This is a genomic window from Streptomyces sp. NPDC026500 (assembly GCF_055567635.1).
The window spans coordinates 170,086-285,428 of sequence record NZ_JBVHQB010000001.1; the positions used below are offsets into that span (position 1 = coordinate 170,086).

Sequence of the window (115,343 nt, forward strand, 5' to 3'; positions counted from 1 at the left end):
CGACTCCCCGAAGGGGGTCATGTCGCGGCGCCGACTGCTCGGCACCGCCGGCGCCACCGGGCTCGCCCTCGGAGCGGCGGGGGCGGCCGTGGGGTACGCGGCGGCACCCTCCCCGGGGAAAACCATCCCGTTGACCTCGGTCGGCGCGGACATGGCAATGTTTCACGGGAAACATCAGCCCGGCATCACCACCGCGCTCCAGGCGCGCGGCCACCTCGTCGCCTTCGACCTGACGGCGGGCGCGGGCCGCAGGGAAGCCGCCGCGCTGCTGCGCCGCTGGTCGGTGACGGCCCAGCGGCTGATGGCCGGCGAGGCCGCGGCCCACGAGGACACGGACGTCGCACGTGACGCCGGCCCGTCGTCCCTCACCGTCACCTTCGGCTTCGGACACAGCTTCTTCGCTCGTACGGGCCTGGAGAAGCAGCGCCCGGTAGCCCTGGACCCGCTGCCCGACTTCTCCTCCGACCACCTCGACAAGGCGCGCAGCGACGGCGACCTGTGGGTGCAGATCGGCGCGAACGACGCCCTCGTCGCCTTCCACGCCCTGCGCGCGATCCAGAAGGACGCGGGCAGCGCGGCGCGTGTGCGCTGGCAGATGAACGGTTTCAACCGCTCGCCGGGCGCCACCGCCGAGCCGATGACCGCGCGCAACCTGATGGGCCAGATCGACGGCACCCGCAATCCGAAGCCGTCCGAGCCCGACTTCGACGGGCGTATCTTCGTTCCCGCCTCCGGCGACCCGGAATGGATGGCGAACGGCTCGTACGCCGTCGTGCGCCGCATCCGCATGCTTCTCGACGACTGGGAGAAGCTCTCGGGCAAGGCCCAGGAGGACGTCATCGGGCGGAAGAAGTCCACTGGAGCGCCGTTGAGTGGCGGCACCGAGACCACCGCGATGGACCTGGACAAGATCGACGCCGACGGCAACCCGGTCGTGCCCGTCAACGCGCACGCCCGCATCACCCGGCCCGACCAGAACGGCGGCGCCGCGATGCTGCGCCGACCGTTCTCCTTCCACGACGGCATCGGCACCGACGGGGCGCCCGACGCCGGACTGCTCTTCGTGTGCTGGCAGGCCGATCCGGTGCGCGGCTTCGTCCCCGTCCAGCGCAAACTCGACCGCGGCGACGCCCTCTCGACGTTCATCCGCCATGAGTCGAGCGGGCTCTTCGCGGTGCCTGGCGGCGCGGCGGAGGGGGAGTACGTGGGGCAGCGGCTGCTGGAGGGGTGACGGGGACCTTCCGTACCGGGCTCTGTACCAGGCTCGGTACCGGGCTCCGCGGCGGGCCGGCGGCCGGGGTTCCACAGGCGTGAGCCGCGTCGGGCGAGGCCCATTAGGGTGACGGTATGTCGGCGACGCGCTACACCTATCTCGGCCCCGAGGGTACGTTCACCGAGGCCGCCCTCCGCACGCTTCCCGAGGCCGCGACGCGGGAACTGGTGCCCATGGTGTCCGTCCCGGCCGCGCTCGACGCGGTGCGCGGCGGCCAGGCCGCGGGCGCACTCGTCCCGATCGAGAACTCCGTCGAGGGCGGTGTCACCGCCACCCTCGACGAGCTCGCCAAGGGCGACCAGCTGATGATCTACCGCGAGGTCGTGCTGCCGATCGCCTTCGCCCTGCTGGTCAGGCCCGGCACCGCGTTGAAGGACGTCAAAACGGTGACCGGACACCCGGTCGCCCAGCCCCAGGTACGCAACTGGCTGGCCGCTCACCTGCCCGACGCCCTGTGGGAGTCGGCGGCGTCGAACGCGGACGGCGCCCGGCTGGTCCAGGAGGGCCGTTTCGACGCGGCCTTCGCGGGCGAGTTCGCCGCGGCGACGTACGGCCTCGATCCGCTGGTGACCGAGATCCACGACGCGGCGAACGCAGAGACCCGCTTCGTGCTGGTCGGCCGCCCGGCCCGGCCCGCCGCGCCGACCGGCGCCGACAAGACGTCCGTGGTCATCTGGCTCGGCGACGACCACCCCGGCGCACTGCTCGAACTGCTTCAGGAGTTCGCCGTGCGCGGCGTCAACCTGATGCGCATCGAGTCCCGCCCGACCGGCCAGGGCATCGGCAATTACTGCTTCTCGGTGGACGCCGAGGGGCACATCACCGACCGCCGGGTGGGCGAGGCGCTGATGGGCCTCAAGCGGATCTGCCCCCAGGTGCGCTTCCTCGGTTCCTATCCGCGGGCCGGTGTCGCCCTGGAGGACGTGCGACCGCTGCGGCCGGGGACGTCGGACAACGAGTTCTCCGCCGCGTCGGACTGGCTGGCGCGCTGCGCGGACGGCCGGTTCTGAGCGGCGCGTCCACACCCGTCCGAGCGTTTCCCCACGGTCCTACCTGCTGATTTTCGTCATCCACAGAGGTTATCCACAGGTGCGCTTCTCGACCTGGGGACAAGTCGACAACGAAGCACTACATCATCGACAAATCGGCTACTGGGCCCAAGTCCTTCCACAACCCCGTACGACACCCTTCGTCTACCCTTTTCCATTGATCAACCCTATAGAGGGAATCATTTACACCCGAAAGTGGGCGTACGGAGGGTTCGAACCGGGAATTCCTCAGCCGCCGAAGGCTACTCGGAATGATCAATTCCGACATCCACAGATCTTCCACACAGCCTGTGGATAACTGTCCGAGGGGGTCGATCCCTGTGGACAACCCGGCTCGCAAGTCCCGTTCCCCGCAAGGAAATCCAGTCAACCGGTGAAGATCCGTCTGCCCCGTTTCAGGGAGTAGGACCCTTTTCATTGACGTCGTTCGGTGATCAAGGGATTCAGTCCGGCATTTCACTCATACCGTGACAGCCCTCACGCTCTGGAATATCGGGTCGTTGGCCGGAAGCCCGCACCGGTAGCCTTGAGGGGTGATTGACCTTCGCCTGCTCCGTGAGGACCCCGACCGTGTTCGCGCCTCCCAGCGCGCCCGTGGAGAGGATGTCGCGCTCGTCGACTCCCTCCTCTCCGCCGACGAACGGCGCAGGTCGTCCGGCGTCCGCTTCGACGAGCTGCGTTCCGAGCAGAGGTCGCTCGGCAAGCTGATCCCCAAGGCCTCCCCGGACGAGCGCGCCGAGCTGCTGAAGAAGGCCGAGCAGCTCAAGACCGACGTCAAGGCCGCCGAGGCCGAGCAGAATGAGGCAAACGAGGAGACCAAGCGGCTCCTTCTGCAGCTCGGCAACCTGGTGCACCCGGACGTCCCGGTCGGCGGCGAGGAGGACTTCGTCGTCCTGGAGACGCACGGCACCATCCGCGACTTCGACGCGGAGGGCTTCGCGCCCAAGGACCACCTGGAACTCGGCGAGGCGCTGGGCGCCATCGACGTCGAGCGCGGCGCCAAGGTGTCCGGCTCGCGCTTCTACTACCTGACCGGCGTCGGCGCGCTCCTGGAGCTCGCCCTCGTCAACGCGGCGATCGCGCAGGCCACCGAGGCCGGCTTCACGCCGATGCTGACCCCGGCGCTGGTCCGCCCGCGCGCCATGGAGGGCACCGGCTTCCTCGGCCAGGCCGCGGAGAACGTGTACCACCTGGAGAAGGACGACTACTACCTGGTCGGCACCTCCGAGGTCCCCCTCGCGGCGTACCACATGGACGAGATCCTCGACGCCGACAAGCTGCCGATGCGCTACGCCGGTTTCTCGCCGTGCTTCCGCCGCGAGGCCGGCACCTACGGCAAGGACACCCGCGGCATCTTCCGCGTACACCAGTTCGACAAGGTCGAGATGTTCTCGTACGTCGACCCCGCGGACGCCGAGAACGAGCACAAGCGACTCCTCGACTGGGAGAAGCAGTGGCTGACCGGCCTCGAACTGCCCTTCCAGGTGATCGACGTGGCGAGCGGCGACCTGGGTGCCTCGGCCTCCCGCAAGTTCGACTGCGAGGCGTGGATCCCGACCCAGGGCAAGTACCGCGAGCTGACCTCGGCCTCCAACTGCGACGGCTTCCAGGCCCGCCGACTGTCCGTCCGTATGCGCGACGGCAAGAAGGTCCAGCCGCTCGCCACACTGAACGGCACGCTGTGCGCCGTGCCGCGCACCATCGTCGCGATCCTGGAGAACCACCAGCTCGCCGACGGTTCCGTACGGGTTCCCGAGGTGCTGCGGCCCTACCTGGGCGGCCGTGAGGTTCTGGAGCCGATCTCCAAGTGACCAGCAGCACCGGGTCGACGGGACCGTCCGGGGCCACGGGGCCCGGGGCGTTCCCGTACAAGCTCGTCGCGACCGATCTCGACGGGACGCTGCTGCGTTCCGACGAGACGGTCTCGGCGCGTACACGTGACGCGCTCGCCGCGGTGACCGAGGCGGGCGCGGCCCACATCGTCGTCACCGGGCGCGCAGTGCCCTGGACGCGGCACATCCTCGACGACCTCGGTTACCAGGGTCTCGCCGTCTGCGGTCAGGGCGCACAGGTCTACGACGCGAGGGAGCACCGGCTGCTCACCTCGGTGACGCTGGACCGGCAGCTGGCCGGTCTCGCCCTCGCCAAGATCGAGGCGGAGGTCGGCCCGCTGCTGCTGGCCGCGAGCCGCGACGGGCTCGAGGGCGAGGTGCTGGTCGGCCCCGGCTACCGCAGGCTGGACGGCGCGCTCCCGGTCGTCCCGATCAAGGACGCGACGGACCTCTGGTCGACCCCTCTGAACAAGGTGTACGTCCAGCACCCGACGCTCTCCGACGACGAGCTCGCGGCCGTGGCCATGGAGGTCGCGGGCGGACTCGTCGGCGTCACGATGGCGGGCGCGGGGATCGTGGAACTCCTCCCCCTCGGCCTCTCCAAGGCGACAGGGCTGTCCCTGGCGGCCCGGCGCCTCGGCGTCAGGGCCGCCGACACGATCGCCTTCGGCGACATGCCGAACGACCTCCCGATGTTCGCCTGGGCGAAGCACGGGGTGGCCATGGCCAACGCCCACGACGACCTCAAGACGATCGCGGACGAGGTGACGTCCTCGAACGAGGAGGACGGGATCGCGTTGGTACTGGAGCGGTTGCTGACGCAGCCGTAGCCATAGCCCTGATCAGCCCGGATTGAGCCCTGGGCGCCTGTCGCCGCCATCTCGCTGTCGGCGGGCCCCTCAGGCGCTGCAGATCGGCTGTTCCGGCCGGCCTGGTCCGACGGGCCTGGTCCAGCGGGCCTGTCCAGCGGACCGGCTGGTCGGCGGTCGGCCGCCGGCGGTCTGCGGTCTGCGGTCGTGTGAGAACGTCTTGCGGAGGATGCGCGGATCGAACGCGCGCGGGGTTTCACCCCCGACCACGGCTTAGCAAGCCGGTGCCTTTCCACTCGGCCAATCCTCCGGGTGGGCGGCCCGCGCGTGATGCGCGCTCGAAGCGGCCGCCCCGGGCAACTCCCCCTGCGGAGCGGGTTCGACGGAGGGGTAACTACTCCGCAACCCGCCGCGGGCTGCCCTGCCGGGAGCTCGACGAACTGCTCCTGATGAACACCGTCGCGCTCCTCTCCCAGAATGTGGCGCCGGCTCGATCCGGCGGCGTGGACACAACTACTGTGCCTGTACGCCGACTTGGGCGCCACTGATTAAAGGCCGCCCCCGCGGGGCCTCACTTGCGGCGCCATCTGCGCCGACGCCCCTTGCTGAAGAACCAGCCCGCGGGCGGCTCGTCCGAGCGCCAGGGCTGCGGATCGGGGCCTCCTCGGCGCCAACGGGCTGCGAGCATGCGCGCGCGGGCAGACGGCTCGGTCGTCTCCGCGGACCGTACGAAGTTCTCGTCGAGCACGAGGTCGTCCCACGGCTCCCCGGCCGTGTCCCCGAGCCCGTCCCCGGACCTGTGTCCCGGCCCGTTCCCGGCCTGTTCGCGGCCGTCACCCCGTGGTTCCTCGGTTGCCATCCCCGTTCCTCCCGGCCGTGCGTCCCCGTCCGCCCAGTGTGCTCGGACAGAGATGAAGCCGCTGTCAAGAAAAAAGGGGCTCCCCGCGCGTGTGCCGACCACCAGCCGGCACACGCGCGGGGAGCCCTCCCTCACTCCTCGCCGGCCAGCGTCAGCGACCGCAGTCGCTGCCCCGCGTACCAGGTGGCGAGGACGGTGACCACGACCAACAGGACCGTCGCGGTCGGCAGGCTCACGTCCGAGGTGACGAGGTCTCCGCCGGTCACCTTGTGGCCCACCGCGAGCGCCCACTGCTGGACGCTGAGCGTGCGGGCGCCGGACACCAGGGACCCGAACAGGGCCTCCCAGACGAGCGCGTAGACGAGCCCGAAGACCACCGCGTGCCGGGTCACGGTCCCGAGGAGCAGGAACATCGCGGCGTAGGCGATCGAGGCGACCAGGGAGGCCACGGTGTAGGCGACGGCGATCTGCTGGCCGTTGCCGTTCAGGATCATGCCCGCGATGAAGGTCGGCACCGCCGAGAAGGCCATGGTGACGGCGATCGCGACGATCAGCTTGGTGAAGATGATCGTGGGCCGCTTCAGGGGCTTGGCCAGCAGATACACCACCGAGCCGTCGTCGATCTCGGGCCCGATCGCTCCCGTACCGGCGATGACACCGATGATCGGCACCATGGTGGCGAGCGCGAACCCGCCGAGCAGGTCCGAGGCCACCTGGTCGTCGGCTCCGGAGAAGCTCCGGACGGCCAGGGAGAGCACGATGAGCAGGACGGGCAGGACGCCGAGGATGAGTGCCCGTCGGCGGCCGAGCAGGCCCCGATAGGTGAGCCGGGCGACTGTGGGGTCGTACATCTTCGGCCTCCTACGCCGCGACAAGATACGAGAAGACGGATTCCAGCGACTCGTCGGACGGCGACACCGTCAGCAGCCGGACGCCGTGCTCACGCGCGACCTTCGGCAGCAGTGCGGTGAACCGGCCGAAGTCGACGGCCTGGATGCGCAACGCGCCCTCGGCGAGGTCGACTTCGATGCCGGACGTCGACGGGTCGGCGATCAGTGCGGCGGCCAGCGTCCGGTCGTCGCTGGAGCGGACCAGGTAGCGGTGCGGGCGGTCGGTCATCAGCCGGCGGATGCGCCGGAAGTCACCGCTCGCCGCATGCCGACCGGCGACGATCACCTCGATGTGGGCGGCGAGTTGCTCCACCTCTTCGAGGATGTGGGACGAGAACAGCACCGTGCGGCCCTCGTCGCCCATGCGGCGCAGCAGGTCCATGAGCTGCATGCGCTGGCGCGGGTCCATGCCGTTGAACGGCTCGTCGAGCAGCAGCAGCGACGGGTCGTGGACCAGCGCGGACGCCATCTTCACGCGCTGCCGCATGCCCTTGGAGTACGTGGAGATCTTGCGGTCCTGCGCGTACTCCATCTCGACCGTGGCGAGGGCCCGGTGGGCGGCCTTCGCGCCGAGGCCGTGCAACTCGGCGTTGGCCACGACGAATTCGCGCCCGGTGAGGAAGTCGTACATCGCCTCGCGCTCGGGGACGATGCCGATGTGCCGGTAGATGTCCTCGTTGCGCCAGGTCGGCCGGCCGTCGAGCGTGACGGTGCCCGTCGAGGGGGCGAGGAAGCCGCCCATCATGTTGATGAGGGTGGACTTGCCGGCGCCGTTCGGGCCGAGCAGACCGGTGACCCCGGGACCGATCGTCATCGTGATGTCGTTGACCGCCACCACGTTGCCGAACCAGCGCGAGACATGGTCGATGTTGAGCGTGGTCACAGCCCGACCTTTCGGTAGCGGCGCATCAGGAGGCCGTAGCAGCCCGCGATGAGACCCAGGACGACGATGAGATAGACGACGCCCTGTCCGGACGAGGGGCCCACCTCGCCGGGGAACGCGGAGGAGGCGCCGAGGAAGGCCGTCTGCACTCCGTCGATGAGCGTGATCGGCGAGAAGAGCCCGAGCCACGGGACGGCTCCGCCGCTGGACCGCTCGAAGGCGATGGCCTGGACGGTGGAGACCGCTCCGTAGGAGATGGTCAGGGCGGCGATGACGGCCGCGATGCCGAAGCCGCGGCGCGGGGTGACCGCCGAGATGACCAGGCCGATGCCGGCGAAGAGGAGCGACAGCAGTGCCACGGAGAGCAGTCCCTGACCGAAGCCCTTGCTCTGGTCGGAGAAGTCGAGCTTGGCCAGCAGCGCCCCCACGTAGAGCACGATCAGCGGGGCGGCCGTGAGGATGAACAGAGCCGAAGCCAGCGCCGCGTACTTGGCGCGCACGTAGTCGCCGGTCTCTATGGGGCGCGAGAAGTACAGCGGCACGGTCTTGAAGCGCAGGTCGCGGGAGACCGCCTGGGGGCCCTGCGAGGCGACGTACAGGCCGATGACCGCCTGCATGATCACCGCGTAGCGCGTGTAGTCGACCGGCAGGTCCTTCGCCTTGGTGGCGACCGCGACGGCGACCATGATCAGCGCGGGGACGCACATCACCACGAAGAGCAGCATCGGCAGGACCTTGGACTTGACCGAGCGGCCCAGTCCGTAGGCCCCGCGCAGGGACTGCGAGTAGAGGGAGCGGCGGGCGTAGGCGCGGCCGAGGCGCGGGCCGTCGTAGTTGCGGTAGCCGATGTTGTGGATACGGGTCTGCTCACCCGGCTGGGTGAGGGGGTGCTCAACTGCCATGGCCGACCGCCTCCTTCCGCTGGTCGTCGCCGGTCCGCGGATCGCCGCTCGCCGCTCGCTCGTGCTTCGCCCGCTGTTCGTCGCTGTCGGCGAAGACCTCGGCGATGTGGTGCCTGCGCTGCTCCATGCGGACCAGCCCCAGACCGAGGTCGGCGACCACGTCGCGGACGAGGTCGTAGGTGTCCTCGCTCTCGGTGGTCAGCAGCAGGATGTGTCCGGCGCCCGGCAGCCCGCTGCCGTCGTGGGTCTCGATGCCGCGCGCGCGGAGCACCTCGCGCACCGCGCTCGTGCCGTCCGGGTGCTCGTCGGTGTCGGTGACCTCGATGGCGAGGGTCGTGGTGGTCTTGGTGAAGTCCGTGGTGGAGCTGGAGCGCAGCAGCTTGCCGCCGTCGACGACGACAACGTGGTCGCAGGTGCGTTCCAGTTCGCCCAGGAGGTGCGAGGTGACCAGGACCGAGATGCCGAAGTCCGTGTGGATGCGGCGGATCAGTCCGAGCATGTCGTCGCGGCCGACCGGGTCCAGGCCGTTGGTCGGTTCGTCCAGGAAGACCAGCTGGGGGTCGTGGACGAGGGCCTGCGCGAGTTTGACGCGCTGCTTCATGCCCGTCGAGTAGCCGCCGATGGGGCGGTAGCGCTCCTCGTACAGGCCGACATGGCGCAGGGTGTCCGCGGTGCGCTCGCGGGCCGCGGCCGGCGGCAGCCCGGACATCCGCGCCATGTGGACGACGAACTCGGTGGCCGAGACGTCGGGCGGCAGGCAGTCGTGCTCGGGCATGTACCCGACCCGCTCGCGGATGGCGCCGCCTTCGGTGGCGACGTCGAGGCCGAGCACGCGTGCGCGGCCCTCGGTGGCGGGGGACAGACCCAGCAGGATCTTGATCAGTGTGGACTTGCCGGCTCCATTGGCTCCGACGAGTCCGGTCACACCGGGCCCGACGTCCACGGAGAGCCGGTCAAGCGCGGTCACCCGGGGGTACCGCTTGCTCAGGCTTTCGGTCGCGATCACAGTCACGGTTCGAAGGTAGTGGCGCACACCACAGCGGTCGTCAGCCCACGGAGGTGGATCCGCGTCAGCCTCCAGTCGTACGGGCCCGTAGGGGTCACCCTCAGGTACGGGGTCGCCGGGAGCCGCTCATCCACAACCGACCGGTTGTCCACAGGCTGCCCACGGGCCTATTGACGCAGACTCTAACAACTGTCACATTCGCCAGTGTCACGTTACGGGCACGTACCGCAGTCGGTGCGGACAGGGTGGGACGGTGGCATGACGACGGCAGTGGCAGGCGAACTCGCAGCGGAACTGCGGGGGTTCAGAGAGGTCCAGCGCCTCGCATACGAGTGCGCGGAAGCGGTCGCGGCGCAGCTGAAGCCCGGCGTCACCGAGCGTGAGGCGGCGCGCATGCAGCGGGTGTGGCTGCGTGAACGCGGGGTGCGGGACTGGTTCCATCTGCCGTTCGCCTGGTTCGGCGACCGAACGGCCTTCGTCGGCTTCCGGATCCCGCTGCAGTTCTTCCCCACCGACCGCCGGCTGGAGCCGGGGATGCCCTTCATCCTCGACATGGCCCCGGTGCACAAGGGCTTCACGGCGGACATCGGTTATTCGGGCTCGCTCGGGCCGAACCCCGTGCAGGACAGGCTGCTCGCCGATCTGGAGGCGCACCGCGAGCTGATCCTGCGCGAGGTGCGCGAGCGGCGGCCCCTGCGTGAGATCTACGAGGACGTCGACCGGCTCATGACCCGCCAGGGCTGTGCCAACCGGCACCGCGCGTATCCGTTCGGCGTGATCGCGCACAAGGTGGACCGGGTGCGGGAGCGGCCGTGGTCACCGCGCCTGTTCGGGTTCGGCACCCAGTCCCTGAGGGGGCTGGCGAGCGACGCGCTGCACGGGCACCGGGAAGGCTGGTCCCCCCTGTGGTCGCCGTACACATTCTCCGACCACCCGCCCCGCCCGGGGCTGTGGGCGGTCGAACCGCACCTCGGTTTCCGGGGTACGGGCGCGAAGTTCGAGGAGATCCTGGTCGTCACCGACTCCAAGGACCCCGAGCAGAGCGCGTTCTGGCTCGACGACGATCTGCCGCACGTGCGGCGCTGGGCGGAGGACAAGTGAGTCTCGTGGGCGCGCGCGAGCGCTGGGTGCGTACGGGCGGAATCGAGCTGTGCGTCGCCGAGTTGGGCGACGCCATGCAGCCGACCGTGGTGCTCGTGCACGGCTATCCGGACTCCAAGGAGGTGTGGTCCGAGGTCGCCGCACGGCTCGCCGACCGTTTCCATGTCGTGCTGTACGACGTGCGGGGACACGGCCGTTCGACGGCGCCGCAGCCCCTGCGCGGCGGCTTCACGCTGGAGAAGCTGACCGACGACTTCCTGGCGGTCATCGACGCGGTCAGTCCCGACGAGCCGGTGCATCTGGTGGGCCACGACTGGGGTTCGGTGCAGTCCTGGGAGTTCGTCACGGTCGCGCGCACCGAGGGCCGGATCGCGTCCTTCACCTCGATGTCCGGTCCGTCCCTCGACCACTTCGGCCACTGGATCAAGCGGCGGATGAGGCGGCCCACCCCGCGAAGGATCGGCCAGCTCCTCGGCCAGGGCGCCAAGTCCTGGTACGTGTACATGCTGCACACGCCGGTGCTGCCCGAGTTGGCCTGGCGCGGCCCCCTGGGCAAGCGGTGGCCGAAGATCCTCCAGCGGATCGAGAAGGTGCCCGCGGGCGAGTACCCGACCCCGTCGCTGCCCTCCGACGCGGCGCACGGGGCGTGGCTGTACCGCGACAACGTACGGTCCCGGCTGGGCCGCCCCCGCGAGGACGCGTACGCGCACGCGCCCGTGCAGCTCGTCACGCCCCTGGGGGACGCCTTCCTCTCCGAGCGGCTCTACGACGAACTGGAGACGTGGGCCCCGCGGCTGGTGCGCCGCACGCTCCCGGCCAAGCACTGGGTCCCGCGGACCCGCCCCGACCAACTGGCCGCCTGGATATCCGAGTTCGTGACGGCCAACGAGGGCCGCGAGGCCGGAATGCCCGCGCCCGAGCCGGTCGCCACCGGCAAGTACGCCGACCGGTTCGGCGGCCGGCTGGTGCTGATCACCGGCGCCGGCAGCGGCATCGGGCGGGCCACCGCGTTCGCGTTCGCCGAGGCCGGCGCGCGCGTGGTGGCCGTCGACCGGGACGCCGAGGCGGCCACCCGCACGGCGGAGATGTCCCGGCTGATCGGCTCACCCGCGGCCTGGGCCGAGACGGTCGACGTCTCCGACGAGCAGGCCATGGAGAAGCTCGCCGAGAAGGTCGCCACCGAATACGGCGTTGTGGACGTGCTGGTGAACAACGCCGGTATCGGACTCTCCGGCTCCTTCTTCGACACCACCCCGGAGGACTGGAGGAAGGTCCTCGACGTCAATCTGTGGGGCGTGATCCACGGCTGCCGGCTCTTCGGGAAGCAGATGGCCGAGCGCGGGCAGGGCGGCCACATCGTCAACACCGCGTCGGCGGCGGCGTACCAGCCCTCGAAGGCGCTGCCCGCCTACAGCACCTCCAAGGCGGCCGTCCTGATGCTCAGCGAGTGTCTGCGCGCCGAGCTGGCCGGGCAGGACATCGGCGTCTCGGCGATCTGCCCCGGCTTCGTCAACACCAACACCACCTCGACCGCGCGCTTCGCCGGGGTCGACGCGGTCGAGGAGAAACGGCGCCAGAAGAAGTCGGCACGGCTGTACGGGCTGCGCAACTACCCGCCGGAGAAGGTCGCCGACGCGATCCTTCGCGCGGTCGTACGCAACGAGGCGGTCGTACCCGTCACCCCGGAGGCGCGCGGCGCCCACCTCATGCACCGTTTCGCGCCCAGGACGCTGCGCGCGATCGCACGAATGGAGCCACCCCTGTGAGCGAACGACCCAGCGACGCCGCGAACAGCCCGGCCGGACCGTCGGACGGGGGCCGGGCCGACGGCTCCGTGAGCGAGGGCCGCCACGCGATCGTCCCGAGGCGGGTGTCCTTCGACTGGGAGGACACCCCGCTGCACTGGATCCCGGAGGAGCCCACCGCCACCCATGTCATCAATGTGCTGCATCTGCTGCTCCCGGCCGGGGAGCGGTGGTTCGTGAGGGTCCTCAAGGAGGCTCTGCCGCTGGTCCGCGACCCCGAACTCCGCAAGGACGTCAAGGGGTTCATGGGCCAGGAGGCCACGCACAGCGTGCAGCACGCGTACGTCCTCGACCACCTCGCCGCCCAGCGGCTCGACACTTCCGGCTTCACCCGGCACGTCGACTTCCTCTTCGAGAAGCTGCTCGGCGAAGAACCGCCCCGGGGGGTGCCAGTCCCTGCCCGGGAGTGGCTGCGCTTCCGGCTGTCGGTCGTCGCGGCGATCGAGCAGTTCACGGCGGTGCTGGGCGACTGGGTGCTGACGGCCGAGGGCCTGGACCTCGCCGACGCCGACGAGGTCATGCTCGACCTGCTCCGCTGGCACGGCGCGGAGGAGGTCGAGCACCGCTCGGTGGCCTTCGACCTGTACCAGCACTGCGGCGGCGAGGGCGGACCCCGGTACGCCCGGCGGGTGGCGGGCATGGCCGTCACCGCGCCGATGATGCTCTACATGTGGGTGTGGGGCACCGCCTATCTGATCCGCCACGACCCCCAACTCGCCGGCCGTCTGCGCTACTCGCCGGCCGCCCACAACAAGGCTGTCCGCAAGGGGCTGTTGCCCAGCTGGAAGGAGCTCGGCGCGGCCATACCGCGCTATCTGCGGCGGTCGTACCATCCGTCGAAGGAGGGCTCTTTGCTCAGGGCCGTCGAGTACCTGGCGCAGTCGCCCGCGGCGCGGTCGGCGGTGGGGGCGATCGGGCGGGCGGCGGCTTCTTAGGGCCCAGGGGCGGGAGGGCGGGAGAGATGAGCGACGAGTCGGGCGGTGTCGCGTACCGCATCGAGGACCTGGCACACCGCAGCGGCGCCACGGTCCGGACGATCCGCGCCTATCAGGACCGCGGGCTGCTGCCCCGCCCCGAGCGGCGCGGTCGCGCCAATGTGTACGCGGACGCCCATCTGGCGCGCCTGCGGCAGATCGCCGACCTTCTGGACCGCGGTTACACGCTGGCCTCGATCAAGGAGCTCCTGGAGGCCTGGGACGCGGGCCGGGGGCTCGGCGGAATACTCGGTCTGGTCGCGGAGGTCGACGGGCCGTGGACCGACGAGGAGGCCGCCCGGATCTCCCGGGCCGAGCTGGAGGAGCGGTTCGGCGGTCGTCCCGACGATGCGGCGGTGGCGGACGCCGTGGAGCTCGGCGTACTGGAGCCCGTTCCGGGCGATGAGGACGCCTTCCTCGTTCCGAGCCCTCAAGAGCTGTCCGCAGCGGTCGAGTTGTACACGGCGGGCGTTCCCCTGTCCGCTATCTCCTGCCATCTGCGGGAGTTGAGAGGGCAGGTCGAGCACATCGCCTCCCGTTTCCTGGAGTTCACCACGGAGCATGTCTTCGCGCGCTATCTCGGGGAGCACCCGCCGAGCGACGCGGAAGCGGCCGAGGCGGCCTCGCTCGTCCGGCGGCTTCGACCGCTCGCGCAGCAGACGGTGGATGCCGAACTGGCCCGCGCCATGCGGCTCTTCGCCACCCGCCATCTGAGTCGGCACCTCGCGACGGGACACTTCCCGGAGGAGCGGGAAGGCGCTCGTACGGTGGAGGTCGCCGCCGGGACAATGCGGGCCGTGGAGCGTCTGGTTGGCGCCGAGCACGCGGCGGCGTTCGTCACAGCGGCCGCCGAACGGGAGCTGCAGACACGCACGTTGGACCGGCTGTCCACAAACACCTCCCATGGCAACATTGTTGACGAAATACCCTAAAGGGAGCTTGCGTTGTCCACAGATTCGTCAAATCGCCTGTGGATAACAGGACTTGGCTGTGGATCAAACCTCCGATCCAAAATCAAATGCGTGATCCGTCTCTCGCCAGGCACGCTGGGAGGATGAAGGAACAGACGGATGACCGGACGCGCGACCGGACGCGCGACCAGACGCATGAGCGGACGGATGATCGGACGGAAGGACAGGCGGATGAACGGATGGATGAAAAGCGCACCGTGAAGGTGTCGAAGTACCTCTCGAAGCATCTGCGGCATCAGCCCGAGCGGATCGGACTCACGCTCGGCGAGGGCGGCTGGGTCGAGATCGACACACTGATCTCCGCGGCGGCCGCCCACGGCTTCCGGTTCACCCGCGACGAGCTCGATCATGTGGTGGCCAACAACGACAAGCGGCGCTTCGCCGTCGAGGGCTCCCGGATCCGGGCCAGCCAGGGCCACTCCGTCGAGGTCGACCTCGGGCTGCCCCCGGCGACCCCGCCGGCGTACCTCTACCACGGGACCGTGGCCCGCAACCTGGACCCGATCCGCGCCGAGGGCCTGAAGCCCATGAACCGGCACGACGTGCACCTCTCTGCGGACCGGGAGACAGCCACCCGCGTCGGCGCCCGCCGCGGCCGCCCGGTCGTGCTCTCCGTGGACGCCGCCGCCATGCACCGCGACGGCCATGTCTTCCGGGTCAGCGCCAACGGCGTCTGGCTGGCGGAGGCCGTACCGCCGGGCTACCTGCGGTTTCCCGGTCCGCACTGATCCCGGGCGCCGGACACCGGTCCGGGGACTGCCCTGAGGCGGCCACACCCCGGCTCCGTTTACGCTCGACGCATGAGTCTGCGTCTGAGCACCGTGATCCTGCCGTACGTCCGCTGGCACGAGGGCGGGCGTTCCGCGTGGCAGCGTGCGGAGCAGCTCGGCTTCCACACCGCGTTCACCTACGACCATCTCTCCTGGCGGACCTTCCGCGACGGCCCGTGGTTCGGGGCCGTGCCGACACTGACCGCTGCGGCCGCCGTCACCGACCGGCTGCGCCTCGGCACGCTCGTGACCTCGCCGAACTTCCGGCACCCGGTCACTCTCGCCAAGGACCTGATCTCCCTCGACGACATCTCGAACGGCCGGGTCACACTGGGCATCGGCGCGGGCGGCACCGGTTTCGACGCCACCGCTCTCGGTCAGGACCCGTGGACCCCGCGTGAGCGCGCCGACCGCTTCGGTGAGTTCGTCCCGCTGCTCGACCGGCTCCTCACCGAGGACTCCGTCTCCTACGGCGGCAATTTCTACTCGGCGCACGAGGCGCGCAACATCCCGGGCTGCGTCCAGCGTCCCCGGCTGCCGTTCGCGGTGGCCGCCACCGGTCCGCGCGGGCTGAAGCTCGCCGCCCGTCATGGACAGGCCTGGGTGACGACCGGCGACCCGAAGCTGTACGAGTCGGGCACCCCGGAGCAGTCCGTTCAAGCCATTCGCGGGCAGGTCGCCAGGCTGGCCGACGCCTGCGCCGAGATCGGCAGGGACGTGGCGGAGCTCGACAAGGTCCTGCTCACCGGCTTCACTCCCGACCGGAGCCGCCCGCTGGAGTCCCTCGACGCGTTCGTCGACTTCGCGGGCCGGCACGCCGAACTGGGCTTCACCGACATCGTGATCCACTGGCCGATCCCCGACTCGGACTTCGCCGCCGACGAGAAGATCTTCGAGCGGATCGCCATGGAGGCCGTGGCCCAGCTGTCCTGACACCCGTCGCGGCGCCCCTGGTTGGACAGGGTGCAACGACATCGGCGACGGCAACCACTCAAGTGTGCGGACCGCCGCACGGTCGTGCGCATATATGCGGGAGAATGAGCACGTGACCTCAGCGACTCGCCGGCCCGAGACTCCGGCCTCCACCGTCCCGCCCCGGCTGATCGCCACGGACCTCGACGGCACCTTGTTGCGCGACGACAAATCGGTGTCCGACCGCACGATCGCCGCCCTCGCCGCCGCCGAACAGGCCGGTATCGAGGTCTTCTTCGTCACCGGCCGCCCGGCCCGCTGGATGGACGTCGTCAGCGACCACGTCCACGGGCACGGCCTGGCCATCTGCGGCAACGGCGCCGCCGTGGTCGACCTGCACGGCGGCCCCGGCGCCCACCGCTTCGTCAAGATCCGCGAACTGACGCCCGACATCGCCCTGGACGTCATCCAGGTGCTGCGTTCCGCCGCCTCCGGCACGGTGTGTGCCGTCGAGCGGACGTACGGCCTCCATCTCGAACCGGGTTACCCGCTCATGCACATGGAGCCCCCGGAGATCGTCCTGCCCGCCGAGAAGCTCCTCGCCGAGGATGCTCTGGACGCCGATCAGCCGGTACTGAAGGTGCTCGCATACCACCCGGACATGGACCCGGACGACTTCCTCAACGTCGCCCGCCCAGCCATCGGCGACCGGGCCAACGTGACCCGGTCGAGCCCCAGTGCCCTTCTGGAGATCAGCGGCCCCGGCATTTCCAAGGCCAGCACCCTCGCGCTGTGCTGCGCCGAGCGCGGTATCTCCCCCGAGGAGGTCGTCGCCTTCGGTGACATGCCGAACGACGTCGAGATGCTCACCTGGGCGGGCCGGTCGTACGCCATGGGCAACGCCCACCCCGCCGTGATCGCCGCCGCCTCCGGGCGCACGGTCGCGAACAACGAGGACGGGGTGGCGGTCGTGATCGAGCAGATCCTGGCAGACCGCTCGTAACCACGCGACAGCACGACCGCGGGGCCTCCGGCGAACGTGCCGAAGGCCCCACGGCGGCCGCTTCCCAGTCCTGCCACGGTCTTTCGGCGACCCGCAAGCCGGTCGCACGGCGGTCGTTGCGGTGGTCATACGGCGGGCGTGGGCCGGTCGCACGGCGGTCGTGCGGCGGTCATACGGCGGTCGTTGCGGTGCTCGCCCCACCGGAGCCGCTGTGCTCCGCCGGCGGGCCTACACAACGACCCCGTGCTCCGCCAGCCACGGCACCGGGTCGATCGCCGAACCCGTCTCCGGCGTCACCCTCACCTCGAAGTGCAGATGCGGCCCCGTCGAGTTGCCGCTCGTGCCCGACTGACCGATCCACTCCCCGGTCGAGACCCGTTGCCCCTGATCGACGGCGACGGCCGCGAGATGCGCGTACTGCGTGTAGTAACCGCCGGGGTGCTCGACCACGATCTCGATGCCGAAGGGACCGCCACAGGACACCTTCACCACCCGGCCCGACCCGACCGCCCGCACCGGGGTGCCGATGGGCACCGCGAAGTCCTGCCCGGTGTGCCGGTGCGCCCAGTGCTCGCCCCCGCTGCCGAACCCCGCGGAGAGTTCGTACGTCTCCACCGGCGCGACCCACGCGCGCGAGGAGTCCACCGGTGGCTGGTCGAGACGGACCGCACCGCGGCAGGAGCCTGCCGCCACCGAGGCGTCCGCCCGGCTCTGCAACGCCGACCGCGCCTCGTCGAGCTTCGCCTCGATGGTCCGCTTGATCTCGGCGAGTTCTCCCTTCCGCTTCTCCAGCGCCTGCCACTCGGACTGGGCCTTCGCCTCGTCCGCGGCGAGCCGGCCCTCAGCGCGCCGGCTTTTCGCGACGGCCTTGGCGACGACCAGATCGGCCCGCCGCACGGCACGCTGACCGCGCATCAGGTCGTCGGGGTCCTTCGCGAACAGGATCTGGGCGGTGTACGGAAGGCCGCCGCCCTGCCGGTACTGAGCGCTCGCGATCCGGCCCAGATCCTCGTGCAGGACCGCGATCTCCTGCCGCTCCCGCACGAGGAGCTGCTCAGCCCGCTCCGCCCGGCCACGCTGCGCCTCGGCGTCCTGCCGCCCCGCCTCGTACTGCCCCGTAGCCACGGAGGCGTCCTCGTACAGCCGCGCCACCTGTGCACTGATGTCGAGGTCCGCGCCGTCGCCGTCGCCCTCGGCCACCGCCGGCCGGGCCGCGAGAACCACGAGCGCGCACAACAGCGCTGGTACGAAAAGGGGATGGCGACGAGATGGGCGCATGACAGCGATCGTGGCCCGCGCCTTCGGACCCGGCCTGTTCAAGGCGTACACCTGGGGGACGGAACGTCACGAATGGCCCAGCGGCGGCACCGAACGGCCCCACACCGGTGGGGCGGCCCGCGAACAGGTCTCCTGCGCAAGGAAATTCAGTGCGGTGCCTGCCACACCACCGTCGTGCCACCGCCGTCCTCGCCGATCCCCGGCCCGTACCAACTGGCGCCACCCAGCGACTCGGCACGCCGTTTGAGGTTCTTCAGGCCGCTGCGCCGGCCGCCGTCGGGGATGCCGACGCCGTCGTCCGCGACGGCGAGACGCACTCCCGGCCGCCCGTCCGGCAGGAGGACGTTCGCGTCGACGGAGACCTCGATACGGGAGGACCCCGCGTGCCGGAAGGCGTTGGAGAGGGCTTCACGCAGCGCGGCGATGAGGTTCTTGCCGGTGAGTTCGCCGACCAGCGTGTCGACGGGTCCGGTGAAGCGGTGTCCGGGCTGGAAACCGAGGGGGACGGCGGCCATGTTGATCTCGCGCAGGACGCGGGTGCTCAGCCCGGACGGCACCTCGGCGGGGCCCTGCCGGAGCGCGAAGATCGCGGTGCGGATCTCCTGGATGGTGACGTCGAGTTCGTCGACCGCCTTGCCGACGCCCCGCTGCACCTCGGGCACGTTCGAGCGGCGTTGTGCGCTCTCCAGCATCATGCCGGTGGCGAACAGCCGCTGGATGACCAGGTCGTGCAGATCACGGGCGATCCGGTCGCGGTCCTCGTACACCGCGAGCCGTTCCCGGTCGCGCTGTGTCTCGGCCATCATCAGCGCCAGCGCGGCCTGCGAGGCGAACTGCGCCGCGAGGGTCCGCTCGGTCTCCGTGAACGGGCGTCCCTCGCGCGTCCGCGGGGTGACGAGGGCCCCGAGGACCCGGCCGTCGCTCTGCAGGGGAAGCATCATGACGGGCCCGTAGGCGCGGGTGAGGTCCGTGCGCAGACGCGGATCGACGGCCGCGTCCTCCAAGAACACCGGCCTCCCGTCGCAGAGTTCGGCGACCAGTTCGCTCTCCGGCGGAACGATCACGCCGAGCACCTACGAAGGGTGTTCCGCTGCCACCGCGACGACCTCGAGGCCGCCCTCCTCGGCGGGCAGCAGCACGATCCCGGCCGCGGAACCGGAGAGCCGGCGGGCCTGTTCGGCGACGACCTGCAACGCCTCCTCGGCGTCGCCGCCCGCCAGCAGCGCGGTGGTGACGGCCACCGAGCCGTCGATCCAGCGCTCACGCTGCTTCGCCGCCTCGTACAGGCGGGCATTGCCTACGGCGATACCCGCCTCCGTGGCGAGCACCCGGACCATGTCGAGGTCGTCGTCGCCGAAGGTCCCGCCGCCGCGCTTCTCGGCGAGGTACAGGTTCCCGAAGATTTCCCCCTGCACCCGAACCGGCACTCCGAGGAAACTGTGCATCGGTGGATGGCCGGCGGGAAACCCGCAGGAGCGCGGGTCGTCGGTCAGGTTCGCGAGGCGCACCGGATCGGGGTCGCGGATGAGCGCCCCCAGCAGCCCCTTATGACCGTCGGGCATCCGTCCGATCCGTCGGACAGTCCCCTCGTCGACGCCGTGCTGGACGAAGTCCGCGAGTCCCTCCCCGCTCTCGGCCACGACCCCGATGGCCGCGTACCGTGCGTCCGTGAGTTCGGCCGCGGTCTCGCAGATCCGGTCCAGCGTGGAATGCAGCTCCAGCCCCGATCCGACCGACCGCACGGCCTCCAGCAACCGCGACACCCGTGCGGCCGACACGTCGGGCAGCCCTCCCAGACCACCGACCGCCGGGGCCGCCGCGCCCGTGCTGCCGTCCGGAGCGGGGGAAGCCGACGCTGCTGACATGCCTTGAGCCTAGTTAGTCCCTTTTGCGAGAGAAAGTCGGCTCAGGGGAGAGGGCGGAACCCGAGACCCCCGTCCCGGCCTTCGGGCCACCACCCGCCAACACCCCGCCCGCGCCCGCCCGGCGCTCAGCGCCACCGGGCCCATCACTCACGCTCCGCCCGCCCGGCACTCAGCCCGCCACCGCACCCACCAGCAGATCTCCCGCGGTCTCCCGTGCCACCATCTCCCGCAGCGGTCCCTCGACGGCCGACAGCTCCGCGAACGCCCCGCGCTGAGCCACCCGTCCCTGCACGAGCACGATCACCTCGTCCACCGCGTCGAGCCCGGCCAGCCGGTGCGTGATCAGCAGTGTCGTACGGCCCTCCGTCGCGGCCAGCAGATCCGCGGTGAGCGCGTCGGCCGTCGGCAGGTCGAGGTGTTCCGCGGGCTCGTCGAGAACGAGTACGGGGAAGTCGGCGAGCAGCGCACGGGCCAGCGCGAGGCGCTGGCGCTGGCCTCCGGACAGCCGTGCCCCGTGCTCACCGATCAGGGTGTCGAGCCCATCGGGCAGCCCGTCCACCCAGTCGAGGAGCCGGGCCCGCCCGAGCGCGTCACGCACCGCGGCCTCGGTCGCGTCCTTGCGGGCGAGCAGCAGGTTCTCGCGCACGGTGCTGTCGAAGAGATGCGCGTCCTGGGCGCACAGCCCGACCAGCCGGCGCACGGCGTCCCCGTCCATCCCGTACGCGTCCGCCCCGCCCAGCGTGTACGTCCCCTCTTCCGTGTCCAGGAACCGCAGCAGCACCTGTGCGAGTGTCGTCTTGCCTGCTCCGGACGTTCCGACCACGGCGATCCTGCGGCCCTCTTCGAGGGTCAGATCGAGGTCGGCCAGCGCGTCCCGGTCCTGTCCCGCGTGCCGGGCCCGGAGCCCTTCCACGCGGAGCGGGAACGGCGACGCGGGGGCGGGTCGCGGCTGTTCGGGTTCGCGTACGGGATCGGCGGCGTCCAGCACTTCGTACACGCGCTCCGCGCTCTTGTGCACCCGCTGCCGATACTGGACGGCGAGTGGCAGTCCCATGACGGCCTCGAAGGCGGCGAGGGGGGTGAGGACGACGACGGCCATCAGCACACCGTGCAGGCGTCCGGCGGCGACCGCCTGGGCCCCCACGAGAGCGGTGGCCGTGACGGTGAGCCCGGACACCAGTGCCGTGAGTCCGTCGCCGAGTGCGGTCGCGGTGGCGGCCCGCGAGGCGATGCGGGTGAGGACGGCGTCGGCCCGCCGTGTCTCCGCGGTTCGGGCGGGCAGCGCGCCCGCGACGGTCAGCTCGGCCGTCCCCGTGAGCAGATCGGCCACCCGGGTCGCCAGCGCGCCTCGTGCGGGAGCCAGCCGTCGCTCGGCACGGCGCGCCACGGCGCCGGTCACCAGAGGGACGCCGGCACCGGCCGCGAGCAGACCGACGGCGAGAACGGCACCGGCTTCGGGCAGCAGCCAGGCGGTGAACCCGACGGAGGCGGCGGACACCAGGACCGCGGCTCCGGTCGGCAGCAGCCACCGCAGCCAGTAGTCCTGCAGGGCGTCCACGTCGGCGACGAGCCTCGACAGCAGATCGCCGCGCCGGGTTGTCCGCAGCCCGGCGGGCGCGAGCCGCTCCAGACGCCGGTAGACGGCGACCCGCGTGTCGGCCAGCATCCGCAGCACGGCGTCGTGCGACACGAGGCGTTCCGCGTACCGGAACACCGCCCGCCCGATGCCGAACGTCCGGGTGGCCGTCACCGCCACCATCAGATAGAACACCGGCGGCTGCTGGGAGGCCCTCGAGATGAGCCACCCGGAGGTCGCCATCAGGCCGACGGCACTTCCGAGGGCGAGGCTGCCGAGGAGAAGGGCGAGCGCGAGCGGGCCACGGCGGGGAGCCGCCATGGCCCGGACGCGGGCGAGCACGCCGCCCCGGTTCCGGGGCGTCGGGGCGCGCCCGTCGCCGTCCGTGGAGGGCGCGCCTTCCGGCTCGACTCCCCGGGGCGACTGCGTGCGGCCGGGCTCCGCGGAGCCGGGAACCTCGGTGGGGGCCACGAGCGCCGACTGCGGCTCGCCGGCCGCAGCGGCTTCCAGGCGTACCACCCGGTCCGCCACTTCCAGCAAGGCCGGTCGGTGCACGACCAGCAGTACGGTCCGCCCCACGGCGAGCCGCCGTACCGCCGCGACGACCTCGGCCTCGGTCGCCCCGTCGAGCGAGGCTGTCGGCTCGTCGAGAAGCAGCACGGGCCGGTCCGCGAGGAACGCCCGGGCAAGTGCGAGGCGTTGACGCTGACCGGCCGACAGCCCGGCGCCGTCCTCACCGAGGACCGTGTCGGACCCGGCGGGCAGCGCGTCGACGAATCCGGCCGCACCGGCGTCGACGAGAGCCCTGCGCAGTGTCACGTCGTCCGCGTCGGGTCGCGCCAGTCGTACGTTGTCAGCGATGGATCCGGCGTACAGGTGCGGCCGTTGCGGCACCCAGGCGATCCGCGAGCGCCACTCCATGAGGTCGGCCTCTGCGAGATCGGCTCCCCCGGTCCGGACCCGGCCGGCGGTGGGCTCGACGAACCCGAGCAGGACGTTCAGCAGCGTCGACTTGCCCACACCGCTGGGCCCGACGAGGGCCACCGTCTCACCGGGTTCGACCGTGAAGGAGACGTCCGAGACCGCGTCCGAGGAGCGCCCCGGGTACCGCACGGTCACACCCTCGAAGCCGATCTGCCCCACGGGCACGTGCAGCGAGCCGGACCTCGGCGCCGGGGTCTCCAGCACCGCGAAGATCTCCTCGGCGGCCGCGAGCCCCTCGGCGGCGGCGTGGTACTGGGCTCCCACCTGCCGCAGCGGCAGATAGGCCTCGGGTGCCAGCACGAGGATGACGAGCCCCACGTACAGGTCCATCTCGCCACGGACGAGCCGCATTCCGATGGTCACCGCGACCAGCGCGACCGAGATGGTGGCGAGCAGTTCCAGGGCGAAGGACGACAGAAAGGCGATCCGGAGCGTCCGCATGGTCGCCTGCCGGTACTCGCCGGTGATCTTCCGGATCGACTCGGCCTGCGCCTTGGCCCGGCCGAACACCTTGAGCGTGGGCAGTCCCGCGACGACGTCCAGGAAGTGTCCGGACAGCCGGGACAGCATCCGCCATTGGCGGTCCATCTGGCTGCGCGTGGCCCAGCCGATCAGCACCATGAACAAGGGGATCAGCGGCAGGGTGCCGACGATGATCGCCGCCGACACCCAGTCCTCGGTGACGATCCGTGCCAGCACGGCCACCGGCACCACCACCGCGAGCCCCAGCTGCGGCAGATAGCGCGAGAAGTAGTCGTCGAGTGCGTCGACTCCCCGCGTCGCGAGGGCGACCAGTGAGCCCGTCCGCTGACCGCTGAGCCACCCGGGCCCGAGCGATGCGGCCCGCTCCAGCAGTCGCCCCCTCAACTCCGACTTGACCGCGGCGCTGGCCCGGTGCGCGGCGAGCTCGGTGAACCAGGCCACGACACCGCGCCCGACCGCGACGGCCGCCAACAGCAGCAGGGGAGTGCGGAGTTCGGTGAGGGAGGAACCGCGCTGGAAGGCGCCGACCACCACTTCGGCGATGAGCATCGCCTGGGCGATGACCAGCGCCGCTCCGACGACACCCAGACCCACGACCGCCACGAGGAACAGGCGGGTGGCTCGGGCGTACCGAAGCAGACGCGGATCGATTGGTTTCACGTGAAACACACCCCTGGCTCATCAGGCATGTTTCACGTGAAACATGCCACTACGTCGGATTCAGTGCGACACGTCCGCGGCGATGTGCTGCGTGCCGATGCGCTTGCGGAACACCCAGTAGGTCCAGCTCTGGTAAAGCAGGACGATCGGCGTGGCGATCAGAGCGCACCAGGTCATGATCTTCAGGGTGTAGTGGCTCGACGAGGCATTGGTGACCGTGAGGCTCCAGTCCGCGTTGAGCGAGGACGGCATGACGTCCGGGAAGAGCGACAGGAAGAGCATCGCGACGGCGGCCACGATAGTGAGCCCCGAGAGCATGAAGGCCCATCCCTCACGCCCCCCGTTGACCGCCACCAGTGCCGCGACGAGGGCGACCACGGCCACGATCAGCGCGACCAGCGACGCGCCGTCACCGTTGTCGACCTGGGTCCAGATCAGGAAGACCAGCGCCAACACGGCTGTTGCCAGACCGAGTTGCAACGCCAGTTTCCGCGACCGCTCCCGGATGTCTCCGACCGTCTTGAGCCCGACGAACACCGCGCCGTGGAAGGTGAACAGCGTCAGCGTGACCAGACCACCGAGGATTGCGTACGGGTTGAGCAGGTCCCAGAAGTTGCCCACGTACTCGAAGTTCCGGTCGATCTTGACACCGCGCACGATGTTGCCGAAGGCCACACCCCAGAGGAAGGCTGGGATCAGCGAGGTCCAGAAGATCGCCGTCTCCCAGTTGCGCTGCCAGTGCTCCTCGGGCCGCTTCGCCCGGTACTCGAAGGCGACACCGCGCACGATCAGACAGACCAGGATGATCAGCAGGGGCAGATAGAAGCCCGAGAAGAGCGTGGCGTACCACTCGGGGAAGGCCGCGAAGGTCGCACCGCCCGCCGTGAGCAGCCACACCTCGTTGCCGTCCCACACAGGACCGATCGTGTTGATCAGCACCCGCTTCTCGGCGCGGTCGCGGGCCAGCAGCTTGGTGAGGATGCCGACTCCGAAATCAAAGCCCTCCAGGAAGAAATAGCCGATCCAGAGGACCGCGATGAGGACGAACCAGACGTCGTGAAGTTCCATGACTCAGCAGCTCCCTGAGCCTAGTAGGAGAAGGCCATCGGCTTGTCGGCGTCACTGGAGTCGCCGCCGATCCTGGTGGGCGGATTGAGGTCGGACTCGGTGAGCTCGGGAGGCCCTGCCTTGACGTACTTCGCGAGCAGCTTGACCTCGATGACGGCGAGAATCGCGTAGATCGCCGTGTAGACGGTCATCGATGTGATGACCTCGCCCTGCGAGACGGTGGGGGAGACCCCGTACCGGGTCTGCAGAACCCCGTAGACGACCCACGGCTGACGGCCCATCTCGGTGAAGATCCAGCCCCAGGAGTTGGCGATCAGCGGGAAGGCCAGCGTCCAGATGGCGATGCGCCAGCCCCACTTGGTCAGCGTCGGGCCGAGTGCCTTGTTCTTGAACAGGACCAGATGCGGCGCCTCGTCCTCGCCGACCCTCAGGTGCTGCGCCAGCATGAACTTCTTGCGGGTCAGCCAGAGTCCGATGATGCCGATCACGAAGGACGCCATGCCGAAGCCGATCATCCAGCGGAACGCCCAGAAGGTGACCGGGATGATGGGGCGGTAGTCGCCGGGGCCGTACTTCGCCTGCTCGGCCTTGTTCGTGTCGTTGATGCCGGGGACGTACGAGTTGAAGTCGTCGTTGGCGAGGAACGACAGTATCCCCGGGATGGACAGCTCGACGGTGTTGTGGCCCTTGCTGACGTCTCCGTACGCGAAGATCGAGAAGGGTGCGGAGTCCTGGCCGTCCCACAGCGCCTCGGCGGCGGCCATCTTCATCGGCTGCTGCTTGAACATGACCTTGCCGAGGGTGTCGCCGCTGATCGCCGTGAGCAGACCGGCGATGACGACGGTGACGAGGCCGAGCCGCAGCGAGGTCTTCATGATGGCGACGTGCCTCTTGCGGGCCAGGTGAATCGCGGCGATACCCACCATGAAGGCGCCGCCGGTCAGGAAGGCCGCCGTGAGGGTGTGGAACGCCTGGGCGAGCGCGGTGTTCTGGGTCAGCACATGCCAGAAATCGGTGAGCTCCGCGCGCCCCTTCGCCTTGTTGATCCGGTAGCCGACGGGGTGCTGCATCCACGAGTTGGCCGCGAGGATGAAGTACGCCGACAGGACGGTACCGATGGAGACCATCCAGATGCAGGCGAGGTGGAGCTTCTTCGGGAGCCTGTCCCAGCCGAAGATCCACAGCCCGATGAAGGTGGACTCGAAGAAGAAGGCGATCAGGGCCTCGAAGGCGAGCGGCGCACCGAAGATGTCGCCGACGAAGCGTGAGTAGGCGGACCAGTTCATGCCGAACTGGAATTCCTGGACGATGCCGGTGACGACGCCCATCGCGATGTTGATCAGGAAGAGCTTGCCCCAGAACTTGGTGGCCCTGAGGTACTTCTGGTTCTCCGTACGCACCCAGGCCGTCTGCAGGCCGGCGACGAGCGCGGCGAGCGAGATCGTCAGGGGGACGAAGAAGAAGTGGTAGACGGTGATAATGCCGAACTGCCATCGCGCCAGAGTCTCCGGCGCCAAAGCCAATTCCACGTCGTCAGTCTCCTTACGTCGCCTTAGTCACAGCGGCAGTTTGCCCGCTTTACCGCAGACATCACGGGAGCAACAGGACACGCTTGTGAACGCGTTCACATTCACAAGCAATTATGACGCATCCCAGTTCGAGGGATGAGGGGTGGGGGGTCCCTGAGCGGGACCCGTGGGTCCCGACCGGGTGGGACCAGGTGGCCCATGGCGCGCGAGTGGTTCCCGGGTCCGTCCCCGCCCCGCCTCCATCCCGATGGCACCGCGCATGCCGAGGGCCCCGTACGCGGTGAACACGTACGGGGCCCTCCCACGGCTCGCCGGTGGATGCCCCGGACCGACGGCCAGGTGTCGCTCGGTGGCCAGGCGTTGCCCGGTGGACAGTCAAGCCACCTGAACGGGCTTGGCCCGATGAGCAGATGTGACCGGTAGGCAGATGTGCCTGGCCGGCAGGCGCAGCCCGACGGTCAGGCGCGCCCGGCGGCAGATGTTCCGCCCGGCGGCTACAGCTCCTTGTGGAAACCTTCGGTCGCCTTCAGGAAGATGTCGTTCGCCTCGGTCTCACCGATGGTGACGCGGACGCCCTCGCCGACGAACGGACGCACGACGACACCGGCCTGCTCGCAGTGGGCCGCGAAGTCGAGGGTGCGCTCCCCCAGGCGCAGCCACACGAAGTTGGCCTGCGTCTCGGGCACCGTCCAGCCCTGACCGCGCAGGGCGTCGACCACCCGGGTGCGCTCGGACACCAGGGAACCGACCCGGCCGAGCAGCTCGTCCTCGGCGCGCAGGCTCGCCACGGCGGCGTCCTGGGCCAGCTGGCTCACCCCGAACGGGACCGCTGTCTTGCGCAGTGCCGCTGCCACGGGCTCGTGAGCGATCGCGAAGCCGACCCGGAGACCGGCCAGCCCGTACGCCTTGGAGAAGGTGCGCAGCACACAGACGTTGGGTCGGTCACGGTAGATCGCCACACCGTCCGGCACCTCGACGTCACGGATGAACTCGCGGTACGCCTCGTCCAGGACGACCAGCACATCGCTCGGCACCCGGTCCAGGAACCGCTCCAGCTCGGCCCGGCGCACCACGGTGCCGGTCGGGTTGTTCGGGTTGCAGAGGAAAATCAGGCGGGTCCGGTCGGTGATGGCGTCGGCCATCGTGTCCAGGTCGTGCACCTCGCCCGGGGTCAGCGGCACCTTCACCGAGGTGGCCCCGCTGATCTGCGTGATGATCGGGTACGCCTCGAAGGACCGCCAGGCGTAGATGACCTCGTCGCCGGGACCGCTCGTGGCCTGAAGCAGCTGCTGCGCGACGCCGACCGAGCCGGTGCCGGTCGCCAGGTGGGAGACCGGGACGCCGAACCGGTCCGCCAGCTCGTTCATCAGCCCGGTGCACGCCATGTCCGGGTAACGGTTGAACGACCCGGTCGCCGCGGTCAGGCTCTCGAGCACACCGGGCAGCGGCGGATACGGGTTCTCGTTGGAGGACAGCTTGTACGCCACGGCACCGGCCGCGGCGGGCTTGCCGGGCTTGTAGGTGGGGATACCCGCCAGCTCCGCACGCAGCTTGGGGTTCGTCTCGCTCACCGCAGTCCTCCTCGTGACCACCAGCGGCTCATGACCACCACCGGCTACCAATGCTTCTCACCTTATGAGGATTCGGCGCCGCTGCGAATGGCCTGTGGACAACCGAACACCACCTTGTGTCCGGCCGGGTGATCACCCGGTGCCCCGGACTCGGCCATCGGCGTCGCACGACCGGGCGGCCGTCCTCGTACGAAGTCGTACGAAAAGGGGGCGCGCCGACAGCTGCCGCACGCGCCGGTGGCTCACGCCGTGGCGCGCATCGCTCGTACAGGTGAGTTGAGACCTCTTCGAAACATGGCCCACTTGGCAGGCCCATGCGCGCCGACGAGTCACGTACTGGCATGGGATCGTCCAACTACCTTTACTTCAAAGGAAGTTAGCCACTTTGGATCATGCAGAAACGTGCCTGTCAACGCGTGCATATGCGTCCGCACTACCCCACCGCATGAGCCCTACTATCGGCTCGCCATGACAGCAGCAGGGAAGCACCAGGTGAGCCGGGCGGAGACCTCCCGCCGAGGCGGTCGGCCGGGCCGGGCGGGCATCAGAGACGTGGCCGCGGCAGCAGGGGTCTCCATCACAACTGTGTCCGATGCCCTCAACGGCAAGGGCCGGCTCCCGGACGCCACCCGACGCCATGTCCGCGAAGTCGCCGACCGGCTGGGCTATCGCCCGTCGGCCGCGGCCCGAACCCTCCGTACCGGCAAGTCGGGCCTGATCGGCCTGACCGTCACCACGTATGGGGATGAACCTTTCACCTTCACCGAGTTCGCGTACTTCGCCGAGATGGCCAGAGCCGCCACCTCGGCCGCACTCGCCCGGGGATACGCCCTGGTCATCCTGCCCGCGACCTCCCGCCACGACGTGTGGTCGAACGTCGCCCTGGACGGAACCGTGGTCATCGACCCGTCCGACCAGGACCCGGTCGTCAGCGAGCTGGTCCGCCAAGGGCTGCCAGTCGTCTCCGACGGTCGCCCCGCGGGATCGCTCCCGGTCACCGCCTGGGTGGACAACGACCACGAGGCCGCGGTCCTCGGCATCCTCGACCATCTGGCCGCCGCCGGTGCCCGCCGCATCGGCCTCCTCACCGGCACCACCACGGACACGTACACCCACCTCTCCACCACCGCTTACCTGCGCTGGTGCGAGCGCGTGGGCCAGGATCCGGTGTACGAGGCCTATCCGGCGCACGATCCATGCGCCGGAGCCGTCGCCGCCGACCGCCTCCTCGCCCGGCCCGACCGCCCCGACGCCGTCTACGGCCTCTTCGACCCGAACGGCACGGACCTGCTCGCCGCGGCCCGCCGCTACGGTCTGCGCGTACCCGACGACCTGCTGCTGGTCTGCTGCAGCGAGTCGACGGTCTACGCCAGCACCGAGCCGCCCGTCACGACCCTCTCCCTCAAACCGCGCAGAATCGGCACAGCCGTCGTCCAGCTGCTGATCGACGCCATCGAAGGGGTCGAATCGGACCAACCGGTCGAGCAGGTGATACCGACGGAGCTGATCGTGCGGACCTCGTCGCAGCGCCGTGAGCCCCGTACGACCGTCAGTCCGCCCCGATCACCCGAGCAGGGTTGACGCCCGATGCGACAAGGGCGGGGCGAGCCCCGCCCAATTCGGGCGAAAACCGCGGTGAACTGGGCTCCTGTTCCGATTCACCACCCCTGGGTCATCACATGGCGCGATCCGCATTCCTATGATGGGCGGACGACACCGCGGGCCGCTGCGACCAGGCAGTCCGAACCGGTGCAGATGCGGCGCGATCGTGGTGGAGGGGTCGATGACTCAGGGGGCCGGTCAGGGACCCGAGGTGGTGCGGACGGCGACGTTGCGCGACTTCCGGGTACCCGGGTACGTCCACGAGACCGGTCCGTATGCGCAGAACACGCCTCAGGGCGAGGGCGCAGGACCCGTCGGGGAGACCGCGCGGTACGCGTCGGGAGAATCCTCGCCGTACGCGTCCGGGGAGTCTCCCGCGGAGTTTCCGGGAGAGTTCTCCGAGGGGTACACCCCCACACAGCGGGATCTGCCTGTCATCAATCGGGGTGACACCCTCCAGGTCGCCGTCGACCCCGCCGGCACACCCGCCCCGGCGCCCGGCGCGGGCCCCGGCCCGCTGTACGTCGTCGGGGATGTGCACGGCTACCTCGACCAGCTCGTCGCCGCGCTCCAGGAGAAGGGCCTCCTCGACGCCGCGGGCAACTGGTCGGCCGGGACCTCGCGTCTGTGGTTCCTCGGCGACTTCACCGACCGCGGCCCGGACGGCATCGGCGTGATCGACCTCGTGATGCGGCTGTCCGCCGAGGCGGCCGCGGCCGGCGGCTACTGCAAGGCGCTCATGGGCAACCACGAGCTGCTACTGCTCGGCGCCAAGCGGTTCGGCGACACCCCCGTCAGCTCCGGCGCGGGTACCGCCACCTTCCAGGCCGCCTGGCTGCTCAACGGCGGCCAGAAGACGGACATGGACCGCCTCCAGGACCACCACCTGCAGTGGATGGCCCGCCTCGACGCCATGGAACAGGTCGACGGGCACCTCCTGGTGCACTCCGACACCACCGCCTACCTCGACTACGGCGACTCCATCGAAGCGGTCAACGACACCGTCCGCGAAACCCTCACCCGCAACGACGCGGACGAGTGCTGGGACCTCTTCCGCAAGTTCACCCGGCGCTTCGCCTTCCGCGACGACGGCGCCGAGGCCGTCCGCGAACTGCTCGACGCGTACGGCGGCACGCGCGTCGTCCACGGTCACAGCCCCATTCCGTACCTGCTGGGCGAGGTCGGCCCGGAGGACGGCGACGCCGGCGCGGGCCCCGTGATCGAGGGGCCGCACCTCTACGCCGACGGGCTGGCCATCGCGATGGACGGCGGAGTGACCATGGCCGGAAAGCTGCTGGTCCAACAACTTCCGCTGGATATCTGAGCGTTCACCGGGCAGGCGTCTCCCGGGCGGACCACTCCAACCAGGGGCCAATTTCTGGAAACCCCCTGTCACGGCGTGCCGTCACCGCTCTACCATCGGGTTATCCGTAGCAGGCTCCCCTCCGTTTCTGCCCAACGGCTCGTCAGCGTGCGAGCCACCAGCCCTACGGAGCATCGGGGGATGCAGATGAACAGCGTTCCGCAGCACCTGCTGAGCGAGGACCGCCAGGAATACGAGCGGATCCTCGATGAGGCGCTGCGCTCCGCACCACACCGCCCGGAACTCGCCGCTGTCGGCCAGCGGCTCAATCTCGAACAACTGCGCACCATGGCGCTCAACGCCACGGCCCTCATCACGACGGCCGCGTCGGACGAGTACGCGCACTACGTGAAGGTCCGCGAGGAACTGCGCCGCCCGGCGCGGTCCACCCCGGTCATGACCGAGGAAGCCGGCTCCATGGAGCCGGGCACGACCGCGATGGGGCTCGCCGCCACCGTCGGGGAGGTCACCGAGACCGCCGGTGCCGGCGCGGTCGCCGTCGTCGCGGTGCTCGCCCCCGTCCTCGCGGGCACGGCCGCGGCGATCTTCCTGCTCGTGGGCTACGTCCTGAAGATGCTCGACCCCGAGCCGACCATCGCCAGGACTCTCCTGACCACCGGATGGGTCTTCGGCGCGGTCACGGCGGCCGCGATTCTGGTCGCCGCGGCCGGACTGCTGCTGACCGCACTGCGCAACAGCTCGTCCTCGCTCCAGGCAGGAGCGGGCGGCGAGCTGACCGAACAGGTCATCCGGGCCAAGGAAGCCTGGCGCGATGCCCTGCTGGAGCGCGGCGTCCTGCCGTTCCTCCGGGAAGCTCTCGCGGACCCGGGCTCGGCGGCGCTGGGCCGCCCGGCACCGGCTCCGAGCCGTATCCCCCACCTCGGCTACGACCGGCCGGGGTTCAGCAGCCCCGACGGCGGACCCGCGGCCGGCCCGCGCCCGAGCTTCTCCAGCCCGGACTTCTCCAGCCCGGACTTCGGGGGACCGGAACACCAGCCCGAGTGACCCGGTCGGCCGACGGCCGGGTTCAAGGGAGGAAAAGGGCCCGCGCGGGCGCGCGGGCCCGTACGGCCTTCGCGGGTGCGGGCCCCTAGCTGTCACGGGTGCGGGCCTTGCACGGCCGTCACCCGGTGCGGGCTGTACGGCTGCCACGAGTGCGGGCCTGTACAGCCGTGGTGGGGTACCGTCCCGCGGGGGTCGTCCGCTGCCTTCGGACCGTCTCAGATGATGCCCAGCCGCCGTGCCTCCCTCGTCCACGAAGGGAACTCGGACAGCAACCGGTCGTAGAGCTCCGGATCCGGTACGTCGCTGATGTCGTCGACCGCGAAGAAGCCCACGTTGTCGACGCGACGGCCCGGCAGCGTGTCGAACCGCTCCAGAACGCCGTAGTTGGAGCGCCCCAGTCCGACGAACTGCCAGAAGATCGGCTCGTCCACCGCCTCACGCAGCTCCTTCTCGATCTCCTTGTTGCGGTAGACGCCGCCGTCGGAGAAGAAGAGCACCAGCGTGGGATCGGTGGCCGGGTGCTCGCGAACATATGTCCGGACCTCGGCGATCACCTTCTGTTCCTCGTTCTGGATCCCGACCGCCCGCATGTCCACCTGACCCGGGAGCAACCCCTTCCGCGGCTTCTTGCTCCGCCGGAACAAGGTCAGTTCACCGACCCGGACATGGCGCTCCAGCCACTCCGGCAGGTCCCCGACGGCAAGGTCGGGCAACCGGGCCGGGTTCGAGGCGAAGGTCCACGCCTGCATCTCTCCGTCGTCGTCCAACTGCGCGGCCACCGCGGCCATGCGCTCCACCACATCGGCCACGACACCCTTCGAATACAGGAACGCCATCGACCCGGAGGCGTCCAGGACCAGGATGACGCGGGCCATGACACCCACTGCCCCGTGCTTGCGCAGACTGACCGCCACCTGCTCCTTGCGCAGGGAGAGCCGCTTGCGCATGTCCACGGGCAACCGCTCCTCCCCCTTGATGAGACGAGGAGCCGAGTCGGCGACCGGGGTCGAGGGAGCCGTGGGGACGGGCGCGGTCGGAGGAGTGGGGGCTGGTGGGAGCGTCGGTGCGGTCGGGGGCGTCGGTCGGGACGGGGGCATCGACGGGGAAGAGGACATCGGTGCGGAAGGGGGCGTCACCGCGTGCCGGGGCGGAACGGCGGGCGGGGCCGCGGAAGGTACCGCCTCCCCGGGCGAGGTGCCACCGGAGCCCATGACTCCGGAGGCCGCGCCCTTGGAGCCCGCGTTCCCGGAGGCGCCCGGCTCCTCGTCCACACTGATCCCGAAGTCGGTGGCCAGGCCGGCGAGTCCGGAGGCGTAACCCTGGCCCACCGCGCGGAACTTCCACTGGCCGCCCCGCAGATACAGCTCACCCCCGATGAACGCCGTCTCCGTCGTCGCCTCCATCTCGAAGAGCGCCAGCTCCTGCCCGGTCGCGGCGTCGAGCAGCCTCAGCCGCAGACCCGACAACTGGCCGAAGGTGCCCCCGTCGGCGGAGGCGCCCAGGACGACCCGCTGGATCTCCGGCTCCAGAGCCCTCAGGTCCACCCCGACGGTGTCCGTCGTCCCGTCGCCCTCCCTCCGCTTCCCCAGGTGACGCACGGCACCGGAGGCATGCCTCGGCTGGTTGTAGAACACGAAGTCGCCGTCGTCCCGCACCCGTCCGTCCGCACGGAGCAGCAGGGCCGAGGCATCGGCGTCCGGCGCACCCGGGCCCCCGGACCAGCCGAGCACGACCTGCACCTCCTGCGCGGCAACGGGAAGGTTGGCGCCCTTGCTCATCGATGTCGGTGTCATGAGCCCAGTCTGCCTAGAGAACCCGCCCCCGGAACCGACCGAACGCCTGGGCACACACCGGACAGCCCCGAGTCCCCCGTCCCACGCCGCCCGCCCCGAAGTCGGCACACCCGGCTGAACACCGCCGCACCGACACGGGTCTGGCCCCCTGGCACGAAGCACAGAGCACCGAGCACCGGACAGGGCATCAGGCACCGGCTCAGGGGGAGCTGGCCGCGTCCGTCGCGGCTCGTACGAACTCGCGAAGCCGCTCGGTGGTGTTGCCCTCCATCCACACCAGTCCCCTTTCGATCGGGCGCGCGTCGTGAAGGGGCACGTAGGCCACATCGGGCCGGGGGTAGTACTGGCGCGAGTGCTCTCCGACCGGGAGGACGCCCCTGCCCATCGCGACCAGAGTCAGCATTTCGGAGAACGACCCGCCGACCGGGCCCTTGGGAACGGGCCTGCCCGAGGGGGTGCGGTCCGGTGTGCGGTCCCGCTTGAACCCCGCTGAGGTCACCTGTGGGTACTGCACCACGGGGTGTTCCGCGAGCACCTCCACGGACACCCGCTCCTCGCCGGCCAGCGGATGACCCGCCGCCACGGCCAGTACCCGTCTCTCCCGCAGCAGCGCGGGCCCGCAGGCCATTCCGTCGAAGGGGAACGAGGCGAGCAGGACGTCGATCGAACCGTCCAGCAGACTCGCCCTGGAGTTGGACAGCTGAACCTCCCGCACGTCGACCCGGCAGTCGGGGTGCCGCTCGCCGAACAGGCCGACCGCTCTGAGCAGTGCGGGTGCCGTCCACTCGCCGAGGAAGGCGACCCGCAGTTCCCCGGTGACCCCACGACTGGCGTCGGCCGCCCTTCGCAGCGCCGCCTCCATCCCGGCGACCAAGGGCGTCAGATCGTCCGCCAGCTGTCGGCCGATCGGGGTGAGCGCGACGGACCGGCTGTTACGTTCGAACAGCAAGCCGCCGACTCTGCGTTCCAGCTTCTTGATCACCTGGCTGACCCGCCCGGTCGTGATCAGCAACCGCTCGGCGGTCCGGCCGAAATGCAGTTCCTCGGCCAGCGTCAGGAAGGTCTCGATCTCCAGTCGCTCCAGCATGAAACCCCCCGGCGTTAAATCTGGCTCAACGGTCGTACGTCGATCATGCCTTGATGGAGAGATGTCCCGCGGCGGATCGTAGAAGGCGTCCACCCGGCCGTCGGAGAGAACCCGACGAGTCCCCGGACACCCGGTGCACAGCGCGTCCTTGCTCGGCACCACCCACCCCACCCTTCTGAAACGGGACCCTCATGAACTCCTCGGACATCACCGCCTACTTGAACGAACTCGAAGGCCCACTGCGCGACGTCGGCGAGAGGATCAGGCCCGTCATCGACTCGGCCCTCCCCGACGACTCCGGCGCGCTGTGGCACGGTCATCTCACCTGGAGCCTCGGAGACAAGCCGGGTCAGACCCCGGTCTGCCTTCTCAAGGCCTACAAGTCCTACGTCACCTTCGGCCTCTGGCGCGGCCAGGAAGTGGCCGACCCATCGGGCCGACTGGTCGCCGGAGCCCGCCGGATGGCCTCCGTGAAGCTCAGCCGTGCCGACGACGTCGACCCCGCCGAGTTCAGCGAGTGGCTCCGTCTCGCCGTCGCCCTGGAGGCGAAGTGACCCCGGTGCGTGTGAAGGCCTTCGACCACCTGGTCCTCAACGTCGAGGACGTCGAACGGTCCCTGGGCTTCTACATCGGACTGCTCGGCCTGGCACCCGTACGCCTCGCCGAGTGGCGGGACGGCCAGGTCCCGTTCCCGTCGGTGAGGGTCGCCGCGGAAACCGTCATCGACCTGGTCGCCCATGCCCGCGGGGAGTCCAACGTCGACCACATCTGCCTCACCGTGGAACCACTGGACTGGGACGAGGTCATCGCGTCGGGATCCTTCACGGTGCTTCAGGGTCCCGTGGAACGCTTCGGCGCGCGGGGCACCGCCACCTCGGTCTACGTCCAGGACCCGGACGGCAACACGGTGGAACTGCGCTGGTATCCGCAGGACGTCGCGGCATGACCGGGCGGCCCGAGGGCGACGGTCCGGGCGTTCCGTGTCCCGGACCGCGCCCCTGTGGAACAGCTCAGTCGGCCAACGGCAGGTACACGCGGTTGCCCGCCTCCGCGAACTCCCGGGACTTCTGAAGCATGCCCTCGGAGATCTCCTCCGCGGAAGCGCCTTCGGCCGCGTCACCGCCGAACCGCTCGTTGATGCTCTGGCTGATCTTCATCGAGCAGAACTTCGGCCCGCACATGGAGCAGAAGTGGGCCGTCTTGGCGGGTTCGGCCGGCAGCGTCTGGTCGTGGAACTCCCGTGCCGTGTCCGGGTCGAGAGCCAGGTTGAACTGGTCCTCCCACCGGAACTCGAAGCGGGCGTCGGAGAGCGCGTCATCCCAATCCTGTGCACCTGGGTGCCCCTTGGCGAGGTCGGCTGCGTGGGCGGCGATCTTGTAGGTGATGACGCCGGTCTTGACGTCGTCACGATCGGGCAGGCCCAAGTGCTCCTTGGGCGTGACATAGCAGAGCATGGCCGTGCCCCACCAGGCGATCATCGCGGCACCGATGCCGGAGGTGATGTGGTCGTACGCCGGCGCGACGTCTGTCGTCAGCGGGCCGAGCGTATAGAACGGAGCTTCATCACAGATCTCCTGCTGAAGGTCGATGTTCTCCTTGATCTTGTGCATCGGGACATGTCCCGGGCCTTCGATCATCGTCTGTACTTGAAAACGCTTCGCGATCGTGTTGAGTTCCCCGAGCGTCCTCAACTCGGCGAATTGTGCCGCGTCGTTGGCGTCCGCGATGGAGCCGGGCCGCAGACCGTCGCCGAGCGAGTAGGTGACGTCGTACGCGGCAAGGATCTCGCAGAGGTCCTCGAAGTTCTCGTACAGGAACGACTCCTTGTGGTGCGCGAGGCACCAGGCCGCCATGATCGAGCCGCCGCGCGAGACGATGCCGGTCTTACGGTTCGCGGTGAGCGGCACGTACGCCAGGCGGACGCCCGCGTGGACCGTCATGTAGTCCACGCCCTGCTCGGCCTGTTCGATGACCGTGTCCTTGTAGATCTCCCAGGTCAGCTCCTCGGCGCGGCCGTCGACCTTCTCCAGCGCCTGGTAGAGCGGCACCGTGCCGATGGGGACGGGGGAGTTGCGCAGCACCCATTCGCGCGTCGTGTGGATGTTGCGTCCGGTCGACAGGTCCATGACCGTGTCGGCGCCCCAGCGGGTCGCCCAGGTCATCTTCTCGACCTCCTCCTCGATGGAGGAAGTGACCGCGGAATTGCCGATGTTGGCGTTCACCTTCACCAGGAACCGCTTGCCGATGATCATCGGCTCGATCTCCGGGTGGTTGACGTTCACGGGCAGCACCGCCCGGCCGGCGGCGATCTCCTCCCGTACGACCTCGGGGTCGACGTTCTCGCGGACCGCCACGAACTCCATCTCGGGCGTGATCTCGCCGCGTCGGGCGTACGCGAGCTGGGTGACCGCCTGCCCGTCGCGCCCCCGGCGCGGCTGGCGCGGCCGCCCGGGAAAGACAGCGTCGAGGTTGCGCAGCCCTCCGCGCGGGGATGTGTGCTTGATCCCGTCGTCCTCGGGGCGGACGGGACGGCCCGCGTACTCCTCGGTGTCTCCGCGGGCGATGATCCAGCTCTCGCGCAGCGGCGCCAGCCCCCTGCGCACATCGGTGTCGACGGTCGGATCGGTGTACGGGCCGGAGGTGTCGTACAGGGTCACGGACTGACCATTGGTGAGGTGCACCTGGCGAACCGGCACCCGCAGATCGGGACGCGAACCCCCGACATACGCCTTGTGCCAGCCGATGGACTTCCCGGCCTCGCCGTTCGGAGACGGCGGCGAAGCCCCGTCCGTCTGGCTGGAGACAGGCGTGCGTACGTCCTTGTTGGTCATGAGACCTACTCCCTACGCCGGCATTACCCGGTAACAGGTTCAGCGGTCGACGCAGCAGCTTCCGTTCGTCGATGTTTCATGTGAAACATCGCGAGTACGGAGGTCAGCGCCCTCTCAGCCCGGTGCTCCGAGCTCCCGCGTGTGCAAAGGTGCCTCCACGCTAGCGTCATATTTGGCGCGGTGAACAGAGGGCCCCTGTCCGTTCTTGCGATGATCGGGCGGTGACAACGACCCGACAGCACCCGTTCCCGCCGTCCGAGCCGCCGCGCGGTCCGGGTTCCGGCGACGGCCATGGGCATCGCTCCGGCAACGGACAAGGGCACGACCGTGGGCCGGGTGGTGATCCTGGCCCCGGACCGAGAAGCGAGCACCACGGTCCCGGCGGCGGGCACGGGCCGGGTCCCGCCGGTGGGCACGGCGAGGGTTCGAGCGGCGGGCACGGGCACTCGCACAGCCACGGTCCCGCCGCGCCGGTCTCCAAGCACCTGCGCAAGGTCATCGCCGCGGTACTGATCCCCTTCGCGGCCGCGGTCGCGGTGGGTCTCGTGGTGCTGTGGCCCGGCGGCGCGCCTTCCCACCAGCGCACCGGTGTCGGCTTCGACCGCCAGACGCAGCAGGCGACGGTCACCAAGATCGACCAGGTGGACTGCAAGTCCGTGAACGCCTCCGCGGAGACCCCGACGGGCGGCGCCTCCACCGCCGGGGGATCCTCCCCTCAGAAGCCGGCGGCGGGTGAATGCAAGAAGGCGACGGTCCGGATCGACACCGGCAAGGACAAGGGCCGTACGTTCATCGAAATCGTTCAGCCGGATCAGTCACGGCAGTTGCACCAGAGCGAGAAGGTCGTCGTCGCGTACGAGCCCTCCGCACCCAAGGACCTCCAGTACTCGGTCACGGACGCGAACCGGAAGCTGCCCCTGTCGCTGCTCGCCGGGATCTTCGCCGTGGTCGTCGTGGTGATCGGCCGCATGCGCGGCGTCATGGCGCTGGTCGCCCTGGCCATCAGCTTCATGATCCTGAACTTCTTCATCCTGCCCGCGATCCTGCAGGGCTCGAACCCACTGCTCGTGGCCGTGGTCGGTTCCAGCGCGATCATGCTGATCGCGCTCTACATGTGTCACGGCCTGTCGGCCCGGACATCCGTGGCGGTGGTCGGCACCCTGCTCTCACTGGTGCTGATCGGTCTCCTCGGCTCGGTCTTCATCGACTGGGCCGTACTGACCGGCAACACCGACGACAGCACCGGCCTGATCCACGGTCTGTACCCGTCCATCGACATGAGTGGTCTGCTGCTGGCCGGAGTCATCATCGGCTCGCTCGGCGTCCTCGACGACGTGACGGTGACGCAGACGTCCGCGGTCTGGGAACTGCACGAGGCGAACCCCACGATGGGCTGGCGCGGCCTGTACCGCGCGGGCATCCGTATCGGCCGCGACCACATCGCGTCGGTCGTCAACACGCTCGTCCTGGCCTACGCGGGCGCCGCGCTGCCGCTGCTGCTGCTCTTCTCGATCGCGCAGAGCAGCGTGGGCACCGTCGCCAACAGCGAACTGGTCGCCGAGGAGATCGTGCGCACCCTGGTCGGATCGATCGGTCTGGTCGCCGCCGTGCCGGTGACGACCGCGCTCGCCGCCCTGGTGGTCGCCGCGGACCGTGAGGGGACCGCGCCCGTTCCCGTGGAGCCCCAGGCCGCCAGGACGCCGGCGCGGAGCGGGAAGGGGCGCCGCCGCAAGCATTGAGCCGTCTGCCCGAAGCGCTGAAACCATCCTGCACGGACGCTCCTTGTGAGGAAGCGTTACTCCGCTCCGGGCTGCCTGGACTTCAGCCCGCACTCTGCTCTTCCGCGAGGATGCGGTCGAGCGCTTCGTCGAGGGATGTGTCGAAACCCGCGAGGGAGCGCTCCTGCCCGAGCGGCACCAGCTTGTCCGTCCGGTCGAGAAACGCGACGAGCGGCGCGGCCCCGGACCGGAACAGTGCGTGATCGCCACCGACCTGAAGCCGGATCAGCACCTCGCCGAATTCCTCCGGGTCGGCCGGAGCGATGTGCACATCGCCGTCACCGCACGGCCTGCCGACTCCGTCGATCAGCAGCTCCCGCCCGAACGCCCAGGTCACAGGCGCGTCGCCGGGCAAGTGGAAGGTCAGTCGCACGGCATACGGATCACCGGTCTCGTATCGCAGCTCGACCGGAATGCGGAAGGACAGCTCCTCGGACACGAGGAAACTCATCATGACCTCTGCCTGCACCGACTCGCGCATCGCCTACCCCGTCGTTTGCCATCGACTGGCCAGGAATCGTCCCCCTGACACTGCTTGAAATCTTGCTCAACGTGCATGCCGCATTACAAGGAGTGAGTTTTCAGATACTGATAGAGATGGCGAGTGTTCCTAGCATCCTGCCGACTTCGCTCTGCAACTTCCTTGCCGCAGGCATCAGTCGGTCGACCTGGTGGGAAGGGAGGGAAAGCGCCACGGCCGCGGCCGAACTGCCGGCAGTGATCGGGATCGCGGCACAGACGGTGCCCAGCGCGTACTCCTGCCGCTCGGTCACCGGCTCCATCCGCCCCATCCGTTCCAGACGCCGCAGCAGACGGTCCTTGTCACGCACCGTGTAAGGAGTGATCGGCCGCACCGGGTAGCGGTCGAGGTGGTCACGCCGGGACTTGTCGTCCAGCTGGGCCAGCAGACACTGGCCGATCGCGTGGGCGTGCCCGGTCTCACGGAAGTCGGCCCACTCCTCGACGGCGGGGTTCGCCGGTGTGTCGGCGACGCACACGACCTCGATCTCGCCGTCGCGGTAGACCGCGTAGTACACGGGTGCGCCGAGCTGATCGCGCCAGTGCGCGAGCATGTCCCTCACCGTGCTGCGACGTTTCTGCTGGGCTCCGCTGCTGCTCAGCCGCTCCGCGGCCTCACCGAGGAAGAACAGCCCTCTGTCACGGCGCAGATAGCCCTCGTGAACCAGGGTGCGCAGCAGGTGGTAGGCGGTCGGCAGCGCGAGTCCCGCCTCCCGGGCCAGCTGTTTGGCGGGGGCACCCTGCTCACGCGAGGCGACGGCCTCCAGCAGACGCATCGCCCGCTGGACCGAGCCGATCAGAGTGGTGGGGTGGGAGTCCAGAGGGGCGGCCTCGGGCTCCGCGGGAGGGGTGCTGGCGAGCCGTGGCGTCCCCGCGGCCGGGGACGGCGAACCGCGGGTCACCGACGGCCTGGTGTGCCCATCCGCCGCCGAAGTGCGCCGAGTGGGCGCCTCCGCCGTCGGAGTTCGTGGCGGCGCCGGCTCCCTGGGTGGAGCCGGCGAGGGGCGTGAAAGGGGCGGCTCCCCCGGCGAGGTGCGCGGCTGGACCGGTGGAACGCGTGCCGCCGCGGGCGTGCCCGATCGCCGGAAGGGTGGAGCGACTGATGGTGCGGGTGCGGTGTCAACCGTGGCCAAGGGGCACTCCGAAGCGCGAGGAGGACCGCCCGTGCGGGGAAACACGGGAGGGGGCTGTGCGCTGCCCGCGGGGGTCGGCCCCGCGTCGAGTTCCGGACTCTAACCCCCAGTCACCGCTCGCATACGGCCTCGCCGGAAAACTTCCCCCGGCCGAGGGAACCTTGGGTTCCCTTTCCCTCTTCGCCGTTACCTGTCGCTCACCCTCTCGCGCCTCACCAGTCGCTGTGCGAGGAGGAACTCGACACGAACTTCCGCACGATGTAGATCAGCCCGCCGACCAGCGCGACGAAGATGAGCAGCTTGAAGAGCAGGCCGATGAGGAAGCCGACGATGCTCGCTATCAGAGTGCCGAACACCACCAGGGCGATGACCGGCACCGCGACCCACTTCACCCACCACGGCATACCGTTGAAGATCTCTCGCATCGCCCTGTCCTTACCTCTCCTCGCCCGTGGCCCCGACGCCGGGACACTGATTCCGGGTTCTCTGATGTCTCGCATCCGATGCTAGGCCGGAGAGGGGGCCGTGCGGTGGCCTCGCATCCCTTGTCCTCCCCTGACCGTCCCCCTAGGGAACCCTGAGACGCGGGTCAGCTCTCGGGCGGAGAGAACACCACCAGGACCCGCAGATCCTCCGTGATGTGGTGGAACTTGTGGGCGACCCCTGCGGGTACGTAGACGACGCTGCCCCGTGCCACCTGAGTGGTCTCCAGGCCGACCGTGATCGACGCACGCCCGCTCACCACGAAGTACACCTCGTCCTGGGCGTGCGGCTTCTGCGGGTCGAGGCCGCCCGAGTCGAGCGCGTACAGCCCGACCGACATGTTCCGCTCACGCAGAAACTGCAGGTAGGCGCCGTCGTTGGCGGCGCGTTCCGCCTCCAGTTCGTCCAGCCGGAATGCCTTCATCGCCCTCGTCCGCTCTTGTGCACCGCAGGCTGTTTCCACAGCCCCTTCTTGCAAGTCGATCTCTCTGCCACGATCAGACACATGAAGAATTTCGTAGTCAAGACACTCGCCAACGCGGGGGCCCTCGCCGTCGCCGTCTGGCTGCTCGACAAGATCACCCTGACGGGCGACAGCACGGGCAAGAAGATAGGCACGCTCCTCCTCGTCGCACTGGTCTTCGGACTGGTGAACGTCCTGGTCAAGCCGGTCGTGAAGGTACTGACCTTCCCGCTCTTCATCCTCACGCTCGGCCTGGTCACCCTTTTGGTGAACGCCTTGATGCTGCTGCTCACCTCGTGGCTCGCCGACAAACTCGACCTGAGCTTCCACGTGGAGGGCTTCTGGACCGCCGTCCTGGGTGGCCTGATCATCTCCGTCGTCTCCTGGGCGCTCAATGTCGTCCTGCCCGACAACGACTGAGAGAGTCCCATGACCTACCGCGTCTGCTTCGTCTGCACCGGCAACATCTGCCGCTCGCCGATGGCCGAGTCCGTGTTCCGCGCCCATGTGGCGGAGGCCGGACTCGGCGAGCTGGTCGAGGTCGACAGCGCGGGCACGGGCGGCTGGCACGAGGGCGACGGCGCCGACGAGCGCACCGTCGCCGTGCTGGAAGCGGGCGGCTACGAAAGCCACCACGCGGCCCGGCAGTTCCAGGCCGCGTGGTTCTCCCGTCTCGATCTCGTCATCGCCCTCGACACCGGCCACCTCAGGGCCCTGCGCCGCCTCGCGGCCAGTGTCGAGGACGCCGGGAAGGTCCGGCTGTTGCGCTCGTACGACCCGGCCGCGGGCGACCACCTGGACGTCCCCGATCCGTATTACGGACATATGGACGGCTTCGAGGAATGTCTTGAGATGGTGGAGGCGGCGAGCCCCGGTCTGCTCGCCGCGGTACGAGAGCAAGTGGGAGGACGAGCGGCATGACGTCAGGGGATTTCGTCACGGCGAGCGGTGAGGACAAGGGCGCGGCGGGAGAGAGTGAGGGCACGTGGGCGACGGTGCCGGGCGACGGTACACGGGCGGTGCGTGCCGGGCTGCCCGAGCCCGTGAAGTACGAGCCGACACTTCCCGGCCCGGTCTTCGCAGCGCACTTCCATCTGCCCGGTGAGCCCACCGGCCCGTACACCTACGGCCGCGACGAGAACCCGACCTGGACCCTCCTGGAGCGCGCCATCGGCGAGTTGGAGGCGCCGGGGCAGGACTCCGTCGAAACGCTCTCCTTCCCCTCCGGCATGGCCGCCGTCTCCGCGGTGCTCTTCTCCCAGCTGCGGGCCGGCGACATCGTCGTCCTGCCCGACGACGGCTACCAGGTGCTGCCGCTGGTGCGTGAGCAGCTGACCGCGTACGGCATCGAGGTACGCACCGCCCCCACCGCCGGCGATGCCCAGCTGGAGGTGCTGGACGGCGCGAAGCTGCTGTGGATCGAGACGCCGTCCAATCCGGGTCTCGACGTCTGCGACCTGCGCCGCCTCGTCGCCGCCGCGCACGCGCAGGGCACGCTCGTCGCCGTGGACAACACCCTGGCCACCCCGCTCGGACAGCGCCCGCTGGAGCTGGGTGCCGACTTCTCCGTGGCCAGCGGTACCAAGATGCTCACCGGGCACGGCGACATCCTCCTGGGGTACGTCACCGGGCGGGACGCCGCTCTGATGGCTCCCGTACGACGTTGGCGCAAGGTCGTCGGCGCCATCCCCGGCCCGATGGAGGCCTGGCTCGCCCACCGCTCGCTCGCCACGCTCCAGCTGAGGGCCGACCGGCAGACGGCCACCGCGAAGACGATCGCCGAGGTCCTGCGGGACCGGCCCGAGGTGACGGGCCTGCGCTACCCGGGGCTGCCCGACGACCCCTCGTACAAGATCGCGTCGCAGCAGATGCGTCGCTTCGGATGCGTAGTCTCCTTCACGCTGCCCTCCCGCGAGCGTGCCGAGCGATTCCTCGACGCACTGCGCCTGGTGGACGACGCCACCAGCTTCGGCGGGGTGCGGTCCACGGCCGAGCGGCGCGGCCGGTGGGGCGGGGACTCGGTCCCGGAAGGCTTCATCCGCTTCTCCGTCGGCGCCGAGGACCCCGAGGACCTGGTGGCGGACGTGCTGCGGGCCCTCGACGCATCAGCGGAGTAGAAGCGGCCCCGGCGACCGGATCAGTACACCCGCTACGCATTACGGACGGTCCGAGCCTCCCCCCTCGTGGCTCGGACCGTCCCGGTTCCGCGCGCGAAGAACCGCGCGAACAAGGCTAGTTGACTCTGTGTCAGTGTCCAATCACAGTAGCGACAGAGACCTATCGACTTATTTATAGTTAGGGCTCGCGCGGGGGTGCTGAAAGGGGAGGGCACCATGGACTTGGCCTTGCTGCGCACTTTTGTGACTGTGCACCGGGCCGGTTCCTTCACTCGTGCCGCCGCGCTGCTCGGTCTGTCCCAGCCGGCCGTCACCTCACAGATCCGCACGCTGGAGCGCCAGTTGGGGCGACCCCTCTTTCTCCGCCAGGCGCGCGGGGTGACCCCCACGACCATCGGCGACGAACTCGCCCACAAGGCGGCGCCGCATCTCGATGCCCTCGTGGAGATAGCCGAGACCGGACTCGACGACGACTCGTCCCTTCGCACACTGCATCTCGCGGGGCCACCGGAGTTCACCGCGGAACGCGCGTTGCCCGCTCTCACGGAGCTGACCGGCGACGACGGCCAGGGCTTCGCGCTGCGCGCCTCCTTCGGCAACGCGGAGGAGACCATGGAGGGGCTCGCCGCCGGACATCATGATCTGGCTATGACGACGGCCCAGCCACGCGGCGCGCTTCTCACCGCGACTCCGCTCTGCGACGAGGAGCACGTCCTGGTCGCCGCTCCGCGCTGGGCCGCGGAAATCGGTCCGGGCAAACTCCGCCGCAAGGGCGCCCACGCTCTCGAGGACTTCCCCATCGTCGAGGTCCACGAGTCGCTGCCGCTCGTCGCCCGCTACTGGGCCTCGGTCTTCGACTGCCGGCCGGCCGCCTCCGGCACGGTTGTCGTCCCGGATCTGCGGGCGGTCCTCGCCTGCGCCTCCGCGGGCGCCGGCCTCGCCGTCCTGCCCAAATACCTCTGCTCCGACGCCATCGAACGTGGAGACGTCGTGGCTCTCCTCGACCCCCCGGTACCCCCGTTGCGTACGTACTTCCTTGTCGTCCGGACCGGAACGCTCGCGATGCCGCACATCGCCCGAGCGTACGAATGGCTGCTGCGGGCGGCCGCCGACTGGAGCTGAGGCCGGCGCGGACCGGGAACGGGGACACCGGGCAGAAACACCCGCTGCCGAGGCCCGAACGGCGGCAGTTCGGACCGAAGTCCGTCCCCAGTTTCCCGGGAGCCAGGAAGGGCTCCAGGACGTTTCACACGGAATCGCGGCCGCACGATGTTTCACGTGGAACCAGCCGGGCCACATTTCTCCCATGACCGTCCGACCCGTGGTCAAGCGCACCGCCCGCGCCGTTCTGCTCGATGGTGACGACCTGATCTTGATCAAGCGCACCAAGCCCGGCGTCGATCCCTACTGGCTCACACCGGGTGGCGGGGTCGAACCGGAGGACACGACTGTCGTCGAAGCGCTCCATCGTGAGGTGCACGAGGAACTCGGCGCCAAGATCGTCGATGTGGTGCCCTGCTTCGTCGACACGGTCGAGCACATCGGCGACGACGGCGGCGCGACCGGTGTGAAGGTCCAGCACTTCTTCGTCTGCCGGCTTGAGTCCATGGACCCCGCGCTGCGACACGGTCCCGAGGTGGACGAGCCGTGCGGTGAGTACGAGATCGTCCGCGTCCCGTTCACCCGGGTCGGGATCGCCTCCGTGCACCTCGTGCCGCTTTCGCTGAGGCACTATCTCGACGGGAACATCGAGGGCGTTCGGGCCATGCACGCACCCGACCTGGGCTGACGCGGAGAGACGTCGCCGTAGGTCAGCCGCCTGTCACGACGAGTTCTTCCACCGAGTCGTGACGGATGCGGTCCGACGGGATGCCTATGTCCCTGAGTGCGTCGACGCCGCTGCGGATCATGCCGGGCGGCCCCGAGAGATACGCGTCGTACTCGTCCCAGGGCCCGTACTCGCGTACGACGTCCGGCAGCTGGAGATGGGCCCGCCGGTCGACGACAGAGCGCACCGAGAGCCAGGGGTGGCTCCGCTGGAGCCGCAGCATGGTGTCGATGTCGTAGAGGTCGTGATCGGTGCGAGCTCCGTAGAAGACCTCGACGGGGCGGCGCTCCCCGTGTTCGGCCACGTCCTCGACGAGGGCCTTGATGGGAGCGATGCCGGTGCCGCCGCCCAGACAGAGCAGACCGCTGTCGGTGGTGTGGTCGACGGTCATCGATCCGGACGGCGGCCCGAGCCGGATCACATCGCCGGGCCGGGCCCGGTGCACCAGCGCGTTGGAGACCCAGCCCGCCGGAACCGCCTTCACATGGAGCGTCAGCAGCCCGTCCGAGCGGGGCGCCGAGGCGAAGGAGTAGTGCCGCCAGATCCGTGGCCACCATGGTGTCTCCAGGCTTGTGTACTGCCCGGCGAGAAACGGGTACGGCTGGTCGGGCCGGACGGTGATGACCGCGACGTCCGGCGTCCTCAGGTCGTGGGAGACCACCTCGGCGAACCACCAGGGCGGAGCGCGCAGCTCGTCGGCGGCAGCCGCGTCGATCATGACCTGGGAGATCGTCGTGTACGTGCGCACCCAGGCCGCCTCCGTCTCGGCGTCCCAGATCGCCGAGGCGTACCGGCCGAGCGAGCCGATGAGGCACTCACCGACGGCCGGGTAGTGCTCGGGCCGGGTGCCGTACTTGCGGTGTCCCCGGCCCAGGTTCTGCAGATACGCGACGAGGACCTCGGTGTTGTCGATGTGCTCGGCCGCGGTCAGGAGGGCCTTGAGCAGCCGGTCCCGCTGGGTGTCCATCGCGGCGGGGAAAAGAGGACGCAGTTCTGGGTGGCGCACGAAGAGCAGCGCGTAGAAGTAGGAGGTGACCTTGTCTGCGATGTGACCGACCTCGGCCATGGTCCGGCGGATCAGCACGGCGTCGGGGGACGCCTCGGGGGCGGGAGCGGGCTGTCGGCCCGTCACCAGCGGCTCAGAGAGGGCGCCAGGCGGAGGAGAACCATGGTGGGGCTGCGGGGACCCGTGCTCGGGCGCGGAGGCCTGTGAGGGCCACGGAGAGCCGAACTCCGTCTGCCCGGAGCCCGATCCAGGTTGTACGGCTTCGTGGGCGGGCTCCGGCTCGAAATGCCGCGCCTCGGACGGTGCCGGCGGAAGAAAGCGCCACCCGGGCGGTACCGGCCCGGCCGGCAGGGGCTCGGGAGGCCGCATTCCCGAGGGCGCGGCCTCGTGCGGGCGCATCTCCCGGGGTGTTGTCCCGTGAGTCCGCGTCTCGGTGGGGGCTGTCCCATCGGACAGCGGTGCTGCCTCACCAGGAGCCGTCGGCGCTTCGGCGACCGAGGATATTCGTTCCTGCTCGGGTGTCCGTTGTTCGGCCTGCTCAAGGGTTCCCTGACCGGAGGCCGCTTGCTCAGGGACGGCTTGGCCGGGTTGCCCCTGCGCCGCGGCCGACCGGCCCACCGGGCGCAGCGCGGCCAGTCGCCGGCCGTCCGATGGCCCCTGGTCACCGCTGGGAGCCGTCGGCTCATTGCGCGACGTGAACCAGCCGCCCCCGTCGTTGCCGCCTGAAGTGCCGTTGTCGGCCGACGTGGTGGTCGGAGCGTCCATGGTCTGCCTCGCCTCGAACATCTTTCGGTCGGTCTGCGCACCTCCTCGGTCGGAAGATGCCTGCTTTCCCCCCGCAGCCGGTTTGCTCGCCTTCTCGGTTCAGTCCTCGTCGGCCCAATGCGGCCGCACTGGAGCCGGATACCCACCCGTACGGGAACGTGAAGCGAGAGTGCGCATTGGCCGCAACGCCCTCATCGAGCATCGCACTCCGGGTCAACGCCCGACCGCATAACGGAAAATGCGGGTTTTCGATCTTCGCGTCCCGTTACGCTTCTTTGGCCTGCGTTGCCATTCGCCCGTACCACGCAGGGCGTGTACCCATCTCGGCCGCCCGAACCGGAGTCGACCGTACGGGCAGTGGCTCTCGGCAGGAGTGCCCTCTTCCCTCAAGGCGAAAGGCCGGGGACCGGCCGACCGATGCCTCAATTACCGGGTGTGGCATGCCAATTGATAGGCAACGCGCAGGTCCCGTCCCACGTAGGAGTGAGTGGCGAGGCTGCGCAGATGCCGGTCCGCATTGACCGCGACGGACACCGGTACAACGTGGAAAAGATCCTTGTCCGAGAGGGAGTCGCCATAGGCGACACAGTCCGTTCGGGTGACCCCGAACTCTTCACATAGGCGGTCCGTGATCTGCACCTTTGCCGCGGCGCTGAGAACGCCCCCCGGGTCCACCGGTTCCGCGAACGGGACGGCGGGAAAGCGCGAGCCATGGGCCGCATGCGCTCCCCACGACATCAGGCGTTCCACAAAGAACGAGGGCGACAGTGAGACGACGGCGCAGTAGTCGCCGTTTCGTCGGATCTCCCTCCAGACGTCTTCGATCCCTGACATCCATGGCGCACCGGCGAAAGCCGACGTCACATGCGCTTCGGTGAGTTCCGTCCAGAGATCATGCACCCGCGTCGCATACTCCGGAGGGCCTATACGCCCTGCGGAGATGGCCTTTTCGAGCGCCAAGGTCTCGGCTTCCAGCCCAAGCTGCCGGGAAATCTCCAACGGCGCGGTACTGCCGTGGAGCAACGTCCCGTCGAGATCGAAGAGATGAAGTCTCGCCATGTCCGTCGAGGCTACTGCGGCAGCCCACGCTCAGGGGGCCGAGGTTTCACGTGAAACAGCTGTCCGCTCACTGCTGCTGAACATGGCCAAAAAATGGTGGGACCGCCGGGAAAGCGGTGGACGGCAGGGGCCCGTGTCGGACAGCCTGACCTGCGTGTCGACACCTTCTCTCACTGCTCTGCCCGTTCGTCGTCTGACGCCTCGCGACCTCACCGCCTGCGCCGACTTGTCCCAGGACCGGGGCTGGCCCCGCGAGGAGTACAAGTGGGGTCTCCTGCTCACTGCGGGGACCGGATACGGGATCGATGACCCTGCCGGCGGTCTCGTCGCCGCGTGCGTGGTGACCGAATACGGACCGCGCGAGCGCCCAGAACTGGGTGCGATCGGCATGGTCCTCGTCGCCGAGCGGCACTCCCGCCAAGGTATCGGCCGCCGTCTGATGCGGCACGTCGTCGAGGAGATGGGCACCACCCCGCTGACCCTGCACTCGACCGTGTACGGGCGCCCGCTCTACGAAGAGTTGGGATTCAAGGTCACCGGCCGGGCCGAGATGGTCCGTGGGACGTTCACTCCTGGCGGCCCCGAGCCGGAGGTCTCCACCCAGCCGGCGACGGCGGAGGACCTGGCCCCCATCCTCCGGCTGGACGAAGAGGTCTTCGGCGCGGACCGCACCCACATGATCACGCGTCTGCCCGCCTTCGCGGACCAGGTGCGTGTGGCCGAGGAGAACGGCCGGATCATCGGCTACGCGGCCGCCTGGCCTAATATGACCAACCAGGTCGTGGGCCCGCTGATCGCCCGGGACACGGAGACGGCGAAGGCTCTCGTCTCCTCGCTCGCCGCCCACACCGACCGTCCACTGCGCACCGACGTCGACGTGCGTCACGAAGAGCTGCTGACCTGGCTGAAGGAACGCGGGCTGGCCCCCGTCGGCTTCAACGCGGTCATGACGTACGGGATCCCGGAACTGCCCGGTGACTGGACCCGCCGCTTCGCGCCGCTGACCGTGGCCGCAGGCTAGCTGGGGCTCCGGCGGCTTCCACAGAAGAAGTGCCGGTCCCCGGGGCACGTAGGGGAACCGGCACTTCCGGACTGTCGTACGTCGGGCGGGCGCCGCGACTGTCTGGCGTCAGACGAGCGATTCGACAGCGGCGACGGCGAAGCCGTGGTCCTGGTCGGGCATACCGCCACCGACTCCGATCGCGCCGATCAGACGGCCGTCGCGGTGGACCGGAACGCCGCCCGCGATGAACAGCAGCGGGCGGTCGAGCGCCGTGGGCAGGGTGTGAAAGAGGCCGCCGGGCTGCACCGCGTCGACGAGGTCGGCAGTGGCCGAGTTCAGCTGGAGTGCTGTGTAGGCCTTACGCGTGCTGGTCTCTCCCGAGATCAGCACGGCCTGGTCGTCGCGCCGGAAGGCGAGCAGGTGGCCGCCCGCGTCGAGGACGGTGACGCTGATCCGAACGCCGGCTGCTTCGGCGGCGCGTCGGGCCGCGGTGACGAGAACGTCGGCGTCCTCGATTGTCAGGGGGGCAACGGCGGTGGCGGTGCTCATCAGGGCTTTCTCCTTGTGGGGGCGGGCTGTGTCGAGGGGGACGTACTGGATCGAGACGCTGCGGGAAACGGCCCTGGTCCCGCAGCGTCTCGATCCCGGTCAGTGGTGGACGGCGGTCCGCTGTTCGGCGGGGATACCCCCGGCGACCACGGCGCTGGGCAGAGCCGTGCGGCGCTCCAGAGCGGCCGAGAGGACGGCCAGGACGAGCGCACTCGCGGCGAGAGCCGCACCGACCCAGTTGGGAGCGGTGTAGCCGAGACCGGCCGCGATGACGACGCCGCCGAGCCAGGCCGAGAGTGCATTGCCCAGGTTGAAGGCGCCGATGTTCACGGCCGAGGCCAGAGTGGGGGCGCCGTGCGCCTGGTCGAGAACGCGCTTCTGCAGAGGAGGAACGGTCGCGAAGCCCAGACCGCCGATCAGGGCGATCGTGACGGCCGCCAGGATCTTGTTGTGGGCGGTGACGGTGAAGAGGGCGAGCACGACGGCGAGGCCGCCCAGAGACACGTACAGCATCGGCATCAGCGCGCGGTCGGCGAACTTCCCGCCGATCAGGTTCCCGCCGACCATGCCGAGGCCGAAGAGGACCAGCAGCCAGGTTACGGATCCGTCGGCGAACCCGGCGACGTGCGTCATCATCGGCGCGATGTACGTGACGGCCGCGAAGACACCGCCGAAACCGAGCACGGTCATCGCCATCGCGAGCAGGACCTGGACGTTCTTGAAGGCGGCCAGCTCGTGGTGCAGATGCACGCCCTCGGGCTTCGGCATCTCCGGGACCAGCTTGGCGATGCCCAGCAGTCCGATGACGCCGAGCGCGGCGACTCCCGCGAACGTGACGCGCCAGCCGGCGGACTGCCCGATCAGCGTGCCCAGCGGAACACCGACGACATTGGCGATCGTGAGCCCGCTGAACATCATCGCGATGGCGCCGGCCTTCTTCTCCGGCGCGACCAGTTCGGCGGCGGCCACCGACCCGATGCCGAAGAAGGCGCCGTGGGCCAGGGAGGCGACCACCCGGCCCGCGAACATCAGCCAGAAGACCGGAGCGACGGCGGAGATCAGATTGCCGAGGACGAACAGACCCATCAGCACCATGAGCATCCGCTTGCGGGACACCTTCGTGCCGAGCGCGGTCATGATCGGCGCACCGATCACCACACCGAGGGCATAGCCGGTCACCAGCAGTCCGGCCGTGGGGATGGAGACCCCGAAGTCCCCGGCGACCTCGGGCAGGACACCCATGATCACGAACTCGGTCGTTCCGATACCGAAGGCCCCGATCGCGAGGGCCAGAAGCGCGAGAGGCATGGTGGGGTACACCTTCCCAGAAGATTGCAGGGGCGCTTTGCCTGCGTTCACAATAGTTGCAGACGCGGGCTATATGCAACAGCGGGCTATTGCGCCTGTGCTCTATCCTGGTTCTCAGCCGCTCCGGGACGGAGGAAGACGCCATGACAGCCACGGACCCCGCGCTCACCGCCCTCGCTCAGGGATGGTGCGCCCTCTCCTTGCTGCACGGGAGGATCGAGGCCCATATCGAGCGGGCCCTGCAGGCCAAGCACGGGCTCAGCGTGCGTGAGTACTCCCTGCTCGACGTTCTCAGCCGACAGCACGACGGCGACGGCGGTCATCTCCAGATGAAGCAGGTCGCGGACGCGGTCGTCCTCAGCCAGAGCGCCACCACACGGCTGGTCACCCGCCTCGAGGACCGAGGCCTGCTCGCCCGTTATCTCTGCCCGACCGACCGGCGCGGCATCTACACGAATGTCAGCGAGGCAGGGCTGAAGCTCCTCGCCGAGGCGCGGCCCACCAATGACGCCGCGCTGCGCGAGGCACTCGACGATGCGGCCGAGAACCCTGAGCTGGCACCGCTGGTCCGAGTCGTGGAGTCGGCGAGCGTACCCGTACACCCCATGCCCTCGGTGGGCGCGCCCTCGTAGTGTGCGGTCATGGCAGATCTTGAGATACGAGCCGCGGTCGCCGACGACGTGCCCGCCATTGTCGCGATGCTGGCCGACGACCCGCTGGGTGCCCAACGGGAATCGCCCGACGACTTGACCCCGTATCTGGGCGCGCTGGAGCGTCTGAGCCGTGACCCGAACCAGTACCTGGTCGTCGCCGTGCGCGAGGGTCGCGTTGTCGGCACTCTGCAGCTCACCGTGATTCCCGGGCTGTCCCGCAAAGGAGCGACGCGCTCCGTCATCGAGGCCGTACGCATCCACGCCGACGAGCGCGGCAGTGGTCTCGGTACGGAGCTCATCGAGTGGGCGGTCGCGGAATCCCGCCGCCAGGACTGCCAATTGGTCCAGCTGACCTCCGACGCCTCCCGCACCGATGCCCATCGCTTCTACGAGCGGCTCGGCTTCGAGGCCTCACACGTCGGTTTCAAGCGCCCGCTCTGACGCGGGTCGTGTCCGCACCGCGCGGCGGGCGGTGGCCTGTCTGCGGCCTGTTTCACGTGAAACAGGCCGCCTCCCGGGCCGGCGGCTCCTACTGAACTCCTCGCCAGCCTTCAGGATCCACCCCACCGGGCACAGGAGCCTGCTCGTCGTACGGCTGCCGCGTGAACACGAACGAGCCGAGGTCCAGATGGCTCACGGAGCCGTCGGGCCGCCGTACGGGCCGCAGAAGCTCGCCCGCGTAGTAGCCGTCGACCCCCGTCCACGTCCCGTCACCGTTAGCGCGGAAGCGGGCACCCCTGCCGACACCCGAGAGCGGGCCCAGCACCAGCCCCCCACCGGCCGGCAGCCGTAGCCCGAAGGCCTGAGTCCCCCAGTACCACTGACCCGCCAACTCCAAGACACCCTGGTCGACTTCGGTCATCGGGCGCCAGGGTTCAGGGATCCGCGGTTCCGCCTCCGCGACGATCCGCACCAGATCGGCGGCCACGGTGAACACGGGCGGTCCCGAGGTGCAGTTGGACAGCACCACCGCCGCCACGTCGTCCTCCACGCTGATCACCAATCCGGCGAGAAAGCCCGGCAGGGAACCGGAGTGCCCTACGAGGGTTCGGCCGTCACGGTGCACGATCTGCAGGGCAAGCCCGTAGGAGGACCCCGAAGCCAGCTCCGCGGTCTCGGGCGGCGCGGCAGGCGCGTGCATCTCCCTGACGGACTCCGCGCTCAGCACCCGATCGTCACCGTGGGCGAGAAAGACGGCGAAACGCGCCAAGTCCCCTGTGGTGGACCACAACTGGCCGGCCGGAGCCATCCGCCCCAGGTCCTCCGCGGGCTCGGGCATCATCGCGTCCGCCCACGGGTGGACCGCCCATCCCCCCGCGTGCGGCGCCTGCGGGCGACCGCTCGTACGGTGCAGGCCGAGCGGTTCGAGAACCTCGCGGCGCAGCACTTCCTCCCAGGGTGCGCCGCGCAATTCCTCGACGAGCGCTCCGAGCAATGTGTAGCCGGGGTTCGAGTAGTGGTGCCGACGGCCGACCGGATGGCGGAAGGGCTGCTCGCCCAGCACGTCGGCCAGTTCGGGACGCAGCGAGCCGGGTGTGCGTTCCCACCACGGCGCGGGTGACTCGGCGGCCAACCCTCCGGTGTGGGCAAGCAGTTGAGAGATGGTGACCTCCCCCGCGCCGGTACCGGGAACATGCTTCTCCAGCGGGTCGCCGAGGTCCAGGAGGCCCTCGTCGCGCAGCCGGAGCACGAGAACGGCGGTGAAGGTCTTGGTGATGGAGCCGATCCGGTACTGGACGTTCTCGTCCGGTCCGTGACCGTCCACCGAGGTCCGCGCCCCGTTCCATACCGCTTTTCCGCCCCGGACCACCGCCGCGACGAGCGACGGTGCCCGCCCCTCGCTCTGCGCGACGGCAATGCGGTGCAGCAGGGCCCGGCGCGTACCGGGAAGCAGATCATCGTGGGGTGTCGTCATGGCACCAGTCCACCCGCCCGGGCGCCGAACGTCGAGCGGATTTGATCCGAGGCGGCCCCGCGGGGCGACTGCAGGGTCTCGCCGCTCGTGACATGTCGATCTTGCGCGACCTGGGCGTTCTGACTGTCTCACGGCCTTGTCACCCATGATCAGTCTCAAATCCGTGGCATTTCCTCGCGAGGGCGAGGTCGAGATCAGGCGGCTTGCCCGTGTCGGCCGAGTACACCACGCTGAGCCCCGAGCACGAGGACTACCGGCGAGCCCAGATCGCGCACCGATGAGTTTTCCGCGCCGCGCTGGTCCATACGCCGGACACCCACGGACGGAAGGCTAGGCCATGCGGAAACTGATCTACGGCATGAACCTGACCCTGGACGGCTACATCGCCGCGGCCGGCGACGACATCGGCTGGAGCGGACCGCCGAGCGACGAGTTGTTCCAGTGGTGGCTCGACCACGAGCAGGCGAGTGGCCTGTCGCTGTACGGGCGCAAGCTGTGGGAGACGATGAGTTCCCACTGGCCGACCGGCGACCAGCAGCCCAACGCCACCCCGGCGGAGATCGAGTTCGCGCGGAACTGGCGGGACACGCCGAAGGTGGTGTTCTCCTCGACGATCGACAAGGTCGACTGGAACACCCGCCTGGTCACCGGCGACGCGATCGCCGAGATCACCCGGCTCAAGGCCGAGGACGGAGGCCCGATGAACATCGGCGGCGCAACGCTCGCCGGGGCGGCCATGCGCGCCGGGCTGATCGACGAGTACGCGATCGCCGCCCATCCGGTCCTGGTGGGCAGCGGCACGCCGTTCTTCAGCGCGCTGGACAACTGGGTGAACCTGAGCCTGGTGGAGACGCGGACGCTTCCCGGCGGCGTGGTCCTGACCAGGTACGAGACGAGGCGCTGAACAGCAGCACCCACGCGCTGGTCTCACGGACGATGTCGTATACGACATCGGTACGACACGGCCCGTGAGATTACGACATCAGTCGCGAGGCCCTACAGGGGCGGCGGATCAGGTCTGTGCCATGTCCACGAAGCGCGAGTAGTGACCCTGGAAGGCCACCGTGATCGTGGCCGTCGGGCCATTACGGTGCTTGCCGACGATGATGTCGGCCTCGCCGGCGCGGGGGGACTCCTTCTCGTACGCGTCCTCGCGGTGGAGCAGGATGACCATGTCCGCGTCCTGCTCGATCGACCCGGACTCACGCAGGTCGGAGACCATGGGCTTCTTGTCCGTGCGCTGCTCGGGGCCACGGTTGAGCTGCGACAGCGCGATCACCGGCAGTTCCAGCTCCTTGGCCAGCAGCTTCAGGTTTCGCGACATGTCGGAGACCTCCTGCTGGCGGCTCTCGGAGCGCTTGCCGCCGGACTGCATCAGCTGCAGATAGTCGATGACGACGAGCTTCAGATCGGCGCGCTGCTTGAGGCGACGGCACTTGGCACGGATCTCCATCATCGACAGGTTCGGGGAGTCGTCGATGTAGAGGGGGGCGGCCGAGACGTCCGGCATACGGCGGGCGAGCCGGGTCCAGTCCTCGTCGGTCATGGTGCCGGACCGCATGTGGTGCAGGGCCACGCGCGCCTCGGCGGACAGCAGGCGCATCGCGATCTCGTTGCGGCCCATTTCGAGCGAGAAGATCACGCTGGGCATGTTGTGCTTGATCGAGCAGGCCCGGGCGAAGTCCAGGGCCAGCGTCGACTTACCCATGGCGGGACGAGCCGCGATGATGATCATCTGGCCGGGATGCAGGCCGTTGGTCAGCGAGTCGAGGTCGGTGAAGCCGGTCGGTACGCCGGTCATCTCCCCCGAGCGTGATCCGATGGCCTCGATCTCGTCGAGCGCGCCTTCCATGATGTCGCCGAGCGGCAGATAGTCCTCGGTGGTCCGCTGCTCGGTGACCGCGTAGATCTCTGCCTGGGCGCTGTTGACGATCTCATCGACGTCGCCATCGGCCGCGTACCCCATCTGCGTGATGCGCGTGCCCGCCTCGACCAGGCGGCGCAGGACCGCGCGCTCGTGCACGATCTCCGCGTAGTACTCGGCGTTCGCAGCGGTCGGGACCGTCTGGACCAGCGTGTGCAGATAGGGCGGCCCGCCGACCTTGGTGATCTCGCCGCGCTTGGTGAGCTCGGCCGCGACCGTGATGGGGTCGGCCGGCTCGCCCTTCGCGTACAGGTCGAGGATCGCGCCGTAGATGGTCTCGTGCGCAGGCCGGTAGAAGTCGTGGCCCTTGAGCACCTCGACGACGTCGGCGATGGCGTCCTTCGACAGGAGCATGCCACCGAGGACGGACTGCTCGGCGTCGAGGTCCTGCGGCGGTACCCGTTCGAAGGACGAACCGCTGCTTTCCCATGACCCGTTGTCCCGGTCGTGCTGCTCGTCGCGGCCTCGGCCACCGTTCCCACGGCGGGACGAGGGCAGACGATCACTGGGACCACTGTCCGCCCAGGGGTCGTCCAAGGGCTCGGAAATAGTCACCGAGCCACCTCCTCCCGTCCGCAGAGCGGACCTAGCAGTGCCTTCAATTTCTACGGCACGGCACTGACAAGTGAGCTGCCCAACTCCGGTTCTCACGCGTCGGTTTTGCGTGCTTTCCGAGGACGGAGGAGAGAACGGGCGCCGCACCACGGTAGGCCCGCGGGCACCGTCAGCCAATCTGGTTATCCACAGGCCATGTGGACGACGGCCCGGATGCTGTGGAGAACTCCACGAAACCTGTGCACGACCCGGTGGACAGCCCTGTGAACAAGCACTCAGCTCTTCTGGCGAACATGCCCTGACCTGGCATTTTCCCATCCACCGGCTGTGCAGAAGAAAAACTTTCCCAGTCGGATCAAGATCGCTGCAAACAGTGCGTCACGACACACCCGACACGACAGAGAGTAAGGGTCCTTCGTCCTTTGCATCTCTTACCTGTGGAAGATTAGATTGATGCTCATGACACAGGCTCCCGCGGCACCCAGGGCCGCCCGACGCCGGCACGACCGAGAGATCGTCGCACTGGCCGTTCCGGCGTTCGGCGCACTCGTCGCCGAGCCACTCTTCGTGCTGGCCGACAGCGCCATCGTCGGCCATCTCGGTACCGCACAACTGGCCGGACTCGGCGTCGCCTCGGCCCTTCTCATGACAGCCGTCGGCGTCTTCGTCTTCCTCGCCTACGCCACTACGGCCGCGGTCGCCCGCCGAGTCGGCGCCGGTGATCTGCGAGCCGCGATCCGCCAGGGCATGGACGGCATCTGGCTCGCCCTGCTCATCGGCGCGGCCGTGATCACCGTCGCTCTCCCCACCGCACCCTCCCTCATGGAGTTGTTCGGCGCCTCCGACACCGCCGCCCCGTACGCGACGACCTATCTGCGGATCTCGGTATTCGGCATCCCCGCCATGCTCGTCGTGCTGGCCGCCACCGGAATACTGCGCGGACTCCAGGACACGAAGACCCCGCTGTACGTCGCCGTCGGAGGCTTCGTCGCCAACGCGGTCCTCAACGTCTTCCTTGTCTACGGCGTCGGCCTGGGCATCGCCGGCTCCGCATGGGGCACGGTCATCGCTCAGTGCGGGATGGCCGCCGTCTATCTGTACGTCGTCATCCGCGGAGCCCGGCAGCACGGCGCTTCCCTGCGGCCGGACGCCACCGGCATACGAGCCTGCGCCCAGGCCGGCACCCCTCTGCTCGTCCGTACGCTGTCGCTCCGCGCGATCCTTCTGATCGCCACGGCTGTCGCCGCCCGGCTCGGGGACGCCGACATGGCTGCGCACCAGATCATCCTGTCGCTGTGGAGCCTGCTCGCCTTCGCGCTCGACGCCATCGCCATCGCGGGACAGGCCATCATCGGGCGCTACCTCGGCGCGGACGACGCCCACGGTGCCCGTGAGGCATGCCGCCGCATGGTGCAGTGGGGTCTCGTCACCGGAGTCGTACTCGGTCTGCTGGTCATCGTGGCTCGCCCCCTGTTCCTTCCGCTGTTCAGCGGCGACCCGGGTGTGCAGGACGCGGCACTGCCCGCTCTGGTGATGGTTGCTGTCTCCCAGCCTGTCTGCGGGATCGTCTTCGTCCTGGACGGCGTGCTGATGGGCGCGGGGGACGGGCCGTACCTGGCCTGGGCCATGCTGCTCACGCTGGCGGTCTTCACCCCCGTCGCCCTGCTCGTTCCCCTTCTCGGCGGCGGGCTGACCGCGCTCTGGGGAGCGATGACGCTGATGATGACGACGCGGATGCTGACCCTGTGGCGGCGCTCTCGCTCGGGCCGCTGGATCGTCACGGGGGCGACGCGCTGACATGGGCCGACCGTTTCACGGGAAACGAGGGTTTCACGTGAAACGACGATCCCCGGCATCCACGGAGAACCGACACGGACATGCTCGGGAGAAGCAGTCTCAGGAGACGCAGAAGGGCCGCACCCGAGGGGTACGGCCCTTCTCTCAGCTATGCCGAGCGCTGCACTCAGGCAGCGACAACCTCGATGTTGACCTTGGCGGCAACCTCGGGGTGCAGACGCACGGACGTCTCGTGGGCGCCCAGGGTCTTGATGGGCGAGCCCAGCTCGATGCGGCGCTTGTCGACCTCGGGGCCACCGGAAGCCTTGATCGCCGAAGCGACGTCAGCCTGGGTGACGGAACCGAAGAGACGACCGGCGTCGCCGGAGCGAACGGCCAGACGGACCTTGACGCCTTCGAGGCGGGCCTTGATCTCGTTGGCCTGCTCGATGGTCGCGATCTCGTGGATCTTGCGAGCACGACGAATCTGCTCGACGTCCTTCTCGCCACCCTTGGTCCAGCGGATCGCAAAGTTCCGCGGGATCAGGTAGTTGCGAGCGTAACCGTCCTTGACGTCAACGACGTCGCCCGCGGCACCGAGGCCGGAGACCTCGTGGGTAAGGATGATCTTCATGTGTCGGTCACCCTTCCTTTATCGCGCGGTGGACGTGTAGGGCAGCAGCGCCATCTCACGGCTGTTCTTCACAGCCGTGGCGACGTCACGCTGGTGCTGCGTGCAGTTGCCGGTCACGCGGCGGGCACGGATCTTGCCGCGGTCGGAAATGAACTTCCGCAGCATGTTCGTGTCCTTGTAGTCCACGTACGTGACCTTGTCCTTGCAGAACGCGCAGACCTTCTTCTTCGGCTTGCGCACAGGCGGCTTCGCCATGGTGTATCTCCTGTGTGATCAAGAAGTGGGAGTACGGCCCACCCTCGGCCCTGAGGCCTAGAAGGGGGGCTCGTCCGAGTAGCCGCCGCCGGAACCGCCGGAGCCGCCGGAGCTTCCGCCCCAGCCGCCACCGCCACCGCCGCCGCCCTGGTTGCCACCGGCGGGAGCGCTGGTGGCCCAGGGGTCGTCGCCAGGAGCGCCGCCGCCCTGCGGAGCGCCGCCGGAGCTTCCGCCCCAGCCGCCACCCTGCTGGCCGCCACCGCCGCTGTAACCGCCCTGGCCGCCCTGGCCGCCTCGACCCGTGGTCTTGGTGACCTTGGCCGTGGCGTTCTTCAGGCTGGCGCCGACTTCCTCTACGTCCAGCTCGTAGACCGTGCGCTTGACGCCCTGGTTGTCCTCGTAGGACCGCTGCTTCAGGCGGCCCTGCACGATGACGCGCATGCCGCGCTGGAGCGACTCGGCGACGTTCTCCGCCGCCTGACGCCAGACCGAGCAGGTCAGGAACAGGCTCTCGCCGTCCTTCCACTCATTGGTCTGCCGGTCGAAGGTGCGGGGGGTGGACGCGACACGGAACTTCGCGACCGCCGCACCGGAAGGGGTGAAGCGCAGCTCGGGGTCGTCGACAAGATTGCCGACGACCGTGATGACGGTCTCGCCTGCCATGGGGGAACCTCTCGGCGGGTTTGCTGCTGGCTGCTGGTGCTGCTACTCGATGCCCGAGATCAGCTGAGCTGGAGAGCTCAGTGGGTCTCGGGACGGAGGACCTTGGTCCGGAGGACCGACTCGTTCAGGTTCATCTGGCGGTCGAGCTCCTTGACGACCGCAGGCTCGGCCTGCAGGTCGATGACCGAGTAGATGCCCTCGGGCTTCTTCTTGATCTCGTACGAGAGACGACGACGGCCCCAGGTGTCGACCTTTTCGACCTTTCCGCTGCCCTCACGGACGACGGAGAGGAAGTTCTCGATCAGGGGGGCGACGGCGCGCTCTTCCAGATCGGGGTCGAGGATGACCATCACTTCGTAGTGACGCATGTGGAACCCACCTCCTTTGGACTCAACGGCCACGGTCGTTCCGTGGCAGGAGGGTTGTGATGCGTACGCAACGGTATCGGCCGCCACTGACAATCGGGCCGCCGATCGGTGAACCGAGCGGCAATCCCTGTCGTGACCTGGCCATGAGCCTGGGCAGACACCGGTGCAGAGGGTACAGAGTACCTGCACACCGGCTTCCGGTTGAAATCCGACCGGGTTGGCCGTCAATCTGTACACATCGGGTGTGTACGGCGCTACGATGCGCCGCCTTCCGCAGGAGGTGCCATATGGCACAGGTATTGCGACCCAGCACCACCGGCTCACTCTTCGCTACGGACGGCAAGCCTCATCCGCTCCAGGACACCTTGCTCGTGGTGACTCTGGTGTGCGGAATCCTGGCCTTCGTCACGTCGATGTTCCACAGCCTCCATCTGCTCAGCTCCTGGGCCGGCCTCGTCGGGATCCTCACCGGCGCCTACGGCCAGTTCATCTCCGAGACGACCCGAGAGCGCTTCGGACTGATCGTGGGACTCGGTCTCTCGGGCGTCGGCTTCTACCTCGGACTGGCCCACGGCGGCCTCTTCGGGGGTTTGATCTGAGTCGAACGTCCGTTTTCCCCTGACCTCGGGACGCTTCACGCCGCGTCCCCGGGGTCCAGGTTCCATACGGCCAGTCGGGGCGCTCGCAGGGCGCAGTAGGCTTCGGCGCGAGAGCCGGAGCCCCTGTACCCATGGGGACACACCAGCCCGAGGAGCGCCCCGAATGAGCCTGACCCTGAGGACCATCAGCCGAGAGCAGCATCTGGCATACATCCAGAGCCTGCCCGCGGCTAGTCACATGCAGGTCCCCGCCTGGGCAGACGTAAAGGCAGAGTGGCGCTCCGAGAACCTCGGATGGTTCGACGACAAGACCGGCCAGATGGTCGGCGCGGGCCTGGTGCTGTACCGCCAGCTGCCCAAGATCAAGCGCTATCTCGCCTATCTGCCCGAGGGTCCGGTCATCAACTGGTTCGCGCCGAACCTCGACGACTGGCTGCAGCCGATGCTCGCGCACCTCAAGCACCAGGGCGCCTTCTCGGTGAAGATGGGTCCGCCGGTGATCATCCGGCGCTGGGAAGCCACGTCCATCAAGGGCGGCATCCAGAACCCGGACGTGAAGCGCCTGCGCGACATCGAGGCCGACTTCATCGAACCGCGCGCCTTCGAGGTCGCCGACAAGCTGCGCCGCATGGGCTGGCAGCAGGGCGAGGACGGCGGTGCCGGCTTCGGTGACGTCCAGCCCCGCTACGTCTTCCAGGTTCCGCTGGCAAACCGTTCCCTCGAAGACGTCCACAGGAACTTCAACCAGCTGTGGCGCCGCAACATCAAGAAGGCCGAGAAGGCGGGCGTCGAGGTCGTCCAGGGCGGCTACCAGGACCTGGAGGAGTGGCAGCGGCTGTACGAGATCACGGCTGTGCGCGACCACTTCCGGCCCCGCCCGCTGTCGTACTTCCAGCGCATGTGGACGGCCCTCAACACCGAGGACCCCAACCGCATGCGGCTCTACTTCGCGCGTCACGACGGAGTGAACCTGTCGGCCGCGACCATGCTCGTCGTCGGCGGGCACGTCTGGTACTCCTACGGCGCCTCGGACAACATCGGACGCGAGGTCCGGCCCTCGAACGCGATGCAGTGGCGCATGCTGCGCGACTCGTACGCCCTGGGAGCCACGGTCTACGACCTGCGGGGCATCTCCGACTCGCTGGACGAGACCGATCACCTCTTCGGCCTGATCCAGTTCAAGGTGGGCACGGGCGGAGAGGCCGCCGAGTACCTCGGCGAGTGGGACTTCCCGCTGAACAAGCTGCTCCACAAGGCGCTCGACATCTACATGTCACGCCGCTGAGCCGCCCCGAATCGCATGCCCGGCCGCTGAACCAGCCCGGCATCGCCCCATCGGTCCCGCGAATCAGCGACAATTCCTTTTCATACCTCTGATACACCGCAGCCACGAGAAAGGTTCCGGGACCGGCCATGGCGCTCACGCTCTACGTCGACACCGCGCGCTGGCGGGCACACCACAAGCAGGTGTCCGAGCAGTTTCCGGGGCTCGTCCCCGTCTGCAAGGGCAACGGCTACGGCTTCGGCCACGAACGGCTCGCGGACGAGGCCACCCGCCTGGGCTCGGACATCCTCGCCGTCGGCACCACGTACGAGGCCGCCCGGATCAAGGACTGGTTCGGCGGCGATCTGCTGGTCCTGACGCCGTTCAGGCGCGGCGAGGAGCCCGTACCGCTGCCCGACCGCGTCATCCGCTCCGTGTCGTCCATCGACGGCGTGTACGGCCTTGTGGGCGCCCGTGTCGTCATCGAGGTGATGTCCTCGATGAAGCGGCACGGCGTGAGCGAGCAGGACCTGCCGCATCTGCACTCCGCCATCGAGAACGTCCGGCTCGAGGGCTTCGCGATCCACCTGCCGCTGGACCGCACCGACGGCTCGGACGCCGTCGAGGAGGTCATCGGCTGGATGGACCGTCTCCGTGCGGCCCGCCTGCCGCTGCACACGATGTTCGTCAGCCACCTCAAGGCCGAGGAACTCGCGCGACTTCAGCAGCAGTTCCCGCAGACCCATTTCCGCGCCCGTATCGGCACGCGGCTGTGGCTGGGGGACCACGAGGCCACCGAGTACCGCGGGGCCGTCCTGGACGTCACACGCGTCTCCAAGGGCGACCGCTTCGGCTACCGGCAGCAGAAGGCGGCCTCGGACGGCTGGCTCGTGGTCGTGGCGGGCGGTACGTCGCACGGGGTGGGCCTGGAGGCCCCCAAGGCGCTGCACGGCGTCATGCCGCGCGCCAAGGGCGTCGCACGCGCCGGCCTCGCTACGGTCAACCGGAACCTTTCTCCGTTCGTCTGGGCGGGCAAGCAGCGCTGGTTCGCCGAGCCCCCGCACATGCAGGTCTCGATCCTCTTCGTGCCCTCCGACGCCTCGGAGCCGAAGGTCGGCGACGAACTGGTGGCCCATCTGCGGCACACCACCACGCAGTTCGACCGCGTCGTCGAGCGCTGACCTCCGACGCACTCCGGTCCAGCAGAAAGGCCGTACACGGTGTCCGTGTACGGCCTTTTGCCGGGCTCTTTCGCGCCCTGTTCGCTCAGAGCGAACGGTCTTCAGGTGTCACGTCCCCGCCCCAGTGACCTGGGGAAGCCCGTCGAAGTGCGCGGCGTGCCGCGGCGGATGTGCGGCCGAGCCGAGTACGAAGACGTCCTCGGCACCGTCCAGCAGCCCGCCTGACGGGTCGTCGTCCCCTGCTCGGCGCACCACGTCGCGATCCGGCATGAAGATGTCCCGCACGACCACCGCGCACAGGTACAGCGTCCCCAACAGGTGGATGACGATGGCGACTTGATACCCGTCGGTCGGCAGGCCCTTGTGAGCAATCCCGCTGGTCGTGTACGCGAGGTACATCCAGATACCCAGGAAGTACGCGACCTCGCACGCCTGCCAGATCAGGAAGTCCCGCCAGCGCGGCCGGGCCAGCACCGCGAGCGGAACGAGCCACAGCACGTACTGCGGCGAGTAGACCTTGTTCGTGAGGATGAAGGCCGCCACGATCAGGAAGGCGAGCTGAGCGAAGCGGGGGCGCCGGGGGGCGGTGAGCGTGACGGCGCTCAGACCCGCACAGATGATCAGCATCATGATCAGCGCCCAGGTGTTGGCCGTGTCGGGCGTGATCGCGATCTTCAGCCACTGCGAGATGAACAGGAAGACCGAACCGAAGTCGACTCCGCGGTCATGGCTGAAGCTGTAGAACTTCGCCCAGCCCTCTGGTGCGAGGTACATGACCGGAAGGTTCACGGCCAGCCAGGCACCGACGGCACCGAGCAGCGCCGTACCGAACTCACGCCACTTGCCGGCCCGCCAGCACAGCAGGAAAAGCGGGCCGAGAACCAGGAACGGGTAGAACTTGGCGGCCGTGGCGAGCCCGATCAGGACACCGAAGGCCAGGACGCGGCCTCGCGACCACATCAGCATCGCGGCGGCCAGCAGGGCCACGGCGAGGAGATCCCAGTTGATCGTGGCCGTGAGCGCGAAGGCGGGCGCCAGGGCGACCAGGAGACCGTCCCAGGGGCGACGACGGTGGGTGCGTGCGGTGCATACGGCGATGACCGCCGCGCACACCATCAGCATCCCCGCATTGACCATCCAGTAGACCTGCTCCTGGTGCTGGATGCTCCCGCTGCCCGGAGTGAGCCAGGCCGCGACTTCCATGAACACTCCGGTCAGCACCGGGTATTCGAGGTAGTCCATGTCGCCGGGGATCTTGTCGAAGTACGGCACAAGGCCGTCGGCGAATCCCCGCCCCTGATAGAGGTGCGGGATGTCCGAGTAGCACGCGTGGGTGTACTGCGAGCTGGCTCCGAAGAACCAGCCGCCGTCGTAGCAAGGCAGCTTCTGGACCATACCGAGGACGAACATTCCGATCGCCACCAGCGCGACGACCCGCACGGGCGTCCACCAGGACGTCCCGAGCAGGGCCCGCCGCCCGATAGGGCCGCCGATCAGCTCACTGCCGCTGGCGGCGACCTCGTCATCCTTGGTCGGCCGCACCAGCTCCGGCTCGTGCACGCTCGCTCGCGTCGTCTCTGCACTGGGCATGCCGCACATCCTGCCGTACGCGTCTAGGAATAGGCCGAGGGCCGCCCCACCTTGTCGGTGCGGCGGCCCTCGTTTCACGTGAAACGGCGTGTTTCACGTGAAACACACACGGAGGCGGCTATCCGGTCGATCCTCCGAAGAGGCCTCCGCTGTTGCCATTGCTGTTGCCTCTACTGGTCGAGCTGGTGGTGGATTCCGACGGAGAGGCGCTCACCCCGCCGTCGGTGCCACCTGTACCGGTACCGCCCGTACCGGTCCCACCGGTGTTGTTGCAGGTCCAGTCGAACTTCTTGCAGGTCTCACTCGCCGAGGGCGAGGGGGACGTCAGGGTCTCACTGGGGGTCGGAGTCGGCGACGGGCTCGGCGACTCGCTCACCGTGGCCGACGGGGTCGGCGACGGGCTCGGAGCGTCGTTGAGGACCACACCGATGTCCTCGGGCACCGGGAAGGACTCCGCCTTCTGCCCCTTGAGCGCGACCTCCATGTAGTCCCGCCAGATCTGGGACGGGAACGATGCACCGTGGATGGTCTTCTCGCCACCCGTGCCGTACATCTGCAGGAACTCGCGATTCTTCTTGGTCTCGTCATCGTCCAGGCGGTACATGCCGATCGCCGTGGACAGCTGCGGGGTGTACCCGACGAACCAAGCAGACTTGTTGCCGTCGGTGGTACCGGTCTTGCCGGCCACCTCACGGCCCTTCAGCTGGGCGTTGGTACCGGTGCCCTTCTCGACCACGGTCTTCAGGACGTCGGTGACGTTGTCGGCCACCGCCGGGGTGAAGGCCTCCACGGTCTTCGCGACACGGTCGTGCTGGAAGACGTTGCCCTCCGCGTTGGTCACCCGCTCGACCGAGTACGGATCCCGCTGCTTGCCGCTGGCCGCGAAGGTGGCGTATGCCCCCGCCATACGGATCGCACTCGGGGAGGAGGTACCCAGGGAGAACGACGGGAACCTGGAACTGGCGAGGCTCGACTCCTTGATGCCCGCGCTCAGGACGGCGTCCTTCACCTTGTCCAGGCCGACGTCCATGCCCAGCTGGACATAGGCGGAGTTGACGGACTCGCGCATCGCCTCACGCAGGTCGATCTTGTAGGAGGGCGGGTTGAGGGACTGATGGCCGTCGTTCTGCTGCAGCCACTCCTTGCCCTTGTCGTCCGTCCAGTCGTTCCCGTTGTAGTCCTTGATCTTGAGCCCGTTCTTGCCGCTGTACAGGCTCTTCGGCGACACGATGGTGCGTTCGTCCTGCGCCTGTTCCGCGGGACCTTTGGGATCCCTGGCACCCCAGGTCATGGCGGCCGCCAACACGAAGGGCTTGAAGGTCGAACCCACCTGAGCACCGGTCTGGTCGGCGTTGTCGGTGAAGTGCTTGGTCGCGTCCACACCGCCGTAGATGGCCTCGATCGCACCGCTGTCCGGGTTGACGGAGGCCCCGCCGAACTGGACGTACTTGTCATTGTTCGGACGCAGCTTGGGCTTGATGTTGGCCTTCTGCACCTTCTTCACCGCGGCCTCGAGCGCGGTGACCTTCGTCCTGTCGAAGGTCGTGTGGATCTGATATCCACCCCGCCGAAGCTTGGTCTCGGTGATCTTGGTTTTGTCGCTGTTCTTGATCAGGTACGTGTTGGCCAGGTCGACCAGATAGCCGACCTGCCCGCTCAGCGCGGCGTTGGACCGCGGAGACTGGATCTTGGGGAACGTCTTGAACTCGCTCCGCCGCGCCGCGCTCAGACGGCCGTCCTTGACCTCTTCGTCGAGAATCCACCCCCAGCGGGCCTCGGCGCGCTTGCGGTTGGCCTCAGGCGTGGCGGCCGGGTCGATCGACTGGGCGCCCGCGGGGTCGTAGTACGTGGCGCCCTTGAGCACCGCCGCCAGGAAGGCGCACTGGCTCGGGTCCAGTTTCGTGGCGTCCTTGTTGAAGTAGGCATGCGCCGCGGCCTGGATGCCGTAGGCGTTGCGCCCGTAGTACGCGGAGTTCAGGTAGCCAGCCATGATCTGGTCCTTGGGCAGTTTGGCCCCGACCTTGATGGAGACGAACAACTCCCTGAGTTTGCGGGAGATCGTCTGCGACTGGTCCTGAAGCATCGCGTTCTTCACGTACTGCTGGGTGATGGTGGAGCCACCCTGCGTCTGGCCGCCCTTGGCCATGTTCACGAAGGCGCGGGCGATACCCATCGGGTCGACGCCGCTGTCGGTCTCGAACGTCTTGTTCTCGGCCGACATGACCGCCCACCGCATCTCCTTGGGGATCTGCGCGTAGCCGATGATCTGGCGGTTGGCCTCACCACCCGTGGCGACCATCTCGCTGCCGTCGGCCCAGAAGTAGACGTTGTTCTGCGCCTTGGCGGTCTTGCCGATGTCCGGGATGCCCACGAGGGCGTATGCGACACCCGCGGCCGCGACCATGCTGCCGCAGAAACCGATGAACAGGCTCGTCACGAGCTTCCAGGACGGCACCCAGCGCGCGGCGCCGTATTTACCTGCACGCGGATAGTCGATGAGTCGCTTTCTGGCAGGCTCGGGAGCGCGGCCTCGGCCACGGCCCGGGCCGCCCGGACCCGGGGGACCACCGCGTCGGCCGCCCCCTCCTCCGGGGCCACCATGACCCGCGCCGTCGGCGGCTCTGCGCCGACCTCCGCCGCTTCCTCGCTGTGTGGCCCGGCGTGCCTCGGCACGGCTGCCGAACGGGCTCTCTTCACCCCCCGCGCCATAGGAATCGGAAGGAGACCCGGTGGTGTCTCGCGGTGCCTCGCGGCGGCCTGCGGACGGCCCGGTCTGTGGCTGGCCGCGCCGGGCCGCGGCACGTCCGCCGCCCTGCGGCTGCGGCGGTTTGCGACGGTGCTCGCTCATCGAACGATTACTCCTCGGGCAGGCGCACCTTTGCGCGCCTGGAAACGGCGGCTGGTTTCCGGTCCCCCCGAAGTACGGATGCGGTCGATCGTGCATTCACCCGTACTGCACCAAAGACGTTGACGTTCTCAGACGTCACTCGGTTCCCGGTGGTGTCCATGCCGCACAGACTACGCACCGCCAAAACCCACCTAGCACCGAAGTTCACCCCAAATCAGGCAACTTGCTTCGTATGAATCAGTGATGTGACGCCGTTCACTCCGCTCCCTCTTGTCGCATCCTCGGGGTCGTTCTATCGTGCTGATGTATCGAGTCGATACATCAGCACGGCATAAAGACCGTGCCGACGAGGCAGCGACAGGGAGGAGGCGACGATGAGCCGGCGTTCCGGGATCCTCGAGTTCGCCGTACTCGGCCTGCTCCGCGAGTCCCCGATGCACGGCTATGAGCTGCGCAAACGACTCAACACGTCACTGGGTGTGTTCCGTGCCTTCAGCTACGGAACCCTCTACCCCTGCCTCAAGACGCTGGTCGCCAACGGCTGGTTGATCGAGGAATCAGGATCCACGCCCGAAGACGCCCTGACGGCAACGCTCGCAGGACGTCGCGCCAAGATCGTCTATCGATTGACGGCCGAAGGTAAGGATCACTTCGAGGAACTTCTCGCGCAGACGGGACCCGACGCGTACGAGGACGAGCACTTCGCCGCTCGCTTCGCCTTCTTCGGGCAGACGTCACGCGACGTACGCATGCGCGTGCTGGAGGGCCGCCGCAGCCGTCTGGAGGAGCGCCTCGAGAAGATGCGCGCCTCGCTGGCGCGCACCCGGGAGCGCCTCGACGACTACACGCTTGAGCTCCAGCGCCACGGAATGGAGTCCGTGGAGCGCGAAGTGCGCTGGCTGAACGAGCTCATCGAGAGCGAGCGGGCCGGACGGGACGTCAAACGTCTCGCCACCGACGGCTCCGCTCAGCAGGACAACACATCTGGAGAGACGGGCGGCCTGCCCCGGCACCGGGACAGCACCCGGCCGGATCCGTCCGACGACACCGCCACGTGAGGCCCATTCGGGGTTTCACCGATATACACAGGGAGCAACCGGAATGGGTTCGGTTCGCGTAGCCATCGTCGGCGTAGGCAACTGCGCCGCCTCGCTGGTTCAGGGCGTCGAGTACTACAAGGACGCCGACCCGGCGGCCAAGGTACCCGGCCTGATGCACGTCCAGTTCGGCGACTACCACGTCGGTGACGTCGAGTTCGTCGCCGCGTTCGACGTCGACGCGAAGAAGGTCGGCCTCGACCTCTCCGACGCCATCGGTGCCAGCGAGAACAACACCATCAAGATCTGCGACGTCCCGAGCAAGGGCGTCACGGTCCAGCGCGGTCCCACCCTGGACGGTCTCGGTAAGTACTACCGCATGACCATCGAGGAGTCCGCCGAGACCCCGGTCGACGTGGTCCAGGTCCTGAAGGACAAGCAGGTCGACGTCCTCATCTGCTACCTGCCCGTCGGTTCCGAGGACGCGGCGAAGTTCTACGCCCAGTGCGCCATCGACGCCAAGGTCGCCTTCGTCAACGCCCTCCCGGTCTTCATCGCCGGCACCAAGGAGTGGGCGGACAAGTTCACCGAGGCCGGCGTCCCGATCGTCGGCGACGACATCAAGTCGCAGGTCGGCGCGACCATCACGCACCGTGTGATGGCGAAGCTGTTCGAGGACCGCGGTGTCCGTCTTGAGCGCACCATGCAGCTCAACGTCGGCGGCAACATGGACTTCAAGAACATGCTGGAGCGCGACCGCCTCGAGTCCAAGAAGATCTCGAAGACGCAGGCCGTCACCTCGCAGATCCCCGACCGCGACATGGGCGAGAAGAACGTCCACATCGGTCCCTCGGACTACGTGGCCTGGCTCGACGACCGCAAGTGGGCGTACGTCCGCCTCGAGGGCCGTGCCTTCGGCGACGTCCCGCTGAACCTGGAGTACAAGCTCGAGGTCTGGGACTCCCCGAACTCGGCCGGTGTCATCATCGACGCCCTGCGCGCCGCGAAGATCGCCAAGGACCGCGGTATCGGCGGCCCGATCCTCTCCGCGTCGAGCTACTTCATGAAGTCCCCGCCGGTCCAGTACTTCGACGACGAGGCCTTCGCCAACGTCGAGAAGTTCATCAAGGGCGAGGTCGAGCGCTAAAGCACAGTTTCGTGCTTGCTGTTGAGGGTCCCCGGGCTTATTGCCCGGGGGCCCTCCTCGTATGTGAGGCTGTGCCTCATGGCCGTCGTACGTGACCTGCGCGTTCTCCTGCGCTTCCAGGGATTCAGACGCCTGCTCGGTGTACGGCTGCTGTCCCAGGGCGCCGATGGCGTCTATCAGGTCGCGCTGGCCACCTACGTGGTCTTCTCACCGGAGAAACAGACCTCGGCGGCCTCGATCGCCTCCGCGATGGCGGTGCTGCTCCTCCCGTACTCCCTCATCGGTCCCTTCGCGGGGGTCCTGCTGGACCGCTGGCAGCGTCGGCAGGTTTTTCTGTACGGCAATCTGCTGCGCACCGCGCTGGCGTGCGTGACGGCCGTCCTGATGCTGAGCCAGGTACCCGACTGGCTCTTCTACGTGTCCGCCCTCTCCGTCACCGCGGTCAACCGCTTCGTCCTGGCCGGGTTGTCGGCCGCGCTGCCCCGTGTCGTCGACCCGGACCGTCTGGTGCTGGCCAACTCGCTTTCACCGACCGCCGGAACGCTCGCGGCGACGATGGGCGGAGCTCTCGCGTTCGCCGTACGGCTGGTCTTCGCGGACTCCGACGCGGCGGTGGTCCTCGTAGGAGCGGCGCTGTATCTGTGCGCGGCCCTCGCCTCGCTGCGCATCGCCCCGGAACTCCTCGGGCCCGATCAGGAGCTGGTACACCCCCACTTGGCCACAGCCCTCGCCGGCACCGCACGAGGCCTTGCCGGGGGTGTACGTCACCTTGCGGAGCGCCCACGGCGGGAGGCGGCCTGGGCTCTTCTGACGATGACGCTGATGCGCTTCTGCTACGGCGCCCTGACGGTCATGGTGCTGATGCTCTGCCGCTATGCGTGGGCATCCGGCTCGGAGGACGGGCTCGCGTTCCTGGGACTGGCTGTGGGGGTCTCAGGGGCCGGCTTCTTCGTCGCGGCGGTGGTGACCCCCTGGGCGGCCGGACAACTGGGCCCGGGCCGTTGGATCGCCGTCTGTGCCGGCGCCGCCGCGGTTCTGGTACCCGCCCTCTGCCTCCCGTTCGCCCCCACACCCACACTGGTCGCCGCGTTCATGCTGGGCGTGACCACGCAGGGCGCGAAGATCGCCACGGACACGGTCGTGCAGTCCTCGGTCGACGACGGCTTCCGCGGCCGGATCTTCTCCCTCTACGACGTCATGTTCAACGTCGCTTTCGTCGGAGCGGCCGCAGTAGCCGCCCTGATGCTGCCTCCTGACGGACGGTCGGTTCCCCTCGTCATGACCGTGGCCGTGGTCTACGCATCCATTGCGGTTGCTATGGCCCGCTTTGAACTTCAGTAAGTGTCACATCAGTGCCACAGAGCCATTTCTGGCCACTGCGTTGTCATAGGGGCCCGATAGCTTACGTGCGTCTTATTTCATGTCACGCGCATACGTTCCAGGGGGACCCCAGTGACCACTCCGCCGCCTCAGGGCCAGAACCCGTTCGCTCAGGGCCAGCAGCCCTACGGCCAGCAGCCCCCTCAGGCATACCCGCAGCAGCAAGGTATGCCCGGGTTCCCGCAGCAGCCGACCGCCGGTTACGCCCCGGTCCCGCCGCAGCGCCCGAAGCGCGGGTTCAAGCAGTACCTGCGCATCGGCATCGTGATCTGTGCCGTCATAGCCGCCGGCGTGGGCTACCTTGCGAGCCGACACGACCCGGCCTCGGCCAAGGTCGGCGACTGCATGAGCATTGGCAACCCGGACAACGCCACGAGCCCGGACCTGAAGGTCGTGGACTGCGGCAGCTCCAAGGCAAAGTTCAAGGTTGCTCAGAAGAAGAGCGACAACTCTGGCTGCGACCGCACCAAGTACGCCGAGTACACACAGACGGGTAGCAGCGACTTCACCCTCTGCCTGTCGGAGTACTCCGCCAAGTAGGACTCGCCTGCGACGCGGAGGGGCGGTGTTTCACGTGAAACACCGCCCCTCCGCGTCTCCCGGGGTCATGTTTCACGTGAAACATGACCGGTCTTCCACGCCTCAGCCCTGCTCGGCCCACCACTCCTTGAGTGCCGCCACCGCTGCGTCGTTCTCCATCGGGCCGTTCTCCAGGCGCAGCTCCAGCAGGAACTTGTACGCCTGGCCGATCGCGGGGCCCGGACCGATGCCCAGGGTCTCCATGATCTGGTTGCCGTCGAGGTCGGGCCGGATCGCGTCAAGTTCTTCCTGCTCCTTGAGCTGGGCGATGCGATCCTCCAGCCCGTCGTAGGCGCGGGAGAGCGCGGCCGCCTTGCGCTTGTTGCGCGTGGTGCAGTCGGAGCGGGTCAACTTGTGGAGCCGGTCGAGGAGCGGGCCCGCGTCACGGACGTAGCGACGGACGGCGGAGTCCGTCCACTCTCCGGTGCCGTACCCGTGGAAGCGCAGATGCAGTTCGACCAGACGTGAGACATCCTTCACGAGGTCGTTCGAGTATTTGAGCGCCGCCATCCGCTTCTTGGTCATCTTCGCGCCCACCATCTCGTGGTGGTGGAACGAGACCCGCCCGTCCTGCTCGAAGCGACGCGTTCGCGGCTTGCCGATGTCGTGGAGCAGCGCGGCGAGCCTGAGAACCAGATCAGGCCCGTCCTCCTCCAACGCCATCGCCTGTTCCAGAACGATCAGCGTGTGTTCGTAGACGTCCTTGTGCCGGTGGTGCTCGTCGCTCTCCAGCCGCAGCGCGGGAAGCTCGGGGAGCACATGGTCGGCGAGCCCGGTGTCGACGAGCAGCGTCAGGCCCTTACGCGGGTGGGCGGACTGGATCAGCTTGTTCAGCTCGTCCCGAACCCGCTCCGCCGAGACGATCTCGATACGCCCGGCCATGTCCTTCATGGCGGCGACGACCTCGGATGCCACCTCGAAGTCGAGCTGCGCGGCGAACCGTGCGGCGCGCATCATCCTCAGCGGATCGTCGGAGAAGGACGCCTCCGGGGTGCCCGGGGTACGCAGAACGTGAGCGGCCAGGTCGTCCAGACCGCCGTACGGGTCGATGAACTCCTTCTCCGGCAGCGCGACGGCCATCGCGTTCACCGTGAAGTCGCGACGCACGAGGTCTTCCTCGATGGAGTCGCCGTAGGACACCTCCGGCTTGCGCGAGGTCCGGTCGTACGCCTCGGAGCGGTAGGTCGTGATCTCGATCTGGAACGACTGCTCCACATCGCCCACGCGGGCATCCTTCTGCGCCCCCACCGTGCCGAAGGCGATCCCGACCTCCCACACCGCGTCCGCCCAGGGCCGGACGATCTTCAGTACGTCCTCGGGTCGGGCGTCCGTCGTGAAGTCCAGGTCATTGCCGAGCCGACCGAGGAGCGCGTCCCGGACCGAGCCGCCGACCAGGGCGAGCGAGAACCCGGCTTCCTGGAAACGGCGGGCAAGCTCGTCGGCGACAGGAGACACCCGCAGCAGTTCACTCACCGCGCGGCGCTGCACCTGGCTCAGGGCACTGGAATTGTCTTCGTTGGCGTTCGGCACAACAGAAAAGGGTACGTGGCCGAGGCCCCGGGAGCGCCCGGATAAATCCCACACCCGTGCCCCACATATTTTCGCGGGCAGAATACGCGTACATACAGGACAGTCGGCACCTTCCCCGATCTTGTGGACCACTCCGCGGCACTTACTCTCAGCGCACCTCGTTACGATGCCTGGACGCACATTCCGACGACCACTGACGACGACGAGGGACGGGCGAGCGCGTGGCCGAGGCGGCAGACTTCCAAGGGACGAGTCCCTCACCTGCCCGCCGGTGGCTCCGGCGCAGCGGTGCACTGCTGGCCGGGGCGCCGCTGCTGGCCGGGCTGCTCCAGCTGCCCTTCAGCACGCCCTCTGAGGCCGCGGAGAAGGCCGCCGTCGCCGCTGCCACAGGGTCGTCCGGCCCAGTTGACGTCAGCCTCGACTCACTGAGCCCCAGCGCCCCCACCGACGGCGACACGATCACGGTCTCGGGTTCGGTCACCAACACCAGCAAGCAGACGGTCACGGACGCCCATGTCGGCATCCGCGTGGGACCTTCCCTGAACACCCGCTCCGCCATCGACACCGCCGCGAGGCGCACCAGCTTCCAGCCGGGCCTCGACGCGCTGGAGGTCGGGGGCAAGTACGTCGCGAAGGTCACCAAGCTCGCCGCCGGCGGCTCACAGCACTTCAGCATCTCGGTTCCCGTCAAGGACCTCGACCTCGGCTCCGACGGGGTCTACCAGCTCGGCGTATCACTCACGGGCCGGACGACCGCACAGCCGTGGGACCAGGTCCTCGGCATCGAGCGGACGTTCCTGCCCTGGCAGTCCTCCGCGGCGGACACGAAGACGAAGACGACGTACCTCTGGCCGCTCATCTCCACCGTCCACCTCACGGCGGAGACCGGTTCGGACGCCCAGCAGACGCCCGTCTTCAAGAACGACGACCTGGCCAAGGAGATCTCCCCGGGCGGCCGCCTGGACCAGCTCCTGTCGCTGGGCAGCGAGCTCGATATCACCTGGGTCCTCGACCCGGACCTGCTGGCCTCCGTCGACGCGATGAGGGGCGGTTACCGGATCCAGCAGGACAACCGCACGACCATCGCCGGGAAGAACCAGGCGGTGGCCAACGCCTGGCTCGACAAGCTGGAGAAGACGGTCCGGGACCAGAGCGTCGTCGCGCTCCCCTTCGCCGACCCCGACCTCGCGTCGCTGGCGCACCGCGGCAAGGACGTCACCGGTTCCCTGAGCCACCTCAAGGACGCCACCGATGTGGCGACCAAGACGGTGGAGACGATCGTCCATGTGAAGCCGAGCACGGAGTTCGCCTGGCCGGTGGACGGTGCGGTGGACCCGTCGATCATCAAGGTGGCCACGTCGGCCGGCGCGGACAAGGTGATCGCCCGCAGCGACAGCCTGCGCGAGACCGGCGGCCTGTCCTACACGCCCAGCGCCGCCCGCCCCATCGGCGGCGGAACCACGGCGGTGGTCGCGGACGAGCGGCTGTCGACCGCGTTCCAGGGCGACATGCTGAAGGCGGACGCCTCGACGCTCGCCGTCCAGAAGTTCCTCGCGCAGAGCCTGATGATCAACCTCCAGGAGCCGAAGAACGAGCGCAGCATCGTCGTCGCTCCGCAGCGCATGCCCACGGCGAGCCAGGCGCAGTCCATGGCCGAGGCCCTGCGGGCGCTCCAGCAGGGGAACTGGTCGCAGTCCCAGGGGCTGACCGAGGCCGCCAAGGCCAAGCCGGACCCCGGCGCCACCACGAAGGTGCCCTCCACCTCCTCGTACCCGTCGGCGCTGCGCAAGCGGGAGCTGCCGCGCTCGGCGTTCGAGAGGATCCAGGCGACCCAGGCCAAGCTCGACAAGTTCCGGATGATCCTGACCGACGAATCCCGTGTGGTCACCCCGTTCGGGCGGGCCATAGACCGGGGGATGTCTGCGTCCTGGCGCGGTCGGACCACTGAGGCAGCGGCCTTCCGGCAGAGTGTGGAGACGTACCTCGACGGGCTCACGGGCCTGGTGCATCTCATCAAGAAGTCGGACGCGAAGCTCTCCGGGCGCAGCGCCACGATCCCCGTGACCGTCCAGAACAACCTCGTGCAGGGCGTCGGCCATCTGGTGCTGCGCCTCACGTCGCAGCAGCCGACCCGTCTCAAGATCGGCAATGGTCCGTACGACGAGCAGCCGATCCAGGTCGCGGGCGAGCACAGCCAGTCGGTCAAGTTCACGACTTCCACCAAGGCCAACGGCCCGGTGCAGGTCGTCGCCCAGCTGTACACGGAGGACGGGCAGCCGTACGGAGACCCGGTTTCCTTCGAGGTGAAGGTCACCGAGATCACCTCGACGGTGATGCTCGTCATCGGCGGCGGAGTCCTGCTTCTCGTGCTCGCCGGTTTCCGGATGTACACGCAACGTAAGCGTGCTGCCGTCCGGCAGGCCGAGGAGAATGCGGAGAACGGTTCCGAAGCGGGGGGCGAGAGCAAAGACACGGACGGCACCGTGGACACTGACACCACCCAAGACTCCGAGGCCGGTCCCGAACGGGCTTCCGACCCGGAGTCCGGGGCAGACGACCCGGAGCACCCGAGTGACCCAACACCGGACACCGCACCGGAAAGCGCCGACCCGTCCGGCACGGGTGAGAGAGTGGACCGTTGAGCGATGTCGTGGCCGGTGGGCCCGGGGACGATGAGGTGGGGTAACCATGAACGCGCCGTACGACGGTGACCGCGGCCAGGGCGCGGGATCCTCGGGCTACCCCGAGGACCACCCGGACCAGGACGCGGGCCGCTCCGGCTACCCCGAGGGCACGCCGGAGGCCGGTCATATGCAGCCGGGGTCTCCCGCGGACATGTACCTCCAGGACGCCTACGACCAGGATCCCTACCGGGCGCAGGACCTCTCAGCCCAGGACCCGGTGGCGGAGGCGCTCTACGACCGTGCCTCGCACCCTCCGCCGGCGCCCGGAACGTACGCCCCCCAGCAGCCGCTCTACGCCCAGCCGCCCGCCTCGCAGTACGCCCCCGACCCGCGGATGTGGGCCCAGACGCCCCCTCCGGAGCCGGCCGGGCCGACGCGCCACCTGCCGTACGGGGACGACGCCAGGACCACCCAGTACGTGGGGGTGGACGACCTGGTCACCCAGGCCGGCGAGGAGCAGCATGAGCCCGACGCCTTCGCTCACCTCTTCCGCGATCAGCAGCAGGGCGGCGTCCGTCACGCCTACGCCTCCCCCGCGGTCCCGGCACCGGCCCCTGAGCCGGCTCCGGCCCCCGCTCAGCCGCCGGCGGCCGCTCCGGCGAAGTCCGGCGGTCGCGCCTCCGGCTTGCTGAAGTCCAGCGCCGTCATGGCGGCGGGCACGCTGGTGTCCCGTCTCACCGGCTTCGTACGCACCATGATCATCACGGCGGCTCTGGGAGCGGCGACGCTCGGTGACGCCTGGACGGTCGCGTACACCCTGCCGACGATGATCTACATCCTGACCGTCGGCGGCGGACTCAACTCGGTCTTCGTGCCCCAGCTGGTGCGGTCGATGAAGGAGGACGAGGACGGCGGCGAGGCGTACGCCAACCGCCTGCTGACGCTCGTCATGGTCGCCCTCGGTGTGATCGTCACCGCCGCGGTCTTCATCGCGCCGCTGCTGATCCAGCTGATGTCGGACTCCATCGCGAGCAACCCGGCGTCGAACAACGTGGCCGTCTCCTTCGCCCGGTACTGCCTGCCCACGATCTTCTTCATGGGCGTGCACGTGGTCATGGGCCAGATCCTCAACGCCCGCGGGAAGTTCGGCGCGATGATGTGGACCCCGGTCCTGAACAACATCGTCATGATCTTCACGTTCGGCATGTTCCTCTGGGTCTACGGCACCGCGCGGCACTCCGGCATGACGGTGAACAACATCCCGCCGGACGGCATCCGTCTGCTGGGCATCGGCACCCTGCTCGGCCTGGTCGTGCAGGCCACGGCGATGGTTCCGTATCTGCGCGAGGCCGGGTTCCGGTTCCGTCCGCGCTTCGACTGGCGCGGCCACGGTCTCGGCAAGGCCGTCAAGCTCGCCAAGTGGACCGTGCTCTTCGTTCTCGCCAACCAGGCGGGCGTACTCGTCGTCACGCAGCTGGCCACGGCGGCGGGCAAGGCCTCGGGCAAGAGCGGCGCGGGCATCCTGGCCTACGCCAACGCCCAGCTGATCTGGGGCATGCCGCAGGCGATCATCACGGTCTCCGTCATGGCGGCCATGCTTCCGCGGATCTCGCGAGCGGCCCACGACGGTGACCCGGGAGCCGTCCGCGACGACATCTCACAGGGGCTGCGGACCTCGGCGGTGGCGATCGTCCCGGTGGCCTTCATGTTCGTCGCCCTGGGCATCCCCATGTGCACCCTGCTCTTCGGCTCCAGCGGCATCGAGGCCGCCCAGTCCCAGGGCTATGTCCTCATGGCCTTCGCGCTCGGTCTGATCCCGTTCTCGGTGCAGTACGTGGTCCTGCGTGGCTTCTACGCCTACGAAGACACCCGCACCCCGTTCTACAACACGGTCATCGTTGCCGCCGTCAACGCCGCCGCGTCGGCCGTCTGTTACGTGATTCTGCCCGCACAGTGGGCGGTCGTCGGTATGGCCGGCGCGTACGGACTGGCGTACGCCGTGGGCGTCGGAGTGGCCTGGCAGCGCCTGCGCAGGCGGCTGGGGGGCGACCTGGACGGCGCACGCGTGCTGCGCACGTACGCGCGCCTATGCCTGGCCTCCGTCCCTGGCGCCGTGGTGGGCGGCGCCGTAGGCTTCGCGATCACCCGGGCTCTCGGACACGGTGCGATCGGTTCGATCGCGGCGCTCGTCGCCGGATCTGTCGCCCTGCTCGGTGTCTTCTACGTCGCCGCGCGCAAAATGCGCATCGAAGAACTCAACTCAATGGTCGGAATGGTCCGCGGGCGCCTGGGGCGCTGAGTCGGGGGTACGCGCACAACCATCGTCCGTCGCCGTGTGTCGTGCATAGCGCCGGACTGTGGGCACAATTGGTTTCTGCGTCGGACAGCGCGCAATGGATGGGGAGGCAGGGACGACGGTGGCGGAACGGAGCACGGCTGCCGTCGACGTGGCAGACAACAGCGGTGACGAGCCGCTGACCGCCAAGGCGGACCAGACCACGTCCGACGGGGTGGCCCAAAACCGGGAGCAGGAAACGGACAGCGAAGAGGCACAGGGGAGCGGCGGGACCGAGAGTCCCGGAAAGGCCTCACCGCCCGAACTGCACAGTGGTCACAAACTCGCCAGGCGCTACCGCCTCGAAGAGTGCGTCACCCGTCTGGACGGTTTCAGCAGTTGGCGCGCGATGGACGAGAAACTCCGCCGTGCCGTCGGGGTACACCTGCTGCCCGCCGATCATCCTCGGGCCCGCTCGGTACTGGCGGCGGCCCGTTCCTCCGCCCTGCTGGGCGATCCCCGATTCGTCCAGGTCCTGGACGCGGTCGAGGAGAACGATCTCGTCTACGTGGTGCACGAGTGGCTGCCGGACGCCACGGAGCTCACCGCGCTTCTCGCCTCGGGTCCCCTCGAGGTGCACGAGGCCTACCAGATGGTCAGTCAGGTCTCCCAGGCCATGGCCGCCGCGCACCGCGAGGGCCTCGCCCATCTGAAGCTGACCCCGGGCGCCGTGCTCCGCACGTCGTCCGGCCAGTGGCGCATCCGCGGGCTCGCGGTGAACGCGGCGCTGCGCGGCATCAGTTCGGACACCCCGCAGCGCTCCGACACGGAAGCGATCGGCGCACTTCTGTACGCCACCCTCACCCAGCGCTGGCCGTACGAGAACGACGCCTACGGCCTGTCAGGGCTGCCCAAGGGTGTCGGTCTCATCGCACCCGACCAGGTGCGGGCCGGTGTGCACCGCGGCCTGTCGGAGCTCGCCATGCGCGCGCTCGCCAACGACGGTGCGACCGCCTCCCGCCACGAGTCCCCGTGCACCACGCCGGAGGAGCTCGTGAAGGCGATCAGCGAGATGCCCCGCATCCGCCCGCCGGAGCCCGCGTTCACCGCCCCGCCCGAGTACCAGCGCACGACGTACCAGCAGGGCACGTACGGCCGCCAGTCGCCGCGTCCGGGCGTCGCCCAGCCCGTGCCGGCTCCGCCGCCCCCGCTGCAGAGCCGTACCGGCACAGCCCTGAAGTGGGCCGTCTCGGCTCTGCTCATCGCCGCGCTGGGCCTCGGTAGTTGGCAGCTGGCGGACGCGCTGATGGACCACCGCAAGTCCGACGACACCAAGAAGACCCAGACGACGAACGGCAACGAAAAGAGCGGCGACCAGACCAAGCCGGTCAAGCCGATCTCCATCAAGGATGCGCAGGAGTACGTGGTCGAAGGCTCCGCCCAGGCAGCTGGAGACGTGGGCAAGACCTTCGACGGCAACAGCACCACGTTCTGGCGAACAAAGCGGTACAACGCCGGACCGAAGCTGGCGCCGTACAAGCCCGGCGTGGGCATCGTCTACGACCTGGGCTCGGCGCAGGCGCTCTCGGCCGCCTCGATAGGACTTCGCTATACGGGGAACCACACCACGATCCACCTGTACGCCGCCGACTCGCTGTCGCCCACGACATCCGTCGACGGGATGAAGGAGATCGGCACCGCCACAACGAGCGGCACCACCCTGGATGTGAAGGCGTCGAAGTCGGTGAAAACGCAGTACGTGCTGCTGTGGATCACTGATGTGCCGAATGCTCCCAGCGACGGTTACAGCGGCGCCGGCTACAAGCAGGCCATCACGGATGTGAAGTTCACAGGCTGACGCTCGTCGACGGAGGGGAGGGGTCCGATGGCCGATGAAGCCGCGTACGGCGAAGCAAGCGATCAGGACCTCCTGGCCCGCCATGTCGAGGGCGATCCTGACGCCTTCGGTGAGCTTGTACGGCGCCATCGCGACCGCCTGTGGGCGGTGGCCCTGCGGACGCTGGGAGACCGCGAGGAGGCCGCTGACGCGGTCCAGGACGCACTCGTCTCGGCCTACCGGGCCGCCCATACCTTCCGGGGCCAGTCGGCCGTCACGACCTGGCTGCACCGCATCACGGTGAACGCCTGCCTGGACCGAGCCCGCAAGGCGGCTTCCAGAAGGACGTCCCCCGTCGATGACACCCAGCGCCTGGAGCAGCTCCTCGAACCGCACGAGTCCGCCTCCGCTCCGGCCGAACGCAATGACCTCCACCGCGAGCTCATCGGCGCGCTGGGCACTCTCCCGGCCGACCAGCGCGCCGCTCTCGTCCTGGTGGACATGCAGGGCTACCCCGTGGCCGAGGCGGCCCGCATCCTCGATGTCCCGACCGGCACGGTGAAGAGCCGCTGTGCGCGCGGCAGAGCCAGACTGGTTCCCCTGCTCACCCATCTCCGCACGGAGAACTCGGGTGACGAGGAGACCAAGAAGTCGGGCGGCGGACGGAACCGGACGCAGGGGACATCCGTCCCACCCGCAGCGGGACCGCAGGAGTCGGAACCCCGTGACTCGGGGCCGAGCGATTCAGCTGCTGTGAAGGGCGGAGGTGGGCGAGCGTGACATCCACGACGGACAAGGCCGGGCACCCGGACGTCGCGGAAATCTCCGACCTCACCGAGGGTCTGCTCTCGCCATCCCGTACCGAGGACGTACGACAGCACCTCGATGGATGCGCGCTCTGCGCCGATGTCTACGACTCCCTGGAGGAGATCCGCGGTCTGCTCGGCACCCTGCCGGGGCCCCCGCGCATGCCCGACGATGTCGCCGGACGCATCGATGCCGCCCTGGCCGCGGAAGCACTGCTGAGTTCCGCACCTCCCGATGAGGCATCTGCCGCAGACAACGACCGCATTCATGTTTCACGTGAAACGTCGCCTGCCGGCGGCCCTTCCGGACATTCTCGTGCGGCCACCGGACCCGGTCGCCCTCATCGAGCGCGTCGTGGGCGCCACAGGACGGTCCTCCTCACCACCGCCTTCGCGGCCGCCGCCTTGGGGCTGGGCGCGATCCTCGTGCAGTCGTTGGGCGACGACGGCTCCGGCAAGACCTCCCAGACGGCGACCCAGCAGGAGTCGGGTTCACGGAACGCCTTCTCCGAAACGACGCTGAAGAGCGAGGTCTCGGACCTTCTCGCGAAGAACAAGAAGTCGGATGACAGCTCGGCCAGTGCGAAGCCCTGGGGTGTCGAGTCACACGACGCCGGAACCGACTCGGGCGGGGTCAAGACCTTGATCACCCCCACACCCGCCGTTCCCCAGTGTGTCGAACAGGGGACCGGAGACCCGGGAGTACTCCTCGCCGCCAAGGAAGGCACGTACAAGGGGACCGGCGTCTATCTCCTCGTGGTGTCCGATGTCTCCGACAAGGCGAAGGTCACGGCCTACATCGTCGACTCCTCCTGTGGGAAGCAGGCCACTCCGTCGCCCGGCAAGCTACTGCTGTCGCGGTCGTACGCGCGGTCCTGAACGCGTCAGCTTCAGGTTTCTGGGCAACATCACCGGCACCTCCCCCTGCGTCTCGCTCGCACGCACTGACGCTTCGAAGCACAGTGGTGTGCTGCCCGGACGTCGCTTGGCATCTCCGTCCGACACCCGGTCTCCGTGTGCCCTGACACAGCGGGAATTGAAGCCCCTTAGGATCCGTTGGGTGGGGTGAGAGTACTGAGAGATGCTCCCACCGGTACGTAGCAGTCTCCAGAGACGAGGAATCAAGCCGTGAGCGACGTCCGTAACGTGATCATCATCGGGTCTGGGCCCGCCGGCTACACGGCGGCGCTCTACACCGCGCGCGCGTCGCTGAAGCCGCTGGTCTTCGAAGGCGCCGTCACCGCAGGCGGTGCGCTGATGAACACCACCGAGGTGGAGAACTTCCCCGGCTTCCAGGACGGCGTCATGGGCCCCGAGCTCATGGACAACATGCGCGCCCAGGCCGAGCGCTTCGGCGCCGAGCTGGTCCCGGACGATGTCGTCGCCGTCGACCTGACGGGCGAGATCAAGACCGTCACCGACACCGCCGGCACGGTGCACCGCGCCAAGGCCGTGATCATCACGACGGGCTCGCAGCACCGCAAGCTCGGCCTGCCCAACGAGGACACGCTCTCCGGACGTGGCGTCTCGTGGTGCGCGACCTGTGACGGCTTCTTCTTCAAGGACCACGACATCGCCGTGATCGGCGGTGGCGACACCGCGATGGAGGAGGCCACCTTCCTCTCGCGCTTCGCCAAGTCCGTGACCATCGTCCACCGCCGGGACAGCCTCCGCGCATCCAAGGCGATGCAGGAGCGTGCCTTCGCCGACCCGAAGATCAAGTTCATCTGGGACAGCGAGATCGCCGAGATTAAGGGTGACCCGAAGCTGGCCGGTCTGACGCTGCGCAACCTCAAGACCGGAGAGACGTCGGAGCTGCCGGTGACCGGTCTGTTCATCGCGATCGGTCACGACCCGCGCACCGAGCTCTTCAAGGGCCAGCTCGACCTGGACGGCGAGGGCTACCTGAAGGTCGCCGCGCCTTCGACGCGCACGAACCTGACCGGTGTCTTCGGCGCCGGTGACGTCGTCGACCACACGTACCGCCAGGCGATCACCGCGGCCGGTACCGGCTGTTCCGCCGCCCTCGACGCCGAGCGCTACCTCGCCGCCCTTGCGGACAGCGAGACCGCCGCCGCGGCCGCCACCGTCTGATCCCCCGTCCGCCCCACCGCACCAACAAGTTAAGGAGCCCGCCGTGGCCGGCACCCTCAAGAACGTGACCGACGACTCCTTCGAGCAGGACGTCCTCAAGAGCGAAAAGCCCGTCCTGGTGGACTTCTGGGCCGCCTGGTGCGGTCCCTGCCGTCAGATCGCCCCGTCGCTGGAGGCGATCGCCGCCGAGTACGGCGACAAGATCGAGATCGTCAAGCTCAACATCGACGAGAACCCGGACACGGCCGCCAAGTACGGCGTCATGTCGATCCCGACCCTGAACGTCTATCAGGGTGGCGAGGTCGCCAAGACCATCGTCGGTGCGAAGCCGAAGGCCGCGATCGTGCGCGACCTCGAGGACTTCATCACCGAGTAGTCGATGGCGGCCGCACGCGCGGCGTGTGTTTCACGTGAAACACGAATGGGCCAGCCCGTTGGGGCTGGCCCATTCGCTTTGCCTGGGGACGCCTGTCGCAGATGCACGAGTGCGATCAGCCGGGGCCGTCACAGAGGACGAAGCGCAGGCTCCTTCTGTACCGCTCCGAGGAGACGGTCCAGCGCCATCTCGACGTCTTCCTTCCAGGACAGCGTCGTCCGCAGTTCCAGCCTCAGACGGGGGTATCTGGGGTGAGGACGCACGGTCTTGAAGCCCACCGCGAGCAGATGGTCGGCGGGGAGCACACAGGCGGGTTCCTTCCAGCGGGCGTCACCGAAGGCCTCGATCGCCTTGAATCCCCGACGGAGCAGATCTTTGGCCACCGTCTGGACCATCACCCGGCCCAGGCCCTGCCCCTGATAGCCCGGCATGATGAACGAGGTCATGAGCTGAACCGCGTCCGGTGCCACGGGGCTTGTGGGGAACGCCGTGGAGCGGGGGACATAGGCGGGCGGCGCGTAGAGCACGAACCCCACCGGTACATCGTCCACGTAGGCAACCCGGCCGCAGGACCCCCAATCCAGCAGAACCGAGGAGATCCACGCTTCCTTCTCCAGCGCGGGTGTGCCTGCCTTTACCGCGGCTTCACTGCTGACGGGGTCCAGTTCCCAGAAGACACAAGCGCGACAGCGCTTGGGAAGGTCCGGAAGGTTGTCCAGCGTGAGCGGTACGAGCCGACGCCCCATGAAGGATGTTCCTCGCTTCCTTCGCCCGCGGCGTCACGGGCGGCTGTCAGATGGCTCCGCTCTCTGAGCAGGCTGCCGACGAATCCGCCGACCGCTCCCAGGCCCAGACCTGCGGTCACCAGTCCGGTACGGCTCACGGTTTGCACGGCCCCCGCCTCCCCGATGAAGGTGCTGCCAGGTGGATGCGCCATACCCAATCGCATCGTATCCACGATGCGATTCCATCGATACCGCCAGACAGCAAAGAGCGGACCGTGTTCCGGTACACACCGGACACGGCCCGCTCTCCTGGTGGACCGATTGGACATCGATCGGCCAGGAGGCCGACTCAGTCTTCCGTGTCGTCGGAGTCGTCGTCCAGAAGGCTCTTTTGAAGGACCGGTCCCTCGCCCGGGGCGAGAGAACCGAGGATGCGCTCAAGGTCCTCCATCGAAGCGAACTCGACAGTGATCTTGCCCTTCTTCTGCCCCAGGTCGACCTTCACGCGTGTCTCGAAGCGGTCCGAGAGACGCGTCGCCAGATCGCTCAGCGCCGGAGAGACCCGGCTGCCGGCCCGCGGCCCCTTGGAACGCTGAGCCGTCTGCGGACGCGACCCCATGAGGGTGACGATCTCCTCCACGGCGCGCACCGAGAGTCCCTCAGCGACGATGCGGTGAGCCAGGCGGTCCTGCTCCTCCGAGTCGTCGACAGCGAGGAGCGCCCGCGCATGCCCCGCGGAGAGAACCCCGGCGGCCACACGGCGCTGAACGGACGGCGAGAGCTTCAGCAGACGCAGGGTGTTGGAGACCTGCGGACGCGACCGTCCGATCCGGTCCGCCAGCTGGTCGTGCGTGCAGTTGAAGTCCTTGAGCAGCTGGTCGTAGGCGGCCGCCTCTTCCAGCGGGTTCAGCTGAGCCCTGTGGAGGTTCTCAAGGAGCGCGTCCAGGAGAAGCTTCTCGTCGTCCGTGGCCCGCACGATCGCGGGAATGGCCTCGAGGCCCGCCTCGCGGCAGGCACGGAAGCGGCGCTCTCCCATGATGAGCTCGTAGCGCGTCGGACCCACCTGGCGTACGACGACGGGCTGAAGAAGCCCGACCTCCTTGATGGAGGTGACGAGTTCGGAGAGAGCGTCCTCGTCGAAGACCTCACGCGGCTGGCGCGGGTTCGGCGTGATGAAGTCGAGGGGCAGTTCGGCGAAGTGAGCACCGACAGGCGCCTCAAGCGTCTCCAGGGCTCCGCTCGACGACAGCTCCTCCGTTTCATGTGAAACAGGCGGCAGCGTGGTCACCTTTGCCGCCGCCACCCCGCGCTCCGCTGTGAGTACGGGTCCAGCAGCCGGCGAGGAGGATGCCCCGCTCGCCGAAACACCCGGACGCTCACCTGTCGGAGCCGCGGGGATCAGTGCGCCAAGGCCCCGCCCCAGACCCCGTCGTCGCTCGCTCACTGGATCCCCTCCACCATGTTCTGATCGTTCTGTCCGCCCACATGGGCATGTTGCGCGTCGTACGCCATTCCGACTCCTCGGAGGGCGATTTCGCGCGCGGCCTCAAGATACGAGAGAGCGCCGCTCGAACCCGGATCGTAGGTCAGAACCGTCTGCCCATAGCTTGGAGCCTCCGAAATACGGACCGAGCGCGGAATGCTCGTCCGCAGCACCTCCTCGCCGAAGTGGCTGCGCACCTCCTCCGCGACCTGGGACGCGAGGCGCGTCCGGCCGTCGTACATGGTGAGCAGAATCGTCGAGACATGGAGGTCGGGATTGAGGTGCCCTCGGACCAGATCGACGTTGCGCAGGAGCTGTCCCAGGCCTTCCAGCGCGTAGTACTCGCACTGGATGGGGATGAGGACTTCCGCGCCGGCGACCAGCGCGTTGACTGTCAGCAGACCGAGCGACGGCGGGCAGTCGATGAGGATGTAGTCCAGCGGCTGCTCGTACGCCAGGATCGCCCGCTCCAGCCGACTCTCACGGGCCACCAGTGACACCAGCTCGATCTCCGCACCGGCGAGATCGATCGTGGCGGGGGCACAGAAGAGACCCTCGACATCAGGGACCGGCTGAACGACTTCGGAGAGCGGCTTGCTGTCGATCAGCACGTCATAGATCGACGGGACCTCGGCGTGGTGGTCGATGCCCAGCGCGGTGGAGGCATTGCCCTGAGGGTCGAGGTCGATCACCAGGACCCGGCCACCGTGCAGGGCAAGCGAGGCGGCAAGGTTGACCGTGGTCGTGGTCTTACCCACCCCACCCTTCTGGTTGGCGACCACCATGACTCGGGTCTGCTCGGGCCGTGGAAGGCCCTCACCGGCGCGACCTAGCGCCTCCACAGCCAGTTGGGCAGCACGACCGATGGGAGTGTCGTCCATTGGGGGTGGTGTTTCACGTGAAACATCCTCCCCCATCGACTCGGTACGGGGACCGGGGACCGGATCGGTCATCGGTCCCGCGATGTTGGCGTCGGACCGCAAGGATTCACTCTCCTCGACTTCAGGCTCGCAATGAACAGAGCCTCCCATGCCATCGGGGTCGTGAACCAGCGAGGCCCGTGGTTCTGTGGAGAAATCCACCTCTGTGGACAACTCCACACCCTCTCTGAGTGAACCGAGAGGCCTCCGGTCGCGAGGTTCGGCCGCAGCGCGGCCACGACTGATGATGCCGTGCAACAGTGAGCGACGTTTCACGTGAAACACGATGCCCAGCCACTCGGGCCATCAGGGCGCGACACTCCGATACATATGGGTTTGGAAGCTTTTGTGGAGTACGTCCTACCGTCAGGGCTGATCAAGCGGGAGTGACAAATAACTCCCGGTCCTGAACAGAGAAACTCCCGGCCCCGTCGTGCGGGAACCGGGAGTAGCGATACTCACATCGTCCAGGATCAGCGTCGGCGACGCGTCCGGCCCGTCCGGGCGGCCTTGGCCCGCTTCGCCGCGAAGCGCACACCGCCCGGGCTCTCGCCCACCTCCACCCGCACCACGGTGGACAGCGGATCCACGATGCCCTCACCGACATGCAGGATGGATGTCTCGACGGCGCCGAGCTTGCTCAGCGCCGTGGCAGAGGCCTTCAGCTCCTCCTCGGCGGTGTCGCCCTTGAGTGCCAGCATTTCCCCGTACGGACGCAGCAGGGGGATGCCCCAGGCCGCCAGCCGGTCGAGCGGGGCAACCGCCCTGGCGGTCACCACGTGAACCGGCTGCACCTTCCCCATGACCTCCTCGGCACGGCCGCGCACCACGGTCACATGGTCGAGGCCGAGCAGTTCCACAACCTCGGTGAGGAAGGTGGTCCGGCGCAGCAGGGGCTCAAGCAGCGTGATCTTGAGGTCCTCCCGGACGAGAGCCAGCGGGATGCCGGGCAGCCCCGCACCGGAACCGACGTCGCACACGGTCACGCCCTCGGGCACGACCTCGGAGAGCACCGCGCAGTTCAGCAGGTGCCGTTCCCACAGCCGGGGCACTTCACGGGGGCCGATCAGCCCGCGCTGCACTCCCGCCTCGGCCAGCAGTTCCGCGTACCGGACCGCGTCCGCGAAGCGATCACCGAATACCTCGCGCGCCTGCTCGGGCGCGGGGGGAAGCTCCGCTGCCTCCGTCACGGGGGACCGTCCTTCCGTACTGCTTAAGCGCACTGAGCGCTGATCACCAGGACTATCAGGCTGACAAAATTCGGCCCCGCCTGCGCAACAGACGGGGCCGAAGGAACGTACGTACCGATCAGGCGGGGAGCACGACGACGAAGCGCTGCGGCTCCTCGCCCTCGGACTCGCTGCGCAGGCCCGCGGCCTTGACCGCGTCGTGCACCACCTTGCGCTCGAAGGGCGTCATCGGGTCCATCTTCACCGGCTCACCGGAGCTCTTGACCTCGGCGGCCGCCTTGGCACCCAGCTCGGAGAGCTCCTCGCGCTTCTTGGCACGGAACCCCGCGATGTCCAGCATCAGCCGGCTGCGGTCCCCGGTCTCCCGGTGCACGGCCAGGCGCGTGAGCTCCTGGAGCGCCTCCAGCACCTCGCCGTCCCGGCCGACCAGCTTGTTCAGGTCTCGGCCGCCCGAGTCGCTGATGATCGAGACAGCGGCGCGGTCGGCCTCGACGTCCATGTCGATGTCACCGTCGAGATCGGCGATGTCGAGCAGACCCTCGAGGTAGTCCGCCGCGATCTCGCCTTCCTGCTCCAGGCGGGTCAGGGTGTCGCCCTCAGCGGCGGCGGAGGTGGTGCCTTCCGTCACGGGATGGACTCCTTCTTACTTCTTGGACGGGGACTTGGGCCGCTGCGGGCCCTTGCGCTGTCCGGACTGGGCCTTGCTGCGGGTACCGGCGCCGGGCTTGTTACCGCTTCCGGGGGCCGGCTTTGCGGCGGAGGGCTTGGCATCCTGCGGCTCGTCGGACTTGCTCAGCGAGGTCTTCGGCTCCGACTCGTCCGCCGGCGCGCTGCTGGACCCCGCGCCCGACTGGCGCTGCGACTTGGACTGCCGCTTCGGCTGCTGACGCTTGGGAGCGGCAGCCGCGGTGGTCGTCGTGGTGCCGTCCTCGGACTCGATGACCGTCGCGTTCTCGCCCGTCACCACGAGGCCGTCGGGCTGGGCCACGAGGCCCGCCTTGGTCAGGCCGTTGATGAACTTGCGCTCGAACTCGTTGCGGTCGCGGCCCTTGGCGACGATGGCCTTGACGATGGCCTTCTCGCTGCGGCGGCGCGTCTTGCCGTGGTTCGTGACGTGCTTCTGCAGGCGCTCCAGGTAAGCGGCCTGAGCCTTCGAACCCGGGGTCGGGTTGTTGCGGATGACGTACATCTGCTGGCCCATGGTCCACACGTTGGTGGTCAGCCAGTAGATGAGGACACCGACGGGGAACCGGATGCCGAAGAAGGCGAACATCACCGGGAAGACGTACATCAGCATCTTCTGCTGCTGCATGAAGGGCGTCTTCACCGTGGTGTCGACGTTCTTCGTCATCAGCTGACGCTGGGTGTAGAACTGCGAGCCCGACATCAGCACGATCATGATCGCGGTGACGACACGGACATCGGTCAGCGTGGCGCCGAGCTGGGCGACCGTCTCGGCGCTGTCCGTGAACTTCGCCGCGAGCGGGGCACCGAAGATGTGTGCCTTACGGGCACTGGCGAGCAGCTGATCGTCGAGGACGCCGATCGTCTTGCCCGTCGCAATGCCGTTGAGCACGTGGTACAGGGCGAAGAAGAACGGCGACTGCGCCAGGATGGGAAGGCACGAGGAGAGCGGGTTGGTACCCGTCTCCTTGTACAGCTTCATCATCTCTTCGGACTGGCGCTGCTTGTCGTTCTTGTAGCGCTCCTGGATCTTCTTCATCTCGGGCTGCAGCGTCTGCATGGCCCGGGTGGCCTTGATCTGCTTCACAAAGAGCGGGATCAGGCAGATACGGATCAGGACCACCAGGGACACGATGGACAAGCCCCAGGCCCAGCCCGTGTCGGGACCGAAAATCTTCCCGTACACGGCATGGAACTGGACGATGACCCAGGAAACGGGTGTCGTGATGAAGCTGAAAAGACTGGCAATCGTGTCCACTAATCAGGCTCCTTGAGCATGGGACGGGGTCTCGGCGGCCGGGCCCGGGGCAGTGGTGTCCCCGGTGGCCGGTTCGGCGGCGGAGGTCCCGCCCTTGCGTGCACGCCAGGCGTTACGCAGCAATTCGTGCCACCGCGGACGCTTGCGTTGCGGAACATGGTCCACACCGCCCAGCGACCACGGATTGCACCGGAGGATGCGCCAGGCGGTAAGTGCCGTTCCCTTGAGCGCACCGTGCCGGTCGATGGCTGTGTAGCCGTAGCGGGAGCACGACGGGTAGTACTTGCAGACCGGCCCGAGCAACGGGCTGATCGTCCACTGGTAGAGCTTGATGAGAGCAAGCAGTGGGTACTTCATCGCGCGCCCCCTCCCAGCAACCGCTGCAGGGCGGCATCCAGGTCTCGGGCCAGCTGTTCATGGTCGGCGTCACCCGCACCGGGCAGCGCTCGTACGACTACCAGGCTACCGGGGGGCAACAGGGCGACTCGGTCGCGCATCAGATGGCGAAGCCTGCGCTTCACCTTGTTGCGAACGACCGCTCCGCCCACGGCTTTGCTCACGACGAAACCCGCACGCGTCGAGGGAGCGCTCTCCCCAGGCGCGTGCGGGTCCGGTGCACCGCTACGTAGATGGACGACGAGAAGCGGGCGTCCGGCCCGGCGTCCTCGGCGTACCGCGGTCGCGAAGTCTTCGCGCCGCCTCAGCCGATGCTCGGTAGGCAGCACGAGATCATGACCTGTAAGTAATCAGGCGGACAGGCTGGCGCGACCCTTGCCACGGCGGTTCGCGAGAATCGCGCGGCCGGCACGGGTGCGCATCCGCAGGCGGAAGCCGTGGGTCTTGGCGCGACGACGGTTGTTCGGCTGGAAGGTGCGCTTGCTCACTAGGGGGCTCCAGAAAGAATCGGTGGTGGCGGGGTGCCGCCCTGGCTGTCACCGTGCGCCCACGAGGAAACTCGCATTACGCCCGAGTGCACCGCTTCCCGATCACTCTTCGCGATCTGTGCCCATCGGAGGCAGGCGGCAGCAGCCATCGACAACTCGACCTGGTTACGGTACGCGCGGCTGCGCCATCCGGTCAAACCAGTCCCTGACAGGAGACACTATCCACAGGCTGGGGACAACAACTTGAACCGCACCGGTCGCCCTGACTACCGTGACTGGACTCCGATTCGTTCCCTTCTCACCGCCCCAGCGGTTTTGTTCCCCCCGCCCCAAGCGACTGATCTTCCCAACCTGTTCCCAGAACCACACGTTCGTGGGACCCGTGAGAGAGCGTGCCCCGTGGCTGACGTACCTGCCGATCTTGCCGCAGTGTGGCCACGCGTACTGGAACAACTTCTGGGCGAGGGCCGCGGACAGGGTGTCGAGGCGAAGGACGAGCACTGGATCAAGCGCTGCCAGCCCCTGGCGCTGGTCGCGGACACCGCTCTGCTCGCCGTCCCCAACGAGTTCGCGAAAAACGTACTGGAGGGCCGTCTCGCGCCGATCGTCAGCGAGACGCTGAGCCGCGAGTGCGGCCGCCCCATCCGTATCGCCATCACCGTGGACGACTCCGCCGGCGAGCCCTCCTCGCCCGCCCCGCCCCGCTACGAGGAGCCCGAGCTCCCCACCGGACCGGGCCAGGGCCGTGACTCCTACGAGAACCAGGGACGCGACGACCGCGGCGCCTACGACGGCGCCCAGGGTCGCGACGACCGGGGCGCCTACGAGGGCCAGGGACGGGACGACCGCGGCGCCTACGACGGCCCGGGCCGCGAGGACCGCGGCGGCTACGACGGCGGCGGTCAGGGCCGTGACGACCGGGGCGGCTACGAGCCGCAGGCGCGCGACGACCGCAGTCCGTACGACTCCCGTCGCGACGGGTACGAGGGGTACGGCCGCCACCGCGCCGACGACCACCGCGGCGGCCGCGCCGAACCGCCGCCCGGTGCCCCGGGCGACCAGCTGCCGACCGCCCGTCCCGCGTACCCGGACTACCAGCGCCCGGAGCCGGGCGCCTGGCCCCGCCACTCCCAGGACGACTACGGCTGGCAGCAGCAGCGCCTCGGCTTCCCGGAGCGGGACCCCTACGCCTCGCCGCCTCAGGACTACCGGCCGCAGCCGATGGACCGCTCGCCCTACGAGCAGCAGCGCCAGGACTACGACCAGCGTGCCGACCGCCGCGATCTGCAGGACCCCTCCGGCGCCGGACAGGGACGCAGGGGCGGCCCGTCGCTGCCGTCCTCGGGCGGTGCCCCCGGGTCGAAGGCCGCGCAGCCCGCTCCGGCTTCGGGTCCGGGCGAACCCACCGCGCGGCTGAACCCGAAATACCTCTTCGACACGTTCGTGATCGGCGCCTCAAACCGCTTCGCGCACGCCGCCGCCGTGGCCGTCGCCGAGGCACCGGCGAAGGCGTACAACCCCCTCTTCATCTATGGGGAGTCGGGACTCGGCAAGACGCACCTGCTGCACGCGATCGGGCACTACGCACGCAGCCTCTACCCGGGCACACGGGTGCGGTACGTGAGCTCGGAGGAGTTCACCAACGAGTTCATCAACTCCATCCGCGACGGCAAGGGCGACAGCTTCCGCAAGCGGTACCGGGAGATGGACATCCTGCTCGTCGACGACATCCAGTTCCTCGCGGACAAGGAGTCGACGCAGGAGGAGTTCTTCCACACCTTCAACACGCTGCACAACGCGAACAAGCAGATCGTGCTCTCCAGCGACCGGCCGCCCAAGCAGCTGGTCACACTGGAGGACCGGCTGCGGAACCGTTTCGAGTGGGGGCTGATCACCGACGTCCAGCCGCCCGAGCTGGAGACCCGTATCGCCATCCTTCGCAAGAAGGCGGTGCAGGAACAGCTCAACGCCCCGCCGGAGGTGCTGGAGTTCATCGCGTCCCGGATCTCGCGCAACATTCGCGAGCTGGAGGGCGCGCTGATCCGGGTGACGGCGTTCGCGTCGCTCAACCGGCAGCCGGTGGACCTCGGTCTGACGGAGATCGTCCTCAAGGACCTGATCCCCGGCGGCGAGGACTCGGCACCCGAGATCACCGCGACCGCGATCATGGCGGCCACCGCCGACTACTTCGGGCTCACGGTGGACGACCTGTGCGGGTCCTCGCGCAGCCGCGTCCTGGTGACGGCACGGCAGATCGCCATGTACCTGTGCCGTGAGCTCACCGATCTGTCACTGCCCAAGATCGGCGCTCAGTTCGGCGGCCGCGACCACACGACGGTGATGCACGCCGACCGCAAGATCCGCGCGCTGATGGCCGAACGCCGCTCCATCTACAACCAGGTCACCGAACTCACGAACCGCATCAAGAACGGCTGACGGAGACCGGCACCCACACCGGCTCCGACATCGCGGTCGGCGAATCGGGTCGGAGGCAGGGCGCTCAGAGGCAGGCGGTCGGAGACGTCGGTCAGAGGCGGTCAGCCGGCCCAAGAGACGGCCGTACGTGCCTGAGGGCGCCCCGGGAGACCTCCCGGGGCGCCCTTCGCCGTTCCCGGACACCCACTCCCAGAGGTACCGCGCACGCGCCCGCGGGCCCGGGACGGCGCTCGGAGCCGGCTCGGCCGCATGCGCCGACGGCCCGGGCACGCCCCCGAAGCGGCCCTGCCGCCCGCTCGGAAAGGCGGAATGACCTCCTCCCGAGGGCTCGGACGCGCTTCTTGAGGGCTTCCAGCCCGCGTTCCGACGCTGTCCGCCCCGTTTTCACCGCTACCGGTCCGACACCTGCTGTTCGAATCGGAGCCTGGTTACGGCCACTCTCCACAGATGTGGTGACTTTCTTCCGTCCACATCCTGGGGACTGGGAAGTTGTCCAGATCGTTTCCACAGGCAGCACTGTTGAAAGACCATCAGACCAGGTCAACCGCCTGTGGATTGGTGGACGAAGACTCTCCACAGCCTGTGGACGAAGGAAAGATCCACAGGCTGTGCGCGAAGTTGTCCACCGGTGACCCACAGGCTGGAGCAGGTTGTCCCCAGTGATCCCCAGCTTCTCCACACCTCTGTCCACTGTTCGGCAACTCGCCGCGCCATCTCACCGCGTCGAGTGAAAGGCGTCACATCAAGGTGCCGGATTGGGCTGTGGGGAACGTGGGTAAAGCTGGGGACGGTGCTGGGGAGAAGTCACCCCAAGCTGTGGATCGAGTGTGCAGAACTTTTCGTCGTCCACAGACGCCCCCGGTTGTCCACCGCCTCCGCCCACAGGGCCGGTGGACAAAAAATCGCCTCTGAGCTGCGAAAACGGGGTTATCCACGGTTTCCACAGGCCCTACTACTAAGACCAACTAGTGAGAGCCTGAGAACCGTTTCGAAGTGGGGGCTGTGCACAACTTGCTCCCGGAGGCTCAGCTGCCGCTCGGCACGACTTGACCCCGAGAGGCACCGACTGTCAGCGCGGTGCGTCAGACTGGTCCCCGGTGTCCTTCCCCTCAGCGGTCCGAGCGACACCGAGTCAGACGACGAAGGCCAGCAGGGCGAGAGCGCCGGCAACAGACGGAGGCGGCAACGGTGAAGATCCGGGTGGAACGCGACGTACTCGCGGAGGCAGTGGCCTGGGCGGCACGCAGCCTCCCGGCCCGTCCGCCGGCGCCTGTGCTCGCCGGCCTCCTTCTGAAGGCCGAGGAGGGCGCACTGAGCCTCTCCAGCTTCGACTACGAGGTCTCGGCGAGGGTCTCCGTGGACGCGGAGATCGACGAGGAGGGCACGGTCCTCGTGTCCGGCCGCCTCCTCGCGGACATCTGCCGGGCGCTCCCCAACCGGCCGGTGGAGATTTCCACAGACGGCGTACGGGCGACCGTGGTCTGCGGCTCCTCGCGGTTCACACTCCACACCCTGCCTGTGGAGGAGTACCCGGCACTGCCCCAGATGCCGTCGGCGACCGGCACCGTTCCCGGTGAGGTCTTCGCCTCGGCCGCCGCCCAGGTGGCCATCGCCGCCGGGCGTGACGACACGCTCCCCGTGCTCACCGGCGTGCGCATCGAGATCGAGGGCGACAAGGTCACCCTGGCGTCCACCGACCGCTACCGCTTCGCGGTCCGCGAGTTCCTGTGGAAGCCGGAGAACCCGGAGGCGTCCGCGGTCGCCCTGGTGCCCGCCAAGACGCTCCTGGACACCGCCAAGGCCCTCACGGGCGGCGACAGCGTGATCCTGGCGCTGTCCGGCTCCGGCGCGGGCGAGGGCCTGATCGGCTTCGAGGGTGCCGGGCGGCGTACGACCACCCGTCTTCTCGAAGGCGACCTCCCGAAGTACCGCTCGCTGTTCCCGACGGAGTTCAACTCCATCGCCGTCATCGAGACCGCCCCCTTCGTGGAGGCCGTCAAGCGCGTGGCCCTGGTCGCCGAGCGGAACACCCCGGTGCGGCTGAGCTTCGAGCAGGGCGTGCTGATCCTGGAGGCCGGCTCCAGCGACGACGCACAGGCTGTGGAAAGGGTCGACGCCCAGCTGGAGGGTGACGACGTCTCGATCGCCTTCAACCCGACGTTCCTGCTCGACGGCCTGAGCGCCATCGACTCGCCGGTGGCCCAGCTCTCCTTCACGACGTCCACGAAGCCCGCGCTGCTGAGCGGCAGGCCCGCCGTGGACGCCGAGGCGGACGAGGCCTACAAGTACCTGATCATGCCGGTGCGCCTGTCCGGCTGACCCCGGAGCCCGCCGGTCCCCAGGGCCCGGCGGGCCGCACCGCGGGTAGGGCATACGTCTGAGCGGCTATGCCCACAGATGTGCGTGAGTTCCCCCGGTGCCCGAAAGGCGTGGGTGGTACCCCCAGGTCTAGGCTCGGACCCAGGTACGAGAGTGCCCTCACGCCACGTCGCAACCCTTAAGGAACAACTGATGGAGCTCGGTCTCGTCGGCCTCGGCAAGATGGGCGGCAACATGCGCGAGCGGATCCGCCGCGCAGGTCACACCGTCATCGGATACGACCGCAACCCGGACCTCGCCGATGTCCACAGCCTGGAAGAGCTTGTGGGCAAGCTCAAGGGCCCGCGCGTGGTGTGGGTCATGGTTCCGGCGGGCGCCGCGACCCAGTCCACCGTCGACGAGCTGGCCGCCCTGCTGGAGCCCGGCGACGTCGTCGTGGACGGCGGCAACTCGCGCTGGACGGACGACGAGAAGCACGCCGTCGAGCTGGGCATCAAGGGCATCGGCTTCGTCGACTGCGGCGTCTCCGGCGGCGTCTGGGGCCTGGAGAACGGCTACGCGCTGATGTACGGCGGCCACCCCGAGCACGTCGCCCAGGTGCAGCCGATTCTCGACGCGCTCAAGCCCGAGGGCGACTTCGGAGCGGTGCACGCCGGCAAGGTCGGCGCGGGCCACTTCGCGAAGATGGTCCACAACGGCATCGAGTACGCCATGATGCAGGCCTACGCCGAGGGCTGGGAGCTCCTGGAGAAGGCCGACTCCGTGACGGACGTGCGTGAGGTCTTCCGCTCCTGGCAGGAAGGCACGGTCATCCGCTCCTGGCTGCTCGACCTCGCCGTCAACGCGCTGGACGAGGACGAGCACCTGGAGAAGCTCAAGGGCTACGCACAGGACTCCGGCGAGGGCCGGTGGACCGTGGAAGCCGCCATCGACCACGCGGTACCGCTTCCCGCGATCACCGCGTCGCTCTTCGCCCGCTTCGCCTCGCGGCAGGACGACTCGCCGCAGATGAAGATGATCGCGGCGCTGCGCAACCAGTTCGGCGGCCACGCCGTCGAGAAGGCCTGATCGACGCCCCGGGTTCTCCGCACCCGGGGTGACCCGGTTGTCCACAGCCGGGGGAGGAAACCCGAGAACCGGGGTCCGGCCCGGACCCCGGGGACACCCGAAAACCACGCTGGGGGAGGTCGGCGAACGACCATGCACGTCACGCACCTGTCGCTGGCCGACTACCGCTCGTACGCCCGGGTCGAGGTCCCGCTCGACCCGGGCGTCACCGCGTTCGTGGGTCCCAACGGGCAGGGCAAGACGAACCTGGTCGAGGCGGTCGGCTATCTCGCGACCCTCGGCAGCCACCGCGTCTCCTCCGACGCGCCGCTCGTCCGCATGGGCGCCGACCGGGCGATCATCCGGGCCAATGTCCGCCAGGGAGATCGCCAGCAGCTCATCGAGCTGGAGCTGAACCCCGGCAAGGCCAATCGCGCCCGCATCAACAGGTCCTCCCAGGTCAGACCCCGTGACGTGCTCGGCATCGTACGGACCGTCCTGTTCGCGCCCGAGGACCTCGCCCTGGTCAAGGGCGACCCCGGAGAGCGACGCCGGTTCCTCGACGAGCTGATCACCGCTCGCTCCCCGCGCATGGCGGGCGTCCGATCCGACTACGACCGGGTCCTCAAGCAGCGCAACACCCTCCTGAAGTCGGCCGCGCTGGCCCGCCGGCACGGCGGCCGCACGATGGACCTGTCCACGCTCGAAGTGTGGGACCAGCACCTCGCGCGCGTGGGCGCCGAGCTGCTGGCCCAGCGGCTCGACCTGGTCGCCGCGATCCAGCCGCTGGCCGACAAGGCCTACGAGCAGCTGGCGCCCGGCGGCGGGCCCGTCGCCCTGGAGTACAAGGCGTCCTCGCCCGGCATCGTGGGCCACGCCCGCGAGGAGCTCTACGCACAGCTGATGGCCGCCATGGAAGAGGCCCGCAAGCCGGAGATCGAGCGCGGTGTGACCCTCGTAGGGCCCCATCGGGACGATCTGGTGCTCAAACTCGGTCAGCTGCCCGCCAAGGGATACGCCTCCCACGGCGAGTCCTGGTCGTACGCGCTCGCGCTGCGCCTGGCCTCGTACGACCTGCTCAGGGCCGAGGGCAATGAGCCGGTGCTGGTCCTCGACGACGTCTTCGCGGAGCTGGACACCCGCAGACGCGAGCGCCTGGCGGAGCTTGTCGCGCCCGGCGAGCAGGTGCTGGTGACGGCCGCCGTGGACGACGACGTACCGGATGTTCTGGCCGGGACGCGGTACGCCGTGTCCGAAGGCACGGTGGAGCGCGTATGACGGAGAACACATCGGGAACGGGTGTCGAGGGTTCGTCCGGCGCCGGACCCGCGAAGAAGACCCCCGAGCCGTCCGGCGTCGACCTCGCGCGGGTGGCGCTGCGTGCCGCGAAGGAGCAGGCACGCGCGCGTGGGGACGCGGCCCAGCAGAAGAAACAGGCGCGGCGCGGCGGCGGTCTGCGCTCCGGCTCGGGTGCCGACGGACGCGACCCCATGGCGCTCGGCGCCGCCATCAACCGGCTGCTCAGCGAGCGCGGCTGGGAGGCCCCGGCCGCGGTGGGCGGCGTGATGGGCCGCTGGCCGCAGATCGTCGGCGACGACCTGGCCAAGCACTGCGTTCCGCTGCGCTACGACGACGACCCGGCCGAGCGGGTGCTGACGGTGCAGTGCGACTCGACCGCCTGGGCCACCCAGCTGCGCCTGCTGGCACCGCAGTTGGTCGCGCGGCTGAACCAGGACCTCGGCCACGGCACCGTGCGCCTGCTCAAGGTCCAAGGGCCCACGGGCCCCCCGCGCCGCTACGGTCCTCTGCGCGCCCCGGGCAGCACGGGGCCCGGCGACACCTACGGATGACCGCCGACCCCGACGGGCCGGGCCGCGGACGCCGCTCACCCCTGGCGGTGACGGGCGTCGAGATGGCTGTGGACGACGCCCGGACCGGCGACCGGGCCGTCGGCTGCGGCTGATCTTGACGGATTCCGGGGCGCCGACCGCGCCAGTCCTGTCTGCGGCTGATCTTGACCCACGGCAGTTCGCCACCGCGACAGGCCGTCGGCTGCGGCCGAGTCGGGCGTCGCCCGGCCGCCGACCCCGGTGATCGTGGCCACGCCGAGCGGCGGATCCAGCTGACAGCGAACGAATTCGGGCCCTCCCTCGCGGCAGAGCCGGGCCGTGCCGCGCCCATGATCGGGGTGCGCGGGGCTTCTGTGCGTGGGAGGCGGCGACCGCTCGCCGCGCGTCCGAGCTCTTCGCCGGCCCGCTCGCGGGTGACTGGCTGTTCTCTCAGGTCCGGCGGGGACGGCGGCCCGTGGGTCGCGCTGCACCTTGCCGGCCCTGCCGACCGATCTGGAAAACCATCGATCGTCCCTGGTCAGAGGCATATCGGGCGCTGTCCGGAGAACACCGCGGCCGCCCGGAAGGACGCCTCTCGACCGCCACCGGTCGACCGCCGCGGGTAACCGTACGCAAAGGCGAACATCGACCTGACTCGTCAGTAGCCAAGGGTTGACACCCGGAAGCGCTGAGTGCCGCTGTAAGCCTCTTTGGGCCTGGGTCCGCATATGGGGAGTCGGGTGAGACCGGTTCAGGGCGGCACATGCGGACTCAGGTACCGGCAAACCCCCATCACTGTCGGCGCTACCGGTAGACTGGAAGCTAATCCCGCCCCACTAGTGGGACGCACCGAGCAACGCTGACAAAGGCTTACCACCGCAACACGCCGCAGCCGCTCCGGCCACCCGCCGGGAGTTCGGCTTGTGCTGTGCCAGAAAGGGCGCTTCGTGGCCGATTCCGGCAACCCCAACGAGAACATCCCGTCCACCGACATCGGCGCAAATGGCGAGGTCACAGCCTCGTACGACGCCAGTGCCATCACCGTCCTCGAGGGTCTGGACGCGGTCCGCAAGCGACCCGGCATGTACATCGGTTCTACCGGTGAGCGTGGACTCCACCACCTCGTGTACGAGGTGGTGGACAACTCGGTCGACGAGGCGCTCGCCGGCCACGCAGACACGATCGACATCACGATCCTTCCGGACGGCGGCGTACGTGTCGTCGACAACGGCCGCGGCATCCCGGTGGGCATCGTCGCGTCCGAGGGCAAGCCGGCCCTCGAGGTCGTGCTGACCGTGCTGCACGCGGGCGGCAAGTTCGGCGGTGGCGGCTACGCGGTCTCCGGTGGTCTGCACGGCGTCGGCGTCTCCGTGGTGAACGCCCTGTCGAGCAAGATCTCCGTCGAGGTCAAGACGGACGGCCACCGGTGGACGCAGGAGTACAAGCTGGGCGTCCCGACGGCCCCTCTCTCCCAGCACGAGGCCACGAACGAGACCGGCACGTCGGTCACCTTCTGGGCCGACGCGGACATCTTCGAGACCACGGAGTACTCCTTCGAGACGCTGTCGCGGCGCTTCCAGGAAATGGCGTTCCTCAACAAGGGTTTGACGATCAAACTCACTGATGAGCGCGATTCGGCGAAGGCCACCGCCGGTGCGGACGAGGCGGGCGCCGACGAGAAGGACGAGGTCAAGACCGTCACGTACCACTACGAAGGCGGCATCGTCGACTTCGTGAAGTACCTCAACTCCCGTAAGGGAGAGGCGGTTCACCCCACAGTCATCGACCTCGAAGCGGAGGACAAGGACAAGAGCCTGTCCCTCGAGGTCGCGATGCAGTGGAACAGCGGCTACAGCGAGGGCGTGTACTCCTTCGCCAACATCATCCACACCCACGAGGGCGGTACGCACGAGGAGGGCTTCCGTGCGGCGCTGACCTCGCTCATCAACAAGTACGCGCGCGACAAGAAGCTGCTTCGCGAGAAGGACGACAACCTCACGGGTGACGACATCCGCGAGGGTCTGACCGCGATCATCTCGGTCAAGCTGAGCGAGCCTCAGTTCGAGGGCCAGACGAAGACCAAGCTGGGCAACACGGAGGCGAAGACCTTCGTCCAGAAGGCGGTCTACGAGCACCTCAACGACTGGCTGGACCGCAACCCGAACGAGGCCGCGGACATCATCCGCAAGTCCATCCAGGCGGCCACCGCGCGCGTGGCGGCCCGCAAGGCGCGTGACCTCACCCGCCGCAAGGGCCTCCTGGAATCGGCCTCCCTGCCGGGCAAGCTGTCCGACTGCCAGTCGAACGACCCCATCAAGTGCGAGATCTTCATCGTCGAGGGTGACTCCGCCGGTGGTTCGGCCAAGTCCGGCCGCAACCCGCAGTACCAGGCGATCCTCCCGATCCGAGGAAAGATCCTCAACGTCGAGAAGGCGCGGATCGACAAGATCCTGCAGAACCAGGAGATCCAGGCGCTGATCTCCGCCTTCGGCACCGGAGTCCACGAGGACTTCGACATCGAGAAGCTCCGCTATCACAAGATCATTCTGATGGCGGACGCCGACGTCGACGGCCAGCACATCAACACCCTGCTGCTGACCTTCCTGTTCCGCTTCATGCGGCCCCTGGTCGAGGCCGGGCACGTGTTCCTGTCCCGTCCGCCGCTCTACAAGATCAAGTGGGGCCGGGACGACTTCGAGTACGCGTACTCGGACCGTGAGCGCGACGCACTGATCGAACTCGGCCGCCAGGCGGGCAAGCGCGTCCGCGAGGACTCGATCCAGCGCTTCAAGGGTCTCGGCGAGATGAACGCCGAGGAACTGCGCATCACGACCATGGACCAGGAGCACCGCGTGCTCGGCCAGGTCACGCTCGACGACGCCGCCCAGGCCGACGACCTGTTCTCGGTCCTCATGGGCGAGGACGTCGAGGCGCGCCGCGCGTTCATCCAGCGCAATGCCAAGGACGTCCGCTTCCTCGACATCTGAGTCGGTCTCAGCTGACCGCGTCAGAAAGGATCTTCACCAGCAATGACCGACGAGAATACTTCGAGCACTCCTGACGAGGGCGAGATCACCCTGCGCATCGAGCCCGTAGGGCTCGAGACCGAGATGCAGCGCTCGTACCTCGACTACGCGATGTCCGTCATCGTGTCGCGTGCGCTGCCCGACGTGCGGGACGGTCTCAAGCCCGTCCACCGCCGCGTCCTGTACGCCATGTACGACGGCGGCTACCGGCCCGAGAAGGGCTTCTACAAGTGCGCCCGCGTCGTCGGCGACGTCATGGGCACCTACCACCCGCACGGCGACTCCTCGATCTACGACGCGCTGGTCCGTCTCGCGCAGCCGTGGTCGATGCGGATGCCGCTGGTGGACTCCAACGGCAACTTCGGATCTCCCGGCAACGACCCGGCCGCCGCCATGCGGTACACCGAGTGCAAGCTGAAGCCGCTGTCCATGGAGATGGTCCGCGACATCGACGAGGAGACCGTCGACTTCACGGACAACTACGACGGCCGCAACCAGGAGCCGACGGTCCTGCCGGCGCGCTTCCCGAACCTGCTGATCAACGGCTCGGCGGGCATCGCGGTCGGTATGGCCACCAACATCCCGCCGCACAACCTGCGCGAGGTCGCGGCCGGCGCCCAGTGGTACCTGGAGAACCCCGAGGCCTCCCACGAGGAGCTTCTGGACGCCCTGATCGAGCGCATCAAGGGCCCCGATTTCCCCAGTGGCGCCCTGGTTGTGGGCCGCAAGGGCATCGAGGAGGCGTACCGCACGGGCCGTGGCTCCATCACGATGCGCGCGGTCGTCGACGTCGAGGAGATCCAGAACCGCCAGTGCCTGGTGGTGACCGAACTCCCGTACCAGGTCAACCCCGACAACCTCGCCCAGAAGATCGCCGACCTGGTCAAGGACGGCAAGGTCGGCGGCATCGCGGACGTACGGGACGAGACCAGCTCCCGTACCGGCCAGCGGCTCGTGATCGTGCTCAAGAGGGACGCCGTCGCCAAGGTCGTCCTGAACAACCTCTACAAGCACACCGACCTGCAGACGAACTTCGGCGCGAACATGCTGGCGCTCGTCGACGGTGTGCCGCGCACCCTCTCCCTGGACGCGTTCATCCGCCACTGGGTGACGCACCAGATCGAGGTCATCGTCCGTCGTACGAAGTTCCGGCTGCGCAAGGCCGAGGAGCGCGCGCACATCCTGCGCGGCCTCCTGAAGGCCCTGGACGCCATCGACGAGGTCATCGCGCTCATCCGGCGCAGCGACACCGTCGAGATCGCGCGAGAGGGCCTGATGGGCCTCCTGGAGATCGACGAGATCCAGGCCAGCGCGATCCTCGAGATGCAGCTGCGGCGACTGGCCGCTCTGGAGCGCCAGAAGATCATCCAGGAGCACGACGAGCTCCAGGCCAAGATCCGCGAGTACAACGAGATCCTCGCCTCGCCGGTGCGTCAGCGCGGCATCATCAGCGAGGAGCTCGCCGCGATCGTCGAGAAGTTCGGCGACGACCGCCGCTCCAAGCTGGTGCCCTTCGACGGTGACATGTCCATCGAGGACCTGATCGCCGAAGAGGACATCGTCGTCACCATCACGCGCGGCGGCTACATCAAGCGCACCAAGACGGAGGACTACCGCTCGCAGAAGCGGGGCGGCAAGGGCGTACGCGGCACGAAGCTGAAGCAGGACGACATCGTCGACCACTTCTTCGTGTCGACGACGCACCACTGGCTGCTGTTCTTCACGAACAAGGGCCGTGTCTACCGCGCCAAGGCCTACGAGCTCCCGGACGCCGGCCGTGACGCGCGTGGACAGCACGTCGCCAACCTGCTGGCCTTCCAGCCGGACGAGGCGATCGCCGAGATCCTCGCGATCCGCGACTACGAGGCGGCGCCCTACCTGGTGCTGGCCACCAAGGGCGGACTGGTCAAGAAGACACCGCTCAAGGATTACGATTCGCCCCGCGCGGGCGGCGTCATCGCGATCAACCTTCGTGAGACGGAGGACGGATCCGACGACGAACTGATCGGAGCCGAACTCGTATCCGCCGAGGATGATCTGCTCCTGATCAGCAAGAAGGCGCAGTCGATCAGGTTCACCGCGACGGATGATGCTTTGCGACCGATGGGCCGTGCGACCTCGGGCGTCAAGGGAATGAGTTTCCGCGAGAGCGATGAGCTGCTCTCGATGAATGTTGTTCGACCCGGTACGTTCGTGTTCACTGCCACAGACGGTGGGTACGCGAAGCGGACCGCCGTCGACGAGTACCGCGTCCAGGGTCGCGGCGGCCTCGGTATCAAGGCCGCCAAGATCGTCGAGGACCGCGGCTCTCTCGTCGGCGCGCTGGTGGTCGAGGAGACCGACGAGATCCTCGCCATCACACTGTCCGGTGGTGTGATTCGTACGCGAGTCAACGAGGTCAGGGAGACGGGCCGTGACACCATGGGCGTCCAACTGATCAACCTGGGCAAGCGCGATGCCGTGGTCGGCATCGCTCGTAACGCCGAGGCCGGTCGTGAGGCGGAGGAAGTCGACGGCGACGACGTCGTGGACGAGACCGCCGAAGGCGTCGAGGCCATCGGTACGGAAGAGGGCGAGCCGTCCTCGGCCGAGTAGCGCGAGGAGTGAGTCGTCGTGAGCGGAGCCACGGGCGCCGGATCGACCGGTACGGAAACGGACGGCGGCCGTGGCACCGCCATGAATGAGACCGACTCCCATGACTCTCATGGATCCCAGGGGGGAACTGTGACGGACACCCGAGGCCAGCAGGCCCAGCAGTACGCGGGCGGGCAGGCGGCCCCGGTCGGGGCGCCTGTGGCCCCGAGCGCGCCGCAGGTATCGCCCCCGGCGGCGGCATCGCCGCTGCCGGGCGAGCGGCAGGGGCAGCAGCCCCCGCAGCAGCCCTATCACCCGCCGCAGGCCTATCCGGCGCAGCCGCCGTCGGGCGCGGTCCGCCGGCCGCGCACCGGTGCGCGGACGACTCCCCGGACGCGCAAGGCGCGGCTGCGGGTGGCCAAGGCCGACCCGTGGTCGGTGATGAAGGTCAGTTTCCTGCTCTCCATCGCGCTCGGCATCTGCACGATCGTGGCGGCCGCGGTGCTGTGGATGGTCATGGACGCGATGGGCGTCTTCTCGACCGTCGGCGGCACGATCTCCGAGGCGACGGGCTCGAACGAGTCCAACGGCTTCGACCTGCAGTCGTTCCTCTCGCTCCCGCACGTCCTGATGTTCACGTCGATCATCGCGGTCATCGACGTGGTCCTCGCGACCGCCCTGGCGACCCTCGGAGCGTTCATCTACAACCTCTCCGCCGGCTTCGTCGGCGGCGTCGAGCTGACCCTCGCCGAGGACGAGTGAGGGTCCGTTCAAACGCCCTCTGACTATCGATTTTGGGACTGGCCGCGTCGTGCGCTAATCTTCAGAGGTCAGCGCGCGGGACACACACCGCAAAGCGCGGCGGGGCTATAGCTCAGTTGGTTAGAGCGCATCCCTGATAAGGATGAGGCCACAGGTTCAAATCCTGTTAGCCCCACAGCATGAAGACCCTCAACCGTTCACGGTTGGGGGTCTTTGCGTTTCCCGTGCGGGGCCCTTCGAGAGGGTGAGAGCACCGTGGGGGACCTTTCACGGCCCGACGGAAGCCACCGCCACGATGGCGATCCCCTTGAACGCGCTCTTTGAACGCGGAAAGCCGGACGGGTCCGTCATGTGGTGGGTCCTGCAGTGATGGCGTCGGCCGTCGTGGCACACGGGCGGTCGTGGCACACAGGCGATCGCGACGGGCGTCCCGCTGACGGAGCCGGTACGCGAGGCGCGGAGGAAGGCGCACAGCGGCGCAACGTCGAAGGCCCGGCAACTCTTCCGAGTCGCCGGGCCTTTGCCCTGGGTGCTTTGTACGCAAGTTCGCCGCTACGTCAGGGTGTCTGTGAGGGGTTACGGGTTCCGGGTACGCGAAAGACCGCGTGAAGGGGCGGGTGCCTGGGGAGAAGTGGCAGGGGACCGGGAGACTTGAGGAGCCGTCGGGCCGTCGGGACTGTGAAGTCCGAGGACCGTCGGGACTGTGAAGTCCGAGGACCGTCGGGACTGTGAAGTCCGAGGACCGTCGGGACTGTGAAGTCCGAGGACCGTCGGGACCGTGAAGTCCGAGGACCGTCGGGACCGTGAAGTCCGAGGAACAGCCGGGACCGCGAGGTTCAAGGGGGGCCAAGGGCGGCGGGGTGCAAGGAGTGACCAGGGGCCGCGAGGCTTGAGAAGTGCCGGGGACGGTGTCCGCTGCTTTCCGTCCGTACCGACTCCTCGTACGGTGCTTCCCGCCCGTCTCGGTGCCCGTCTCGGCGCCCTTCTCAGCGCTGGAGCGGTACTGCGGGTGTGAGGGCCCCCAGGGGCTCCGTGCCGGGCGCTGCGAGGGTCTCGGGCCCGGAACAGGTCTCGGGGTCCGCGAGGCCTTCCAGGCCGCCGAGAGCGGCGGGGTCCGCCGTGTCGCCGTCCGCCGGTGCGCGGTGGCGGCAGCTCGGCGAGGAACCGTGCGCCTCGGCGCGGATGCGTTGCTTCATCGTGGGGGGCAGGGCCCGACTGTAGGACCAGGCCCAGGCGGCCATGGCCGGGGCGATCGCCGGGGCCGTCACCGAGGTCTCGGTGTTGCGGGCCGAGCCGGCCTGCGGTACCGCGGCGGCCGCGGTGGTCGTGATGAGTCCGAGCGTCGTGCACAGCGCCAGGAAGGCGGTGACGATCGCGGTCCACAGCTTCATGACCTTGTTCTGGGTCACGGCCCCTCACTTTCGGGTCGGGCGATTTGCGTACTTTCCTCATGATGTGTATGTGGGCCGCGAAGTGGTGGACCTGCGCCCGTGGCGCGTTGATGTTCAGATGAACACCACCCGGATGGCCGCAAGTGAACGGGAAAGTCCGTAGATGCCGCTAAAAGTCACTTTTTGTGGCATGTGATCACCCTGAGATCGGAGCGGCTGCATCTCGGTCTATCGCTGTGCGCGGGGCCGCAGTTGAGGGCCGATCCAGGTCACCGATCGATATCGGTCGGTGTGTATAGTCGGGCGCCAGAAGTCCCCTACGTCAACGAAAGACGAGGTCGCGCGGTGAAGAAGCTTCTCCTGGTCGCACTGGCCGCCATCGGCGGGCTCCTCGTGTACCGCCAGATCCAGGCGGATCGCGCCGAGCAGGATCTGTGGACGGAGGCGACTGACTCCGTGCCCACGGGTTCGTGAGTACAGACAACAGTCTCGGAGCAGACCCCGGCCGCCTCGCGGTCGGGGTTTTGTGTTTCCCGGAGCCCCGCCGGTCCACGGAGCCGAGCGAAGCGGTTGCCCGGGCCACCTCGACGGCCGCACGGCCGCTCCCTTTCGGCCGCTCCCACTGATAGCCCGGGTGCCGCGGTGGCCGACGAGGCAGGATGGTTCGCGCCAGGGGGCTACGACGAGGGGTGGCGCGTGATGAGGCGGCGCACGGAGGGCCGGCGGGCCGAGGGCCGGTGTGCGAGGTCGTGGCACGGTCGGATGCTCGTGGCCGCTGCGGCGGCGGCCACGCTGTGCGTGGCCCTCGCACCCACGGGCCGGGCCGCCGCAGCCGCTCCCGCAGCAGCCGATGCGCGGACGACCACCGCCGAAGACGTGAGGACCGCCGCCGACGGTACGTCCGGGCCGTACGCCTTCGCCGAGGACGCCACCACCGTCAAGGGCACGGCGGACACGACCGACTCCGTACGGCTTGAGCCGGGCCGCACCTACAAGAGCTCCGTAGGAGTTGCGGGAAGGGACGGCAGGCTCTACTACCGTCTCGAGCTCGACGCCGACTCCAACGCGTACATCGCCGCCACCGCCGTCCCCGGGCCCGGCGCGACGGTCTCCTACTCGGACGGCCTCAAGGTCTCCCTGCAGGACGGCAACGGCCGCAACTGCTCCTCCTCCGGCACCGTCCACTTCGGCGCCACCCAGAGCCCGCACCCCGTCACCGCCTGGGCGTCCCGTGAAACGAGCGGCAAGCAGTACGCCTGCCAGACGGCGGGAACGTACTACGTGGTCGTCGAACGCACCGGAGCGGCGGGGACGACGAGAGGTACGACGGGATCGGCCGCCGTGGCACCTTCTTCGACCCGCGCGTGGGACCTGGAGCTCAGCTATGTGTCGGAGCCCGCTCTGAAGAAGGCGTCCGGTTCGACGAGCGCGCCGGAAGTCTGGAACTCCGCGTCGCCCGACGCCGTCGTCGGCGCGGCGAAGCATCGCAGTGGCGGTGCCGGGTTCAGCAGGGCCGTCCCGCTCGGGCAGGGAGTCTGGAAGGACGACATCAGCCCGGGCCAGACCCGCTTCTACAAGGTGCCGGTCGACTGGGGGCAGCAGTTCTACGCCACCGCGGACCTGGGCAGTTCGAGCCGTGGCGAGGGCTATTTGGGCACCGCCCTCGTCATGTCCCTCTACAACCCCGCACGCGGCTTCGTGGACGACGTCGGCTCCGGATACGACGGCAGCCAGCGCTCCGCCGCGCTCGACCCCCTTCCTCCCGTCGCCTACGAGAACCGCTATGCCCTCAACGACCATGTGAGCGGGATGCGGTTCGCCGGTTCCTACTACCTCGTGGTCCATCTCTCCGCGCAGGTCGCCGACCGTTTCGGCGAGGGGCCGTTCGGACTGACACTGCGGGTGAGCGTGACCGGAGCGCCGCAGGCGGGGCCCGCTTATGCGGGGCGGTCGACGCCCCGGGACGTGTTCGCCGTCCCGGTGGGGGACTCCGACAACGCGGCCGGCGACGGCACGGCGGGCACCGGGGACGCCGGCGGCGGGGACGCCGGCGGCGGGGACGCCGGCCGAAGCGGAACCATGAAACTGGTCGCCGCCGGTGGCATCGGCACGGGAAGCCTGCTGATGCTGACGCTCGGACTGTGGACCGTGGTCGCTCGCCGCCGTGCGGTGCGGACCCTCGGGCCCGCACCGGAGGACGCGGACACGGCCTCGGCCTCGCTGCCCGCGGCGGCGCCCACGCCGACGTCGGCTTCTTGGGAGCACGGGGCGACACGCGGCTGGTAGCGCTCCTTACTCGGACCACGGGTCGGGCGAGGCAGGACGGGGCGGGGCAGGGCTTCTCCCGCGGGCTGCGGGGCGGGCCGCGGCCGGGTTCGCTCCCGCGTCCTCTCAGGCTTGGGTCAGGGCCCAGAACCCCACCGCGAAACAGGCCAGGGCCAGCAGCAGCATCGGCACCGCGACCTTGGCGGGCGGCCCCGGACGCGGCCGTGCGCGCCTTCCTCGGCGTTGCGGAACCGCCGCCGTCCGGGACGGAACCTGAACGGACCGAGCGGTGTACGAAGCGGTGGAGGCGTACGCGTGCTGCGGCATCGCGGCGGACGGGGTCGGAGGGAGATGGGGGGAGGGCCCCTGCGCAGGAATGGGTGCGGTGGGGGGAGTGGGCGTCGGGGTCGGATCGAACGGCGGGGGGTAGACCGGGGCGGACGTCGGCAGCGGGAGCGCGGTGGGGGGAGTGGGCGCCTGCGCCTCCGGCCAGGCCTGCTGTGACTGTGACTGTGGCTGCGGCTGTGGGTACTGGAGCTGGTGAAGGGGAGGCTCGGTCTCTGGTTGCCGCTGGGAGCCGGTACCAGTACCGGTCATGGGGTGCGGCGGCGGCAGATGGAAGCTGCCGGTGTCCGACATCGAGGACGGCTGGGGAGAGGTCCCGAGGGCGGGTTCCTGAGGTGTGGCGTCGGGGGCGGTAAGAGATCGAGCGTCCTCGGGGACGGACCGAGCCTGTACGCCGTCGAGGTCGGTCAGGGGCCGCACGCGCTCGCGGTCGGACTCAACTCCCCCTTCCCCGGAGGCGGGTTGAGACCGTACGCCGTCCTGAGCGGGCCGCTGTCCCACGGAGCCCTGGGCAGATCCCTGCTCCACGTCAGCGGGACGGGATTCCGGGAGTACGCCCCCGGTACCGGGACCAGGTCGGCCGCCCCCCGGAACGGACCCCTGCGGCCCCCGCGCCCCCGAGCCGGGGCCGTGACCGGATACCTCACCGGGGTCGGGCACGGAAGCCGAGGCGGCGCCCGGGCCTCCTGAGCCGTGCCTTGAGCGGGAGCCGTGCCTTGAGCCGGAGTCGGGCCCGAAGTCGGAGTCGGGCCCGAAGTCGGAGTCGTAACCAAGGCCAACGTCGATGCCGAGGTCAAAGCCTGATCCGGAGTACGAGTCGGCGTCGAGTCCGGTGTGGGCGGCCGTGGTGTCCCGATGTCCGCGGGAGGACAGAGTCCGTCCACTCACTTGCGAAGTGTTCCCAGGCTCCAGAGGTCCCGCCTGACCGAACCCCTCGGGCAGTGGCCCGAGTTGGTCGAAGACCTCGATCAGTTCGTCGTCGGGTCCGGGCTCGGGCAGCAACTCGACAGCCGCGGCAAGGGCCTTGCGCGCTCCTGTGGCGGTGCGGAAGCGAGCGTGCGGATCCGGCTGGAGGAGCATCGCCACGACCTGCCACAGCGGCTCGGGTATCCCCCGCGGGGCGGACGGCGTGCCGTGCTCGGCGAAGTACTCGATCAGCGCCTTGGCGTCGGGCTTGGTGCCTTCCAGGAGGTACAGGGCGACCAGGCCCACGGCGAAGAGGTCGGCCGGAAAATCCGGCTCGGAACCCAGCATCTGCTCGGGTGCGAAGTAACCCGGCGTCCCCACCACGTAGTTGGTCTCGGTGAGCCGCGGTTCGCCCAGCCGCATGGCGATGCCGAAGTCGGACAGACGCAACCGCGGCCGGGCCGTGCCGGTCGCTTCGAGGAGCACATTGGCGGGCTTGATGTCGCGGTGCACGACCCCCTCCGCGTGCACGGCGGCGAGACCCGCGAGGAGCTGGTCGACCAGGGTGCAGACGAAGGAAGGAGGCAGTGGGCCGTAGTCGTTGACCAGGTGGACCAGGGAGCCCCCGGCGACCAGATCCATGGTGAACAGGACCTTGTCGTCGTCGGCGGCCCAGCTGGCGGGAGCCAGCACATGAGGATGGTCGATCCGCAGTGCCTGTTCCCGCACGAACCGCAGCAGGGCGTGCGCGTCGCTCTGCTGGAGCACCTTGGCGGCCACATAGCGGCGCCGCCGGTGGTCCCAGGCGCGCCACACCGCACCGACTCCCCCGCGCCCGATCGGGTCGACCAGTTCGTACCGGCCTGCGAAGACCTCACCCATGGTCGTACGTCGCTCCCCTTCGGCGGTCGGTCCGGAGACCTCTTCCGAGGTGCCCGGCTGCATGACGTGCGGCGGCTGGAAGGTGTCACGGCTTCCAGCGCCGGGCGGTCGGCGGCCGGGCTCGGCTCAGTTCTGGTGGGACTGGTAGTGCGCGACCGCGTCGGACGTACGGCCGGCACCGTAGACCCGGAGGAACTCTGCCAGTTCCGGGTGGGTCGGGGCGAGGGTGTCCGCCGCGTCGATGATGTCGCCGGCGGCAGCCACCGAGCGCAGCAGTGACTGGATCTCGCGGACCACCCGCTTGACCGTCGGGGCTCCCGAACTGGTCGTGGACTGCGTGGTGTTGCTGAGCACCGATCCCCCCTGGGACTTCTTGATCTCGTCCATCCGCTCGGTCGCCTCGGCGGCGCTGACGCTCCCGTCGGCGACCTGCCCCGCCAGGTCCTGCAGAAGCTGGACGCGCTGGACCACCGCGGGATTGCCGATCTTGGCCCGCTGACCGCTCATCAGCTGCGACAACATGGGGGCGGACAGACCCAGCACCCCGGCGAGACGCGCCTGGTTCAGGCCCAGGTCCTCTATGAGCCTACGGAAGAGCGCCCCCAGCGGCTCCCCGTACCAGTTCCGCTGCAGCTCCCGGGCTCTCGCGGTTGCTTCCTGCTGTGCGGCGTCCATTGCGTCTCCCCATCGCTTCCCCAAGTACCGCGGTTCGCGACAGCGAACCACGTCGAGCATCTTACGGAGAGTGGTCGTCCACGGGGACCCCCAATATTTTGCGAGATCCCGTGGGTGACCCGGTACTCTGGTCTGCGGCGCCCGTCGACAGATGGTTCTTGTGGTCGGACGCTCCTCTTACGGGGCCTTAGCTCAGTTGGTAGAGCGCTGTCTTTGCATGGCAGATGTCAGGGGTTCGACTCCCCTAGGCTCCACACCTCGGACCGGCCAGACGCCCAATAGCGGCGGCTGGCCGGTTTTCGTCTGTCCCCATTGGTCCGCGTCCGCGCCCCTGGTGAGGCCGTACTTCGACGGGACGGGGCCGACGCGAGTGGCTCCAGTGACGTGCGTCACAGGAGGGGATTTGCAGACGTTGCAGTTCTTTGCGCAAACAGGATGGCCGGGGCGAGGGCTGCGGCTCCGCCCTGCGGGCGGCCGGTGCGGCGCCGAGGGGTGGAGGGTCCGGCCGGGGCCCTTGTGTGAGCTGCTGTGCCGCCTGTCGCGTGACCGGTTCGGCGCATTCCGTTAACAACATCTCCATGGATGCTGCACACGAGAACCGTTGCAAACGTCATCGCGGGCCGTGCGGGTAAATCCACCGCAGGGAGTTCGCGGCCCCTCACGCCGACGTTCCACGTGAAACATCGCCGCGGGGCAGGAGACCGTCAAGTCTCCTGCCCCGCGGCGATGTTGGGCCGGGTTTCAGTGGCGGTCGTCGCGCTCCGCGGCCTCTTCCTCGGCTTCCTTGACCTGGACCTCGGGGTCGAGGTCGGACTGGCCGCTGCCGTCGACCGACGAGAGACGCCCGGTCTCGGGCACCTCGGTCGCGGCCGGCGGTTCGACGAGCCAGTCGGGGTTGGCCTGCTTGTCCCACCACTTCCAGGCGGCGAAAGCTCCGCCCGCCAGAATCCCCAGCACGGCCAGCCCCTTCACGAGACGGCCGGCCTTCGCCCGCCGCTCGTGCTTGCGGAGCAGCTTCTGGATCTCCCGCGGTGTGACCTGGCCGCGCAGAGCGGCGATGGCCGCCACCCCGCGCGCCGCGGCCTCGTCCCGAACGGGCTGGGCCGCGGCCACCGCCTGCTCGATCCTCGGCTTCGAATAGTCGGCGGCCTGACGAGCCGCCCTGCGGGTGCGGATGGCCGCTTCCTGGGCGGCCTGGTCGACCTTCGGTGGCACATGGGTACGGGCCTGCTCAAGGCGCGGCGCGAGATGGGCGTCGTACTGGACGCGGGCCTGTTCGGCGGCCTGCGACACCTTCGGCGCGAGCCGTACACGCGCTTCACTCGCGTAGTACGAGGCCCTGTCCTTGGCCGTGTCGGCGTAAGGCGCCACCACTTCCGCGGCGTGCAGCACGCTGTCCTTCGCCGAGCCGGTCGCGGCGCGCACGCTGTCGATGCGGGTCACGGGTTTCCTCCTCCTCGGTGGCGTACGTCGGGGATACCGGGTACCCCCAAAGACACACAGTTCACCTTTCCGCCCCTATGGGGATCATGCCTGCCCGAGAGGTCCGGGGCATGTGAGGGCGGGCATCCGTGTCACGGGTGCCGACTCCCGGGGACTCCGGAGACGGAGCCGGTCAGGTGTCGATCAAGTGAGATAGCGGACTAATACGGGGCAACGGGAGCTTGTCGTCGACAATGCCACGGATCGCCCGGGCTCGCTCCCGTCGCGGCGCGACTCGACCGGTTTTCTGCAAGACCCGCGTCCGCACGTGCGTCCGGAGGTGGCGGTCGGGGGCCCAGAGCCCCGGGCCGTGCGAGGATCGGGCAGTCAAAAGAAGGCAACGGAAGGCAGATCGTGGCCGAGCAGCTTCACGCCACCCTGAAGACCAACCAAGGCGACATCGACATCCGGCTCCTGCCGAACCACGCGCCCAAGACGGTTCGGAATTTCGTCGAACTCGCCAAGGGTGAGCGTGAGTGGATCAACCCGACGACGGGTGTGAAGTCCACGGACAAGCTGTACGACGGCACGGCCTTCCACCGGGTGATCAGCGGCTTCATGATCCAGGGCGGTGACCCGCTGGGCAACGGCACGGGTGGCCCCGGCTACCAGTTCGAGGACGAGTTCCACCCGGACCTTCGCTTCGACAGGCCCTACCTGCTGGCCATGGCCAACGCCGGCCCGGCCACCAACGGCTCACAGTTCTTCATCACCGTCTCCCCGACGGCCTGGCTGACCCGCAAGCACACCATCTTCGGTGAGATCACGGACGCGGCCAGCCAGAAGGTCGTGGACGCCATCGCCGGCACCGAGACCAACCCGCGCACCCACCGCCCGGTCAACGACGTGGTCATCGAGTCGGTCGTCGTCGAGACCCGCGAGCGCTGAGCCCGGGCCGGGCTCCCTGTCCATGAGCCCGAAGGCTCCTGGAGGGAACCAAACGCCCCGTTCATCCGTAAGGATGGACGGGGTGGTGTGTTGTGCACACGGACCCGCTTGTGACCGCGTGCGAGCCGCCGTACGGAGATTGAGGGGACCCCATGGATCAGCTGCCCGGCAGCCCGCAGGGCCCGCGGGACCAGGGACCGAAGGACGCCCAGAACCTGCCCGGTTGCTACCGGCACCCGGACCGCGAGACCGGCGTCCGCTGTACCCGCTGCGAGCGCCCGATCTGCCCCGAGTGCATGGTCAGCGCCTCCGTCGGCTTCCAGTGCCCCGACTGCGTCCGCGGTGGTTCCGGCACCGGCCACGCTCCGGCGGCCAACCAGCCCCGCACGCTCGCGGGCGGCACCGTCGCGGCGGACCCCCGGCTCGTCACCAAGGTGCTGATCGGCCTCAACCTGGCCTTCTACCTCGTTCAGTTCTCGGTGGGCGACGCCTTCACCAACCGCTTCGACCTCTTCGGGCGTGCCTTGCTCTCCGGAGACATCCAGGGCGTGGCCGAAGGCCAGTGGTACCGGATGCTGACGTCGATGTTCCTGCACGCCAACCCCATGCACATCATCTTCAACATGCTCAGCCTGTGGTGGGTCGGCGGTCCCCTGGAGGCGGCCCTCGGCCGCGCCCGCTACATCACCCTCTACTTCGTCTCGGGCCTCGCGGGCAGCGCTCTCACCTATCTGCTCGCCGCCCCCACCCAGCCGTCGCTCGGCGCCTCCGGCGCGATCTACGGTCTGTTCGGTGCCACCGCGGTTCTGATGCGCCGGCTCAACTACGACATGCGCCCGCTCATCGCCCTGCTGGTGGTCAACTTGATCATCACCTTCAATCCCGGCTTCAACATCGCCTGGCAGGCGCACATCGGCGGTCTGGTCGGCGGTGTGGTGGTCGGCTACGCGATGGTCCACGCGCCGCGGGAGCGGAGGAACCTCGTCCAGTACGGGGTCGCCGCTCTGATGCTGGTCGCGGTGGTCGCCACGACGCTGCTCAGGACCGCTCAGCTCACCTGAGGCCTTCAGCCGAGGTCCGCGGCCCAGCTCACCTGAGAGAGCGTTCGGCTCACCTGAGAAGTGATGTTGTCCACAGACCGTGGCGGATCTTGTGCACGCTGTGCGGGAACAGCTGTGCCCCCTGTCACTGACTCGAGTTTCCCCAGGTCGGACAGGGGGCGAACAGGTTTGCGGATGCCGGTGGACCAGTCACACCGGCGTCAACCGCGGATGAGTTATCCACAGATCGTCTTTCTTTTCCACCTGTGGAAAACTGCTGTGGATAACTCAGTGGATAGCCGTGGGCAGAGCTGGTGCCCCGGCCGTCTCCGTGTGAGCGAAGACGGTCACTTCCACTGCGTGGAGACGCCGAATCCGGCCGCGATGAAGCCGAAGCCGACCACGATGTTCCAGTTGTCGAGCGCGTCGATCGGCAGGGAGCCGTCCGTCACGTAGAAGACAACGATCCAGGCGAGACCGAGGAGGAACATGGCCAGCATGGCCGGTGCCACCCAGGTATTGCTGGTCAGCTTGATGTTGGTCGCCTGCTTCGCCGGGGGCGGCGTGTAGTCGGCCTTCTTGCGGATACGTGACTTCGGCACGAGGGTCTCTCCTGTCGATGCGCTGCGTGGCCGCGCAGGGAACTTGGGCGGGCTCCGGGGCAGCGTACAAGGGGA

The 115,343-nt window shown here is 68.7% G+C and carries 97 protein-coding genes, 3 tRNA genes and 1 pseudogene (1 of these 101 running past the window's edge); 55 read left to right on the forward strand and 46 right to left on the reverse strand.

What is annotated here, in order from left to right:
- From efeB to ACZ4N5_RS00800, 4 genes are all read left to right on the forward strand, one after another.
- Positions 1-1,231 carry the 3' portion of an iron uptake transporter deferrochelatase/peroxidase subunit gene (gene efeB, locus ACZ4N5_RS00785; RefSeq protein WP_467755006.1) on the forward strand. 89 nt of this gene lie to the left of the window's left edge, so 1,231 of the gene's 1,320 nt are visible here — the last part of the coding sequence; its start codon lies off the left edge, out of view; the stop codon is at positions 1,229-1,231.
- A gap of 116 nt (positions 1,232-1,347) precedes the next feature.
- On the forward strand, positions 1,348-2,283 hold the full coding sequence (pheA, locus tag ACZ4N5_RS00790) for a prephenate dehydratase (protein ID WP_467755007.1): 936 nt from the start codon (positions 1,348-1,350) through the stop codon (positions 2,281-2,283).
- Positions 2,284-2,855: 572 nt separating this feature from the next.
- Entirely contained in the window at positions 2,856-4,133 is a 1,278-nt protein-coding gene (serS, locus tag ACZ4N5_RS00795) for a serine--tRNA ligase (protein WP_467755008.1), read from the forward strand.
- Positions 4,130-4,984 carry an HAD family hydrolase gene (locus ACZ4N5_RS00800; RefSeq protein WP_467755009.1) on the forward strand — a complete coding sequence of 285 codons (855 nt, stop codon included), beginning with the start codon at positions 4,130-4,132 and terminating at the stop codon, positions 4,982-4,984. Before serS ends, ACZ4N5_RS00800 begins: the two co-directional genes overlap by 4 nt.
- Positions 4,985-5,186: 202 nt before the next feature.
- On the opposite strand, the gene ACZ4N5_RS00805 is transcribed toward ACZ4N5_RS00800, so the two are convergent.
- The 6 genes from ACZ4N5_RS00805 to ACZ4N5_RS00830 form a co-directional block, all read right to left on the reverse strand.
- Positions 5,187-5,273 (reverse strand) — tRNA-Ser (locus tag ACZ4N5_RS00805).
- A gap of 261 nt (positions 5,274-5,534) precedes the next feature.
- Positions 5,535-5,822: an SGM_3592 family protein gene (locus ACZ4N5_RS00810; RefSeq protein ID WP_467755010.1), complete on the reverse strand. Its 288-nt coding sequence runs from the start codon at positions 5,820-5,822 to the stop codon at positions 5,535-5,537.
- A gap of 131 nt (positions 5,823-5,953) precedes the next feature.
- Positions 5,954-6,673, reverse strand: a complete 720-nt coding sequence (locus ACZ4N5_RS00815; RefSeq protein ID WP_355848254.1) for an ABC transporter permease — start codon at positions 6,671-6,673, stop codon at positions 5,954-5,956.
- A 10-nt stretch (positions 6,674-6,683) separates the two neighbouring features.
- Complete coding sequence (locus tag ACZ4N5_RS00820; RefSeq protein ID WP_467755011.1) at positions 6,684-7,595, reverse strand: ABC transporter ATP-binding protein; 912 nt, start codon at positions 7,593-7,595, stop codon at positions 6,684-6,686.
- The gene (locus tag ACZ4N5_RS00825) at positions 7,592-8,497 is read right to left on the reverse strand and encodes an ABC transporter permease subunit (RefSeq protein ID WP_467755012.1); all 906 of its coding nucleotides are present in this window, start codon (positions 8,495-8,497) and stop codon (positions 7,592-7,594) included. Before ACZ4N5_RS00825 ends, ACZ4N5_RS00820 begins: the two co-directional genes overlap by 4 nt.
- Positions 8,487-9,503 (reverse strand): ABC transporter ATP-binding protein, encoded by a 1,017-nt coding sequence (locus ACZ4N5_RS00830; protein ID WP_467755378.1) that lies wholly within the window; start codon positions 9,501-9,503, stop codon positions 8,487-8,489. The genes ACZ4N5_RS00825 and ACZ4N5_RS00830 overlap by 11 nt, the downstream gene beginning before the upstream one ends.
- A 258-nt stretch (positions 9,504-9,761) precedes the next feature.
- Here ACZ4N5_RS00830 and ACZ4N5_RS00835 point away from each other — a divergent pair, with 258 nt between their 5' ends.
- From ACZ4N5_RS00835 to ACZ4N5_RS00865, 7 genes are all read left to right on the forward strand, one after another.
- Entirely contained in the window at positions 9,762-10,604 is an 843-nt protein-coding gene (locus ACZ4N5_RS00835) for a M24 family metallopeptidase (protein ID WP_467755013.1), read from the forward strand.
- Positions 10,601-12,370, forward strand: coding sequence for an SDR family oxidoreductase (locus ACZ4N5_RS00840; RefSeq protein WP_467755014.1), 1,770 nt, complete (start codon positions 10,601-10,603; stop codon positions 12,368-12,370). Before ACZ4N5_RS00835 ends, ACZ4N5_RS00840 begins: the two co-directional genes overlap by 4 nt.
- A gap of 68 nt (positions 12,371-12,438) precedes the next feature.
- Positions 12,439-13,344, forward strand: a complete 906-nt coding sequence (locus tag ACZ4N5_RS00845; RefSeq protein WP_467755379.1) for a metal-dependent hydrolase — start codon at positions 12,439-12,441, stop codon at positions 13,342-13,344.
- Between the two features lie 26 nt (positions 13,345-13,370).
- Positions 13,371-14,315 carry a MerR family transcriptional regulator gene (locus ACZ4N5_RS00850; RefSeq protein ID WP_467755015.1) on the forward strand — a complete coding sequence of 315 codons (945 nt, stop codon included), beginning with the start codon at positions 13,371-13,373 and terminating at the stop codon, positions 14,313-14,315.
- A gap of 218 nt (positions 14,316-14,533) precedes the next feature.
- Entirely contained in the window at positions 14,534-15,082 is a 549-nt protein-coding gene (locus ACZ4N5_RS00855; RefSeq protein ID WP_467755016.1) for an RNA 2'-phosphotransferase, read from the forward strand.
- A 72-nt stretch (positions 15,083-15,154) separates the two neighbouring features.
- Positions 15,155-16,057 (forward strand): LLM class flavin-dependent oxidoreductase, encoded by a 903-nt coding sequence (locus tag ACZ4N5_RS00860; protein WP_467755017.1) that lies wholly within the window; start codon positions 15,155-15,157, stop codon positions 16,055-16,057.
- A 94-nt stretch (positions 16,058-16,151) separates the two neighbouring features.
- The gene (locus ACZ4N5_RS00865; protein WP_467755018.1) at positions 16,152-17,039 is read left to right on the forward strand and encodes a Cof-type HAD-IIB family hydrolase; all 888 of its coding nucleotides are present in this window, start codon (positions 16,152-16,154) and stop codon (positions 17,037-17,039) included.
- 228 nt (positions 17,040-17,267) lie between these two features.
- Here ACZ4N5_RS00865 and ACZ4N5_RS00870 read toward each other — a convergent pair whose 3' ends face one another.
- The 6 genes and pseudogenes from ACZ4N5_RS00870 to hisC form a co-directional block, all read right to left on the reverse strand.
- A complete protein-coding gene (locus tag ACZ4N5_RS00870) occupies positions 17,268-18,317 on the reverse strand; it encodes a M23 family metallopeptidase (protein ID WP_467755019.1) in 1,050 nt (349 codons plus the stop codon).
- 146 nt (positions 18,318-18,463) lie between these two features.
- Positions 18,464-20,182: pseudogene (locus ACZ4N5_RS00875) on the reverse strand (GAF domain-containing sensor histidine kinase).
- Between the two features lie 169 nt (positions 20,183-20,351).
- Positions 20,352-23,894, reverse strand: a complete 3,543-nt coding sequence (cydD, locus tag ACZ4N5_RS00880; RefSeq protein WP_467755020.1) for a thiol reductant ABC exporter subunit CydD — start codon at positions 23,892-23,894, stop codon at positions 20,352-20,354.
- 51 nt (positions 23,895-23,945) lie between these two features.
- Positions 23,946-24,953, reverse strand: coding sequence for a cytochrome d ubiquinol oxidase subunit II (gene cydB, locus ACZ4N5_RS00885; RefSeq protein WP_467755021.1), 1,008 nt, complete (start codon positions 24,951-24,953; stop codon positions 23,946-23,948).
- A gap of 20 nt (positions 24,954-24,973) precedes the next feature.
- Positions 24,974-26,482 carry a cytochrome ubiquinol oxidase subunit I gene (locus tag ACZ4N5_RS00890; protein WP_467755022.1) on the reverse strand — a complete coding sequence of 503 codons (1,509 nt, stop codon included), beginning with the start codon at positions 26,480-26,482 and terminating at the stop codon, positions 24,974-24,976.
- A 494-nt stretch (positions 26,483-26,976) separates the two neighbouring features.
- Positions 26,977-28,053, reverse strand: coding sequence for a histidinol-phosphate transaminase (gene hisC / locus ACZ4N5_RS00895; RefSeq protein ID WP_467755023.1), 1,077 nt, complete (start codon positions 28,051-28,053; stop codon positions 26,977-26,979).
- A 468-nt stretch (positions 28,054-28,521) separates the two neighbouring features.
- Between hisC and ACZ4N5_RS00900 the strand changes: the two genes are divergently transcribed.
- The 3 genes from ACZ4N5_RS00900 to ACZ4N5_RS00910 all read left to right on the forward strand — a co-directional run bounded on the left by ACZ4N5_RS00900 (position 28,522) and on the right by ACZ4N5_RS00910 (position 32,023).
- Positions 28,522-29,634, forward strand: coding sequence for a LacI family DNA-binding transcriptional regulator (locus tag ACZ4N5_RS00900; RefSeq protein ID WP_467755024.1), 1,113 nt, complete (start codon positions 28,522-28,524; stop codon positions 29,632-29,634).
- A gap of 202 nt (positions 29,635-29,836) precedes the next feature.
- A complete protein-coding gene (locus ACZ4N5_RS00905) occupies positions 29,837-30,979 on the forward strand; it encodes a metallophosphoesterase (protein ID WP_467755025.1) in 1,143 nt (380 codons plus the stop codon).
- Between the two features lie 180 nt (positions 30,980-31,159).
- A complete protein-coding gene (locus ACZ4N5_RS00910) occupies positions 31,160-32,023 on the forward strand; it encodes a hypothetical protein (protein ID WP_467755026.1) in 864 nt (287 codons plus the stop codon).
- A 215-nt stretch (positions 32,024-32,238) separates the two neighbouring features.
- Here the strand turns inward: ACZ4N5_RS00910 and ACZ4N5_RS00915 are convergent, their stop codons facing one another.
- Both ACZ4N5_RS00915 and ACZ4N5_RS00920 read right to left on the reverse strand, forming a co-directional pair.
- On the reverse strand, positions 32,239-33,816 hold the full coding sequence (locus ACZ4N5_RS00915; RefSeq protein WP_467755027.1) for a VWA domain-containing protein: 1,578 nt from the start codon (positions 33,814-33,816) through the stop codon (positions 32,239-32,241).
- Positions 33,817-34,015: 199 nt separating this feature from the next.
- Positions 34,016-34,903, reverse strand: a complete 888-nt coding sequence (locus ACZ4N5_RS00920) for a LysR family transcriptional regulator (protein ID WP_467755028.1) — start codon at positions 34,901-34,903, stop codon at positions 34,016-34,018.
- A gap of 191 nt (positions 34,904-35,094) precedes the next feature.
- Between ACZ4N5_RS00920 and ACZ4N5_RS00925 the strand changes: the two genes are divergently transcribed.
- Positions 35,095-35,457 (forward strand): DUF1801 domain-containing protein, encoded by a 363-nt coding sequence (locus tag ACZ4N5_RS00925; RefSeq protein ID WP_467755029.1) that lies wholly within the window; start codon positions 35,095-35,097, stop codon positions 35,455-35,457.
- Between the two features lie 5 nt (positions 35,458-35,462).
- Positions 35,463-35,849: a VOC family protein gene (locus tag ACZ4N5_RS00930; RefSeq protein ID WP_467755380.1), complete on the forward strand. Its 387-nt coding sequence runs from the start codon at positions 35,463-35,465 to the stop codon at positions 35,847-35,849.
- A 64-nt stretch (positions 35,850-35,913) separates the two neighbouring features.
- On the opposite strand, the gene thiC is transcribed toward ACZ4N5_RS00930, so the two are convergent.
- Positions 35,914-37,734, reverse strand: a complete 1,821-nt coding sequence (gene thiC / locus ACZ4N5_RS00935; RefSeq protein ID WP_467755030.1) for a phosphomethylpyrimidine synthase ThiC — start codon at positions 37,732-37,734, stop codon at positions 35,914-35,916.
- A gap of 221 nt (positions 37,735-37,955) precedes the next feature.
- Here thiC and ACZ4N5_RS00940 point away from each other — a divergent pair, with 221 nt between their 5' ends.
- On the forward strand, positions 37,956-39,473 hold the full coding sequence (locus ACZ4N5_RS00940) for a YibE/F family protein (RefSeq protein ID WP_467755031.1): 1,518 nt from the start codon (positions 37,956-37,958) through the stop codon (positions 39,471-39,473).
- A gap of 82 nt (positions 39,474-39,555) precedes the next feature.
- Here ACZ4N5_RS00940 and ACZ4N5_RS00945 read toward each other — a convergent pair whose 3' ends face one another.
- The 4 genes from ACZ4N5_RS00945 to ACZ4N5_RS00960 all read right to left on the reverse strand — a co-directional run bounded on the left by ACZ4N5_RS00945 (position 39,556) and on the right by ACZ4N5_RS00960 (position 42,071).
- The gene (locus ACZ4N5_RS00945) at positions 39,556-39,993 is read right to left on the reverse strand and encodes an SsgA family sporulation/cell division regulator (protein WP_355848194.1); all 438 of its coding nucleotides are present in this window, start codon (positions 39,991-39,993) and stop codon (positions 39,556-39,558) included.
- A 100-nt stretch (positions 39,994-40,093) separates the two neighbouring features.
- Entirely contained in the window at positions 40,094-40,807 is a 714-nt protein-coding gene (locus ACZ4N5_RS00950; protein ID WP_467755381.1) for an IclR family transcriptional regulator, read from the reverse strand.
- A 569-nt stretch (positions 40,808-41,376) separates the two neighbouring features.
- Complete coding sequence (locus tag ACZ4N5_RS00955; RefSeq protein WP_467755032.1) at positions 41,377-41,589, reverse strand: DUF5326 family protein; 213 nt, start codon at positions 41,587-41,589, stop codon at positions 41,377-41,379.
- Positions 41,590-41,753: 164 nt separating this feature from the next.
- A complete protein-coding gene (locus ACZ4N5_RS00960) occupies positions 41,754-42,071 on the reverse strand; it encodes a cupin domain-containing protein (RefSeq protein WP_467755033.1) in 318 nt (105 codons plus the stop codon).
- Positions 42,072-42,152: 81 nt separating this feature from the next.
- Between ACZ4N5_RS00960 and ACZ4N5_RS00965 the strand changes: the two genes are divergently transcribed.
- The 5 genes from ACZ4N5_RS00965 (at position 42,153) to ACZ4N5_RS00985 (ending at position 46,016) form a co-directional block, all read left to right on the forward strand.
- Entirely contained in the window at positions 42,153-42,530 is a 378-nt protein-coding gene (locus ACZ4N5_RS00965; RefSeq protein WP_261703764.1) for a phage holin family protein, read from the forward strand.
- Between the two features lie 9 nt (positions 42,531-42,539).
- Positions 42,540-43,031 carry a low molecular weight protein-tyrosine-phosphatase gene (locus tag ACZ4N5_RS00970; protein WP_467755034.1) on the forward strand — a complete coding sequence of 164 codons (492 nt, stop codon included), beginning with the start codon at positions 42,540-42,542 and terminating at the stop codon, positions 43,029-43,031.
- Positions 43,028-44,227 carry a cystathionine gamma-lyase gene (locus tag ACZ4N5_RS00975; protein ID WP_467755035.1) on the forward strand — a complete coding sequence of 400 codons (1,200 nt, stop codon included), beginning with the start codon at positions 43,028-43,030 and terminating at the stop codon, positions 44,225-44,227. Before ACZ4N5_RS00970 ends, ACZ4N5_RS00975 begins: the two co-directional genes overlap by 4 nt.
- Before the next feature lie 216 nt (positions 44,228-44,443).
- The gene (locus ACZ4N5_RS00980) at positions 44,444-45,349 is read left to right on the forward strand and encodes a LysR family transcriptional regulator (RefSeq protein WP_467755036.1); all 906 of its coding nucleotides are present in this window, start codon (positions 44,444-44,446) and stop codon (positions 45,347-45,349) included.
- Between the two features lie 184 nt (positions 45,350-45,533).
- Complete coding sequence (locus tag ACZ4N5_RS00985) at positions 45,534-46,016, forward strand: NUDIX hydrolase (protein ID WP_355848175.1); 483 nt, start codon at positions 45,534-45,536, stop codon at positions 46,014-46,016.
- Positions 46,017-46,038: 22 nt separating this feature from the next.
- Here the strand turns inward: ACZ4N5_RS00985 and ACZ4N5_RS00990 are convergent, their stop codons facing one another.
- Both ACZ4N5_RS00990 and ACZ4N5_RS00995 read right to left on the reverse strand, forming a co-directional pair.
- A complete protein-coding gene (locus ACZ4N5_RS00990; protein WP_467755037.1) occupies positions 46,039-47,826 on the reverse strand; it encodes a globin domain-containing protein in 1,788 nt (595 codons plus the stop codon).
- 426 nt (positions 47,827-48,252) lie between these two features.
- The gene (locus ACZ4N5_RS00995; protein WP_467755038.1) at positions 48,253-48,885 is read right to left on the reverse strand and encodes an HAD family hydrolase; all 633 of its coding nucleotides are present in this window, start codon (positions 48,883-48,885) and stop codon (positions 48,253-48,255) included.
- Positions 48,886-49,039: 154 nt separating this feature from the next.
- Here ACZ4N5_RS00995 and ACZ4N5_RS01000 point away from each other — a divergent pair, with 154 nt between their 5' ends.
- Positions 49,040-49,906 (forward strand): GNAT family N-acetyltransferase, encoded by an 867-nt coding sequence (locus tag ACZ4N5_RS01000; protein WP_467755039.1) that lies wholly within the window; start codon positions 49,040-49,042, stop codon positions 49,904-49,906.
- 108 nt (positions 49,907-50,014) lie between these two features.
- Here ACZ4N5_RS01000 and ACZ4N5_RS01005 read toward each other — a convergent pair whose 3' ends face one another.
- A complete protein-coding gene (locus tag ACZ4N5_RS01005) occupies positions 50,015-50,437 on the reverse strand; it encodes a GlcG/HbpS family heme-binding protein (RefSeq protein ID WP_467755040.1) in 423 nt (140 codons plus the stop codon).
- Positions 50,438-50,536: 99 nt separating this feature from the next.
- Positions 50,537-51,745 carry an MFS transporter gene (locus tag ACZ4N5_RS01010; protein ID WP_467755041.1) on the reverse strand — a complete coding sequence of 403 codons (1,209 nt, stop codon included), beginning with the start codon at positions 51,743-51,745 and terminating at the stop codon, positions 50,537-50,539.
- A 143-nt stretch (positions 51,746-51,888) separates the two neighbouring features.
- Between ACZ4N5_RS01010 and ACZ4N5_RS01015 the strand changes: the two genes are divergently transcribed.
- A complete protein-coding gene (locus ACZ4N5_RS01015) occupies positions 51,889-52,377 on the forward strand; it encodes a MarR family winged helix-turn-helix transcriptional regulator (protein WP_467755042.1) in 489 nt (162 codons plus the stop codon).
- Positions 52,378-52,386: 9 nt separating this feature from the next.
- On the forward strand, positions 52,387-52,839 hold the full coding sequence (locus ACZ4N5_RS01020; RefSeq protein ID WP_467755043.1) for a GNAT family N-acetyltransferase: 453 nt from the start codon (positions 52,387-52,389) through the stop codon (positions 52,837-52,839).
- 88 nt (positions 52,840-52,927) lie between these two features.
- Here ACZ4N5_RS01020 and ACZ4N5_RS01025 read toward each other — a convergent pair whose 3' ends face one another.
- A complete protein-coding gene (locus ACZ4N5_RS01025; protein WP_467755044.1) occupies positions 52,928-54,313 on the reverse strand; it encodes a serine hydrolase domain-containing protein in 1,386 nt (461 codons plus the stop codon).
- A gap of 337 nt (positions 54,314-54,650) precedes the next feature.
- Here ACZ4N5_RS01025 and ACZ4N5_RS01030 point away from each other — a divergent pair, with 337 nt between their 5' ends.
- The gene (locus ACZ4N5_RS01030) at positions 54,651-55,217 is read left to right on the forward strand and encodes a dihydrofolate reductase family protein (RefSeq protein ID WP_467755045.1); all 567 of its coding nucleotides are present in this window, start codon (positions 54,651-54,653) and stop codon (positions 55,215-55,217) included.
- A gap of 108 nt (positions 55,218-55,325) precedes the next feature.
- Here ACZ4N5_RS01030 and dnaB read toward each other — a convergent pair whose 3' ends face one another.
- Positions 55,326-56,792 carry a replicative DNA helicase gene (gene dnaB / locus ACZ4N5_RS01035; RefSeq protein ID WP_467755046.1) on the reverse strand — a complete coding sequence of 489 codons (1,467 nt, stop codon included), beginning with the start codon at positions 56,790-56,792 and terminating at the stop codon, positions 55,326-55,328.
- 459 nt (positions 56,793-57,251) lie between these two features.
- Between dnaB and ACZ4N5_RS01040 the strand changes: the two genes are divergently transcribed.
- Complete coding sequence (locus ACZ4N5_RS01040) at positions 57,252-58,589, forward strand: MATE family efflux transporter (protein WP_467755047.1); 1,338 nt, start codon at positions 57,252-57,254, stop codon at positions 58,587-58,589.
- A 166-nt stretch (positions 58,590-58,755) separates the two neighbouring features.
- Here the strand turns inward: ACZ4N5_RS01040 and rplI are convergent, their stop codons facing one another.
- The 4 genes from rplI to rpsF form a co-directional block, all read right to left on the reverse strand.
- Positions 58,756-59,202 (reverse strand): 50S ribosomal protein L9, encoded by a 447-nt coding sequence (gene rplI / locus ACZ4N5_RS01045; protein ID WP_266760569.1) that lies wholly within the window; start codon positions 59,200-59,202, stop codon positions 58,756-58,758.
- 18 nt (positions 59,203-59,220) lie between these two features.
- A complete protein-coding gene (rpsR, locus tag ACZ4N5_RS01050; protein WP_003949403.1) occupies positions 59,221-59,457 on the reverse strand; it encodes a 30S ribosomal protein S18 in 237 nt (78 codons plus the stop codon).
- Between the two features lie 57 nt (positions 59,458-59,514).
- Entirely contained in the window at positions 59,515-60,120 is a 606-nt protein-coding gene (locus ACZ4N5_RS01055; RefSeq protein WP_467755048.1) for a single-stranded DNA-binding protein, read from the reverse strand.
- 77 nt (positions 60,121-60,197) lie between these two features.
- Positions 60,198-60,488 (reverse strand): 30S ribosomal protein S6, encoded by a 291-nt coding sequence (gene rpsF, locus ACZ4N5_RS01060; protein ID WP_261703747.1) that lies wholly within the window; start codon positions 60,486-60,488, stop codon positions 60,198-60,200.
- A gap of 287 nt (positions 60,489-60,775) precedes the next feature.
- On the opposite strand from rpsF, the gene ACZ4N5_RS01065 reads away from it, so the two are divergent.
- From ACZ4N5_RS01065 to ACZ4N5_RS01075, 3 genes are all read left to right on the forward strand, one after another.
- A complete protein-coding gene (locus ACZ4N5_RS01065) occupies positions 60,776-61,087 on the forward strand; it encodes a hypothetical protein (protein ID WP_467755049.1) in 312 nt (103 codons plus the stop codon).
- Between the two features lie 163 nt (positions 61,088-61,250).
- The gene (femX, locus tag ACZ4N5_RS01070; RefSeq protein ID WP_467755050.1) at positions 61,251-62,372 is read left to right on the forward strand and encodes a peptidoglycan bridge formation glycyltransferase FemX; all 1,122 of its coding nucleotides are present in this window, start codon (positions 61,251-61,253) and stop codon (positions 62,370-62,372) included.
- Between the two features lie 128 nt (positions 62,373-62,500).
- Complete coding sequence (locus tag ACZ4N5_RS01075) at positions 62,501-63,532, forward strand: alanine racemase (RefSeq protein WP_467755051.1); 1,032 nt, start codon at positions 62,501-62,503, stop codon at positions 63,530-63,532.
- A gap of 108 nt (positions 63,533-63,640) precedes the next feature.
- Here ACZ4N5_RS01075 and ACZ4N5_RS01080 read toward each other — a convergent pair whose 3' ends face one another.
- Both ACZ4N5_RS01080 and ACZ4N5_RS01085 read right to left on the reverse strand, forming a co-directional pair.
- Complete coding sequence (locus tag ACZ4N5_RS01080; protein WP_467755052.1) at positions 63,641-65,131, reverse strand: glycosyltransferase family 87 protein; 1,491 nt, start codon at positions 65,129-65,131, stop codon at positions 63,641-63,643.
- Between the two features lie 109 nt (positions 65,132-65,240).
- Positions 65,241-67,970, reverse strand: a complete 2,730-nt coding sequence (locus tag ACZ4N5_RS01085; RefSeq protein ID WP_467755053.1) for a transglycosylase domain-containing protein — start codon at positions 67,968-67,970, stop codon at positions 65,241-65,243.
- A gap of 374 nt (positions 67,971-68,344) precedes the next feature.
- On the opposite strand from ACZ4N5_RS01085, the gene ACZ4N5_RS01090 reads away from it, so the two are divergent.
- The 4 genes from ACZ4N5_RS01090 to ACZ4N5_RS01105 all read left to right on the forward strand — a co-directional run bounded on the left by ACZ4N5_RS01090 (position 68,345) and on the right by ACZ4N5_RS01105 (position 72,074).
- Positions 68,345-69,028: a PadR family transcriptional regulator gene (locus tag ACZ4N5_RS01090; protein WP_467755054.1), complete on the forward strand. Its 684-nt coding sequence runs from the start codon at positions 68,345-68,347 to the stop codon at positions 69,026-69,028.
- 43 nt (positions 69,029-69,071) lie between these two features.
- Complete coding sequence (locus tag ACZ4N5_RS01095; RefSeq protein WP_467755055.1) at positions 69,072-70,154, forward strand: inositol-3-phosphate synthase; 1,083 nt, start codon at positions 69,072-69,074, stop codon at positions 70,152-70,154.
- A 78-nt stretch (positions 70,155-70,232) separates the two neighbouring features.
- A complete protein-coding gene (locus ACZ4N5_RS01100) occupies positions 70,233-71,495 on the forward strand; it encodes an MFS transporter (protein ID WP_467755056.1) in 1,263 nt (420 codons plus the stop codon).
- A 111-nt stretch (positions 71,496-71,606) separates the two neighbouring features.
- Entirely contained in the window at positions 71,607-72,074 is a 468-nt protein-coding gene (locus ACZ4N5_RS01105; protein WP_467755057.1) for an LppU/SCO3897 family protein, read from the forward strand.
- A 102-nt stretch (positions 72,075-72,176) separates the two neighbouring features.
- Here the strand turns inward: ACZ4N5_RS01105 and ACZ4N5_RS01110 are convergent, their stop codons facing one another.
- Positions 72,177-73,643: a CCA tRNA nucleotidyltransferase gene (locus ACZ4N5_RS01110; protein WP_467755058.1), complete on the reverse strand. Its 1,467-nt coding sequence runs from the start codon at positions 73,641-73,643 to the stop codon at positions 72,177-72,179.
- Positions 73,644-73,864: 221 nt separating this feature from the next.
- On the opposite strand from ACZ4N5_RS01110, the gene ACZ4N5_RS01115 reads away from it, so the two are divergent.
- The 7 genes from ACZ4N5_RS01115 (at position 73,865) to trxA (ending at position 83,655) form a co-directional block, all read left to right on the forward strand.
- Positions 73,865-76,285, forward strand: a complete 2,421-nt coding sequence (locus ACZ4N5_RS01115) for a DUF6049 family protein (protein ID WP_467755059.1) — start codon at positions 73,865-73,867, stop codon at positions 76,283-76,285.
- 46 nt (positions 76,286-76,331) lie between these two features.
- Positions 76,332-78,566 (forward strand): murein biosynthesis integral membrane protein MurJ, encoded by a 2,235-nt coding sequence (gene murJ, locus ACZ4N5_RS01120; protein WP_467755060.1) that lies wholly within the window; start codon positions 76,332-76,334, stop codon positions 78,564-78,566.
- A gap of 118 nt (positions 78,567-78,684) precedes the next feature.
- Complete coding sequence (locus ACZ4N5_RS01125) at positions 78,685-80,400, forward strand: protein kinase family protein (RefSeq protein ID WP_467755061.1); 1,716 nt, start codon at positions 78,685-78,687, stop codon at positions 80,398-80,400.
- A 27-nt stretch (positions 80,401-80,427) separates the two neighbouring features.
- Positions 80,428-81,159, forward strand: a complete 732-nt coding sequence (gene sigM, locus ACZ4N5_RS01130; protein WP_467755062.1) for an RNA polymerase sigma factor SigM — start codon at positions 80,428-80,430, stop codon at positions 81,157-81,159.
- Positions 81,156-82,064, forward strand: a complete 909-nt coding sequence (locus ACZ4N5_RS01135) for an anti-sigma factor family protein (RefSeq protein WP_467755063.1) — start codon at positions 81,156-81,158, stop codon at positions 82,062-82,064. The genes sigM and ACZ4N5_RS01135 overlap by 4 nt, the downstream gene beginning before the upstream one ends.
- Positions 82,065-82,313: 249 nt before the next feature.
- Positions 82,314-83,279, forward strand: a complete 966-nt coding sequence (gene trxB, locus ACZ4N5_RS01140; RefSeq protein ID WP_467755064.1) for a thioredoxin-disulfide reductase — start codon at positions 82,314-82,316, stop codon at positions 83,277-83,279.
- Between the two features lie 43 nt (positions 83,280-83,322).
- Positions 83,323-83,655 (forward strand): thioredoxin, encoded by a 333-nt coding sequence (trxA, locus tag ACZ4N5_RS01145; RefSeq protein ID WP_355851519.1) that lies wholly within the window; start codon positions 83,323-83,325, stop codon positions 83,653-83,655.
- Positions 83,656-83,783: 128 nt separating this feature from the next.
- On the opposite strand, the gene ACZ4N5_RS01150 is transcribed toward trxA, so the two are convergent.
- The 9 genes from ACZ4N5_RS01150 to rpmH all read right to left on the reverse strand — a co-directional run bounded on the left by ACZ4N5_RS01150 (position 83,784) and on the right by rpmH (position 90,799).
- Positions 83,784-84,401 carry a GNAT family N-acetyltransferase gene (locus ACZ4N5_RS01150; RefSeq protein WP_355851522.1) on the reverse strand — a complete coding sequence of 206 codons (618 nt, stop codon included), beginning with the start codon at positions 84,399-84,401 and terminating at the stop codon, positions 83,784-83,786.
- A 328-nt stretch (positions 84,402-84,729) separates the two neighbouring features.
- On the reverse strand, positions 84,730-85,824 hold the full coding sequence (locus ACZ4N5_RS01155) for a ParB/RepB/Spo0J family partition protein (protein WP_467755065.1): 1,095 nt from the start codon (positions 85,822-85,824) through the stop codon (positions 84,730-84,732).
- Positions 85,821-86,894, reverse strand: coding sequence for a ParA family protein (locus tag ACZ4N5_RS01160; RefSeq protein ID WP_355851700.1), 1,074 nt, complete (start codon positions 86,892-86,894; stop codon positions 85,821-85,823). The genes ACZ4N5_RS01155 and ACZ4N5_RS01160 overlap by 4 nt, the downstream gene beginning before the upstream one ends.
- A gap of 362 nt (positions 86,895-87,256) precedes the next feature.
- On the reverse strand, positions 87,257-87,973 hold the full coding sequence (gene rsmG, locus ACZ4N5_RS01165) for a 16S rRNA (guanine(527)-N(7))-methyltransferase RsmG (protein WP_467755066.1): 717 nt from the start codon (positions 87,971-87,973) through the stop codon (positions 87,257-87,259).
- Positions 87,974-88,091: 118 nt separating this feature from the next.
- Positions 88,092-88,601, reverse strand: coding sequence for a Jag family protein (locus tag ACZ4N5_RS01170; protein WP_467755067.1), 510 nt, complete (start codon positions 88,599-88,601; stop codon positions 88,092-88,094).
- A 15-nt stretch (positions 88,602-88,616) separates the two neighbouring features.
- Positions 88,617-89,915: a membrane protein insertase YidC gene (gene yidC / locus ACZ4N5_RS01175; protein WP_467755068.1), complete on the reverse strand. Its 1,299-nt coding sequence runs from the start codon at positions 89,913-89,915 to the stop codon at positions 88,617-88,619.
- A gap of 3 nt (positions 89,916-89,918) precedes the next feature.
- Complete coding sequence (yidD, locus tag ACZ4N5_RS01180; protein WP_467755069.1) at positions 89,919-90,272, reverse strand: membrane protein insertion efficiency factor YidD; 354 nt, start codon at positions 90,270-90,272, stop codon at positions 89,919-89,921.
- Positions 90,269-90,640, reverse strand: a complete 372-nt coding sequence (gene rnpA / locus ACZ4N5_RS01185; RefSeq protein WP_078942937.1) for a ribonuclease P protein component — start codon at positions 90,638-90,640, stop codon at positions 90,269-90,271. Before rnpA ends, yidD begins: the two co-directional genes overlap by 4 nt.
- A gap of 21 nt (positions 90,641-90,661) precedes the next feature.
- Positions 90,662-90,799: a 50S ribosomal protein L34 gene (rpmH, locus tag ACZ4N5_RS01190; RefSeq protein ID WP_006381191.1), complete on the reverse strand. Its 138-nt coding sequence runs from the start codon at positions 90,797-90,799 to the stop codon at positions 90,662-90,664.
- A 399-nt stretch (positions 90,800-91,198) separates the two neighbouring features.
- Here rpmH and dnaA point away from each other — a divergent pair, with 399 nt between their 5' ends.
- From dnaA to ACZ4N5_RS01235, 9 genes are all read left to right on the forward strand, one after another.
- Positions 91,199-93,235 (forward strand): chromosomal replication initiator protein DnaA, encoded by a 2,037-nt coding sequence (gene dnaA / locus ACZ4N5_RS01195; RefSeq protein WP_467755070.1) that lies wholly within the window; start codon positions 91,199-91,201, stop codon positions 93,233-93,235.
- A 1,188-nt stretch (positions 93,236-94,423) separates the two neighbouring features.
- Entirely contained in the window at positions 94,424-95,554 is a 1,131-nt protein-coding gene (gene dnaN / locus ACZ4N5_RS01200) for a DNA polymerase III subunit beta (RefSeq protein ID WP_351124219.1), read from the forward strand.
- A gap of 192 nt (positions 95,555-95,746) precedes the next feature.
- Positions 95,747-96,622, forward strand: coding sequence for a phosphogluconate dehydrogenase (NAD(+)-dependent, decarboxylating) (gene gnd / locus ACZ4N5_RS01205; RefSeq protein WP_467755071.1), 876 nt, complete (start codon positions 95,747-95,749; stop codon positions 96,620-96,622).
- Between the two features lie 132 nt (positions 96,623-96,754).
- Positions 96,755-97,879, forward strand: coding sequence for a DNA replication/repair protein RecF (gene recF / locus ACZ4N5_RS01210; protein WP_467755072.1), 1,125 nt, complete (start codon positions 96,755-96,757; stop codon positions 97,877-97,879).
- A complete protein-coding gene (locus ACZ4N5_RS01215) occupies positions 97,876-98,451 on the forward strand; it encodes a DciA family protein (protein WP_467755073.1) in 576 nt (191 codons plus the stop codon). Before recF ends, ACZ4N5_RS01215 begins: the two co-directional genes overlap by 4 nt.
- Before the next feature lie 902 nt (positions 98,452-99,353).
- Entirely contained in the window at positions 99,354-101,417 is a 2,064-nt protein-coding gene (gene gyrB, locus ACZ4N5_RS01220) for a DNA topoisomerase (ATP-hydrolyzing) subunit B (RefSeq protein WP_467755074.1), read from the forward strand.
- A 42-nt stretch (positions 101,418-101,459) separates the two neighbouring features.
- Positions 101,460-104,051 (forward strand): DNA gyrase subunit A, encoded by a 2,592-nt coding sequence (gene gyrA / locus ACZ4N5_RS01225; protein WP_467755075.1) that lies wholly within the window; start codon positions 101,460-101,462, stop codon positions 104,049-104,051.
- Positions 104,052-104,069: 18 nt separating this feature from the next.
- Complete coding sequence (locus ACZ4N5_RS01230; protein ID WP_467755076.1) at positions 104,070-104,792, forward strand: DUF3566 domain-containing protein; 723 nt, start codon at positions 104,070-104,072, stop codon at positions 104,790-104,792.
- 101 nt (positions 104,793-104,893) lie between these two features.
- Positions 104,894-104,967 (forward strand) — tRNA-Ile (locus ACZ4N5_RS01235).
- Between the two features lie 811 nt (positions 104,968-105,778).
- Here the strand turns inward: ACZ4N5_RS01235 and ACZ4N5_RS01240 are convergent.
- The gene (locus ACZ4N5_RS01240) at positions 105,779-106,201 is read right to left on the reverse strand and encodes a DUF6344 domain-containing protein (protein ID WP_467755077.1); all 423 of its coding nucleotides are present in this window, start codon (positions 106,199-106,201) and stop codon (positions 105,779-105,781) included.
- Between the two features lie 327 nt (positions 106,202-106,528).
- Here ACZ4N5_RS01240 and ACZ4N5_RS01245 point away from each other — a divergent pair, with 327 nt between their 5' ends.
- Both ACZ4N5_RS01245 and ACZ4N5_RS01250 read left to right on the forward strand, forming a co-directional pair.
- Positions 106,529-106,657, forward strand: a complete 129-nt coding sequence (locus ACZ4N5_RS01245; RefSeq protein ID WP_003999697.1) for a DLW-39 family protein — start codon at positions 106,529-106,531, stop codon at positions 106,655-106,657.
- Positions 106,658-106,945: 288 nt separating this feature from the next.
- Positions 106,946-108,469 (forward strand): hypothetical protein, encoded by a 1,524-nt coding sequence (locus ACZ4N5_RS01250; protein ID WP_467755078.1) that lies wholly within the window; start codon positions 106,946-106,948, stop codon positions 108,467-108,469.
- 105 nt (positions 108,470-108,574) lie between these two features.
- On the opposite strand, the gene ACZ4N5_RS01255 is transcribed toward ACZ4N5_RS01250, so the two are convergent.
- Both ACZ4N5_RS01255 and ACZ4N5_RS01260 read right to left on the reverse strand, forming a co-directional pair.
- Positions 108,575-110,581 (reverse strand): serine/threonine-protein kinase, encoded by a 2,007-nt coding sequence (locus tag ACZ4N5_RS01255; protein WP_467755079.1) that lies wholly within the window; start codon positions 110,579-110,581, stop codon positions 108,575-108,577.
- 126 nt (positions 110,582-110,707) lie between these two features.
- Entirely contained in the window at positions 110,708-111,256 is a 549-nt protein-coding gene (locus ACZ4N5_RS01260) for a helix-turn-helix domain-containing protein (RefSeq protein WP_037689714.1), read from the reverse strand.
- A gap of 181 nt (positions 111,257-111,437) precedes the next feature.
- Here ACZ4N5_RS01260 and ACZ4N5_RS01265 point away from each other — a divergent pair.
- Positions 111,438-111,510: transfer RNA gene (locus ACZ4N5_RS01265), tRNA-Ala, on the forward strand.
- Between the two features lie 487 nt (positions 111,511-111,997).
- Here ACZ4N5_RS01265 and ACZ4N5_RS01270 read toward each other — a convergent pair.
- A complete protein-coding gene (locus ACZ4N5_RS01270) occupies positions 111,998-112,699 on the reverse strand; it encodes a DUF5324 family protein (protein WP_467755080.1) in 702 nt (233 codons plus the stop codon).
- A 393-nt stretch (positions 112,700-113,092) separates the two neighbouring features.
- On the opposite strand from ACZ4N5_RS01270, the gene ACZ4N5_RS01275 reads away from it, so the two are divergent.
- On the forward strand, positions 113,093-113,626 hold the full coding sequence (locus ACZ4N5_RS01275; protein WP_467755081.1) for a peptidylprolyl isomerase: 534 nt from the start codon (positions 113,093-113,095) through the stop codon (positions 113,624-113,626).
- 152 nt (positions 113,627-113,778) lie between these two features.
- Positions 113,779-114,687 (forward strand): rhomboid family intramembrane serine protease, encoded by a 909-nt coding sequence (locus ACZ4N5_RS01280; protein WP_467755082.1) that lies wholly within the window; start codon positions 113,779-113,781, stop codon positions 114,685-114,687.
- 326 nt (positions 114,688-115,013) lie between these two features.
- On the opposite strand, the gene crgA is transcribed toward ACZ4N5_RS01280, so the two are convergent.
- The gene (gene crgA, locus ACZ4N5_RS01285) at positions 115,014-115,268 is read right to left on the reverse strand and encodes a cell division protein CrgA (protein WP_467755083.1); all 255 of its coding nucleotides are present in this window, start codon (positions 115,266-115,268) and stop codon (positions 115,014-115,016) included.
- Between the last annotated feature and the right edge of the window lie 75 nt (positions 115,269-115,343).

Excerpts from the sequence above, each read along its gene's own strand:
- pheA (WP_467755007.1), top strand. The coding sequence starts at position 1,348 with ATGTCGGCGACGCGCTACACCTATCTCGGCCCCGAGGGTACGTTCACC.
- ACZ4N5_RS00810 (WP_467755010.1), bottom strand. The coding sequence starts at position 5,822 with ATGGCAACCGAGGAACCACGGGGTGACGGCCGCGAACAGGCCGGGAAC.
- ACZ4N5_RS00815 (WP_355848254.1), bottom strand. The coding sequence starts at position 6,673 with ATGTACGACCCCACAGTCGCCCGGCTCACCTATCGGGGCCTGCTCGGC.
- ACZ4N5_RS00825 (WP_467755012.1), bottom strand. The coding sequence starts at position 8,497 with ATGGCAGTTGAGCACCCCCTCACCCAGCCGGGTGAGCAGACCCGTATC.
- ACZ4N5_RS00835 (WP_467755013.1), top strand. The coding sequence starts at position 9,762 with ATGACGACGGCAGTGGCAGGCGAACTCGCAGCGGAACTGCGGGGGTTC.
- ACZ4N5_RS00850 (WP_467755015.1), top strand. The coding sequence starts at position 13,371 with ATGAGCGACGAGTCGGGCGGTGTCGCGTACCGCATCGAGGACCTGGCA.
- ACZ4N5_RS00855 (WP_467755016.1), top strand. The coding sequence starts at position 14,534 with ATGGATGAAAAGCGCACCGTGAAGGTGTCGAAGTACCTCTCGAAGCAT.
- ACZ4N5_RS00860 (WP_467755017.1), top strand. The coding sequence starts at position 15,155 with ATGAGTCTGCGTCTGAGCACCGTGATCCTGCCGTACGTCCGCTGGCAC.
- ACZ4N5_RS00865 (WP_467755018.1), top strand. The coding sequence starts at position 16,152 with ATGCGGGAGAATGAGCACGTGACCTCAGCGACTCGCCGGCCCGAGACT.
- ACZ4N5_RS00870 (WP_467755019.1), bottom strand. The coding sequence starts at position 18,317 with ATGCGCCCATCTCGTCGCCATCCCCTTTTCGTACCAGCGCTGTTGTGC.
- cydB (WP_467755021.1), bottom strand. The coding sequence starts at position 24,953 with ATGGAACTTCACGACGTCTGGTTCGTCCTCATCGCGGTCCTCTGGATC.
- ACZ4N5_RS00900 (WP_467755024.1), top strand. The coding sequence starts at position 28,522 with ATGACAGCAGCAGGGAAGCACCAGGTGAGCCGGGCGGAGACCTCCCGC.
- ACZ4N5_RS00905 (WP_467755025.1), top strand. The coding sequence starts at position 29,837 with ATGACTCAGGGGGCCGGTCAGGGACCCGAGGTGGTGCGGACGGCGACG.
- ACZ4N5_RS00910 (WP_467755026.1), top strand. The coding sequence starts at position 31,160 with ATGCAGATGAACAGCGTTCCGCAGCACCTGCTGAGCGAGGACCGCCAG.
- ACZ4N5_RS00915 (WP_467755027.1), bottom strand. The coding sequence starts at position 33,816 with ATGACACCGACATCGATGAGCAAGGGCGCCAACCTTCCCGTTGCCGCG.
- ACZ4N5_RS00920 (WP_467755028.1), bottom strand. The coding sequence starts at position 34,903 with ATGCTGGAGCGACTGGAGATCGAGACCTTCCTGACGCTGGCCGAGGAA.
- ACZ4N5_RS00925 (WP_467755029.1), top strand. The coding sequence starts at position 35,095 with ATGAACTCCTCGGACATCACCGCCTACTTGAACGAACTCGAAGGCCCA.
- thiC (WP_467755030.1), bottom strand. The coding sequence starts at position 37,734 with ATGACCAACAAGGACGTACGCACGCCTGTCTCCAGCCAGACGGACGGG.
- ACZ4N5_RS00945 (WP_355848194.1), bottom strand. The coding sequence starts at position 39,993 with ATGCGCGAGTCGGTGCAGGCAGAGGTCATGATGAGTTTCCTCGTGTCC.
- ACZ4N5_RS00950 (WP_467755381.1), bottom strand. The coding sequence starts at position 40,807 with ATGCGTCTGCTGGAGGCCGTCGCCTCGCGTGAGCAGGGTGCCCCCGCC.
- ACZ4N5_RS00955 (WP_467755032.1), bottom strand. The coding sequence starts at position 41,589 with ATGCGAGAGATCTTCAACGGTATGCCGTGGTGGGTGAAGTGGGTCGCG.
- ACZ4N5_RS00960 (WP_467755033.1), bottom strand. The coding sequence starts at position 42,071 with ATGAAGGCATTCCGGCTGGACGAACTGGAGGCGGAACGCGCCGCCAAC.
- ACZ4N5_RS00965 (WP_261703764.1), top strand. The coding sequence starts at position 42,153 with ATGAAGAATTTCGTAGTCAAGACACTCGCCAACGCGGGGGCCCTCGCC.
- ACZ4N5_RS00970 (WP_467755034.1), top strand. The coding sequence starts at position 42,540 with ATGACCTACCGCGTCTGCTTCGTCTGCACCGGCAACATCTGCCGCTCG.
- ACZ4N5_RS00975 (WP_467755035.1), top strand. The coding sequence starts at position 43,028 with ATGACGTCAGGGGATTTCGTCACGGCGAGCGGTGAGGACAAGGGCGCG.
- ACZ4N5_RS00980 (WP_467755036.1), top strand. The coding sequence starts at position 44,444 with ATGGACTTGGCCTTGCTGCGCACTTTTGTGACTGTGCACCGGGCCGGT.
- ACZ4N5_RS00985 (WP_355848175.1), top strand. The coding sequence starts at position 45,534 with ATGACCGTCCGACCCGTGGTCAAGCGCACCGCCCGCGCCGTTCTGCTC.
- ACZ4N5_RS00990 (WP_467755037.1), bottom strand. The coding sequence starts at position 47,826 with ATGGACGCTCCGACCACCACGTCGGCCGACAACGGCACTTCAGGCGGC.
- ACZ4N5_RS00995 (WP_467755038.1), bottom strand. The coding sequence starts at position 48,885 with ATGGCGAGACTTCATCTCTTCGATCTCGACGGGACGTTGCTCCACGGC.
- ACZ4N5_RS01005 (WP_467755040.1), bottom strand. The coding sequence starts at position 50,437 with ATGAGCACCGCCACCGCCGTTGCCCCCCTGACAATCGAGGACGCCGAC.
- ACZ4N5_RS01010 (WP_467755041.1), bottom strand. The coding sequence starts at position 51,745 with ATGCCTCTCGCGCTTCTGGCCCTCGCGATCGGGGCCTTCGGTATCGGA.
- ACZ4N5_RS01015 (WP_467755042.1), top strand. The coding sequence starts at position 51,889 with ATGACAGCCACGGACCCCGCGCTCACCGCCCTCGCTCAGGGATGGTGC.
- ACZ4N5_RS01020 (WP_467755043.1), top strand. The coding sequence starts at position 52,387 with ATGGCAGATCTTGAGATACGAGCCGCGGTCGCCGACGACGTGCCCGCC.
- ACZ4N5_RS01025 (WP_467755044.1), bottom strand. The coding sequence starts at position 54,313 with ATGACGACACCCCACGATGATCTGCTTCCCGGTACGCGCCGGGCCCTG.
- ACZ4N5_RS01030 (WP_467755045.1), top strand. The coding sequence starts at position 54,651 with ATGCGGAAACTGATCTACGGCATGAACCTGACCCTGGACGGCTACATC.
- ACZ4N5_RS01040 (WP_467755047.1), top strand. The coding sequence starts at position 57,252 with ATGACACAGGCTCCCGCGGCACCCAGGGCCGCCCGACGCCGGCACGAC.
- rplI (WP_266760569.1), bottom strand. The coding sequence starts at position 59,202 with ATGAAGATCATCCTTACCCACGAGGTCTCCGGCCTCGGTGCCGCGGGC.
- rpsR (WP_003949403.1), bottom strand. The coding sequence starts at position 59,457 with ATGGCGAAGCCGCCTGTGCGCAAGCCGAAGAAGAAGGTCTGCGCGTTC.
- ACZ4N5_RS01055 (WP_467755048.1), bottom strand. The coding sequence starts at position 60,120 with ATGGCAGGCGAGACCGTCATCACGGTCGTCGGCAATCTTGTCGACGAC.
- rpsF (WP_261703747.1), bottom strand. The coding sequence starts at position 60,488 with ATGCGTCACTACGAAGTGATGGTCATCCTCGACCCCGATCTGGAAGAG.
- ACZ4N5_RS01065 (WP_467755049.1), top strand. The coding sequence starts at position 60,776 with ATGGCACAGGTATTGCGACCCAGCACCACCGGCTCACTCTTCGCTACG.
- femX (WP_467755050.1), top strand. The coding sequence starts at position 61,251 with ATGAGCCTGACCCTGAGGACCATCAGCCGAGAGCAGCATCTGGCATAC.
- ACZ4N5_RS01075 (WP_467755051.1), top strand. The coding sequence starts at position 62,501 with ATGGCGCTCACGCTCTACGTCGACACCGCGCGCTGGCGGGCACACCAC.
- ACZ4N5_RS01080 (WP_467755052.1), bottom strand. The coding sequence starts at position 65,131 with ATGTGCGGCATGCCCAGTGCAGAGACGACGCGAGCGAGCGTGCACGAG.
- ACZ4N5_RS01085 (WP_467755053.1), bottom strand. The coding sequence starts at position 67,970 with ATGAGCGAGCACCGTCGCAAACCGCCGCAGCCGCAGGGCGGCGGACGT.
- ACZ4N5_RS01090 (WP_467755054.1), top strand. The coding sequence starts at position 68,345 with ATGAGCCGGCGTTCCGGGATCCTCGAGTTCGCCGTACTCGGCCTGCTC.
- ACZ4N5_RS01095 (WP_467755055.1), top strand. The coding sequence starts at position 69,072 with ATGGGTTCGGTTCGCGTAGCCATCGTCGGCGTAGGCAACTGCGCCGCC.
- ACZ4N5_RS01100 (WP_467755056.1), top strand. The coding sequence starts at position 70,233 with ATGGCCGTCGTACGTGACCTGCGCGTTCTCCTGCGCTTCCAGGGATTC.
- murJ (WP_467755060.1), top strand. The coding sequence starts at position 76,332 with ATGAACGCGCCGTACGACGGTGACCGCGGCCAGGGCGCGGGATCCTCG.
- sigM (WP_467755062.1), top strand. The coding sequence starts at position 80,428 with ATGGCCGATGAAGCCGCGTACGGCGAAGCAAGCGATCAGGACCTCCTG.
- ACZ4N5_RS01150 (WP_355851522.1), bottom strand. The coding sequence starts at position 84,401 with ATGGGGCGTCGGCTCGTACCGCTCACGCTGGACAACCTTCCGGACCTT.
- ACZ4N5_RS01160 (WP_355851700.1), bottom strand. The coding sequence starts at position 86,894 with ATGGGAGGCTCTGTTCATTGCGAGCCTGAAGTCGAGGAGAGTGAATCC.
- yidD (WP_467755069.1), bottom strand. The coding sequence starts at position 90,272 with ATGAAGTACCCACTGCTTGCTCTCATCAAGCTCTACCAGTGGACGATC.
- gnd (WP_467755071.1), top strand. The coding sequence starts at position 95,747 with ATGGAGCTCGGTCTCGTCGGCCTCGGCAAGATGGGCGGCAACATGCGC.
- recF (WP_467755072.1), top strand. The coding sequence starts at position 96,755 with ATGCACGTCACGCACCTGTCGCTGGCCGACTACCGCTCGTACGCCCGG.
- ACZ4N5_RS01215 (WP_467755073.1), top strand. The coding sequence starts at position 97,876 with ATGACGGAGAACACATCGGGAACGGGTGTCGAGGGTTCGTCCGGCGCC.
- gyrA (WP_467755075.1), top strand. The coding sequence starts at position 101,460 with ATGACCGACGAGAATACTTCGAGCACTCCTGACGAGGGCGAGATCACC.
- ACZ4N5_RS01250 (WP_467755078.1), top strand. The coding sequence starts at position 106,946 with ATGCTCGTGGCCGCTGCGGCGGCGGCCACGCTGTGCGTGGCCCTCGCA.
- ACZ4N5_RS01255 (WP_467755079.1), bottom strand. The coding sequence starts at position 110,581 with ATGGGTGAGGTCTTCGCAGGCCGGTACGAACTGGTCGACCCGATCGGG.
- ACZ4N5_RS01260 (WP_037689714.1), bottom strand. The coding sequence starts at position 111,256 with ATGGACGCCGCACAGCAGGAAGCAACCGCGAGAGCCCGGGAGCTGCAG.
- ACZ4N5_RS01280 (WP_467755082.1), top strand. The coding sequence starts at position 113,779 with ATGGATCAGCTGCCCGGCAGCCCGCAGGGCCCGCGGGACCAGGGACCG.